The organism is Enterococcus sp. 2STP (assembly GCF_032465635.1).
GTDB classification, from domain to species: domain Bacteria; phylum Bacillota; class Bacilli; order Lactobacillales; family Enterococcaceae; genus Enterococcus_B; species Enterococcus_B lactis.
Genome location: NZ_JAWDJH010000011.1, coordinates 56,013 through 171,355 on the forward strand (window position 1 = coordinate 56,013; position 115,343 = coordinate 171,355).

A 115,343-nucleotide genomic window follows, 5' to 3' on the forward strand; every position below is an offset into this window, starting at 1 on the left:
CATTCCAGTCAGAAGTTTGTTCGACTAGGTCTTCTTTCAAAAGAGTGGCAAATAATTCAAGACCATACTTTAAAGATGCATTGTCTTGGATCGTGACCGTCTCCCCATCTTTGGACGTATACCATTCTCCCGCCTGTTGCATCATCATTCTTACTCGACCAAGATCAGAAGGATTGACTTCAGCGATTTTCTTTCCCGTCTTTTCTTTGACATCTCGCGCCACTTGAATATACTCGTCCCACTTCAGATTCTCCATATCCTCTTCAGTATATCCTGCTTCAGCCATCAGATCCGTACGATAGAAGTTTGCTGTTACGCCCGAATCGAAAGGAACACCGTATATTTTTTCTCCTACTTTGTTTACTGCAAATTTATATGGTGCAAAATGATCTTCCTTTACAATAGCAGACAAATCAGCGAATGCATCTGGATAAGAAGTCAAATAGCCTTGTATCCTATAATCTTCAATCAAGACGATATTGGGTAATCCTTCTGTATTCCCGCTTGCTAAAGCGGTGTTCAGTTTCTGAACGATATCATCCTGAGACATCGTAACAACTTCTATCTCTGTTTCTTCGTTCTCATAAACTTTTTTTGCTTCATTCACTGCTTTGATATTGAATGTCTCATCCCACGCCCAGACAGTGACTTTTTCTTCGTTGTCTGCTGTACTACTAGCACTTCCGCATCCTGTTAAGAAACCTGATGCTGCCGCTAAACAAACGACTCCAGCAATTAACTTTCTGATGTTCATTTTTATCCGCTCCTTTTCCATCCATTAGTTGTTTATGTTTACTACATTCATCATACCAAAATTTGAAAACGGTTTCTTTATTATTCAGATACTTCAAAAATTTATCCTAAAATAATAAAAAAATACAAATCAACTATGACAAAAGGAATAATCTTAGCATCTAGACCAAAGATTGAAAGGGTGGAGGTTTCTTTAAAATAAAAATATCCTTGCATTTTCTCCTAGAAATAAGTATTTTTAAATTACAAGACTATTCTTAAGGCGGGTAAAAAAATGCCAATACGCGTAATTCTTATCGATGATGAACAGACGATTTTAGACGGAATGAAACAGTTGATCAATTGGTCTGAGCACGGGTTTCAATTAATAGGGACTTTTTCCAGCCCGTTGAAAGCGCTTGATTTTTCTTTGGTACATGCAATCGATATCGTGGTCACAGATGTAATGATGCCTGAACTAAATGGGATCGAATTATCGCGGCTATTAAAACAGCAACAACCTGAAACACAGATCCTTATCCTCTCTAGCTATGATGAATTTGATATGGTTAAAGATTCTTTTAAAGAAGGCGTCGCTGATTATCTTTTAAAGCCTCGATTGAGTCCTGATTTTTTTCTAAATTCCTTAACTGCCGTTTCACAAAAAATCAAAAAAAAGCCCAACAAAAGCCCAATCACCGATCGTTATGAGCAGATCTGCGAGAATCTTTCACAGCAGATTGCTGGACAAACTCGTCCATTGCTTGACCCTCTTCTTTTTGAACACACCTTGTTTTTTCTGTTATATACCGAAAAACGGCCATTCAGTTCAAAACAAGGCTCTAAACAAAAACAGACGATCATCCATTCGTTGATGGATAGCGACGATTCGTTTACTATTTATCCTTTTTCTACCTTTTCGGAAGAATCCGGCTATGTGATCAATACTGATTCCAAAGATACGCTTAGAAAGTTTGTTCAAAAGTTTCGTCAAGAAATTTTTCCAGATGATTTTTTTGTTGTTTCTGATTCTTTTGCAATCCAAGATATCAATGAAATATTCCAAGAGATCAGAAATTGCACCAAAGGACAACGTTTCTATCATAAGGGAAAAAACCTTGCTTATCAGCATGAACTTCTTCCGTTATCAACCAACCACGAGCAGCAAGCAAGTAGCTATTTAACAAAAATCGTTCATAAAGACTACGCTTTAGCTGTCAAAGAACTTGAGGGTTTCTTCACGACAATATTGGAACAGCCTATTGATCCAGCTTATTTGAAACATGAAGCAATCAATCGTTTCTATGCATTACTCAACGCTTTGGCTGACGAATATGTTGGGAATGAAGAACTTTCTTTGCTCAAGATCGCCCTTCCTTCTTTATTAGCCGATGCTGAGTACTTGGAAGATTTTTCTATTCTTGTCAAAGAAACACTTGAGAAACTCACCCACTTTTCTGCAAATGCAATAAAAGACAATTTCGATATCTTGACTTTGATCTACGAGTTCGTCCAGGAAAATTATGAGAAAGAAATCAATTTACAACTTCTATCCGAAAAATATCATTTTTCATATAGCTATCTCTCAGCTATCTTTACTGAAAAATTTGGTATCAACTTTTCAAAATATCTAAAAAAAGTCCGTATTAGTAAAGCCAAGCTCTTTTTAACGGAAACACGGCTTACTTTGACGGAAATCTGTGAGAAGGTCGGCTATACCGAACTGGGTTATTTCTCCAGAGTTTTTAAAGAAGAGACAGGAATGACACCTTCTCAATACCGTAAAGGAACTTTTGTAAAATGAGAAAAAAAATCAAAGAGCATGAACTCTTTACCAAACTTCTGTTCATTTTGTTCATCGGTCTTTTTCTGCAGGCCATCGTCATCTCTTTGTTTATTTATCATCGATCAAGGGATGCCTATATCCAGCTGTTCAATCAATCGAATGATGTGGTACTAAAAAAGATCCAATCTGAATTTGAAAGCTTAAATGATGCAATCGAGAATACATTAGCCGCTTTTGATTCCAACCCAGCTGTCGAAAGCTATTTTTCCAATGGTCCAGTCCAACATATGGAACAGCTTCAGCAGCTAAGAACGATCCAAAAAATGAATGACTCTCTTTCAAAAATCCATCCAATGATCGATTACGATGTGTTGATCTTTGGAGAAAATGGAAGAACTTTTGTCGGAAACGATATGCTCACTGCCGTATCTGCCGATTCTTTTTTTCAATCTGCGATTGCCCAGAGAGTGAATGAACGTGCTGCTGATACACAAATGCTTTTTGCACAATACGGATTGACTCTTCGCGATAAGAAAGCGCCCAGCGTCTTCTTTGTCAAAAAACTGAAAAACACATTGAATCACGTTTACGGATATGCTGTTTTATCGATCTCATCCCAGCAACTAGCGAATCTTTTTCAATCTGTAGTAAATCCCGAGATATCGAAGATCTCCTTCATGAACGAAGAACAGACGATCATCGCATCAAATGAAGAAAATACAATTGGGAGCCGATCAATGATTTTCAAAAAACTAACAGTAGGTGAAACAGTCATTTCAAATGGACAGCAGTTGACCCGTCTTCCTCTGTACCGCCAGCATTGTACATTACTCAGCCAAGTCGATCTTCATTCTTTGTCTAACCAAATGGGCGTGATTTTCCCCATTATTTTGTATAATATCGTGACACTTGTTTTTGCTGGCTCATTGGTATTTATGTATTTGGATCGACACACAAAATCGATCTACCGCTTGATTGATTCGCTAAAATGGCTAGAGGAAGATGGCTTAAAAGCTACTGTTCCTGTGCAAGGAAGCCATGAAGTCCAAATGCTAGGGAATACGATCAATCAATTGCTAAGTAATGCGCAGCATCATTATGAACAGACGATCCAAGACGAAAAGAAGAAACGTTCGCTTGAAATCCAGACTATGCAAGCACAGATACAGCCCCATTTTATTTATAATACGCTGACTAGCTTGAAATTTTTGATTTGGCAGCAAAAAACAGATGAAGCAGTTCAAGGAATCGACAGTTTCATTACTTTACTAAGAAGTACGATTGGGAAAAAAGAAGAAGTGATTCCAGTCAAGGAAGAAATCAAAAGCGTACAAAGTTACATCGATCTTTTGAGTATGCGATATGGCGAAAGAATCTCGGCTAAAATAATGATTCCTGATGAACTGCAGACATTATCTATGCCGAATATGATCCTTCAACCAATTATCGAAAACGCCTATCTTCATGCTTTTCACAATAAAACGCAAGGATTCATCACGGTGTACGGCAAAACAAAAAATCAGCTTCTTTTATTCGAAGTGATTGATAACGGCGATGGCTTCGATACTGAAAATACCAAACAAAAAAATGATCATTTTTCAGGAATCGGCATCAGTCATGTAGATGAGCGGATACGCCTAATGTATGGAGATGCATATGGCTTAACGATCCAATCAGTGATTGGGACAGGAACGACTGTAACGATTTGTCTCCCGCTTCTTCTTAAAAACCAATCAGAATATTAAAAATAAAGAATAGCCAAGCGCTGATTTTTTTATTTTTAAGTTAAATCAATCAATCAGTATTCTTGACTTTCATCTACGCGTCTATTCTACTGTCAATACTGGATAACAGCCTAATATTTGACTTTTTCCTCCGAGCATCTTGATTTCTTGGAGCGCATTCTCTACTAATGCCATTGGGCGGTCCAATAACAAATCGATTACGAAAAAATATTCTCCCAAGCTAGTTTTCAATGGTCGGGATTCAATCTTACTTAAGTTGATCTCCCGCCAGCCAAAAGCTGCCAGCATTTTATGAAGCATCCCTGGCCGATTAGCAGGTAGGGTCAAGATGACACTCATTTTTACTGGAGCTGACTGTTGGCTGGTCATCTTTCGGTCACCGACGATCCAAAAACGTGTCTGGTTCAACTCATTGTCTTGGATATTCTCAGCTAAGATCTCCAATCCAACATGCTGTGCTGTTTCTAATGAAGCAATCGCTGCTGCGTCTTCTTTCGGATGTTCTGCTACATACATTGCTGCAGCAGTTGTTGATTCTGTTGCTACTAAAGGAACATTAGGATAATGCGTTTCTAAAAACTGTTGTGATTGTGCTAGTGCTTGGGGATGAGAAAGGATTTTTGTAATCTTTGTTGCTGCATTGCCTAAAAGCTGCTGCTTGATAGGAAGAACGATTTCACTTTTAACTTCGACTTCTGGATGTTTGGAAAGAAGATCGATTGTGTGACGAACAGATCCTTCCAATGAATTCTCTACAGGAACGACAGCCAGATCGACCTGTTTGCGAAACAACGCGCGCAAACAAGCAGGGATCGAAGCATACGCAGTCAATTGTTCTGTAGGAAATAGCTGGCAAGCCGCCTGATAAGTGAACGAACTTTCTGGCCCTAGATAGCTGACATTCATATGCTTTTGATCCTTTCTATAATGGTATCGATGATCTTTTCTGGTGTTTGATTGGTCGTGTTGATTCGATGTGTCGCACTCTCTTCATACCAGGAAAGTCGTTGTGCCAATAAGGCTTTTATTTCTTCTCTTGTTTTTCCAAGAGCTAACGGTCGAATAGACGTTTTATCTTGTTGGATACGATCGATTAGACAATCTGCTTCTGCCTCTAAGTAAAGAACAATTGGCTGCGTTTGTAAAAATTGCCGATTGGCAGCACATTGGACGATTCCTCCACCAGTCGCGATAATTTTATCTTCATTTGACAGCTTTCTTAAAACCTTTGACTCCACTTTTCGAAAGCTGTTTTCACCGTAATAGTGGAAATATTCGGCAATCGACAATTGGATATATTCCTCAATCTTTGTATCTAAATCTACATACTCTTTTTGTAAACGTTGAGCTAACCCTTTACCGATCGTTGTTTTTCCAGCGCCCATGAAACCAATCAGCAAAATGCTAGCCATGAGCTTCTCCTCCTGACACAAGTTCTGTTAAATCGTCGAAAAATGCCGGATAAGAGATTGAAACGGCTTCGGCTCCTTCTAGTTCGCAAGGTCCATCAGCTATCAGAGCAGCTACTTGCAGCATCATCCCGATTCGATGATCGCCTCTGCTGGAAACTTTTGCGCCATGCAGAGGTGTTGGTCCATGGATGATCAAACCGTCTGCTGTTGCTTTTATCTTTGCCCCCATTTTTTGCAATTCTTCTGCCACCGCATCAATTCTGTTGGTTTCTTTTACTTTTAATTCTTCTGCGTCTTTGATGATCGTGATTCCTTCTGCTTGAGTAGCCACTAAAGCTAGAATGGGCAGTTCATCAATCAGACGCGGAATGATTTCTCCACCAATCATTGCTTTCTTCAAATGACTCGTCTTGACACTTAAATCAGCCGATTGGTTCTGTTCATTGTGATTCGTCTGGGTAATCGCTGCGCCCATCTCCTCCAGCACATCTAAGATACCGGTCCTTGTTGGATTGACCCCGACATTTTTTAACAACAGCTGGCTTTCCGGAACAAGAAGTCCTGCTGCTAGAAAGAATGCAGCTGATGAAATATCACCTGGAACAGTTATCTGCTGACCGGTTAATTTTTGCGGTCCTGTCACCATGATTGTTTTATCTTCCACTGTGATCCTTCCACCAAATTGACGAATCATTTCTTCCGTATGGTTACGGGAACGTTCTTTCTCAACGATTACGGATGTACCTTCTGCTTGTAGTGCCGCAAACAGCAAAGCAGATTTGACCTGTGCACTAGCTACAGGCATATTGTATCGGATAGGTGATAAAGAGCGGGTTCCTGTCACAGTGATTGGTAGATACTGGTCATTTTCCTTTCCTTGCAAGTCAGCACCCATCTCGCGTAAAGGTTCCATCACTCGCCCCATTGGACGCTTAGACAACGAAGCATCACCGAACAGAGTCGTTGTAAAAGGCTGTCCAGCCAAAATACCCATCAATAAACGACTCGTCGTACCGGAGTTTCCCATGTCGATGGGTTCAGTTGGTTGGACAAGGGAGTGGCTACCGCGACCATGAATCTTGATCACCTCTTCCTCTTCTTCGATCTCGACGCCTAATTGTTGGAAGGCATGTAAAGTACTCAGACAATCTTCTGCGCGCAAAAAATTTTGTATAGTCGTCGTTCCTTCCGCAATTGCTCCAAACATGATGCTGCGATGAGAAATCGATTTATCTGCTGGTATCCTAACAGTCCCTCTTAATCCATGTATTTGTTGTAATAATCGCATTTATCCAGCCTCCTATTTGATCCAGCAATGATAACTGGTATTAGATATAATGGTTCTTTTTGCTTGTAACAAATCCTGTTGATTTTTGAAACTGATTTGCAGTATTCCTACAATATCTTCTCGCGTCTCTTGGATCTTCAAATTGATCAAAGAAACTCCCGCTTTTCCAATCAGTCCAGTTACTTCTGCAATAATGCCAGGCTCATCTGGCACATCGATAAATAAATCAAAAAAGGCAGGAATCGCGCCTTGCTTATGGACAGGCAACTGGTCTCGACTTTCTTTTGCCCGATTGAAAAAAGAAAAGATTTCCGATTGGTTCTCAGTCATGATCCATTCTGCTATTTGTGTCATTTCTTGTTGCCAATCTGCCAATCGTTCCAATAATATCTGCTTATTGCTCAACAAAATATCTGTCCACATGACAGGATCCGAGGAAGCGATCCTAGTGATATCTCGAAAGCCTCCTGCTGCCAGTTGTTTGGCTCGCGGATATTCTTGATTGAATTGTTCTGCCTGATTGACTAAACCAGCTGCCAGAATATGTGGAAAATGACTTAGCATTCCTGTTATACGGTCATGTTCTTCTGCTGTAAGAGTCACATATTTTGCCTTGGTTCCGCAAAATAGTTCTTGCAGTTTTTCAACATCTTTTTTCGTCTTTTCCAAAGGTGTAAAGATGTAATAGGCATTTTCAAATAGTTTAGCATCTGCTGCCTGTATACCTGATTTATGAGAACCAGCCATTGGATGTCCACCGACAAACCGAAGATTTTTCTGCTCAGCGGATGTCACGACTTGCTGCTTCGTACTGCTGACATCCGTAATGATGACGTGATCAGACAAGTTGATTCTTTCAAGGACATCAAGATAAGCTAAGGTTGTACGGACGGGAACGGCTAATAAGATAACGTCTGCTTGTTCTGCACCTGTTTCAAAATCATTTGCAACGTAATCAACGATCTGCTGTTCTACTGCTTGCTCACGGGTTTTTGACTGACTATCCCAACCAACTACTATCAGTTCTGGATTGGTCTGACGAATACAAAGTGCCATAGAAGCACCAATCAGTCCAAGCCCCACGATAAAAACATGTTGTGCCATCTTATTTGCCCCCTTTTTAGTAATGTTTCAAGTAGTCACGGTACTCCTTCACTGCAGCTCTCAACTCAACAAGCGAATCACTTGGGAATTTTGACAATAGCTCTGTCGCTACCACAGTGGCTACAACATTTTCCGCAACGACACTAGCTGCAGGAACTGCTGTACTATCCGAACGTTCTACACTTGCTTTGTAAGGTTCTTTTGTATCGATATCAACACTTTGAAGTGGCTTGTACAATGTAGGGATGGGTTTCATGACCCCGCGGATAATAAGTGGTTCGCCATTGGTCATTCCGCCTTCGAAGCCGCCTAGATTATTAGTACGTCGGAAGTAGCCTCGTTCTTCTTCCCATAAGATCTCATCCATCACTTCTGATCCTGGTAATGATCCAGCAGTGAATCCGACGCCAAATTCTACTCCTTTAAAGGCATTGATACTAACCACAGCTTGCGCGATTTTGGCATCTAGCTTCGTGTCCCATTGTACATAGCTTCCTAATCCAGCTGGAACGCCTCCAACGAGCACTTCTACAATTCCTCCGATCGTGTCTCCATTTTTCTTTGTCTGATCGATCAGTTCTTTTATTCTTTGCTCGACTGCTGAATCAACAACCCGTACTTCTGATGCTTCAGAAATTTCTTTGATTTCTTGAATGGAGATATTTCCAGGTATTTCTGCTTGGATTCCACCAAGACAAATCACGTGTCCGGCTACGATGATGTCAAGTTCTTCCAGAATTTTCTTGGCAATTGCGCCGATTGCTACACGCATGGTCGTTTCTCTTGCAGAGGACCGTTCAAGCACATTCCGAAGATCTCGATGATGGTATTTCATACCGCCTACCAAATCCGCGTGTCCTGGACGCGGACGTGCAACTCGCCGCAGTGATTGGTCTTTTTCAGGTACTTCTGCTACAGACATGACAGTTGTCCAATTTTTCCAATCTTTATTTTCTACTACTAAAGTGACAGGTGAACCAATTGTTTTGCCGTGACGAATGCCAGACGTGATACGAACACGGTCTTTTTCGATCTTCATCCTTCCTCCTCTGCCGTAACCAGTTTGTCTGCGAGCGAGTTCGTGATTGATTTCTTCTTCTGATAGAGGTAACCCTGCTGGTAGTCCTTCAATAATCGCTGTTAATTCTGGTCCATGGGATTCTCCCGCAGTCATATAACGCATCTTACAGTCCTCCTAAGTAATCTTTGAATGTCTCTGTGGGAACAGGTACGATTTTTGCTTGCCCAATCTTTTCTAGTAAGATGATATTCAATTGGCTTCCTCTTGCTTTCTTATCATGGGTTATCGCGTGGAATAATTCCTCTGAATGACTTAGATCGTAAGTAATCGGCAGGTGGAATTTTTGGAGTATCCTTTCTAATGCAGTTGTCGATCCAGTTGGAGACAAGCCGATTTTTTCTGCATGAGAAGTGATGGCTACCATTCCAATAGCTACTCCTTCTCCGTGACTGACTACCCCATATCCTGCTGTATTTTCAATTGCATGGCCAATTGTATGACCAAAATTTAAAATAAGTCGATTTCCTTGGTCAAAGACATCTTCTTCCACTACTTTTCGCTTGATTTTCAACGTAGCAGTGATGATTGGAACAGCATGCTCTAGAAGATCTTTTTCGTCTTTCAGCTCATTCAGCTGTCGCCAAAGCATTGCATCTGCTATAGCTGCTGATTTGATGATTTCAGCGATTCCTTCTCGTAAACGACGTACCGGCAAAGTCTTTAGAACCTCAGGATCAATCAATACGCCAGATGGCTGACTAAATGTTCCGACAAGGTTCTTCGCTTTGTTTGTATTGACTGCTGTCTTCCCGCCGATACTAGAATCTACTTGTGCAAGTAGCGTAGTCGGAAGTTGAACGAAATGGATCCCACGCATGAACGTCGAGGCCACGAATGCGGCTAGATCACCCACCATTCCTCCACCAAGTGCAAGTATTCCATCGCTGCGGGTAAAATCATTATCTGCCAAAAAATCGTATAACTCAGCTGCTTGTTCCAAAGATTTACTGGTCTCACCCGCCGGTACGATTGAAAGGACTGGTTCAAAATCAGCTTGTCTCAATTGGAACATGATTTTTTCCGCATACAGTGGAGCAACGTTGGTATCAGTGATCACAGCTACTTTTTGAGGCTTCCAAATCGTTTGAAGCCATGATCCAGTCTGTTCTAGTGCACCTTCTTCAATATGAATATCGTATTTCTGGTTATCAACATGTACAGTAAGCATTCGTTTCACTTCTTTCTTTTAAAAAGCTGATATTAATCGAGTGTTTGAATCTTTTCCATTGCTTCTTTCATGATCGTCACTTCTTTCATCATGCGTGAGTAAGTCTTTTCATTCAACGATTGGGGACCGTCTGACCAAGCATTTGCAGGATCAGGATGGATCTCTACGATCATGCCATCTGCTCCGCTTGCCACACCCGCACGGGCCATTGGTGGTACAAGATCCCAAATACCTGTACCATGACTTGGATCAACGATCACAGGGAAATGAGTTAATTTTTTCATCAATGGGACAGCACTTAAATCAAACGTATTACGTGTAGCTGTTTCGTAAGTCCGAATCCCACGTTCGATAAAAATGACAGGAGATTTGTCTTCGACTGCAATGTATTCTGCAGCATTAAGCCATTCATTGATCGTACCAGAAATCCCACGTTTCAATCCAACAGGTTTACCTGTTTTACCGACAGCAGATAGCAGTTTGAAATTTTGCATATTACGTGCGCCAATTTGTAAGATATCGCTGTACTCAGCCACCATGTCGATATGTCCTTCATCCATCACTTCAGTAATCACTTTCATTCCAAATTCATCAGCCGCTTGACGGATGTATTTCAATCCTTCTTCTTCTAAACCTTGGAAAGCATATGGAGAAGTACGTGGTTTGAAGGCACCACCTCGCAGAATTTTTGCGCCCCCGGCTTTGGCCATTCGCGCACATTCTCTGATTTGGTCTAATCCTTCGATAGAACAAGGACCAGCCATCGTCACGAAACTACCGTCACCGATTTTTACTCCGTCTACATCCACGACTGTATTGCCAGGATGGAATTCTCGAGAAGTCAATTTGTATGTGTTTAAAATACGCACAGCATTTTCTACTCCTTCGTAGCGTGTAAATGCTCCTTCTTGTAAACTTCGCGTATCACCTTTTAGTCCAATCACTACTCGTTCTGTTCCTTGATCGATTGAGACTTTGAATCCTTCTTTTTCGATATGATCGACGACTTTTTTTACTTGTTCTTCCGTTGCTTCTTTTTTCATAATTACTATCATTGTTTTTCCCGCTTTCTTTTGTTTACTTATCTATCTTGGCTGATTTTCTCTACTTTTTCAAGGTGGTTTTACATAAATCCCTACTAAACGACCGTGTCCTGTTGTTCTCATTTTCGCTCCTTCTTTCCTACTTATGACCCGATTAATCAACAAAAAAAGATGTCCCTGTAGGAAATTACCTCTACAGTGAACATCTTCAACGAGCCTTAAAAAGCGCTGCAAAAATATAAAATAGCCACTATAGATGAATTTCTCTACGTGGCTGTAAGTCGTGTTTAAAAATCTTTAGCCATCATAGATACAAACTTGGTTTGTTTGTACCCACGAAGTCATGAATACAAACCTATCTAAAATAGCTAAAGTAATACGTATTCAGTTTTGTAAGTTTTCTAGATTTCATAAAAAATCGCTCCAAACTGATGTAAGAATTGTACCTAGTATAGACATAAAAAAATCGACTGTCAATCATTTTTGTGAAACTTTTTTTAATTTTCTGATAGTTAACTTTGCTTTTCAGAAAAATAACAATTGGTTTTATTGAAGAAAACAGTCATGAACAAAAGACTCTGAGACTCTTTTACTCCCTTGTTCATGACATATAGAATAAAGCAGCTTTGTCTTGTACACTCCGTTTTTCAAATAATCATCTAAAGATCGCTACTGGATAATAAAGCTGATTTCATGGTCCTCTTCGCCGCTGATGCGGTAAGGTGACTCAACATCCGCTCCCCAGCTATTGATACCCCCGACTCCTCTTACTTTTGCAAAAATCGTAAGAACCGTTCGTCTTTCTGGCGGTAGTTCTTCTATATGTGTCGCCTGTTCCAGTTCTTCTGCTTTGAATGGTAAAGCGGAAAAAGCAAATGGCGTATCCTGCTGTTCAAACCGCAACGAAAAGTCTTCTTGATCGTTGTCCGTATTATCCAATGTTTGATTTCTTGTTAGTTCTAGCCATTTCGTTTCCATATGCATACCGCATTCTTGGGGAACAAGGTATGGAGGGATAGGGAGTCCTTCCACTTTATAAATACCTTCGATACCACCAGCCAGCCGATCCGGATATGTTTCCCCTGATAAACCTTCATACTCAAAGAATTTTGCTTTTGTTGGCATAATGAACCTTATACCCAATGCTGGTAATTCCGGCAACCCTTTTTGTCCAACATAATGCATCTTAACAAGCATTTTACCCTCTCCAGCGATTTGGTAGGAAATTGTCACTTGTGTTTTTGGTACTGTGTTGATTTCCAGTGTAAAAATGATTTCAACCGTTCCAGCGTATTCATTACTTGAATATTGATTATTTACTGGAGCAATCGGCAAATCGATCTTTTTATCGTCCACCAGTACTTCTATTTCTTTGACTTTTGGATACAATCCGGCTCCTAACCACATACCAGATTTAAATCCAAATCCACTACCTCTGTCATTATCGGTCGTTGCCCGCCAAAAAACTGGAAGTGTTTCCCGGTATAGCCATTCTTTTCCGTTTTTATTGAGTGATTCCAGTCCGCCTCTTGTATAAGAAAAAATATAATGCGTATTTCCCGATTTGACACCTAATGTACAGTCGCCGAAGACGATTGCAACTTTTTCCGTCTCCATATGACTTTTATTTACTGTATTTTTCATAATAATATCTTACCTCCTGCATGGCGGGTTTTTCTTGTCCATCTGCAAAAACGATCCCATTCCCTGAGAATTCATAGTCACTTGGTTTATCGTCAAAGTCACCGCCATAGCGCATCACTTCTCGACCAGTGATTGGATCAGTCACTTGGATCGCCTGATCTTTAAAATCCCATATATAGCCTCCTTGGTACATTTCATAACGATCAAGCAACATCATGTAAGAATCCATTCCACCTAACGAATTCCCCATGTCATGCATGTATTCACATAAGATGAACGGTTTTTCCGCTTTATTTTCAAGGTAGTCAACGATCTCTTCTGGTGGCGCATACATGCAGCTTTTTACATCTGAAATCGAATCTTCGAATGCTGGATTTGGAAAATTCCCTTCATAATGGACGAGTCGATCGGGGTCTACTTTTTTGAAGTAATCGTTCATTTGTCGAATGTTTTCTTCCGCATAGGATTCATTTCCAAGAGACCAAAAAAGAATGCTTGGATGGTTTTTTAATGTTTCGAAATTCGTTTTTGCCCGATCAAGAACAGCAGCCTGCCACTGAGGTACTGCACCTGGCACGTTGTAAGAAGGCTCAAATGCACCCATTTTTTGCCATGAGCCATGGGATTCGAGGTTCGTTTCCGCCATCACATGGATGCCTGCTTGGTCGCATAAATAATACCAAGTGATCTGGTTGGGGTAATGAGATGTCCGTACGCCGTTGATCTTTGCATTTTTTATGATAGCCAAATCTTTTTCCATATCTTCTATAGTGATGGCGCGTCCTTTTTTCGGATGCCATTCATGTCGATTTACTCCGTTGATAATCATTCGTTTTCCATTGAAATAGATGATTTTATCTTTGATTTCGATTTTACGAAAACCGAAGGAATAGTCAATATATTCCGTTACTCTTTTTTCTTCGTCTATCGTCTCCAATTCAAGCTTATATAAATTGGGCTGAAAATGCCCCCACAGTGCCACGTTTTCAAATCCATCGATCCGAATCGTCATTTGCTCTTTTAACGGATATTGCTGTTGATAGATTTCCTTCCCCTCAGGATCTAGTATCGCTACATTCAGCTGACTGTTTTTGGCTACTTGTTCAAAAGACAAATCTACTTCAAGTTTGCCATTTTGACATTTGTCATCTAAGCGAGGTTTGATCCAAAGATCTTCTAAATGGTTTTGTCCTCGAGCAACTAAGTAGACATCTCTGAAGATTCCAAAAAATCGGAAAAAGTCCTGATCTTCCAAGAATGCAGCTGTACTTCTTTTGTAAACCTCCACAGCTAGAATATTTTCTTCTTCCAAATAAGGTGTTAAATCAAATTCAGACGGAGTGAACGAATCTTCGGCATACCCGATAAAATGGCCATTCAACCAAAGGAACATTGCTTGTTCTACACCAGCAAAATGTATCGAGATTTGTTTTCCCTTTAGACCTTCTTCTAATCGAAAAGTCGTCAAATACGAACCGACCGGATTGTCTTTAGCAGTTGAAAAGATCCCTTTCGCCTCTTTCTCCGGGCTTGTCGTGAAAGGGGGACGGCGAAATACATGTCCCTCCCACGGATACATCGTATTGATGTAATGGATCTTGTCATAATTTGCTAATTCAATATGACTAGGAACAGTGATTTCATCAAAAGAACAGGCATCAAAATCATTTTTATAAAATGTTTTTGGACGTACCGAAGGATTTGGTGAATAACAAAAACGCCATGTTCCATTTAAAGACTGTTTAAGGGATGATGTGGTTGCTACTTCTTCCCTTGTTGCATAGCAAACATGATCACTATGCGCATTCGATTGGTTCACTCTAAAAACTTGTGGATCATCTAACCATTTTATATTTGCTTTCATACTTTTTTCCTTCTCTCTCATAACTTTTTGAAATGAAGCAGCTCTGTTTGGAAATCACCTTGAAAATCAGGGAAGTAAAGTCCGACTGCCATCAATTCGGCCCCCGAAAATATCCGCTTCGAGGTCTGTTCCTGATAAAGTGCCTCATCATCTAACCCCATCAGATATACTTCATGGAACGCTGGTTGAGCTGAAGCTAGTATCCTCCCTAAAAACACAATAGCTTCATCTTGTTTAGGAGACACAAACATCCATGCGGCAATATTTTCTTCAAAAGGACTCGCCAAACGATAATAATGGCCGTACTGGATCACCGGACGAATCGTTTGATAGGATATAATTTGGTCTTTGACTTGCTTTTTTTCTTCAGGAGACAGCTTTGTCAAATCCAGTTCATAACCAAAAACAGCGCTCATAGCTGTTTCTCCTCTTGTTTTCAACGAAGTAGATCTGCCAGTCTGATGATTTGGTACAGCTGATACATGAGCCGTGATGGACGAAATCGGATAAGCAAGACTTGTTCCATATTGGATTTTCATACGCTCCACTGCATCCGTGTTATCACTTGTCCAGGACTGCGGCATATAATAAATAAAACCAGCATCAAACCGCCCGCCTCCACCAGAACAGCCTTCCCATAAGATTTCCGGATAATCAGCTGTCAAATGTTCGAGTAGTTCATAAAGCCCAAGCATGTAACGATGCGCTACTTCTCCTTGTCTCTGTGGGTCAAGGGTAATCGAATAGACATCTGAAAGCGAACGGTTCATATCCCATTTGATGTAGTCAAGAGGAATCGTGTCTAAAATCTTTCTCATTTGTTTCTCAATCGTCTGCCGAACATCTAACCTTGTAAAATCCAGTACATGTTGTGATCTGGAAGCAGAAGGCATTCTACCTGGCTCCTGCATAAGAAAATCAGGATGTGTTCGATACAGTTCAGAATCAATGGAGATCATTTCTGGTTCAAACCATAAACCAAATTTCAATCCTTTGCTATGAGCATAATCTGCTATTTCACGTAATCCATTTGTCAACTTGCCTTCATACTCGAACCAGTCTCCTAATGAAGAATTGTCCGCATCTCTTTTTCCAAACCAGCCATCATCTAATACGAACATTTCGATGCCTAGCTCCTTTGCTTCATCAATGATCGCCTTGATTTTTTCACTATTGAAGTCAAAGTAAGTGGCTTCCCAGTTATTGACAAGAATCGACCGCTCAGCAAATTGATGACGACCTCTTGCGATTCTTTCACGTAGCAACTCATGGTGGATCTGACTCATTTTGTTCAATCCCTGACTTGAGTAAGAAAGAATCATTTCAGGTGTTTGAAAAGACTGATTTGCATTCAATTCCCACGAAAAACGATGGCTGTTGATCCCACCGACGACTCTCAATTGATTGATCTGATCTTTTTCAAGTTCGAAAGAATGGTTGCCGGAATAAACAAATTGAAGTCCAATCGCTTCTCCAGTATTTTCTGTCGTATGATGATGAACTAAAGCAATAAAGTTATTCATATGGTGACTGCTCGTTCCTCGACGGCTTTCAAATACTTTTGTTCCAGATAAAAGAGATTGCCGTGAGATCTGTCTTTCATTGACCTGTGCTCCTGGCAAAGCAATGACTTCATCAAATCGCCTAGTATGGGCAAAATCTAGCTGGAAACTAGCTGCTTTTTCTAGTTTGATTGTTTCTCTGGTTTCATTTCTTATCTTTACAGATCGTGTGATCACTGCTCTATCACTAAATATGGTATAGAACAAATCGAAATAAATCGCTGTTTCTCTATCCTTAAGTGAAATCACCAACGTTTGTGCCTCTGACTTGTCTAGCACATAAGTTTGAGGCAAGCCTTCGATGTCTGGCTTCCCATCTGTAATATAATGACTGTCATATCTCAGATCCAGTAAGTCTGACCCATTCTTGCGCTGAATGATCGATGCGGGCGTTCGAAAGTCCATGCTGCCATGAGAAGAGTATTCTTGTGGTAGTGTATCTTTCGACAGAGACCGGTCAGGATTTAAGGGAATATTTCCTGAAAATCCACGATCTCTTCGGGGATAATTTTTATTGTCTTTGTACTGCTTGACTGGTTTGCCAAAATAAATATGCGCCAATACATTGCTCTCTTCTATCTTTATCAGATAAGAAAGAAATGTATTTCGTAAATGGAAGACTCGGCTCTTTTCATCAAATAAGATGAAATTTTTTTCTGTTTTTCTATGCGTAATATCCATCATTTCACTCCCACCAAAACGGAAACCGTTTACTTTTTTTATAATTCCTGTATACTGTTTACTAAACAATTTTGTCAATAGAATTTTTTTGTTTTTTTGAGGAGTGTGTAAAAATGGTTGGAATTAGAGATGTCGCACGAAAGGCAAATGTCTCTCCTGCTACAGTTTCCCGCGTGTTGAATAACGATCAGACGATCCATGTGGCTCAGGCTACTCGGCAACGAATAGTAGAGGCAGCAGCTGCGTTGGATTATGATATCAGTACTCGAAAATATATCAAAAAGAGAATGCCTTCGATTGGTGTGATCTCTACGATCGGCAAGGCGAGCGAAGAACAGGATATCTATTACAAACATTTGCGAGTAGGGATGGAAGAAGAAGCTCGACGTCTGCATTTAGGGATGAATCGAATCTATAATCTATCTGATAATCCTAAACAATGGGAAGATCTAGATCAGTTAGGTGCGGTGATCGTTGTTGGGACCGTTACGAAAGAATCGATTACCGCCTTGTTAAAACAAAACATGCAAATAGTCGTCGTGGATAACCCTGACATCCAGCAAGAGGTCGATATGGTCTATGCAGATCTTGAACGGATGACTAAAACCGTACTGGAATTGTTCTTAGAAAATGGCCATAAAAGAATAGCCTATATCGGGGGATATAAAGTCGATATGGATGAATTTGGTGGGAAACAGATTTCTACAAATGAAAAAAGGATGCGTGCCTATCAACATTTTATGGCAGATCATCACTTGGAAAAGTATATTTCTTATCGTCTAGGTGGCTGGACAGAAAAACAAGGTGAGGTACTTGCGACTGATCTATTAGAAAATGAATCTCCTCTTCCTACTGCCATTCTTGTCGGGAGCGATCCAATGGCAATCGGTGTCTATCGCGCATTGAAACAAAAAAATATCCAAATTGGAGAAGAGATTGTTGTAGCAAGCTTTGATAATATCGAGACAATCGCAAACCTCTCCCCTGGCTTGACCAGTGTTCAAATCAATGCGAAATCAATTGGGCAAGCAGCTGTTCGAATGGCATTGGAGCGAATTGACGGAATACGGGACGAACCAATCATTTTGACTTATCCTGCACGATTGATTGTTCGGGAAAGTTTTATCCCAAGAACAAAAAGGTATTAAAAGAGAGGTTGTGAAAAGCCGCTTCGTTTCTTCATACTCAAAACTAAACGGCTTTTTCACAACCTCTTACTTATACTTATTCACAAAATCCAATGTCTGCTGGTAACAATTTTGCGATTCTTTTAGCGTGTAATCAAATTGGTATTCATGGGTAATCTCTTTTTTTGTATCTGTATAAAACAAGGATTGCACAGGTACCTTTAATTCTGTCAACCGATTTTCTAATGCTTGACCTTGCTCTTGGAATGAGTATGCATTTCCGTCAGTTATATACGTTGGCGGAAATTCCTTAGAAACATGGTCAGCCACACTAGCTTCTTTCAGTTGCTCGCTCGTTTTCCAATCTTTTGTTCCAATCAACGACCATGCAACGGTTTTGACGAAGAACTTCATAAATCGATCATCCGAATGTTGCTGTGCTGTTAGTTTCAAATCAACGGGTCCGCAATAAGAAATGGTTCCTTTCAAACTATCTTTTGGAAGTACCTGTTTGATTTTCATTTGTTTGGCATACGCTTCATTTGTTTGTAGAGCTGCATATTGCAAAGCGATTTGTGCACCTGCACTATCTCCGCCAAAAAATAGTTGTTCCATGTCTAGCAGTTTGTCGTCGTCTTCAGCTAATAAATCTTTGACTAGCTCATTCACTTGAAGAACTTGATTAGGGTATTCTGAATCAGGCGCTAATTCATAATTCATCGCCACCACTGCGATGTTGGCGTCTGATACTAATTTTGTCGCAAATTCCTTGACACCTGATTTATCTCCGCCGACGAACCCTCCACCATGTACCCAAAACAGAACAGGAACAGGTCCCTTGCTGTTTTTTGGATAGTAGATATCATACGTATTCTCTTTATAGTTGGACTCGTACGTCAAATCTGTTTTTTTCGCCACGTTTTTTTCTGCTTGATTGAACGTTTTCTGATCGGTGATTTGAACAGTATTTGAAAACATATGGTTGATTAAGAATGCTCCGGGTCTGGGGGAAAGCTGGAAGGCAAGAAAGATTGCAAACGCGATCCCAAGAATGATTCCGAAGAACCATCCGATAAATTTAAGAATTTTCTTTTTCATAAGTCTCCCTCAGTAATTAATATTAAGCATTCTGATTATACCATAGTGTTCTTTCCTAGCAAGCTCTCCTGCATGATTTAATTGTTCCCCCAAACTTCTTCTGCAATGCTTTTGACAAAAGCAATCTTTTCCCATTGTTCTTCTTCAGACAAAATATTTCCTTCTTCTGTTGAAGCAAATCCGCATTGAGGACTTAAGCACAAACGATCCAAAGGCAGATATCGTGTTGCTTCGTAGATCCGGTCAATCACTTGCTGGCGCTCTTCCAGTTCACCACTTTTTGTTGTGATCAAGCCTAATACGACTAATTTATCTTCGGAAACTTTCGCTAAAGGTGCAAAACTCCCAGCACGTTCACTATCGTATTCTAAATAATAGGCACGGACATTTTCTTGAGTAAATAATGGATCTGCTACGTCGTCATAGCCCCCCGATGCTGCCCAAGTAGAATGATAATTCCCGCGACAGACATGTGTATTGAGTGTTAAATCATCCGGCTGGTCAGCTAAGACTGCATTGTTGATCGTTAAATAAAGATTTGCTAGTTCCCGACGAACTTCTTTTTCATCTTTTCCCTCATCCATCGCAAACCCTTTAGGAAGTGGTGCAACTAATACTCCCCATGTACAATCATCTAGCTGGATCGTCCGCGCACCTGCTTCATATAAGTCGTCGATCACTTGACGATAAGCTGCGATGATATCTTTGATCAATGTTTGATTGTCTTCATAGACTTTTCGAACATGGGGTAATATATCCGGACGAAGTAGTTCCACTAAAATTTGAGCTGGAGCAGGAATTGTCTGTTTCACTTCGATGCCTTGACTTGTATGAGCCTGAGTGAATTTAAAATGTTCGACGAAAGGGTGGTTCGTACCAGAAATTTTCCCCGTCACAATCACTGTACCAGGACGTGTCTCTTCTCCATGAAAGAAATAGCCATGTTCAGGCACATAAAATTCCACGCCATTCAACCCATAAAAGAAGTCCAAGTGCCACCAGCTGCGACGGAACTCTCCATCAGTAACAGCTTTCAAACCAGCTCCTTCTTGTTTTTTTATCAATTCGATGATTGTTTCATCTTCTACTTTTCGAAGTTCTTCTTGTGTGATTTCCCCATCGGTAAAACGAGTCCTTGCCTCTTTCAGCTTTTCAGGACGTAAAAAGCTCCCGACGATGTCATAGCGAAATGGTGATGTTGTTCGAATTGTCATAAAAAATCTCCTCCAATAATCATGTTTTAACAAAGCGTAAGAAGCTTTTCAAAAAAAGAAAAAAGTACCCGCCTCTTTTGCCGTTGAACGACAAAAGGGACGAATACTTCGTGTTACCACCCTTATTTGCATTATTCTCACAAATAATGCCTCATCGGTACAGATTGTATACCCGGCGAGTTATCGGTCGCTTTACCGTTTAGATTGCGTGAACAATCCAAAAAACTCAGAGCTCATCTTCACTGACCAAACAATCCTTGCTCACCTACCAAGGTCTCTGTACTTATTTCCGATCAGCTACTCTTCTCTTCAACGCTTCATTATTTGCTAATTAATATCCCACTTTCGTTTCATTTTGTCAATCTTTTTTTAATAAAAAAATCAAGCAGTTTCTCTCTTATTTCGTTTTCATCCATTCAATCCACTTATCCTAAATATTTCTTTCCTATTTTTTCATTTCCATCCATGCATGATAATATTCAATTCTGATATTGTTTTCGTCCGTATTTGTCAATAGATATTGTCCGATCACTTCTCCTGTTTCCCACCCTTTTTCATGCATTGTTTTTCTGACTTCTAAGATATTATTACGTTCCGCATGGTTCATCTCAGATTTCAATAAAAACCGGCGATAAACAGTCGTATCTTTTTTCTTCCAAATCACATCTTGGGAAAATAAATGTATCTCACTAGGGTCGATAAAAAAGCCGTACATCGTTTGCGAACTGGAAGCTGGCATACTCATCATTCCAAAACTCGAATAGTTCGGTAGAAATTGTTTTATTTCCACAATATCCTCAAATTCCGTTGAGATCATACAGTCAAAAGGGATCTCTTCTATAGGAAATTCTTCCTCGTTTGTATCGATCATCAATTTCAACTGTTTTTTTCGCGCCCTTATCTCTTTCTGTTTTTGTTTCATTATCAATAGTTCTTTATGGATTCTTTTTTCTGTTTCATCAAGTGTCTCATATAACTCCGTCAGCGTTTTACCATATAAATTCTTCATCTGCTTGATCGGTATATCTAATTTTCTATAAAAAACAATATCATAAAGCATAAAAATATCGTCGATATCAAACAAGCGGTAATCATTCTCTTCCTGTCTGCTTGACCGGATCAGACCCTGTTCATCCCAATAGCGAATCGTTGATTTTGGCAAATCGAACAGTTCTGATACTTGGCCGATCGTGTACATTTTTTTCATTTTTTCTCACCTCTTTTCTAGTTTATTCTTTTTTCTATTGACCTTCAAGCTACTTTAAGGTATAGAATCGAAAAGTATCAGGAAAAAGGAGGAATAATATGACTATCTTAAAAAAATTCTTACAGCAAAACAAAGGACTCGCTCTCCTTACCTTTGTGATGATCTGTTTACAAATCGCCGGTACATTAGGTGTACCAAAATTAGTAGCCAAACTGATCGACACAGGTATAGCAAGTGGCGAAGCCTCTGTTATCAAGAAAATCGGCGTTGAAATGCTACTTGTAGCATTTCTAGGAACGATCGCTGCAGTTGCCTCTAGTTACTTTTCAGCATTGGCATCCGCTCGGTTTGGTTTCCAGACACGAGAGAAATATTTCCGTAAATTCCAACAACTGTCAATGAAGGATATCAGCCGTTTCAGTTCTGGATCTCTTTTGACAAGAATGACGAATGATGTCGATAATGTCCAGCAAATGATTGTTTTATTTTGCCAAATGATTTTACCAGCACCAGTTATTTGCTTTTTCACCATCCTCATGATGTTTCGTTATTCTCTATTGCTTACATGGGTTACATTATTCTCTGTTGTTTTTTACGTATGGATCGTTTACCGACTGATGAAACGAGGAACGCCTTTATCTTTGAGTATCCAACCAAAAATGGATCGGATCACCATCACATTGAGAGAATTCTTTACGGGGATCAATATGATCCGTGCCTTTGATAATCAATCATATGAAGAAAAGCGAACGAATCAGACCTTTGCAGATTATGCTAGTCAAATGATCAAAGTGAACCGAATCTTTGCTTGGGTCACTCCAATTGCTTTTTTACTCATGGGAATCGTTTATGCTTCTATTTTGTGGTTTGGCGGAAATCTTGTGGCAGATGGGACGTTACAGATCGGGGTCGTGACCGCGGTAGTGGAATACTCTATGCTGACACTTGCTTATTTGATGATTGCAGCCATGGTACTGGTCATTATCCCTAAATCATTCGCCTCTTTACGACGAATAGAAGAAATACTCGAAGCAGAGATCGAAATTAAAGAAGAGACGATCCAAACAGTTGCTAAACCATCCTTTGCTCAGACAAATGCAGCTGCTTTTGAACATGTCACATTCAAATATACTGAAACTTCTGATCCAGTTCTAGAAGATATTGATTTTACAATACCTAAAGGAAAAACAACGGCGATTGTTGGCGGGACCGGATCTGGAAAAAGTAGTTTAGCAAAACTTCTCTTGAGACTAAGTGATCCTACGGTAGGAAAAGTGACCCTTGGTGGTATCCCTCTTACTCAAATGACGCAGGAACAGATCCGCTCCCACATCAGTTATGTCCCTCAAAAAGCCTTCTTATTCAGCGGTACGATCTTAAGCAACTTGCAGATGGGAAATGAACATGCTTTACCAGAAGAATTGGCTAAAGCGATCAAGATCGCCCAATTAGAAGAACTAGTGGACACTCTTCCTGATGGATTAGATAGCTTTGTTGCTCAAGGTGGTTCTAATTACTCTGGCGGACAGAAACAGCGGATATGCATTGCTCGAGCATTGATCAAACCAGCAGAAATCTATGTATTCGATGATAGTTTTTCCGCTTTAGACTATAAAACAGACGCAGCATTAAGGGCAGCACTCCATAAACATATGTCAGAGAAAACTCTCGTGATTGTTGCTCAACGTCTCAGTACGATCCAACAAGCAGATAACATCATTGTTTTAGATGAAGGAAAAATCGTAGGACAAGGTACTCATGAAGAACTATTGTCTAATTGTCAAACATATCAGGAATTTGCCAAATCACAAGGAATATAGAAAGAAGGGATTCGATGGAAAAGAAAAAAACGTTGAACACACGCGCTTTGATACGTTTTTGGAAAATGATCAAACCTGAACATAAATATTTTTACGGATTGTTTCTCTGTAGTTTATTGGGCAACCTATTAGTTGTAGCCATGCCCCTGATCATGGGAATCGGGATTGATGATTTGTTGTCGCAAATTAGAAAAACAGGTATTGGACAGCTTTCTTTCAGTGATATCAAACAAGCATTGCTGTTCCCTGTCTTATTGCTGATCGGCTGCTCAGTCCTAAGTAGTATTGCTTCATTTATCCAAGAACGTACAATGGCAGCATTAAGCGAAAAGATCACATTGAGGGTACGAAAAGAAATCACAAAAAAATTCAAAACGTTACCGATGTCGTTTTTTGATAATCATCAAGTCGGCGACATCATCAGTCGGACGACTACCGGACTCAATCAGCTTTCTCAAGTGTTATTGACAGGTATCAATCAATTTTTCACTTCTGTCGTAACAATAGCTGCTGCTGGTCTAATGCTGTTTTATATCGAAAGCAAGCTTACTTTGCTCGTCTTATTGCTGATCGTCGGAAGTTCAATTGTTACAACTAAAATTGCGAATAAAAACAAACAGATTTCTGAACAAAACCAATATGAACTAGGTGTCTTGAATAATCGGATGGAAGAAATCTTAGCTGGTAATCTAGTAGTCAAAACATTCAATCAGCAAGCTCATGCAGAAGCTTCTATACATGAAGTAAACAAAAAACAATACAATGCTTTTAAACGTGCTCAATTTATGAACTTTGCTATCTATCCGGCAATCCGTTTCATCAATCAACTTGCCTTCATCATAAGTGCGGTATTCGGTGCTATACTCGTTCTTTCTGGCGGTGTGACGATTGGCTTCTTACAAGCTTACCTTCAGTACATCAATCAGATCTCTGAACCAATTTCCACTGCTTCTTATGTGATCAACTCGATCCAATCCGCAATGGCAGCAATCGAAAGGATCTTTGAGATATTAGATGAAACAGATGAAATTCCGGACCTACCAGAAGCAAAACTTTTGGAAGAACCGAAAGGAAAAATAGCTTTCAAAAATGTACAATTTGGTTACACATCGGATAAAATATTGATGAATCAAGTTGATTTTTCAGTAAAACCAAAACAAACTGTGGCGATCGTTGGACCAACTGGTGCAGGAAAAACGACTTTAGTCAATCTGCTGATGCGTTTTTATGAACTGAATAAAGGAAAGATCGAATTTGACGGCCGCGATATTACCAAGCTTTCGCGTGGAGAACTACGCCGTTCTTTTGGGATGGTCTTACAAAATACCTGGCTGTTTGAAGGAACAGTGGCCGATAATATTGCCTATGGGAAAATGGATGCCACGAGAGAACAAATTATCGAAGCGGCTGAAATCGCGCAATGTGATCACTTTATTCGAACACTGCCAGAGGGATATGACACAATCATCTCTAGCGAAAATGGTACGTTATCTCAAGGGCAGCAACAATTATTAACAATTGCACGGGTCATTCTGGCAAATCCCCCTGTCGTTATTTTAGATGAAGCAACTTCTAGTGTAGATACACGAACAGAAGCATTGATCCAGCAAGCAATGGAGGCTGTGACAAAAGACAGGACAAGTTTTGTCATTGCCCACCGTTTGTCAACGATTGAAAATGCAGATATGATCCTTGTAATGAAAAACGGCGATATCGTCGAAAAAGGAACGCATTCTGAATTACTCCAAGCACCAACGCTTTATGCTAGCCTTTATAATAGTCAATTTCAGGTAGCATAGCCAAAAGAGCGTGGGACAAAAGTAAAGAACACTTTTGTCCCACGCTCTAAACACGTATAAACGGCGGAAGCAGAAGCAACTCCTTCGGAAATAAGCTGAAATTAACAAAAATTTGAAAAAGCAATTTTCGTGAATTCCTTCTTATTTCTTGGAGTTAAACGCTTCTGTCCCAGCCTCTTTGTCTCATTACTGGTTGAACACAAAAAATGTTAAAATATCTGAATGCAATCAGCTAAATATTTTGGAATGGCCTCGTATGTAGCTTTCCAGTCAGCAGGAGCAATTCTGATGGCTTTCATGAGTTTTTCTAAGCTTTTCTAAATGCAGCTACGTTTCTTGTTTCTTTTGTCATCATGACTTTTTTAACCCCTCATTTTCAACGACTTTTTCACGAACAGCCGATTGAATTACCAAAAAATGTGGAGTATAGCGGCATTTATTCACTCTTTTTTTATCTTTTTTAGGTTATAACATTTTCAAGAATATAAAACAAAGTGTATGAGGATTTAAATAGCGAAAGGATGGGGAACGATCATCAAGATCATCGTTCCCCATCCTTTTTAACCATATTACTTATTAAAGATCTTAGGGCCTTTTCTCATGTTTTTACGATCATTCTTAGGTGTTTCCATTTGTTTGGATCGGCCTCCACCTTGTTTCTTTTTGATCAATTCTTTCATTTTTTCTTTTTGGTCCATTTTTATTCTCCTTTAACGAATGAAGCGACTAATTCGATATGATGGGTTTGCGGGAAAAGATCTACAGGCTGAACTTTCTTCACGGCATAACCTGCTTCTGCAAATAACTTAGCATCTCTTGCAAAAGTTGCCGGATTACACGAGATATAGACGATTCGTTCTGGTGACATTTCGATTGCTGATTCAATAAAATGATGATCTAATCCTTTTCGTGGAGGGTCAACTACGATCACAGATGGTTTGATCCCTTTTTCTTGCCATTTTTTCATGACTTTCTCTGCTTTTCCGACTTCATAATGAACATTTTCGATTTTATTATTTAAAGCATTGAACTGTGCATCTTCAATTGCTTCTGGAATAACTTCCATCCCATACACCTTATCCACTCTGTCTGCTAAAGACAAGCCAATCGTACCTATTCCTGAATAAGCGTCGATCACAATGTCTTTTTTATCTAACTCAGCAAACTCGATGGCTGTTTGGTACAGATACTCTGCTTGTTGAGTATTTACTTGATAAAATGACTTTGCTGAGATTCGATAGGTTTTTCCTAATAGCTGATCTTCGATATAGTCTCTGCCATATAAAACTTTTTCTTTGTCTCCTAAAATCACATTTGTTTTTTCTTCATTGATATTTTGGATGACCGAAACCACTTCCGGCAATTCTTCATGAATGGCTTCAGCAATTTCCTTGGATTTAAAGAATTTTTCTTTACGAGTAACTAAAACGACCATCATTTCATGGGAATAATGACCACGACGGATAATGATGTGACGAAGCTGGCCTTCATTTTTTTCTTCATTATATCCTCGTACTTGGAACCGTTGCAAGATATCTCTGACTACTTTGATTGCTTGATCGATGACAGGATCTTGGATATAAAAATCTTCGATAGGGACTAGATCATGGCTATTCTTTTTGTAAAAACCGGTGGCTAACTGTCCATCGATACGGCGAACAGGGATCTGTGCTTTATTACGGTAGCCGAATGGTTCTGCCATTCCGACCGTTGGAAGTACAGGAACTTCTGGCATCTTAGCAATCTTCGCCATTACATGCTCTACTTGTTTTTGTTTGAAGACAAGCTGTTGTTCATACTTCAAATGGGCTAAAGGTGCGATACCTGTGCGAAGTAATGCATTGTTTTCTACAGGCTGGCGATCAGGAGATTGTGTAATAAATGTTTCGACTTTCCCATACCCAAACTTATTGCCTGCTTTCACTACTAGTATTTCTACTTCTTCTCCAGGTAGTGCATTTTCGATAAACAATGGATAACCATCGATTTTTGCTACCCCCATTCCTTCATAACTCAAGTCGACGATTTCGACTGTATATCGTTCGTTTTTCTTTACTATTTGCTGTTCTGTCATATTTTGCTCCTTTAAGCCTATTTTTCAATCCTACTGAACTCTACTATAAATCAGCTAATTACACAACTAAAACCGGCACTGACCTTACTACGTTCAGCACCGGCTTTTGATTAATTCTTTTGATTAGGTGTTTCGTCTGCTATTTTTCCGTCACCGTCGATATCTTCATCCGTTAAACGTTCGACTTCTTTTACGAATTCTTTGCTGACAACCTCTAATTCTTCTTCATCTGTGCCTGTGATTGCTTCATCAGGAATCTGATCGGTATTGGCAAAGAACTCAATGTGTTGATGAAGATTTTGGAAATGCATCGGTGCTTCCCCGCCATATTCACCATCTAAGTTGATCATTACTGGTCGATTGATATCATCTTCTGTTTCGACGAACAAACTGCTTGTTTTGGTATAGATTACTCTTGGATCATCGACATGTCGACCGCCATTCAGCATGAGTGCCGCAATATGCAAGATCTCAAAGATATTTGCTGTCTTCACAATGATCAAAGAAAACTTGCCATCATCCAATTTGGCATCTGGCGCGATCTGTTCGAATCCTCCAACAGAGTTCGTCAGCCCTAGGAAAAACATCGAAGCATTTCCGATATATTCCCCTTCATCATACTTCAAGCGCATTTTGATTGGCTTTACTCGAGGCAGCATCTCTGCTCCTTTCGCAAGGTAGGCAAGATAACCAAAAATACTCTTTAGTTCTGATGGAACTTCATAAGTCAATTCTGTCAAATAGCCGCCTGCAGCGATATTGATGAAGTAACTGCTATCAGAAAGACCGATGTCCATTTTTACGGTTTGGTGTTTTTTTATTACTTCTGCTGCTGCTTTAATATTATCTCTAGGAATTTTTAATGCTCGAGCATAGTCGTTCGTCGTACCGGCTGGGATAATGGCCATTTTAGGACGGTGTTCAAGCGGAGCGATCCCATTGACCACTTCGTTGATCGTTCCGTCGCCCCCAGCTGCCACTACTAGATCAAAACCTAGTTCTGCAACTCTGCGTGCTTCATTCTTGGCTGAATCAGGTTCTGGTGTAGTGGCATAGGCGCTGGCTTCAAATCCTGCTTCTTCTAATGCCTGCAGGATATCCGCCAAATTTTTTTTCAATAATTCTTTTCCCGAGGTAGGGTTATAAATTACGCGTGCTTTTTTCATTTTCAGCCTCTAGCGTTTCGCTAATTCATCTTTAAGCAGCTTGTTCACGACACCAGGATTTGCTTGCCCTTTAGTTGCTTTCATGATTTGACCGACTAGGAAGCCAACCGCACGATCTTTTCCATTTTTGAAATCATCGACAGATTGTTGATTGTTATCCAAGATTTCATTAATGATTGGAAGAAGTTTGCTAGGATCAGATAATTGTACCCAACCATTTTTCTCAACAACTTCTTGCGCTTCTCCGCCATTTGTGATCAATTCACGGAAGACTTTTTTGGCGATTTTTGAGCTGATCGTTCCATCGGCGATCAAACGAATCATTCCTGCTAAGTTCTCAGGTGTCAATTTTGTCTCAGCTAATTCCAGTTTCTCACTGTTCAAGTAAGCAGAAACTTCACCCATCAACCAGTTAGATGCTTGCTTGGCATCTGCACCATTTTCCAAAACAGCTTCAAAGAAATCAGACATTTCTTTTGTAAGTGTCAATACCATTGCGTCATACTCCGGAAGACCAAATTCACGGATATAGCGTTCGCGACGAGAAGCTGGCATCTCAGGTAAACTAGCTTTTACTTTTTGAATCCATTCGTCATCGATCACGAATTTCGGAATATCAGGCTCTGGGAAATAACGATAATCACTAGAACCCTCTTTCACACGCATCAAAACTGTTTTATTCGTTGTTTCGTCAAAACGGCGTGTTTCTTGTTGGATTTCTCCTCCTGAAAGAAGAACTTTTGCTTGTCGTTTTTCTTCAAAAGCTAAACCTTTTTTCACGAAAGATAAAGAGTTCAAGTTTTTCAATTCTGCTTTCGTACCGAATTCTTCTTGTCCATAAGGGCGGAGAGAAATATTCGCATCACAACGCATAGACCCTTCTTCCATTTTCACATCGCTGACTTCTGTAAATTGGATGATTGAACGTAATGCTTCTAGATAAGCGTATGCTTCTTCTGGTGAACGCATATCAGCTTCAGAAACGATTTCGATCAAAGGCGTGCCTTGTCGGTTCAAATCAACGTAAGAATAGCCGCCGATACCATGCATGTTTTTCCCAGCATCTTCTTCTAAATGGACCCGTTCGATCCGGATTTTTTTCTTCTTGCCTTCTACTTCGATTTCGATCCATCCGTCATGACCGATTGGTTGATCAAATTGAGAAATTTGATATGCTTTCGGATTATCTGGGTAAAAGTAATTTTTCCGGTCAAAATGAGTATCTTTAGAGATTTCGCAGTTTAATGCCAAAGCGGCTTTCATCCCGAATTCCAGCGCAGCTTTGTTCATTACTGGCAGCACGCCTGGATAACCCCAGTCAATCACGTTTGTATTGCTGTTTGGTTCTGCACCAAAATGAGCTGGCGCTGGAGAGAAAATTTTTGAGTTGGTTTTCAACTCGACGTGGACTTCTAGTCCAATGACTGTTTCAAAATTCATTCGTCTTTCCCTCCTAAAATAGCTGGTTGTTGTGTGTGGAATTCTGTTGCTTGTTCAAACGCATATGCCGCTTGATACATCGTTTTTTCATCAAAATAATTACCGATGATCTGCAATCCAACTGGTAATCCTTCTGACAATCCTGCCGGTACAGACATACCTGGAAGTCCAGCCAAGTTGACAGGGATCGTTAAGATGTCACTCATGTACATCGTGATTGGATCGTTGATGTTCTCACCGATTCCGAATGCCACTGTTGGTGAAGATGGTCCGATGATCAAGTCATAATCTGCAAAGACTTTTTCAAAATCTCGTTTGATCAATGTACGGACTTGTCCTGCTTTTTTGAAGTAAGCGTCATAATAGCCCGCACTTAATGAGAATGTACCTAACATGATACGGCGTTTTACTTCTTCACCGAATCCTTCTGAACGTGAGTTGACATATACATCATCCAATGATTTCACGTTTTCAGAGCGATAACCATAGCGAATACCATCGAAACGTTGCAAGTTGGAACTTGCTTCTGATGAGGCAATGATATAATAAACAGCCACACCGTATTTTGAATGTGGTAAGCTGACTTCTTCCACAACAGCACCTAATGAACGGAATGTTTCTGCTGCTTTCAATACAGCTTCTTTTACGCCAGGGGCCACACCTTCGCCTAAGTATTCTTTAGGTAAAGCAATCTTCATTCCTTTGATGTCACCGGTCAGTCCCTCTGCAAAGTCAGGAACTGAAACGCCTGAAGAAGTACCGTCTTTTTCGTCATAACCACTGATAGCTGTTAGTGCTAATGCGTTATCTTTCACCGTACGGGTCATTGGTCCGATTTGGTCAAGAGATGAAGCAAAGGCAATCAAACCAAAACGTGAGACACGGCCATAAGTAGGTTTCATTCCTACAATGCCGTTGAAAGCTGCTGGCTGGCGGATACTTCCCCCCGTATCACTACCTAAAGAAACTGGGATTTGTCCAGCTGCTACTGCTGCTGCAGAACCACCGGAAGAGCCCCCAGGTACTTTTGTTTGGTCCCAAGCATTTTTTGTTTTCTTGAAATAAGAAGTTTCTGTACTTCCGCCCATAGCAAATTCATCCATGTTTAGTTTACCAACAGGGATCATATCTGCTTGATAGATTTTATCCATGACCGTTGCATCATAAATTGGTTCAAAATTGTAAAGAATCTTAGATGCAGCGGTTGTCAAGATATCTTTTGTTACGATATTATCCTTGATCCCAATCGGAATTCCAGCAAGGATGTTGCTTTCATCAATCCCTTTTTCATCTAAAGCTTTTGCCTGTTCCAATGCTTTTTCTTCATTCAATGTGATGAATGCTTCGATCTCAGGCTCTGTTTCTTTGATTCGTTCAAATGTTGCTTTTGTCAAATCTTGTACAGTGATTTCTTTTGATACAAGCATATGATGTAGTACCTCTAGAGAACGATTGTGTAATTTTGTCATTATGCGCCAGCCTCCCCATTATCGATGATTGCGGGTACTTTGATAAAGCCGTCTTCTGTTTCCGGCACATTTTTCAATAATTCATCACGGTTCCATCCAGCTTGCGCCCGATCTTGTCGCATCACGTTTACTGTTTCGACAACATTCGACGTAAATGGAACACCTTCCGTATCTACTTCTTCCAGCATTTCCACCATATCGATGATTTTACCTAATTGGTCGGTAAAACTTGCAAGTTCTTCATCTGCGAACGCAAGTTTTGCTAATTTGGCAACGTGTTTCACTTGTTCTTCACTAATCGCCATACTACCCCTTCTTTCTAAACGAGTTAAAAACTTTGCTCTCTATTTTAACATAAGAGTGCTCTGTCTTAAATTATTTATTGAAATTTGTCTGAAAAAACTCAATATTTATTCTTTTGCTGAGTGGCTTTTAGCCAATGCTTCTGCCATTTGATCTTCTGTCCAAACTTCGATTCCTAATTCTTGTGCTTTGGTTAGCTTGCTGCCAGCATCTTCTCCTGCTACCACGATATCCGTTTTTTTCGATACGCTACCAGTCACTTTCCCGCCAAGATTTTCGATCGTCTCTTTTGCTTCTTCACGAGTCAATCGTGTTAGTTTACCAGTAAGGACTACTGTTTTTTCTTTAAAAGGCGACTCGACTTCTTGCAATTGGGTACTTCGAAGCCCTTTGTATTCGAAATTGACGCCTGCTTGTTTTAATTCATTCATCAATTCATGGACTTCTTCGTTACTAAAATAAGTGACTACACTGTCGGCAATGATATCACCGATCGTATCGAGCGCAATAATCGACTCATAGTCGCTTCTACTCAATGTCTCTAGATCACCAAAATGTTCTGCTAAAATTTTTGCTGCTTTCGCTCCGACATGTCGGATTCCTAACCCGAAAATCAACCGCTCGACCGAATTATCTTTGCTGTTGTCAATTGCTGTCAAAATATTATTTGCTGATTTTTCTTTTATTTTGTCCAACGTCAATAACTCTTCTTCTGTCAATTTATAAAGATCAGCAACATCTGCGACTAGTTTTTTGTCATACATCTGTTCAAGCACACGCGGGCCCAACCCGTCGATATTCATCGCATTTCTTGAGACAAAGTGGTTCAAGCCTTCTTTCATTTGAGCAGGGCATTTAGGATTGATGCACCGTAACGCTACTTCTTCATCCAAATGGACAAGTTCACTTCCACAAACTGGGCAATGTGTAGGTAATTGGTATTCTTCGCTGTCTTTAGGTCGTTTATCCAACACGACTTGCGAAACTTCTGGAATGATATCTCCCGCTTTATAAATCAGAACTGTATCATTCAAGCGGATATCCTTCAACTTGATATAATCCCCATTATGCAGACTGGCACGGCTTACTGTCGTTCCTGCTACTCGGACCGGCGTCATGATTGCCGTTGGTGTCACTACCCCCGTTCGTCCGACTGTCCATTCGATGTTTTCGATCAGTGTTTCAACTTCTTCTGGGGGAAACTTATAAGCTGTTGCCCATCGTGGTGCTTTGACAGTAAAGCCAAGTTGATCTTGCAGCGAGAACTCATTCACTTTGATGACGATCCCATCAATCTCATAGGGCAAATCTACACGTTTATCATGATATTCCTCAATGTATGCCCATACTTCATCAATCGAATGACATAGACGTTTTTCCCGATTCGTGTGGAATCCTATTTTTTCTAGCTCTTCTAGCGCATCATACTGTGTTTTTGCTTCCATAGGACCGAAATCAGCTACTGTGTATAAGAAAGTATCCAGATTTCTTTTCGCTGTGATTTTAGAATCTAACTGACGCAAGGAACCGGCTGCGGCATTCCGAGGATTCGCAAAGATATCTTTTCCCTCTGCTTCTCTGTCTTGATTCAATTGAACAAATGAACGTTTTGGCATGAAACATTCGCCTCTTACTTCGATGTTCATCGGTTCTTTTAATTTGATTGGGACTGATCGGACAGTCTTTAGGTTTTCAGTGATGTTTTCTCCTACAGTCCCATCCCCACGAGTCGCTCCTCTAACGAAATTCCCATCTTCATAACGCAAAGAGACGGAAAGACCATCTATTTTTAGTTCGCAGCAATAATCGACTACACGTCCCACTGCTTTTTGTACACGTTGATCAAAAGCTATCAGCTCTTCTTTGCTGAAAACGTCGTTCAAACTATAAAGCGGAATATCATGAGTGACTTTTTCAAACCCTTCTAATACTTTTCCGCCTACTCGTTGAGTGGGAGAATCCGACGTGATCAAATCAGGATATTGTTCTTCGATTGCTACTAATTCTGCGTATTCTTTATCATAAACATAGTCTTCCACTGTTGGTTTATCTTCTACGTAGTATTCACGAGACCATTGGTTCAATCTTGTACGAAGTTCTTCTGCTCGTTTAGCAGCTTCGTCAATCGTCATTTCATGTTCCATCATTTACCCTCCACTACTAAGCTTTTTCAATTGGCGCAAAGGCAGCCAAAAGACGTTTTACTCCTTGACTTGGGAAAGCCACATCTAGTTCTAGATCCTTCGACGTCCCACTTACTCGGACGACTGTTCCTAGTCCCCATTTTTTATGTTTGACTTTATCTCCAGGTTTCCAGCTGTTCTTTTCCCCTCCAGTGGCACTTTTAGAGGAAACAACCGCTGTCTCTGGCTGTTTATAGCTATATGCTGCTGTTTTTTTAGCGAATACAGGTGTTTTTTTAGGCGTAGGACGCATGCCCTCGATTTCTAGCAATTCTTGATCGATTTCTTCTACAAAACGAGAAGGTCGGTTATATTGCGTCCGTCCATATAATGTTCTGGAGAAAGCATTGGTTAAATACAACGCTTCTTCTGCTCGCGTGATTCCCACATAAGCGAGACGACGTTCTTCTTCCAGTTCGCTTTCTTCCATCAATGCTCGAGATAAAGGAAAAACACCTTCTTCTAGACCAATCAGAAATACAACTGGAAATTCTAATCCTTTGGCTGCATGCAACGTCATCAATGTCACTTGCGAAGCGTCTTCTTCTAAATTGTCAATGTCAGAAACAAGTGCCAGATCGTTCAAGAAGACCGTTAGTTTTTCTTCTGGTGCATCAGCATCTTCTTCATTTTGCTGTTCGAACTGCTTATCGAATTCTTGTGTGACCGTTAAAAATTCCTCCAAGTTTTCGATGCGCGCTTGTGCTTCTAATGTATTTTGAATTTTTAAATCTTCCAGGTAACCGCTACGATCCAAAACCTCTTTCGTCAATTCTGTCACTGTCAAGTATGGGATCATCTGCGTGACTTCTTGAATCATCTCTCCAAATGCACCTAATTGCTGGCCTGCTTTTCCACCGATATTTGCCAGATCCACATTTTGGGCTGCTTCAAGCAGCGGCCATTCATGGAGAGAAGCAAAACTGCGTAGTTTTTCGATAGATCCTGGTCCGATGCCTCGTTTGGGCGAATTAACGATACGCTCAAAACTGATTGAGTCTTGAGGATTTGCCAGCACATTTAAATACGCTAAAATATCTTTGATTTCTTTACGATCGTAGAATTTGTGCCCTCCAACCATTTTATAAGGAATATTTGCTTTCAACAGGGTTTCTTCCATTACACGAGATTGTGCGTTCGTCCGGTACAAAATGGCAAAGTCGCCGTAATTCCTATGATTGCTTCGAATCTCTTCTTGCATCCGGTCTACGATAAAACGAGTTTCGTCTCGTTCATTATCTGCACGATAGTAAGTGATCTTGTTTCCTTCTTTGTTTTCTGTCCACAAGTTTTTTGGTTTTCGATTGCTATTGTTTTCAATGACTTGGTTTGCCGCGCTAAGAATGTTTTTCGTGGAGCGATAGTTCTGTTCCAGCAAAATCACTGCAGCATCTGGATAATCTTTTTCGAAATCCAAGATGTTCTGCATATCTGCACCGCGCCAGCCGTAGATACTTTGATCTGCATCTCCCACTACGCATAGATTTCTAAATCTACCTGCCAATAAATTGACCAACGTATACTGTGCGTGGTTTGTATCTTGATACTCATCTACATGAATATAATGGAATTTGTTTTGGTAATATGTGAGTGAATCAGGATGTTCTTCAAATAACCGGATCGTATTCATGATCAGGTCGTCAAAGTCCATACATTGATTGTATTGAAGCTCTTTTTGATAAGCAGCGTAACATTTTGCCGCAATCTCTTCGTAATAACTACCTTGCATTTTTGCAAAATCCTGAGGGGTCTGCAAGCTATTTTTTGCTTGGGAGATTGTTCCTAATATGCTGCGAGGATCATATTTTTTTGGGTCAATGTTCAGTTCTTTCAGTATCCGTTTCATCAAGGTCAGCTGTTCAGAAGAGTCGATGATCGTAAAGTTCCGGTTATACCCGATAAAATCAACATCTCTTCTTAAAATACGCACACACATTGAGTGAAAAGTCGATACCCAGACATCTTCGCCTCCAGATGCGAGAATCGCATTGACACGTTCTTTCATTTCTTTTGCAGCTTTATTGGTAAAAGTAATCGCTAGGATGTTCCAAGGATTGACTTCTTTTTCCTCAATCAAATAGGCAATGCGATGCGTCAACACTCTCGTCTTTCCACTTCCCGCACCTGCCATCAGCAATAATGGTCCGTCAGTGTGAAGAACAGCTTCTTTCTGACGGGGGTTCATCCCGTTTAATAATTCAGCTTTGGATGACATTAACAACATCCTTTCTTTTATCAATCTTGTTAATTATAGCATTTTCTTGGCTTTCATTAAACTAGCTAATTCAAAATCATTTGTTTCTTTTTATGGATTTCTCCTTGTCAATTCGTTGATTTCGCGCTAAATTAAAAGAAAGCGAGGCGTTTGAATGGAAAAAAAAGGAAAAATCAAGAAATTAGATAAAACTCAGATATATTTTATTCTAAAAGGAATATTCGTTGGACTACTGACAGGAATCGTTGTTAGCCTGTTTCGTTTATCGATCGAAAAGTTAGGCGATTTTGTTCGAAGCATCTATGAAATAAGTCGGGAACAGCCGATTTACTTAGTTGGCATGGCCATTTGCTGCATCCTTGCAGCATTTTTTGTGGGTTATCTGGTCAAAAATGAACCGGATATCAAAGGAAGCGGGATTCCACAAGTAGAAGGACAGCTTCGAGGGGAATTATCAATGAACTGGTTCTCTGTTTTATGGAAAAAGTTCATTGGTGGTGTACTTTCAGTTGGCGCAGGACTTTTTCTAGGTCGAGAAGGCCCTTCTATACAGCTTGGTGCAGCTATCGGACAAGGAGCTGGACAATTGTTTCGGAGTCCATCTTCAGAAGAAAAGATTTTGATTTCTAGCGGAGCAAGTAGCGGACTTGCAGCAGCATTCAATGCTCCTATCGCAGGATTACTCTTTGTTTTAGAAGAAATCCATCACTCCTTCTCTCCTCTTGTTTGGCTGACATCTTTTGCTTCAGCTATCACGGCTAACTTTGTCTCTCTTTATTTTTTTGGCTTAAGACCAGTTTTATATCTAGGGGATCTTCCTTCTTTGCCGTTGAAATATTATGGTTCTTTGGTGGTATTAGGCGTACTTCTAGGCGTCTTAGGTTTTATTTATCAAAAGGTCCTGTTGGCATTGCCAAAATTTTACAACCGATTGCCTTTACCAGCTTATTTTCATGGATTCGTTCCTTTCTTGCTGATTTTGCCGATTGGTTATTTATGGCCTAGTACGCTAGGCGGAGGCAATCAAATCGTTTTAGCTTTTGGACATGCTTCATTGCCAATCATTATGATTATCGGTTTGTTTGTTCTTCGATTCGTTTTTTCCATGATTTCTTATGGTGGTGGTCTTCCAGGAGGGATTTTCCTTCCGATATTGACATTGGGTGCTTTAATCGGTAGCTTTTATGGAAACATCATGGTTGATTTCGGGATGGATCCAATCTACATCAAGGATTTCGTCGTGATTGCCATGGCTGGTTATTTCACAGCAATTGGGAAAGCACCGCTGACAGCAATTATTTTAGTGACAGAAATGGTTGGCTCTCTCAATCATCTGATGCCTTTAGGGTTGGCTGCTCTTGTTGCTTATATCGTCAATGATCTTCTCGGAGGAAATCCAATCTACGAATCATTGTTGGAACGTTTACTTGGAAATAATCAGACCGCCGCTCTTAAAGGTGCAAGGACAACTTTTGATTTTCCAGTAACGGCAGAGAGTTCTTTAGACGGATTAATGGTACGGGACTTCAATTGGCCTAAAAATATGCTGCTAATCTCTATACGCAGAGGAAATCAGGAAATCTTGACTCACGGTGATACGATCATGAATGTAGGAGATATTTTGGTAATCTTGACTGATGAAGCAAACTTACCAAGAATCAAGCAAGAAATCGAGGCTAAATCTTCGATCACAAATTTGAAGCAATCATTTTAACGAACCGGGAAGAACTATTTTATGGCACAACAACTATTCATCTATACTACTCATCTATACTATTTTGACTCTACAAAAAAAGAAGAGGCTGGATTTCCCCAGTCTCTTCTTTTTATTTCTATGCTTCTGCTACTGCAGGAGCTTTTCTCAACAAACCATAAATCACACCAGAGACGACTGCTCCGATAGCAATAAACACCAAATACATGATTGGGTGACTCAGTAAGAATACAACAAAAATTCCGCCATGAGGAGCCAGTAATTTGATTCCGAAAGCACCGACTAATCCGCCAGTTAAAGCAGAACCAATAATAAAACTTGGAATGGCACGAATCGGGTCAGCTGCTGCAAATGGAATCGATCCTTCCGTGACAAACGAAAGTCCCATCACGATGTTCGTCAAACCAGCATCTTGATCTGTTTTGCTGAATTTATTTTTGAACAAACGTGTAGCAACGAAAATCGCCAATGGAGGGACCATTCCTCCAGCCATAACAGAAGCCATCACAACACTTCCGCCAGTGGCAACAGTCGTAGCTAAAGTTGCTGTACCAAATACATAAGCGGCTTTGTTGATTGGACCGCCTAAATCTGCCGCCATCATTCCAGCTAATAATGCACCAAGTAAAGCAGCATTCGAACCACTCATACTTGTCAAGAAACCATTCAATGCATCATTGATTGCTTTCATAGGGACATTGACCAGCAACATCAGGAAACCAGTAATCAGTAAGCCAAACACTGGATAAAAGAGGATCGTTTTGATTCCATCCAATGATTTTGGTAAGTTCTTGAATAATTTACGTAAAAATACGATGACATAACCAGCCAAGAATCCACCAATCAGTGCGCCTAAGAATCCTGCGCCACCTGTATTAGCTAATGCACCAGCAGCAAATCCAACAATCAAACCAGGGCGGTCGCCGATACTTGAAGCAATAAATCCAGCTAATACCGGTAACATGAACCCAAATGCAGCTTGTCCGATTTGGTTGAACCAGCTAGCAGCTTGATTGTAGTTCCCCAGATTCGATAACTGGTCATGCGGCACGCCAATAAATTGGTCAATCATGAAAGAAAGAGCAATAGCGATTCCTCCACCAATAACGAATGGTAACATGTGTGATACGCCATTCATCAAATCTTTATAGATTCTTTGTCCGACAGTACCATCCGCGTTTCCTTCTTCTGAACTATTTTCTTTTCCGTCACCATGGAATACTGGTGCAGTACCACTAAGAGCTAGATTGATCAACTCTTCTGGTTTACGGATACCATCACTGACTGGACGATTGATCAATTCTTTTCCGTCAAAACGGTTCATCTCTACTTTTTTGTCTGCTGCAACGATCACGCCTTCTGCACGAGCGATGTCTTCAGCAGTCAATCGGTTTTTGATTCCTTCTGAACCGTTCGTTTCGACTTTGATCTCCACTCCCATTTCTTTCGCTTTTTTCTTCAAAGCATCTTCTGCCATGTAAGTATGAGCGATTCCTGTTGGGCAAGCTGTAACGGCAACAACGAATTTTCTTTCTGGATGAGCAGAAGCTTCTGCAGCTTGTGTTTCTTGTTCTGCTTTTTCTTCTGCTTCTTTTTGCTCTTCAGCTGTTTGGAACAAGTCTTGGACTTCTTCTGGTGTACTTGCTTCTTTTAATTTCGCTACAAAATCTGCATCAATCAGCAATCGAGATAGTGCTGCTAATGCTTGCAAGTGTGTGTCGTTCGCGCCCTCTGGAGCTGCGATCATGAAAAACAGATAGGTGGGCTGTCCGTCTAATGCTTCATAATCTACTCCTTTTTGGCTTTTTGCAAATAAAACTGTTGCTTCTTTGACTGCACTATTTTTCGCGTGAGGCATGGCGATTCCGTCACCAAGACCTGTAGAGGTTTGTGCTTCACGAGCTAGAATTCCTTCTTTATATGTGTCGATATCGGAAATCCGGCCGGCATCAAACATTTTTTGGACCATTTCATCGATCGCGCCTTTTTTATCAGTCGCTTGCAAATCCATGATCATTGCTTCTTTGACCATTAAATCCTTGATATTCATGATTATCCTCCTTGAAACTAATCAATTTTTGTGATTTCAACTTCTGGCAATAACTCATCAATCAGTTCGCGAGCTGCCAAGTCATCAGAAAAAGCCGTTGCGCTTCCACAAGCAACTCCCCATTTAAAGGCTTCGATCGGATCTTTCGTCCGGCTGTAAGCACCAATAAAACCGGCGATCATTGAATCCCCTGCACCTACTGAATTTTTCAATGGGCGAACCAATACATTCGTTTTATAAGTTCCTTGTTCTGTAAAGAGCAAAGCGCCGTCTCCAGCCATTGAGATCAGCACATTCTGTGCCCCTTCAGCTAGTAATTTTTTTCCATACGGAATGATTTCTTCTACAGATTGGAAGGTTGTATTGTAAAGCTCAGCTAATTCGTGATTGTTTGGTTTGATCAACAACGGTTTCTTAACAAGTGCATTTTTTAGATCATCACCTGTTGTATCGATTACGAAATCTGCACCTTTTTCTCGAATGATATCAATCAGTTCTTGATAAAATCCTTTTCGTAGGCTGGCTGGCGCGCTTCCTGACAATACGACGATGTCTCCTTGTTCTACTGTCCCTAGTGCTTGCTTCAATTCATTGATTTCTTCGTCTGAAATAGCTGGACCTAAACCGTTAATTTCAGTTTCAGTATCTGATTTTAGTTTGATATTGATTCTTGTATCTTCTTGCACGTGTGTGAACAAAGATTTGATTTGTTCTTTTTCAAGCCACTTCGAAATAAATTCGCCAGTGAATCCTCCTAAAAAACCTAGTGCTGTAGATTGAGAATCGATCCGTTTCAAAATACGGGAAACATTGATCCCTTTTCCTCCAGGCAATTTGAAGTCTTCTTTCATCCGGTTCAAATCACCTAGTTTTAACCCATCTACGCGTACAATATAATCAATTGATGGATTAAGTGTTACTGTGTAAATCATTGTATTGCCTCCTTAATTGTTGTCTTTTCACGGAATTCATTGATGAATTCTAATGGACAACGCTCGGTTATGATCGTGGCTGCTTCCAAAGGTGCAACAGAGGTGAAAGACAACTGGTTGAATTTAGTATGATCAATCAATACAAATGTCTCTTCAGAATTTTTCATGGCTAAACGTTTAACAGCTGCTTCTTCTGGATCCGGAGTCGTGAATCCTTGCTCGATATGCGCACCGTTCATTCCCATAAACGCTTTATTGAAATGAAAATGTTTTAGTTGTTCTATCGCATTAGATCCTAAAACAGCATTGGTTGACAGCTTGATCGTTCCACCTAAAATGATCGTAGCAAGCTCCAAATCAACTAAATTTGCCGCATGTTGAACGGAATTTGTCACCACTGTGATTTGTTTTCCTTGTAAAAAAGGGATCATTTCTAAAGTAGTAGAGCCAGCGTCTAAATAGATGACATCTTCGTCATTAATGGTTTCAGCTGCCAATTTGGCGATCTGCTGTTTTTCATGAACGTTTTTGAGTGATTTTTCACTCATATTCTGCTCAAAATTCAATAATTGCTCTTTCTTAGCGCCGCCATGGACTCTTTCTAGAAACCCACCATTCTCCAACTCTTGCAAATCACGCCTTATCGTTGATTCTGAAGCATTCAAAAGGTTTACAAGGTCTTGTGATTTCACGATTTTCTGCTGTTCAAGCAAGTCTAGTATTTTTTGTCTGCGTTCCTCTGTAAGCATTTTCACGATCACCTCAATACAAATAATAGCATATTTTTTTTAGACTCGCAATACAAATCAGTCAAAAACGTTCGCAAAAATTATAAATCAGTCAAAAAAATAAAAAACCAGTCTTTTTTTGACTGGTTTCCTACTTTATTTGACTATTATCAAACTGTTTTATCGTTTGTTATTTTCGCTTCTTGTTTTTTTCATATAAACAGAAGCAGGTTTTCTTTCCTTATGAAGAAGGTAATAATAAAGTCCCATCCCACCAAACATGACCAAGAAACCGATGACTGATCGAATAGGAAAATTAGGAACAAAAAAGAGACAGACGGATAATAATGATGCTGGAACCATTATTCGATAATAAAGTTGTTTATCCATTTTCTTCACCTCATATTTTTTGTAAAGTAATCAATTGTTCTAATTCGCGATAATCTAAAAACTGCACACGCAGATGCTTCTCGCCTTTCTTGACATCAAATTGGACACTACGCCGTTTTTTCTTTATTCGTTTGAAGGCAATATCAGAGAGTCTGTGTTTGATTTCCTTTAACGGTAGATCCGGAAGTGCTTCAGAAGGAACATAGATTCTTAATGATAAAAGATAATCTTGATATTTCTCATCTGTTACCTCTACTTCTAGATATTCCCTGATGTAATAACAATACGCTTCGATTCCATTGTCCAAAGCAACAGTCGGATCGATGATCTTATAGCACATCATGCGCGCGCGATTCTCGTCAACCCAAGGAAAATACGCCTGGGCATTCAGTGTTCCGCGGACACGTCTTTCTTTATAATTTCCTCCTTGAATATCATAACTTTTCGTTACAAAGAACGAGGCATTTTTTTTGGGAACAGGTTGCATCTGCGCATTTTGATACTGGACAGATTGAATCGTATGATCAGTATAAATGTATTCAACAAATGGTGGTTTCAACAATCCCACGCCGTTATCCCAAGCAAGGTGGTCAAACCCAAGCTGGTCTCTAAAATAGGATTGGAAGAGCTGATTGTTTGTTTTTTGCCAATTGAATGGGTCTCGATAAAGCTGGATATATATGACTTCGTTATCTAATTCTTTTACTTTTTCTACTTGTTGTGTATCGAGAAAAATCGGTTTGGGGATGATTTGATGGTAATAGTGACTGTAATACATTTCCCAGCATGAGGTAAAACATAAGCCTTGATAAAAAAGATCGTAGCCTGGAAATTGATTGCAATCCACTACTACGTCGCCATTTTTCTGTTTCATTTTAGGTAAACGCTCGATTTCATCCATCGTCTCAAACAGCAGCCGCTGGGGAATCTGTTTTGTATTGTGATAGATAAACTCGCTATAAGCTCTCATATAAGCAAACACACCATGGGCAATCATTTTTTTCTGAATGAAATCTCGAATCAAAAACTGGTTTTCTTTGAAAACAGGGATAGCCAATACATTTTTTATCAACAATTGATTGCCTTCCAAACGAAAACTACACTCGTTCTCGTCATTCCCTACAACTAACCAGCTTTCGTCTCTTACCGATGCGAGCATTATTTTTTCTTGCAGTTTCCTAAGATCATACGGCTCCGCTTGTTGAGCGAAAGAGCGGATAAATGTTGGCTGGATCAACAGACGTGTCAAAACAGCCCAATCGCTTATTTCCTGTTTTTTTTCTTCCTCATTTAAGTCTGTGAGCTGGATAGTCATTAATAATTTATCTTCACCAATCATTTTCTCACCTCTTTCAAATCTTTTTATAATTTAATTATAACGAATGATAAAGAAAAACTAAAACTTTTTGTCTTAGAAACCAATTTTAGGTATTACATGGTAAACTAAGTAAAAAAGGAACAAAGAGGTGTTCGCGATGGGATTGAAATTTGAACGTACAGACAATTTAGATAAACTTTTCGAATCATTTGCTGTCGATCCGGAAAAAACAGTTGCGCCAAAAGAAGAAATCGATCGGTTTCTAAAACCGCAGCCACAAAACGAAAAGAAAAAAGACAAGAAACAAAAGTAAGATAAGTTCTGCAAAAAAAGACTTACTAGCCAAACTTTTATGGAAGAGTTTGGCTAGTAAGTCTTTTTTATTCTTTTTATGATTCGATTGCTTGTTCGATTGCTGCCCATGCTTCTTCTTTTCCTTGTTTTGTAACGGAAGAAAAAAGAATAAATGTGTCATTACGATCAAAATCCAATGCTTTTTTGATCTCGCTTTCGTGCTTGTTCCATTTACCGCGAGGAATCTTATCTGCCTTAGTAGCAACAACGATTACAGGGATATCATAATACTTCAAAAATTGATACATCTGGATATCTTCTTGAGAAGGCTTATGGCGCAGATCTACTAAAGAAACGACCGCACGTAGTTGTTCTCTGGTCGTTAAATATGTCTCGATCATCTTTCCCCATTTTGCTCGTTCAGTTTTGGATACTTTTGCATACCCGTATCCTGGAACATCGACAAAATGCAACGCATTCTCGATCAAATAAAAATTCAAGGTCTGGGTCTTTCCAGGCTTACCGGAAGTACGGGCTAAATTCTTTCGATCAATCAACGTGTTGATAAAAGAAGATTTCCCTACATTTGATCGCCCTGCCAGAGCTATTTCCGGCAATTGTGTCTCTGGATATTGTTTTGGTGCCACTGCACTTATGATGATTTCAGCTTGATGGACTTTCATGGTCTCTCTCCTTAAAAAGGTGATGAATAAAGCAAGCGGCTGTCGTAAAAGCCAAAATGACTTTTACGGCAGCCTCTTCTCATCAACCCGCTTTTTTCTCTGAATCTTTATAGATCACTGTTGGCTCACCAGACAATTCAGCTGCTTCTTTGGTGATAATCACTTTTTCGATGTTTTCATTTGAAGGGATATCAAACATCACATCCATCATGATTTCTTCGATGATAGAACGAAGACCTCGAGCACCAGTGTTGCGTTCGATTGCTTTTTTCGCAATAGCTCTCAATGCTTCAGGTTCAAATTCAAGTTCGGTATCATCTAGAGAAAGAAGTTTTTGATATTGTTTGACTAACGCATTTTTTGGCTCAGTCAAGATCCGTACCAGATCATCTGTTGTCAATTTCTCTAAAGCTGCCATAACAGGTAATCGTCCGATAAACTCAGGAATCAATCCGAATTTCAGCAAATCTTCAGGAATGATATGCTGCATGACGCTTTCGTCTTCAGAAAGTTTTTGGTTTTGCGTACCAAATCCAATCGTTTTTTCGCCCATGCGGTTCTTCACGATTGTTTCGATACCATCAAACGCCCCACCTACGATGAACAAGATATTCGTCGTATCGATCTGGATAAATTCTTGATGTGGATGTTTACGTCCTCCCTGAGGCGGAACACTTGCAACAGTTCCTTCTAGAATCTTCAGCAAGGCTTGTTGGACACCTTCACCGGAAACATCACGAGTGATGGATACATTTTCGCTTTTACGCGCGATTTTATCGATCTCATCAATATAGATGATCCCTTTTTCTGCACGTTCCACATTGTAATCAGCAGACTGGAGCAATTTAAGCAAAATGTTTTCTACATCTTCACCCACATAACCAGCTTCTGTCAAACTTGTCGCATCTGCGATTGCAAAAGGTACATTCAACGTTTTTGCTAATGTTTGTGCCAAAAATGTTTTCCCTGACCCAGTAGGTCCGATCAAGCAGATATTGCTTTTTTGTAGTTCAACATCATCTGTGTTCTCTTGTGCTTGCTGATTGACACGTTTGTAGTGATTGTATACAGCGACAGCTAACGAGCGTTTTGCGCGATCTTGTCCAATCACGTAGTTATTCAATACTTCAAGAATTTCTAGTGGTTTAGGGACTTCAGTGAATTCGCGTACAGCTTCTTCATAAAATTCTTCATCAATGATTTCTTTACATAGGTCGATACATTCATTACAGATGTAGACCCCTGGACCAGCTACGATTTTTTTCACTTCTTCTTGGGTTTTCCCACAAAAAGAACAGCGTACGGTCTCATTGCTACTTGGATTGTCATACATGGTCTTCACCCCTTAACTTGCAAAAAGTATGCAAGAAACTATCAGAGACTTTACAGTCTTTTACTATCATAACATAGTTTAGTAAAAAGAAAAAGTGTTTAACAAAGGATCGATTGACCTATATCTTTGTATATTTTCACGCTTAGCAAAAAATAAGGGACTGTGACAACAAACATGTCACAGTCCCTTATTTCATGACCTCTATTACTTAATTTCTATTCTTTTGCTTCTGTCGCTGTACCCGTGATCAATTCGATTGCTTTTTTCATTGTCACATCATGTTCCAGCATATCTTCTGTCAACACGCGTTTGATTTGTTCGATTGGCATGTTGTATGTTTCTGATAATTCTTGGATTTCTGCATTGATTTCTTCTTCTGTTGCTTGAAGATTTTCAGCAGCTGCAATTGCTTCGATCACAAGATTTGTTCTTGTGCGCATTTCTGCTTCACCTTCGAATTGTTTATGCAAGTCTTCTTCTGTAGAACCAGTTAATTGATAGTACATTTCAGGAGAGATACCTTGACGTTGCATGTTGTTCAAGAATTCGTCCATTGAACGATGTACTTCATCATGAACCATCACGTGTGGCAATTCAACGATTTCTGCGTTTTCAACAGCCATACGGATTGCTGCTTCATCTTTTGCATCGTCCGCTGCTTTTTCTTTTGTTTCTACTAATTCTTTGCGATATTTTTCTTTCAATTCGTCTAATGTTGATACTTCGTCATCCACATCTTTTGCGAATTCGTCATCTAATTCAGGCACTTCTTTTGCTTTTACTTCATGGATTGTCACTTTGAAAACTGCTTCTTTTCCAGCAAGATCTTCTGCTTGATAATCTTCTGGGAAAGTTACATTTACATCTAGACTTTCACCTGATTTATGACCAACTAATTGATCTTCAAATCCTGGAATGAATGAACCTGAACCTAATTCAAGTGAGTAATTTTCGCCTTTTCCGCCATCAAACGCTTCGCCATCTACAAAGCCTTCGAAGTCGATTACTACTGTATCGCCATTTTCAGCTGCAGCATCTTCTTTGATAACTAATTCAGCTTGTGCTTCTTGTTCACGTTTGATACGTGCATCCACGTCAGCATCTGTTACTTCACGGTCTTGTTTTTCAACAACTAGATCTTTATATTGTCCTAATTTTACTTCTGGTTTCACTGTTACTTCAGCAGTGATTACCCAGTCTTGACCTTTTTCCATGCTTTCAACATCGATTTTTGGTTGAGAAACAGGGTCGATGCCAGCTTCTTTGACAGCAGCTTCATAAGCTTCTGGTAATACAGCATTCAATGCATCTTCATATAAAGCTTCTTCACCGTACATACGGTTGAATACTTGACGAGAAACTTTCCCTTTACGGAATCCAGGTACGTTCAAGCTTTTTTTCACTTTATTAAACGCAGTTGTTAATCCTTTTTGGATTTCGTCTTGCGCAATCGTAAATTTTAAAACACCATCATTCGTGCCTTTTTTTTCAAATGTTGCAGTCATTTAATTCCCTCCGAGTTTAGAAATTCATTTTATACATCAAAAACGTTTCATGCATACCTTTAAATAGTACACTAACCCTTTCAAATTGTAAACATATTGAATGGGTAGAATCCTTGTTTTTCATAACATTTTTATCTTTTTCACTGATAAAATCTAATGGAAGAAGATCATTTGCTGCAAAATTTTCTCTCGTTTTTTAAAAAAATCTTGTTTTTCATCTTCCGTACCATCATACATCGTTTTTCCTGTACATGCCTCTACAGTCAGTTGAAACCAACGCCTCGGGTCTTCAATGTATGTATCATAGACAGGATAAACGATTGCAGATTGCAACGTAAATTCTTCTTTCAGCACCGAACTAAGTAGCGCATCTTCATTCCCGTAATGATCTGAAAACACACACAATTGTCGATAACTTGACTGTTGCTGTGGCTTAGGCAAATCTTTGGGTATGACTTTGACTAGTTTTTCTTCAATCGTCAAATAGAAAACAGGGTTGCATTCATTCAATTGCCTGAGTGTCTCCAGCAATTTTGCCCTCGCTAAAATATGGACCTCTGGTAATACAATCAGTTTACTCGCTGTTTGGATAAACTCATGGTAAGGAAGCTGTTCGATCTCCTCGATAGACGACAGCTGACGTGCTGGTTCCAATGAAGGAAGTTCCTCCGATTTTTTATGGAGTGCCTTGACTTTTTGCCTCTCCATTTGTCCGGACAATTCTTCTGCAAATTGGATTTTTTCAATGATACGCTGCTCAAAAGATTCATAAAAATCTGTACTTGCTATCAATTTTCTAGCATATAAAAAATCTTGTGCGCTGATTAACAAGTCAAAATAAAATTCAGCAAACTCCTCGTTTTGAAGATACTGTTTTTCATGTAAGAGTGCTTGTTTCAACGCTTCTTTTTTCTCGTCTAACTCATAAAGACAAAAAACAAGCAGGCTATTAGCCTCAAAGCTTTCTTTCAACTCGTAAGCACGTTGAAATAGTTCTTTTGCCTGCTGATATTGCTGGTTTGCTAGTGCTTGTTGGGCCACTCGCATTAAATTCTCATATTTTTCTGGAAAATCAATCGGCTTCACGCAGTGTCCTCCTCTTGCTTATGTTCAGCTCATGTTCAATAGTAGCAAAACAAAAAAAGCATGACAATTAAAAATAATCGAAGCATCCTCTAAAAGCTAGATTTTTGATCTGACTTTTAGAAGATGCTTCAAACTACTGTTTTTTATGGATCATCAGCTGTTAACTTCTTGGTTGAATGCTTTGATCAGATTAATCGTAACGACACTTGTATTAGTGAAAAGATCTCCCAGATGCTGCTTTTTCTGATTAAAGATTGCTGGAAGATACCCTAACATCAGCAAAGGAAACTTTAGAATGAACCGACAAGCACCTTCTCTAACTAAAACAGTTGACCAGCTAAGTTCTTCTTCATCAAAACTGATGACTCGAATACCGAAGATCATTTTCCCAATCGTTTGGCCATGATTGAGTTTCGTCAATAAAACAAAATACGCTAAATAAATGAGTAATGCTGTGAATCCATAGAGACTCAAATACGAATCTGAAAAATTCAGCCAACCTAGATTTTTGGCAATACCAAGTGTTAAACGTGTAATAGCTCCGATACACAAAAGATCGATCAAGAAGGCAAACATTCGGATCAAAAAACCTGCATAGAAATAATGAGGAAAATCATTTGCTTTTGGTGGTTCATTTTTTGTGTCAGTATACTTTTTCCATTTCCGTTGTTTCTTTTTGATTTCTTCTGACGTCATCGGTTCTCTTTCAAAAGAGCTCAGCACCTTTTGGGAAAAGCTTGGATCAGGTCCCACAGCAGGCTGCTGCTGCCTCTCTCTTCCTTGTTCCTTATTTTCGTTTGGAAGTTCCGTCATGCTTACTCACCTCCGTAATAATACATTGCTTTTGGTGATTCTGCAGTTCCGAGATTCTCAAGTATTGATAAGATCTGACTAGTTTCAGAAGATTTCAATCCTTGGAACTCTGCCAGTTTGCTCCCTAACCATGTGCTGGCAAATCCAGATGATGCGGAGGAATATTCTACTAATTCAGCATCTTCAAGTTTTTGTTCCTTTCGCATAGCTTGTAAGGCGTCTTCAGGGAATCCCAATTCATCGACTAAACCTACTTCTTTTGCTTGGACACCATCATAAATCCTTCCATCTGCTATTTTTTTGACTGCTTCTTCAGATTTATTTCGTCCCTCGCTAACGATTCTTACAAATCGTTGATACGCACTATCAATATACGCTTGAAGCACTGCTTCCTCTTCTTTTGTCTCTGGGCGTGTTCCTGAACCCATATCTTTCAATGCGCCACTTTTCACTGTTGTGTCTTCCACACCCAGTTTTTCTAAAAGGCCTGAATAATTCAATCCTGACATGATCACACCAATTGAACCGGTCACTGTTTCTTCGGTTGCAAAGATTTTATCTGCTTGAGCAGAAATATAGTAACCACCGCTAGCTGCCATGTTTTTCATACTGACATACATCGGGATATCATGTTCTTTACGGATCGTATCTAATTTCTTAGCGATTTCCGCACTTTCATAGACACCACCACCAGGAGAGTTTACTTCTAAAAAGATTCCTTTGACTGTTGGATCTTCTTCCACAGCTTTCAGTTGTTCCATGAAATTTTCATGGTTATAGCCTTCAGAAGCAAATAAACCAGAAGATCCTCCTGCAGCAATCGTACCATCTACTGTTAGTTTTACGATTTTTTGCGTACTGTCTCCCTCTTCCAACACATTTGGTACTAACTCTTCATCCCCGTATAACCAACTGTTCAACCCTTCGACTTGATTGTTTTCCTGAGGCTTAGTCAAACTCGCCGAAACTAACGAAACCACAAATAATCCCGCAGCAATCAGAACTGCTGCCCAACGTTTTTTATTCATTCTTTCTCCTTTCTAATACAAGTTTTTTATGACGATTACAGTTTCTGACTGCTCGGAAGCGTCGAACCGCTCTGCTTTTTCTTCACGCGCATACCCGGAAAATGATTCTTTTGTCCATTCATCTTCTACCGTAAACTCTCGCGCTTGGACAACTTCCAAGGCATCAGGTGCGATTTCCTGGATGCTATCCCAACCAGTATCTAAAAATATTTTTGTATCATCTGATACACCAGCTGATGCTTCAAATTCGGACAATTGTTTTTTTAACCTTCCAAGTGTCATGATTTCAATTTTTGAATCCATTTTTCTCCTCCTTCATCCTATTACTTTCTATTGTACCGAACTCCTGAAAAAGATGATAGATAAAAACCGATTATTTTTTGACACAAAACGCACATCCAAAAAGCAATTCGATATATACCAATTTATTTTTATTCTTTTTTTGTTGACAAAAACATTCGCAAAAGGGTATGATTTTAAATGTTTCCAGATAAAAAATAAAAAAGGAGGATAGTTATACCTTTTAGGATAGCGCCTGGTCTGTGTAAACAGATGACGAGGAGAGGGTTTATCGAAAGATTCGGCGGATGACCCTAGGGACTGCACTCTACAGAAGATCCACAAAAAGTATCTGCAAAGATAAAACAAAAGGATTTTCCTGCAGCTGGAAGCATTCATACGAATTCATTATAGAAAGTAGGATGTTTTTTATGTGCGGAATTGTTGGAATGATTGGATTAAAAAATGTAACACCAGGATTGATTGGCGGGCTAGAAAAATTGGAATACCGCGGTTATGATTCAGCTGGCATCTTTGTCTCAGATGGCACGACAGATCATTTAGTCAAGGCACAAGGCAGAATCCAAAATTTAAAAGAGAGAATAACTTCTGATACTACAGGAAATATAGGCATCGGCCATACACGTTGGGCAACCCACGGACAACCATCTGAGGAAAATGCCCATCCACATACTTCACAAAGCGGACGTTTCGTGCTCGTCCATAATGGCGTGATCGAAAACTTCGAAGAACTTAAAAATGCTTATTTAACAGATGATCACTTTATCGGTGAGACAGATACTGAGATTATCGCTCATCTGATTGAAACTTTTGCGAAGGATATGACGGCAAAAGAGGCATTTTTAAAAGCTTTGCGCATCATCAAAGGTTCTTATGCTTTCGCTTTGATTGATCGTACAACACCTGATGTGATTTATGTAGCAAAAAACAAAAGCCCATTGTTAGTCGGACTTGGTGATGGATTCAATGTGATTGCCAGCGATGCAATGGCTATGCTTGCTCATACGAAGAAATTCGTCGAGGTCGAAGATGAAGAGATGGTTACCGTTACATCAGACAAAATTATTATCCAAAATTTTGCGGGCGACATTATGGAACGTTCTTCATTTGAAGCGCAAGTAGATGCTTCAGATATCGAGAAAGGCACCTATCCTTTTTATATGCTGAAAGAAATCGACGAACAGCCTATTATCATGCGCCGTATTGCTCAAAAATACGTAACAGAAGACAATCGGGTCCCTCTTGATCCAAAACTGATCGGTACATTATCTGACAGCGATCGAATCTACATCGTTGCTTGCGGAACTAGTTACCATGCGGGATTAGCTGGTAAACAGACTTTGGAAGAATTGACACAGATTCCTGTCGAGGTTCATTTAGCTAGTGAATTCGGCTATAACACACCTCTTCTTTCAAAAAAACCATTCTTTATTTTCTTGAGTCAAAGTGGCGAAACAGCGGACAGTCGGCAAGTGCTGGTAAAAATCAACCGTCTTGGCTATCCTTCACTTACGATTACAAATGTTGCTGGCTCTACTCTTTCGCGAGAAGCATCCTTCACCCTATTGTTGCATGCCGGACCTGAGATTGCAGTAGCATCAACGAAAGCTTATACTGCACAAATAGCAGTATTGACTTTATTAGCCAAAGCTATCGGTGACAAAAAAGAAGTAGAAACTTCTCTTTCGTTCGATATCACTCATGAATTGAGTTTAGTCGCAAATGCGATGGAATCGGTCATTGCCCAGAAAGATTATTTAGAGGAGCTGGCTGCAGAATACCTCAGTGACACAAGAAATGCTTTTTATATCGGACGCGGGGCAGACTACAACGTTTCTCTTGAAGCCGCTTTGAAATTGAAAGAAATCAGTTACATCCAGGCAGAAGGTTTTGCTGCTGGTGAATTGAAACACGGAACAATTGCTTTGATTGAAGAAGGAACACCCGTGATCGGAATCATCAGTGAAGAAGTGACTGGCGCGCATACTCGAGGTAATCTGAAAGAAGTCGAAAGCCGTGGTGCTAAAACATTAGTTATCGTCTCAGAAGGATTAGAAAAGGAAAATGACCAACTAGTACTGCCAGCAGTCCACCCTTATCTGTCTACTCTTGCCACAGTCGTACCGACTCAATTACTTGCCTATTACGCTACACTGTTACGAGGGTTTGACGTTGACAAGCCACGTAATCTGGCGAAATCAGTGACAGTTGAGTAACGTTTCTGTACGGGAAATCATTTGATTTTTGCAGTCTTTTGTAAAAAAATAAAAGCATAGTATGTACCGAACACCAAAAAATTTGATTTTTAGTGTTCGGTATTTTTACTTTATTTCCCGTTTACTTTTTAAAACCTCGTTTCAATAAATCGTTCACTTTCTCTGTCTATAATATTGGAGTTCCTTTAATAATTTGACTTTTAATTCCGTTTCTTCAACTACTTCAAGTAAATCAAACCCTTTTTGCATTAATTTTGTATCGTTTTGGCAGTACCCTAATCTTACGAAGATCGCGCCTAGAAAATCAGCTCGTTTTGCTCGTTTCGCAATATCTTTTGCTAGATTCAACATATATCGGCCATCTTCTACAAGATTTTTTTGTATATATATTTGAGAGATATTCATCAAAAGTGTCAGCCTTACTGTATCGACAACATCCAATCGATTATATCTATCAAGCGTAGCTAATAGAATCGGATACATTATTTCTAACGTGCTGATTTCTAGATGAAATGAAATGATCGCAAATATTTGAATATCTCTTAATGTCCACACCTCTATTTTTGAAAGCCGCTGCCAAATCGGAGTCACCAACCCTTTGCATTCTGTTTTATCAAAGACCATAGGATCAGCAGATAAATACAAGCGTAAAATCAACAGGATTTCTTCTATTTTTTTATCTGAACAAGTAGATGTAAATTCTAAACATCGTCTATACAACTTTCTTATCTGTGCACTTTCTGTATTTGAAATAATAGAATAAAAATCCTCAATAAGCCTTGTACGATTATCTCTATTCTCTATATTTGCCAAATATCTAAATTCATCTAAAGATACATCTATCCTCTCTAATAAATAACAAGCATTTTCAAACCTTGGCTCCGTCTCATTTTTTTCAATCCGCGAAAGAGTTGTCCTATCTAAAAAATCATTACAAACTTCTTTTTGAGTCATTCCTTTCCCTTTCCTTATATATCGATACATTTCGCCAAACCTCAATTTTTTCTCCCTCCAAAATTTTTGTGAGCTTATGCAACAAATCTACCAAAAACAATTCGATGATTATAAAATATAAGGGTAACAAAGAAACTATTATACTCATATTATAACAAAAACAAAATGGAGGTTGTCCTATGATAAGAAAAATGCTTATTATTTTTGTCACTACAATTGTTGTTTCCTCACTCGTCCTGACTTCTACTGCAATCGTCTCCCTTGCTTCTGAATTAGATACTACCACTATCAAGCCTGATGTTTACAAAAATGATAGTTATATAGATGCTAACGGCAATAGAGGGACTGGTAGAATAACCTTGATTGAAGCACGCTGGAGTTCTACCTATGATTTTCGATGGTAACAAAATTAACGCTCTTACGCTGGTCTATTCTCTTTTTTGATAGTATAGTTGCTTCTCTTGTCTTGTACCTCCTTATTGCGGACGGGCAAAACTATTATTACGTCTATCTATTGGCTCAAATTCCTAGTTATATTATTCTTGATCATATCCACAAAAAAATAGGATTAAAAGCAGATAAAGCACGCAAACGTGCTATTTTACTAGTGATGTTGATTTTTTTCATCTCTTACATTGGTATAATATTTCTTACACAATATGTTTTTAAATAAAAGAAAAAGCAAAGACCAGCGACGAATAACCGTCACTGGTCTTTGTTTTTTGTCTTATATTTTAGGTTCTTAATCTAGACCGATTTCTTCTTTGACTACTGCCGCGATTTTATCGACATAGTAATTAACTTTCTCATCGGTAGGCGCTTCTGCCATCACACGAAGTAATGGTTCTGTGCCGGAAGGACGAACTAGGATTCTACCTTCTGATCCCATTTCAGCTTCTGCTTCTTCGATCACTTTTTTAATTGCTGGAACATCCATCGCACCATTTTTATCACTTACGCGGATATTCACTAACTTTTGCGGATAAATCGTTACCTCTGCTGCAAGCTCAGATAATTTTTTACCCGTCTGTTTCATAATATTCAACAACTGAATTCCTGAAAGCATCCCATCACCAGTTGTGTTGAAATCTAAGAAAATCATGTGTCCAGACTGCTCGCCACCAAAATTATAATCGTTTTTGCGCATTTCTTCTACAACATAACGATCACCGACTTGTGTAACGACATCTTTCAGACCGATTCCTTCTACCGCTTTGTGGAAGCCTAAGTTGCTCATCACAGTTGTAACGATAGTGTCTTTTTTCAAGCGATTTTTTTCAGCTAAGTATTTAGCACAGATAAACATGATTTTATCACCATCGACGATATTCCCAAGTTCATCTACCGCGATGATGCGATCGCCATCGCCATCGAAAGCTAGACCAGCGTCCGCTCCTTTTTCAACGACCATCTCAGCTAAACGTTCTGGATGTGTAGAACCTACCCCATCATTGATGTTTAAACCATCTGGATTTGTGCCCATTGTATAGAAGTCTGTTTCAAGATCAGCGAACAAACGATTGACACTTGTTGAAGTTGCTCCGTTTGCTGCATCGACACAAATCGTCAAACCGGAAAGATCGCCATTGATCGTTTGTACAAGGAATTGAGAATATTTCAATAAACCTTCTGGAAATTCTTCTACAGTTCCCAAACCATCAGCTGATGGACGAGGCAATTCATCTACTTCTGCATCCAATAACGCTTCGATTTCTAGTTCTTGATCATCTACTAATTTAAAACCGTCTGCACCAAAAAATTTGATTCCATTATCCTGCGCTGGATTGTGAGAAGCAGAGATCATGACTCCTGCACTTGCTTTTTGTAATCGTGTCAGATAAGCAACACCTGGCGTAGAAATCACACCTAGTTGGAACACTTCGATACCCACCGATAAAAGTCCTGAAATCAGCGCTTCTTCTAACATTTGACCTGAGATTCTTGTATCCCGCCCCACTAGTACGCGTGGGCGTTTTCCTTCTTCTTCATGCTGGCTTAGGACATAACCTCCGCATCGTCCCAGCTTAAATGCAAGTTCTGGCGTAAGTTCCTTGTTGGCTTCACCGCGGACGCCGTCTGTTCCAAAATATTTACCCATAGTTGTAAAATTACTCCTTTAACTTAATTTTCCGAGGAATTTGATCTGCTCATTTGTGTTGATTCGCTTGTTTGCGATGTTTCTTCTGTACTCGTGGATGAACTGCTTGTTGCAGATCCCGAACTAGAAGAAATGGACGTTGTTGTTGAAGGTACCGTTACTGAATCAGCAGATGTAGTGCTTGTACTTGTATCTTCTTGTGTCCGACTGCTCGTCGAAGCGGAACTGCTGCTTGACGTTTGCATTACGGGTGTAATCTCCACGCTGACTGATTTAGGTTTGATACTTAGTCCTTCTTCTACTGGTATTTCGATTTTACGAGTTGTTCGATGACTGATTCCTGAGACATTGATCGGTACAGCGATACTGTCGCCGATTGATGCAAGCAAATCGCTAGATCCGCTTACTTCTGCTTCCAGGTCTGAAAAACTGAAATCATAGCTTTCAACCCCAGCAGCCGGTGTTCCTTGTTGCGTCCCATAAAGTCGTACCGTTTTGCTTGGTTTGATTGCATCAGCTTTCACAGTTACTTGCACTGGATCGGAAATGATACTTAATATTTCTCCTGCTGCATTCAGCGCTTGTATCGGCACTTCACTATTGATGCCATCATCCGTGACCATCGAAGCATCCACATCAGCTACTACTCGTTTGATTTCGGCCAATGTTTTATCGCCTGTAGTGATAGAGACTTTTTTAGGACTAACGGAAGTATCATCCAGCTCATATCCAGATGGTGTGATCGTTGAAGGAATCAACGTTTCAACATCGAAATCTTTTGTCACCTTTTTCTCAACCGTTACTGTAATAGTTGATGGTTCCATCTTTGCTGTGACAGCACTGCTCAAGTTCTGAATTTTCAGCGGAACTTCATGTGTTCCTTCGCCAAGCTTAGTGATATCTGCAGTGATGCGAAACATCCGTGTATCTTCGTTTGCTTCTGCATTCAACTGGACTCGGTTTGCACTGGAAAGTTTGACCGTCACTGTGTTTTCATATCCATGGATATAATAGCGTTGCGAATCATAAGAAATTTTGATTGGCACACCAGTGACTGTTTGATTATACGCTTCATTTCCAGAAAGTGTGTTTTGAACGGACTGTCCATTTGCATTGAAGTACAGTGCAATACTGAACAGCAATGCAATAAAACTGTAAAGAATACTTGTCCGTTTCTCTTTTGAGATCATTTGCGATCCCCTCCCTTAGTCATACCGTCTAGGAAAGATTGAATCACGTTTTTCTTATTTTTTGTTTTCTCTTCAGCAATTAGTTCTCTACGCAAGATTGCCAAATATTCTTGCTGGGATAAGCCAGCCATCAGTTCATTATCTAACGTGATGCTGACGTCCCCGGTTTCTTCAGAGACAACGATGGTGATCGCGTCGCTGACTTCGCTTATACCGACAGCTGCCCGGTGTCGAGTCCCGAATTCTTTAGGGATCAACATACTTTCTGATAGAGGAAGATAGGCGCTTGCTACTGCGATCTTTCCTTCTTTTACAATAACTGCACCATCATGCAGCGGTGTATTAGGAATAAAGATATTGATCAGCAGCTCCCCAGTGATATCTGCATCTAAAGCAATCCCTGTCTCAATATACTCATCTAATCCAGTATGACGTTCGATAGTGATCAGCGCACCGATTTTTCGCTTGGACATATATTGGATAGCTTTGTCAAAAGACAAAATCATCTTCTCATCTTCCTGTTGTTCGCTTTTTGATTGTTTGAAAAGCGAACTGCGTCCAAGATGTTCCAGTCCTCTCCGGATTTCCGGCTGAAAAATCACGATAGCAGCTATCACCCCGTACGTAATGACTTGGTTCATCAGCCAAGACAAGGTGTGCAGACCAATGATTTCTGCTACGATTCGGATAACAATAAAAATAGCTACACCTTTCAGAAGCTGAATCGCTTTTGTGCCTCGCAGCAGTTGGATCAGTTTGTATACAAGATACCAGACAACCAGAATATCAAGTATGTTCACCAAAAAATTCAGAGAGAACAAGTCACCGGAAAACATTTGCTGCCAATAGTCCAAATTAAAAAGTTCCCCGATTTGAAATGACATAAAAAGCCTCTCTTCTCTTTTGAGATTTCCTCTCTAGTATATCATATGTTTTAATTTTAGAGGCTGATCTGCTCGTATTTTTCTTGAGAAAAACACATAATTTTCAAGAAAATTACAAGTATGCGTTTTATTTTTCTCTAGAATAAAAATTTTTAAACCTCAGAGAATTATTCATTATATTTTTTCTGTTATTTTTCACTTTTTTCTTCTGCAACGTGTTCCATTTTTTTACGTCGTTCTGCTCTGGCGGCTCTTCGGGCAGCTTTTCTTTCTTCCGCTTCAAGATCCGTCGTTTTTTCTTTTCTCGTCTTAACGACTACATCAATAGACTCTTCTGGTTCAAGTCTTTTCTTGATTTTTTCTAATTCTCCTGACAGTGCAGCATAGTTGTAAAAACGTGTTTTAGCATCTTGGACAGTCTTTTCAAATAAAGCTTTTGCAAGATTTGGATTTGCGTTCTCTAGCGAGGAAAAGCGAACTTGTTTCCTCATGAAATCAGGCATAGTAGAGAAATCAGGTTTTTTGTAGTCCAAAGTCATTGGTTTTTTGTTTTTTTCGACCATTGTAGGGTTATATCGATATAATGACCAATAACCAGAAGAAACAGCTTCTTTTGCTTCTTTAAGCGATTCTTTCATTCCACCAAGCAAACCATGTGTGATACAAGGTGTATAGGCAATAATCAGAGAAGGACCAGGATACTTTTCTGCTTCTTCAAATGCTTTGATTGTCTGCATTTGATTGGCACCTGAAGCGATTTGTGCTACATAGACATTCCCATATGTCATCGCCATCATCCCTAAGTCTTTCTTTGAAGCATATTTTCCACTAGCTGAAAATTTAGCGATTGCCGAAGCTGGTGTTGCTTTTGAGGTTTGACCGCCGGTATTGGAATAGACTTCGTTATCCAAAACAAGGATATTTACGTCTGCTCCGCTGGCAAGTACATGATCGATTCCGCCAAAACCAATGTCATAAGCCCATCCGTCTCCGCCAATCATCCATTGGCTGTTTTTTACGAATAGATCTCTTCTCTTGTATATACCTTCCAATTCAGGGACAATTGATCGTTCGTTTTCGATCGCTGCTTGCAGTTTTGCTGCTCTTTGCTGCGTTCCTTCACTCTCAAAGAGATGTTCCAACCAGTCTTCCATCAATTCTCGCAGTTCTTCTGATACTTTTGGCAATACTTCTTTGATTGAATTTGCCAAAGCCTCACGACGAGTCTGTGCCGCCAGAAGCATACCATAACCAAATTCAGCATTATCTTCCAATAAAGAATTTGACCATGCAGGCCCTTGACCACATCCGTTTGTCGTATAAGGAGAAGCTGGAGAGGCACCGCCCCAAATAGAAGAACAGCCTGTCGCATTCGCGATCATCATTCGATCGCCGAACATTTGTGTCAATAATTTTACATAAGGTGTTTCGCCACAGCCTGAGCAAGCGCCTGAGAATTCAAGAAGCGGTTGGTTGAATTGTGTCGATAAAACCGTATTTTTCCCTTTCAATGGATTTTCTTTTTGTCTTAGCGTCATTGCAAAAGCCCAATTCATAGCTTGTTCTTTCTGTTCTTCATAAGGTTTCATCACTAAAGCTTTACCTTTTGCGGGACAAGCCTCTACACACAGACCACAACCTGTACAGTCTTCCACTGAAACTTGGATACGGTATTTTACGCCGTCTGCGCCTCGCATTTCTCTCACGATAAATCCTTCTGGCGCTTCTTCCATTTCCTCTTCATCTGCTAAAAATGGACGGATGGCAGCATGAGGACAAACAAAGGCACATTCATTACACATCGTACAGCGATCACTAATCCACTCAGGTACTTCTAAAGCGACACCTCGCTTTTCAACAGAAGCCGTTCCTAAAGGCATTTCGCCAGTTGTCATTCCATTTGCTACAAGCGTACCAACAGAGAGATGATTCCCTTCCTGTGCATTCACCGGCTCAAGGATTTCTTGTACATACCCCCTGTTTCTTTTATTGATTTTTTCAGGCATCTCCAATGTTTTCCAATTTTCTGGAATCACAACTTCATGAAGCAGTTCGATTGTCCGATCGATTGCCTGTATGTTTTTTTCTACGATAGCCATTGATTTATGCCCGTAGCTTTTTAGCGCTTCTTCTTTTAGCAACGGGATCACTTCATCAAATGGAATGATGTCAGCTAATTTAAAAAATGCTGTTTCCATTGCCGTATTGATTCGGCGTCCCAAACCAACTTCTTGGGCCAATCTCATGGCATTGATCGTATAGAACCGAATGTTATTTTCAGCCAAGTAACGTTTTAATTTTATCGGCAGATGCGTTTCTAATTGTTCGTCACTCCAAAGAGTATTCAGTAAAAAGATTCCACCTGGCTTCAATCCTTTGACCAAGTCATAGCTATGCAGGTAAGCTGGTGTGTGACAAGCAACAAGGTCCGCATGCTCGACAAGATACGCTGAACGTATCGGCGTATCTCCAAAACGAAGATGAGAGACAGTTAGACCGCCAGATTTTTTCGAGTCATAATAAAAATAGCCTTGAGCATATTTGTCTGTGTGATCCCCGATAATCTTGATGGCTGATTTATTTGCACCAACTGTTCCGTCAGATCCAAATCCCCAAAACTTTGCCTGGAATGTTTGCGGTTCTGTTAAATCTAGACTTTCTTTTGTTTCCAAAGATTGATAAGTCACATCATCCACGATCCCTACGGTGAACCGTTTTTTGCGTATACTTGGATCTTTTTGCAATTCATCAAAAACTGCCGAGATTTGATCGGGTGTCACATCTTTCGAACCTAATCCGTAGCGACCACCAATAATAGCCGGGCGAAATTCAGAATCATATAACGCACTTTGAACGTCTAATAAAAGGGGTTCTCCCCCTGCTCCTGGCTCTTTACTTCGATCAAGAACAGCGATTGCTTTTACTGTATGAGGTAACTTTTGCACAAATGTTTCCACTGGAAAAGGTCGATAAAGATGGATATTCAAAAAACCTGTTTTCCGTCCGTTTGCATTCAAATAATCAACTGTTTGCTCAATCGTCTGTGCAACTGATCCCATCGAAACAATGACTTCTTCTGCATCAGCTGCTCCGTAATAAGTCACCAAATCATAAGAAGTACCTCGTAATCGATTGATCTCTTTCATATATTTTTGTACGATTGCAGGTAACTTATCATAATACGGATTGATTGTTTCCCGTTGTTGAAAATGAATATCTGGATTCTGGTTCGTGCCACTAACTGTCGGATGATTGGGATTCATCCCTCGTTTACGAAAAGAAGCTAATTTCTCCTGATTGATCAAAGGAGCTAATTCTTCATATTCCAAAACTTCGATTTTTTGAATTTCGTGACTCGTACGGAACCCATCAAAGAAATTCAAAAAAGGCAATTCGCCTTCAATGGAAGCAAGATGGACAACAGGTGCCAAATCCATCACTTCTTGCACACTGCTTTCAGCTAGCATCGCAAACCCTGTTTGTCTTGCAGCCATCACGTCTCCATGATCTCCAAATATATTTAAAGCATTCGTCGTCACTGCCCGACTAGCAACGTGAAAAACACTTGGCAGTAGTTCCCCAGCAATTTTATACATATTCGGTATCATCAAAAGCAACCCTTGTGAGGCGGTATATGTAGTTGTCAGCGCACCAGTTTTCAGTGAACCGTGAACCACGCCAGCTGCTCCTGCTTCGGACTGCATTTCCACTACTTTTACTGGTTGACCAAATACATTTTCTTTTCCTGCTGCTGACCATTGATCGACTAATTCAGCCATGGTCGAACTGGGCGTTATCGGATATATTGCAGCAATCTCGGTAAAAGCATAAGAAATATACGCGGCTGCCGTATTGCCGTCCATTGTTTTCATTTTTCGCATGATTCATCATCCTTGTTCATATTCTCTCTTATTATCTGTTCCATTATAACGTAAAATATTCCATTTTTTCTTTTATTTAGAAAAATATTTCACATACGTCTATTTCAATCACTTTTTTAGAAAAACAGTCTAAATCGTTGCCTTTTTTTGCCAGACATGTGTAAACTATAACCGAAAGAGGTGTTTTTACATGGATATATCAGTGATTGATGCAACAAAAACAACTACAGAAAAAGGTATTACTTATGGTTCATCAGATGCTCCTAAAAAAATGATCGAATTCATCAACTTAGCTTGCCCATATTGCCGACAATGGTTTGAAGAATCTCATGAGCTATTGGAAGAAGCCGTCCAAAGCGGTCAATTACAGCGAGTGATCAAATTATTCGATAAAGAAAAAGAAAGCTTGCAGCGAGGAAACGTGATGCACCGGTATATCACGATCAGCGATGGACAACAAGCAATCAAAGAGATCAAACAAATATTCGATACTCAAGACGAGTGGAAACATCTTTCGCTCCAAGGAGTAGCGGATTTTGCAGCAGATAAATTAGGGCTGGCAGAACAAAAAGACGAACAGCTGAGCCAAGCTATCATAAACGAAGCTGAGCAAGCACATATTCGATTTGTTCCAACTGTCATCTTGGGTAAAGAAATCTTTGATGAATCTATTTCAAAAGAAAAACTAAAAGAATTGATCCAAGCAAAATAAAACAACAAGGGGGCTGTGACTAAAGTCTTGTCACAGCCCATTCCTAGTATGTTTTTTCCGAATAAACGGTGTTCCAGAAGTAGCTTCTGTCACAACCTCTCCACTAAACAGTATTCAATCAGATATAGTTTCCAGTGATCGTTTGTGCGTTCTTTAATCCTCCTGGAATCCCTTCATAAAGAATATTTCCACCACCAGATCCACCTTCTGGTCCAAGATCAATGATCCAATCAGCACTTCGGATCACATCTAGATTATGTTCAATAACAATGACCGTGTTCCCTTTATCCACTAAGTTATTGATAATTCGAATCACATTTTCGACATCTGACATATGCAGTCCTGTTGTTGGCTCATCTAGAATGTATATTTGTCCATTTGTTTTCAATTCATTAGCTAATTTCAGCCTTTGTGCTTCTCCGCCAGACAAGGTATCCATCGGCTGTCCAAGAGTCAGATAACCAACACCAACTTCTTTTAGATTCTCAAGCTTTCGCTGGATCTCTTTCTCATCAAAAAATTCAAGTGCTTCTTCTATGGTCATATCCATAACTTCTACGATATTTTTTCCACGATAACGATAATCCAAAACAGCTGGATCATAACGTTTCCCATGGCAATTTGAACAAACTACCTCTGATTTGTCCATAAAGGATAGATTAAGCTCGATTACACCCGTTCCTTTGCATTCTGGACAAGCCCCTTTAGAATTGTAGCTGAAATATCCAGCATCAACTTGATTTTCTTTACCAAAAGCTTTCCGAATGTTATTCATGATTCCACTGAATGTGGCTGGATTTGACCGTTTGTTCGTATGGATTGGATTTTGATCAATAAGTAGGCTTTCTGGAAAGTCTTTTACAAATACTTGATTGACCAATGTACTCTTGCCAGAACCAGCTACCCCTGAAACAACGGTAAATACACCTTTAGGGATTTCTAAACGAATATTTTTTAAATTATGCAAAGAGCTCTGGCGGCTAATGAAGGTTTCTGAAAATGTCCGTACTTCTTTTTTGATTGGTAATTGATGTCGCAAATAGTTTCCCGTTAACGTACCAGAATCCAGTAATCCATCATAATCCCCAGTATACATGATCTCACCGCCGTGACTTCCAGCATAAGGTCCTACATCCACGATATGATCGGCCACCTTGATGACATCAGGATCATGTTCGACTACCAGAACTGTATTCCCCTCATCCCGGATTTTTTTCAATAAATCATTAAGTAGGTGGACATCTCTAGGATGCAATCCTGTACTTGGCTCATCAAAAATATACATCATATTAGTCAAACTGCTAGCTAATTGCTTCACCATTTTTACTCGCTGTGATTCCCCTCCAGATAAACTTGAGGTCTCGCGTGTCAATGTCATATAGCCTAATCCAATATCAATCAAATCTTGGATACGTTTTTTGATACTGGCAATCAACGGATGACGCTCTTTGTTATCTAACGTTTCTAGTATTTGTAATAGTGAAGATAATTCTTTTGCTGTTAAATCGTATATATTATAACCGTTTATTTTAGAGTTTAGGACTTCGGGTGAGAAACGTTTTCCTTGGCATTCTGGACAAGTATCCATCTTGGTATATGTCTCAAGAACCTTTGCTGTTTTTTTCGTTGTTTCTTTTTCAGTATGGACATTGGTTCGCATGAATCGAGTGACAATCCCTTCATAAGTCACATTCATATCTCCCGCACCTGGTATATTGATTCTCTCTGCTTTTCCATACAATAATCGATCGTATTCTTCTGATGTGTATTCGGAGATTGGTTTGTTTGGATCGAATAAACCAGTCTCTGCATACATTTTCCAATACCAAGTCCCTACCGTGAAATTCGGAAGCAAGATTGCTCCTTCATTTAGTGAGCGTGTCGCATCTACCGCGGCATCGATATTCAATGTTATCGTTTTTCCAATTCCTTGGCAGACAGGGCACATACCTTGAGGATCATTAAATGAATACGCATTGGCATAACCCAATGACGGTTCAGCAAAGCGTGAAAATAAAATTCGAAAAAGTGCCTGGATATCCGTTGCAGTACCTAAAGTGGATCGAGCATTTCCTCCCAGTTTCTTCTGGTTGATCAATACAGCTGTCGATAAATGCTTGATCTCATCAATATCAGGTCTGCTATATTTAGGCAAAAAATTACGTGCAAAACTACTAAAAGTCTCATTCAGCTGTCTGCCTGCCTCCTGTGCAATCGTATCAAAAACGATAGAAGATTTGCCAGATCCTGATACGCCAGTAAAGATAGTAATTTTATTTTTTGGGATACGCAAATCAATGTTTTTCAAGTTGTTTTCTCGTGCATGAATCAATTCAATATACTCTGTCATCCTTGTTTCTCCTTTAAAATCGATTTTTAAACAAATCTATGGCGAACAACGGGCAGTAATAGGGATTTATAGTTTGACAGAAGAAGAAAAGAAAAGCAAGTAATATTTTGTCAAATAAAAAAACTGATACATCCGCATCTCTGCTTCATGTATCAGTTTTTACATTGGATTACACTGCTTCTTCACGTAGTTTTTCCGCAAATTCATTGATTTTGCGTATGCGGTGATTGATTCCCGATTTGGATATCGCACCTGAGGGGATCATTTCCCCTAACTCTTTCAAACTGACTTCTGGATGCTGAAGCCGGAGTTCAGCAATTTCCTGAAGTTTTTCAGGAAGGGCATGCAGACCGACCTTTGCTTCGATCAATTCGATGTTTTCAATTTGTTTAGAAGCCGCATCGATCGTCTTATTCAAATTTGCTGTCTCACAATTAACTAGGCGATTGACCGAATTTCTCATATCCCGTACAATCCGTACGTCTTCAAATCGTAGCATCGAATTGGTTGCACCAATCAGTGTCAAGAAATCAGCAATCTTTTCTGCACCTTTTAAATAGGAAATATAGCCATTGCGTCGTTCAAGCGTTCGAGCATGCAGTCCGTAATAATTCAACATATCGCAAATGTCTTGGTTATGCTGTTCATAAATGGAAAATATCTCTAAATGATAACGGCTTGTTTCTGGATTATTGACTGAACCCGAGGCCATAAAAGCCCCACGTAAATACGAACGCATTTTTTGCGAATTCCCCATGATCTCGTCCGAAACGTGTCCATTGAACATCATACCATCCATAATATCAAGATCCATCAACACATCTTTTGTGCCTTGCTTCAAGCGGACGATATAGACATTGTTCTTTTTTAATTTCATTTTTTTACGAACGAGTAGCTCACTTCGTACCTGATAATGATCTTTCAAAAGAGAATAGATACGTCTGGCAATTGCAGCATTTTCTGTTTGGACGTTTAAAATAAACTGCTGGTTCACAATACCTAAAGAGCCGTTCATTCGCAACAAAGCAGCTAATTCTGCTTTCGCATGTTCTCGATGAACTTCCAAACCAGTTAGTTCTTTCTTCACATCTGCAGCAAATGACATCCTATTCTCCTCCTTTCTCCAACAATAAATTGCTTAATATTTTGAACCGAAAACTAATCGGAACAATTCTTCTACCACTTTGTCTCCATCATGGAAGACACCACCGTCTTTCAATTCTAAGAAATCGGTAGAAATCACTCGACAGCCTTCATTTCTCAATCCATGGAAATCATGTGCAACTTGTACTAAGTACTCATCATAGATTTCCGGGTCCATATAATCTTCTGGTACTTTTTCCGTATTAACTAGTACCGTGTCGATAAAGGGCTGCTTCAAATGCTTGTGTAAGACACGTATATGATCGGCATCGGTGAAGTGTTCAGTTTCCCCTTTTTGGGTCATGATATTACAGATATACACGGTTTCAGCAGTTGTATTAATCATAGCTTCGCCAATTTCTGGTATCACTAAATTGGGAAGGATGCTAGTGAATAAACTGCCGGGACCTAAAACGACCATGTCGGCATCCATAATTGCTGAAACGACTTTTCGTGCCGCTTTAGCTTCACTTTTATCATTCGTGTTGCAAACATAGACATGATCGATCGTTTTGCGATCAATCGCGATTTTAGATTCTCCTACTGCAGTCGTTCCGTCTTTAAAGACCGCATGCAAGGTCAAAGGCGTTTCTGAAGAAGGATAGACGTGTCCATCTACATGCATCATTTTCGCTAATAATTGAATCGCCTCGTATGTGCTTCCTCGCATTTCGGAAACTGCAGCAATGATCAGGTTACCGATCGTATGATTCGCTAAGAACTGATCTTCTTTTTTAAAACGATATTGGAAAATATCTTCATAGAATTGCGGCATATCCGATAACGCTACTAAGACATTTCTCAAGTCACCAGGAGGAGCCATAGCGATCGATTCTCTGATTGCGCCGCTGCTTCCACCATCATCCGCAACAGTCACTACTGCCGTGATATCTGCTCCCTGATTTCGTAAACTTTTTAGAATAACCGGCAGACCCGTGCCACCGCCAACCACTACGATCTTTGGTTTCCTTATCCGGTAGGTTTTCATTTTCACGACCGGTTCACCGTCTCTTTCCTTTTATCCTTGTCCCGATGTGTCACATTGACTTTATATGTTTTTCCTAAAGCATTTGCCAAACGTTCAGTCAACGCCACAGAACGGTGTTGGCCGCCTGTACAGCCGATTGCAACCGTCAAGCTGCTTTTTCCTTCTTTGATATATCCAGGCAATACGGTTTCCAGAAGATCCAAGAATTTATGGTAGAAAGATTGTGTTTCATCAAAGGACATCACATAATCATAGACTGGCTGGTCTTTACCGGTTAGTGGTCTTAGTTCTGGAATATAATGAGGATTTGGCAAAAAACGTACATCCATCACGATATCAGAGTCAATCGGCAACCCATATTTAAAGCCAAATGATACAAATTCAATTCGAAATCCTTGGTCTCCCTTTGACTTGAAAGACTCGTTGATTTTTTCGCGTAATTGTCGTGGTGTCAATGTCGTGGTGTCAATGATCACGGAAGCTTGTGCTTTCAAGTCGTCTAATATTGCCCGCTCTTTACGGATTCCTTCAGTGATCAAACCGTCCATTGCCATCGGATGCGCTCGTCTTGTTTCTTTGTAACGAGCAACTAGTTCTTCGTCCGAAGCATCTAAAAACAAGATAGAAGTGTCGATGAAGTTCGTATTTTCGATTTCAATCAGCATGTTTTGTATTTCTTCAAAGAAGGAACGAGAACGTAAATCTACTCCTAAAGCCATTTTTGTGACTTTACCTGATTCTTTGATCAATTCCCAGAATTTTGGAATCAATCGAGGTGGCATATTATCGATACAAAAATAGCCCATATCCTCAAAACTTTGGATAGCTACTGTTTTTCCTGCACCGCTCATACCTGTTATGATGACTAATTGCAAATTATCTGTCATATTTACGAACCCCTCTCACATTGTACATAATAAAATTATATCATTCCGGGCGTATCATTACCAGCTTTCTTTCTCTTTTACAAAAAGATTTGGACCAAATATCTTTTAGGATATTTGCCCCAAATCCAAGATTTTTCTACTTTTCAGATACTGTATTTAATGCTTCATTTCTTTCAGCTAATGCACGTTCGATCGTCCGATCCGCTAAAATAGATTGAGCATCGATCACTGGGTAATGGTTATCTTCGGCAAATTCATGCATCAAAGATAATTCCGTGCAACCTAGGATAACTTTTTCACAGTTTAATCGCTCTACCGCTTCCTCCAAAATCTCATAGTAGAGTTCTTGATTCAAGTGATCTGACTCTTTGATTTCATGATAGATCAAATAATTGATTTTTTCTTGAAGCGCAGTATCAGGAATCACTGTTTCGAATCCAAGATTTTTGACTTCGCGTTCATAGATTCCAGCTTTCATACTTCCTTCTGTTCCTAGAATCGCTACTCTCCCTGTCGTATGCTGACGGACAAGTTCATTTGCTGCTTCTCTTGGCATATGCAGGATAGGAATATCCGTTGCCGCTTGTAATTCTTCAAAAAAGTAATGTGCTGTGTTACAAGTCAACACAATGAAGTTTGGTCGCAATAAATTTTGTTTCTCAATATCGTCCAGCAGAAACGGCATTGGATTTTCTTCTGATCGATCTAAAATATAAGCTGTACGATCAGGAACTGTTGCATGATTGAATAAGACATAATTCAAATATTCTTGATCTTTTGTAGCTTTCGTTCGGTGGTTGATCAAGCGAACAAAACTTTCTGTCGCCATCGTGCCCATTCCGCCTAAAATACTGAAAAAATTCTCCATGAACTAGCCTTCTTTCACATGAAAATACTTTTTGAATCTTGGAATATAGTTATGGAACATATATTTCATCAACATCCAGCGCTTGATTGACCGATCTTTTTCATAAAATACAGTAGTGCCGTAACGATTTTCTTTGATCATTTGCTCAGCTAGTTTTTTGTCTTCATTTTCCCGAGCGTATTCTAAAAAGATTTTTTGGGGCACACCCATCCATAATCTTGCTTTATCTGATTGATTCGTTCCATAGGTCGTTTCAACAAAGGGTTTGTTGAACACTCGATCTTCTGTGACGAAACGAGCCAGATTCAAGCCGTTCAATGTCACAAAGAAACTGCTACGACCTTGTCTCAAATTGATTTCAAATAATTTATATTCTCCATCTCTAGGATCATACTTCATATCGAAATTGGCAAAGCCGGTATATTCGATTTTTTCCAAAAATGCTTTAATGGTTTGATAGATTTTTTCGTTATAATCTGGCATGATCACAACGTAATTACCAATCGATGCTGGTGTAGGATCTTCTAACAGTGGATGACCAAGACACATCATCCGAACTTGATGATCTTCATCTACATACGCATTTAGCACACGCATATTACTATCATCACCCGGGATAAAATCTTGTACGATCATTTCACTAGTATAACCGGCTTCATAGATCCGACCTAAGATCAAATCAAACTCTTCTCTCGTTTCTAGAATAAACGCTTTTTTTCTTCCTTCAAATTGAACAGAAAGGTACTCCACACTGTTTGCGGGTTTCAAAGCAACCGGGAATTCAAAAGGCAATTCCTGTTCTAAGCGTCCATTTACTAACATTCCTTCTCTGACGATCAATGTTTTAGGATACGGAAGATCATATTCTTCACAAACTTCATAAAAGCTTACTTTATTGATCAGTCTTTCAAATAAAGAATAATCAATATACGGACAGATAAAATATTCTGACAGCTCTTGCTTATGTTGAGAGATCAATTCTGCATACCCATCACCACAAGCGATCAAAAGATATTTTTTACTCTTATCAGAATATCTTTCTTTTGCCAAACGAAGCATCGTCTCGATAAATACAGGGTCTTTATCAAATCCTGGAATGACTTCTACATTGACGATTTTACTGTAGCGGGTAGGGGCTAATTGATCAGAAGCATATGCTTGGCAGACTTTGCCGTATGCTTCATTAAAAGAACGTGCCATACCATAAACGTTCATGTCGCTTCCTAATAATATAGGGATAAATTCTTCATTTTCAATACTGTTCATCATTATCTCTCACTTACTCATAATCTCTTGTTTTTCTTTTCTAACTACACAAGGAATATCATACCATAAAGAAAAAAGCAATCAAAGGAAACTCCTCCGATTGCTCAATTCTTTTTTGAACGGATTGAACTTATAGGAAGTTTTTATCTATACCAATCAGTGTAGAAAGAACTACCATGTAATGATTCTAGAACACTGGTATTAAGAAAACAAGCAAAAATTCATTTTTTTATGTTTTTTTAACTATCTCAGCGATCTCTCTTCTTTATACCATTATTTTTTTCAAATAGTGACCTGTATAGCTTTCTTTTACATCAATGATTTCTTCTGGAGTTCCAGTCGCAAGGATCGTTCCTCCGCCTTCTCCGCCTTCTGGTCCTAAATCAATGATATGATCGGCTGTTTTGATTACATCTAGATTGTGTTCGATCACTAAAACTGTGTTACCAGCGTCTACTAATCTTTGTAACACTTGCAGCAAACGGGCGATATCGTCGCTATGAAGACCAGTCGTTGGTTCATCTAAAATATAGAAATTCTTTCCATTAGAGATTTTGTGTAATTCACTGGCAAGTTTCATCCGTTGCGCCTCGCCGCCGGACAATGTCGTTGCTGGTTGTCCCATCGTCACATACCCTAAGCCAACATCAACGATCGTTTGCAGTTTGCGATGGATCTTTGGAATATGCTTGAAGAATTCTACAGCATCTTCTACCGTCATTTCCAAAACATCTGCAATGCTTTTTCCTTTGTAATGTACTTCTAATGTTTCAGAGTTATATCGTTTGCCATGACATACTTCACAAGGAACATAGACATCAGGCAAAAAGTGCATTTCGATCTTAATAATCCCATCCCCGCGACACGCTTCACAACGACCGCCTTTTACGTTGAAACTAAAACGACCTTTCTTATATCCCCGCATTTTTGCCTCGTTTGTTTGAGCAAATAACCCACGGATATCATCAAAGACACTCGTATAAGTCGCTGGATTACTTCTCGGCGTCCGTCCGATTGGGCTTTGATCGATGTCGATGATCTTTTCGATACTTTCGTAGCCGGAAATTGTCTTGAATTTACCTGGCTTGGCAGAATTCTTATTTAATTTCTGCGCTAATGATTTCTTTAAGATACTATTGACCAATGTACTCTTTCCAGAACCTGACACACCTGTTACTGCTACAAATTCTCCTAAAGGAAATTCGACACTGATATTTTTCAGATTGTTTTCTGAAGCACCAGTAATCTTGATTGCTTTCCCATTACCTTTACGGCGTTCTTTTGGCACCGGGATCGATTTTTTCCCTGAAAGATATTTCCCTGTCAAAGAATTTTCATCATTAGCTACTTCTTCAGGAGTACCTGCAGCAACGATTTGTCCGCCTTGTTCCCCTGCTCCAGGTCCGACGTCAATCAGATAATCTGCTGCCCACATCGTATCTTCATCATGTTCGACCACAACGAGTGTATTGCCAAGATCACGCATTTTCTTCAATGAGCCAATCAGTCGATCATTGTCGCGTTGATGCAATCCGATTGATGGTTCATCTAAAATATACAGAACTCCAGAAAGATTCGATCCAATTTGCGTAGCCAATCTGATTCGCTGTGCTTCTCCTCCAGATAACGTTCCCGAAGCACGACTCAAGGTTAGATAGTCTAATCCGACATTTTCTAAGAATGAAAGTCTGTCATTTACTTCTTTTAAAATCGGTTTGGCAATCACTTTTTCTTGTTCAGATAATGTAAGGTTTGAGAAGAAGTCTACTGCTTTTTGGATAGACAATTCATTTGTTTGCCCAATATTCGTTCCATTGATTTGAACAGATAATGCTTGAGGATTCAAACGATAACCTTTACACGTCTGACAAGTCAATTCGGTCATATAAAGACGCATTTGCTCACGCGTGAAATCACTGTTCGTATCATGATAACGACGTTCGATATTTTTCAATACTCCTTCGAAAGTTGTTTCTACATCGCGAACGCCACCAAAATCATTTTCATAATGGAAATGGAAAAGTTCATCTGTCCCATTTAAGATGATCTCCTGATGTTCTTCCGGTAATTCTTCGAATGGTGTATCCAAATCGATACCGAAACTTTCGCAAGCCTGCGCTAACATTTGAGGATAATATTGAGAGCTGATTGGGTTCCATGGAACGATTGCACCTTGACTAAGCGTCTTCGTTCTATCTGGAATGACTAAATCTTGATCGACTTCTAATTTGACGCCTAAACCGTCACAGTCTGGACAAGCTCCAAAAGGCGCATTGAAGGAGAATAGTCTTGGTTCTAGTTCACCAACAGTAAATCCGCAATAAGGACAAGCATAGTGTTCACTAAACAACATTTCTTCTTCGCCAATCACATCAACCAAAGCATAGCCATCTGCCAGTCGCAAGGCTGCCTCTAAAGAATCAAATAGACGAGAACGAATCCCTTCTTTCACAATGATCCGGTCGATGACGATCGCGATATCATGTTTTTTATTTTTCTCCAGCTCAGGCACTTCACTTAAATCATAGATTTCACCATCGACTCGAACGCGGACGTATCCTTCTTTTTGGATTCGTTCGAATATTTTTTTATGTTGTCCTTTTTTCTTTACCACGATCGGTGCCAATACTTGGATCTTTGTCCGTTCAGGTAAAGCCATTACTTGATCGGCCATTTGATCTACTGATTGACTGGTAATCTCGATATGATCGTTGGGACAAATCGGATGTCCTACACGAGCAAACAACAAGCGTAAATAGTCATTGATTTCCGTCACAGTACCTACTGTCGAACGAGGGTTTTTACTTGTTGTTTTCTGATCAATAGAAATCGCCGGACTCAATCCGTCGATGCTGTCTACATCTGGTTTATCCATTTGACCTAAAAACTGGCGGGCATACGCAGAAAGACTTTCTACATATCTCCGCTGTCCTTCGGCATACAGTGTATCAAATGCTAAGGAACTTTTTCCAGAACCGGACAAACCTGTAACGACCACGAATTTGTCTCGTGGAATCGTGACATCTATATTTTTCAAGTTATGGGCACGTGCACCATGAATCGTAATTTTATCGTTAGCCATGTTGTCCTCCTACTTCGAAGCTTTTAATTCTAAAATCATATCTCGTACATTAGCGGCTGTTTCAAAATCCAAAGCTTTTGCCGCATCTTTCATTTCTTTTTCTAATTTCATCAATAACGTGTCTTTTTCTTCCTTCGTCATTTCTTCGTACGAGACTTGTACCGCTTCTTTTGTATCATCTTCCGATTCTTTCGTAATAGAAATCAAATCTCGGATTTCTTTAATGATCGTTTTTGGAACGATCCCATGTTCTTCATTGTACTTCTGCTGAATCGTACGACGTCTTGACGTTTCATCCATCGCTAAACGCATAGAATCCGTCACCTTGTCTGCGTACATGATTACTTTACCTTCTTCATTACGAGCAGCTCGCCCAATCGTTTGGACTAAGGAACGTTCGCTACGTAAAAAGCCTTCTTTATCTGCATCCAAGATAGCAACAAGGGAAACTTCAGGTACATCTAATCCCTCACGAAGCAAATTGATTCCGACCAACACATCAAATTCGCCTAATCGTAGATCTCGAATGATCTCTGTTCGTTCCAACGTTTTGATATCGCTATGCAGATATTTGACTTTGATTCCTAATTCTTTGAAATAATCTGTGAGGTCTTCTGCCATTTTTTTCGTCAATGTCGTTACAAACACCCGTTGATCTTTTTCGACCCGTTCATTTATTTCACCTACTAGATCATCGATTTGTCCCATAATTGGACGGACTTCGATTACTGGATCAAGCAGCCCTGTCGGACGGATGATTTGTTGGATAACGGTATCTGTTTGTTCATATTCATATGGTCCTGGTGTCGCAGAGACATAAATGATCTGATTGACATGTTTTTCAAATTCTTCTAGACGAAGCGGCCGATTATCTAAAGCAGATGGCAAACGGAAACCGTAATCTACTAGCATCTGTTTTCTCGCTCGGTCGCCATTATACATTCCTCTGATTTGAGGCATGGTCACGTGCGATTCGTCAGCCACGATCAAAAAATCTTCAGGAAAGAAATCCAATAGCGTATAAGGCGGTTCGCCTTCTTTACGTCCGTCCATATGCCGGGAATAATTTTCGATTCCTGAAGTGTAGCCCATTTCTAACATCATTTCAATATCATAATTGGTTCGCTGTTCTAAACGTTGAGCTTCTAGAAGTTTGTTTTCATTTCGTAAAACAGCTAAACGCTGCTCTAATTCTGCTTTGATATTCGCTACGGCATGCTCCATATGTTCGTCATTCGTCACAAAGTGAGTTGCCGGAAAGATTGCTACATGTTCCGTTTCTCCTAAAACTTCACCTGTCAGCGCATTGACTTCTCGGATACGTTCGACTTCATCTCCAAAAAACTCCACTCGTAAGGCACGTTCATCTCTTGAAGCCGGGAAAATCTCCACGACATCACCACGCACTCGAAAACGACCGCGCTGAAAATCTATATCATTTCTTTCGAACTGGATACTGACTAAGTCACGAATCAACTGGTTGCGATCTAATTCTGCTCCTTGTCGAATCGAAACGACTTGTTTTTGATACTCAAAAGGCGAACCTAATCCAAAAATACATGAAACGGATGAAATGACGATCACATCATTTCTTTCTAATAATGAACTAGTAGCCGAATGTCGTAATTTATCGATCTCATCATTTACACTTGAATCTTTTTCGATATACGTATCGCTTGAAGGCACATAAGCTTCAGGCTGATAATAATCATAATAAGAAACAAAATATTCAACAGCATTGTTAGGGAAAAATTCCTTGAATTCCCCGTACAGCTGACCAGCCAATGTTTTGTTATGGGCAATAATCAGTGTTGGTTTATTCACTTTCTCAATAAGATTGGAAATCGTATATGTTTTCCCTGTTCCAGTCGCACCTAATAAAATTTGTGCTTTTTTCCCGCCAACTACGCCATCCACTAATTGGTTAATCGCTTCAGGCTGATCACCAGCCGGTTGGTATTTCGAGACAAGCTCAAAGCGTCGGGAGGTATCTCTTTCAATCATTCTTTGTCCTCCTTTTCATTCATTCCTTTTCATTTTACGACCAATAAAAAGAAAAGGAAAGCAAAGGCATTCCTTACTAAAAAATTATACCACACCGAACATACTTTCGCCACTTTTTTCTCTCATTATCCATGTTACATTTTATAACATAGAATGTTAGAAACTCGCATTTTTTTCATTTTTTCGAGCCTACAGTCTTGTCTGATTCAGCACTTTTCGCCTATAATAATAAAATATTGGAAATTTAGGAGGTTGATTATGAAAAGAAAGCATTTATTTCACTCATTTGTTTTCTTAATGACAGGACTTGTGACACTTGCATTTGGTCATGTTGCACAAGCTGACAACACTACAACGGCAGAGTCAAGCACAAGCGAGACAATGCAAAAAATAGAGCCCAAAAAAGACGTATACGTAATTGCTAGCGACTCTGCTTTTGCTCCATTTGAATTTCAAAACGCAAACGGTGAGTACGAGGGCATCGATGTAAAATTGATGGAAAGCATCGCCAAACTGCAAGGATTCAACATCCGAATGGACTATCGTGGATTCTCCGCTGCTTTGCAAGCTTTAGAATCAGGACAAGCAGACGGGATGATTGCCGGAATGACGGTAACGGACGAAAGAAAGAAAAGCTACGATTTTTCTGATTCTTACTTTGACAGCGGAATTCAATTAGCTGTCAAAAAAGGCGATACTTCGATCAAGTCTTATGAAGATTTGAAAGGAAAAACAGTCGGAGCAAAAGTTGGAACCGAAAGTGCAGAATTTTTAAGCGATCATGAATCTGAATACGGCTATTCTATCAAATATTTTGATGCTGCTGATCAATTGTATGACGGGTTGAAAGTTGGCGCAATTGATGCCATGATGGATGATTATCCAGTAATTGGTTATGCGATCAAACAAGGACAAGAATTGGAAACACCAATTGAAAAAGAATCTGGCGGAAAGTATGCATTTGCCGTCAAAAAAGGGCAAAACCCTGAACTTCTTAATATGTTCAATGAAGGATTGAAAGAATTAAAAAGAACAGGCGAGTACGATAAGATCATCAAAGAATATGTAGCAGATGGTTCAGAATCTTCTAGTGATTCTTCCGCAGCTGATGAATCGACATTTCTTGGACTTATCCAAAACAACTATCAAGCATTGTTAAAAGGACTTTGGCGAACGATTCTCTTGACTTTGATCTCCTTTGCTTTAGCTATAGTGATCGGTGTGATTTTTGGATTATTCAGTGTAGCACCAATACGCGCGCTTCGCACGGTTGCTAGCATTTATGTCGATATCATCCGTGGGATTCCGATGATGGTTCTTGCATTCTTTATTTTCTTTGGATTGCCTGGTATCGTTGGATTTACGATCCCCGACTTCATCGCTGGTGTTATCACCTTGACTCTTAACGCAAGTGCTTATATCGCAGAGATTGTTCGAGGCGGAATCAATGCCGTTCCTGTCGGACAAATGGAAGCTTCTAGAAGTTTGGGTCTTTCTTATAATCGGACGATGCAAAAAATCATTTTACCACAAGCGATACGCATCATGATTCCATCATTCGTGAATCAGTTCGTTATCTCATTGAAAGATACAACGATCATTTCCGCAATTGGTGTAGTCGAATTGCTACAAACTGGTAAGATCATCGTTGCACGTACGACACAAAGTACGTATGTTTATTTGATCATCGCGATCATGTACTTGATCTTGATCACAGCATTGACAAAATTAGCGAAAGTTTTAGAAAAGAAGGTGAAGTAAGATGGCAGAAAAAATCTTAGTTGAGCATCTAGTCAAAAAATACGGCGATAACACAGTATTAAACGACATCAACGTATCCATCAACGAAGGAGATGTCGTCTGTATCATCGGCCCTTCAGGTTCAGGAAAAAGTACATTCTTGCGTTGCTTGAATCGTTTAGAAGAACCTTCTGACGGTGAGATCATTATTGACGGCGCCCACTTGATGGATAAAAGCACAGATATCAACTTGGTGAGACAACATATTGGAATGGTATTCCAGCACTTTAACCTATTCCCTCATCTTTCTATTTTGGAAAACATCATTTTAGCACCGATGGATCTGAAGAAAGAATCCAGAGAAGAAGCAGAGAAAAAAGCAATCAAATTGCTACAGACAGTTGGTCTAGAAGATAAAAAAGATATGTATCCTGAAATGCTTTCCGGTGGACAAAAACAGCGTGTAGCTATCGCTCGTGCTCTAGCGATGAATCCTGACATCATGCTTTTTGATGAGCCTACTTCTGCACTCGACCCTGAAATGGTCGGTGATGTCTTGAACGTCATGAAAAAATTGGCAGAACAAGGCATGACGATGGTTATCGTTACGCACGAAATGGGGTTCGCTAAAGAAGTGGCCAATCGCGTCATGTTCATTGACGACGGAAACTTTTTAGAAGATGGAACGCCTCAACAGATCTTTGAAAATCCGCAAAATGAACGGACAAAAGATTTCTTGAACAAAGTATTAAATATTTAAATTTACTTCTATAGACTGAGACAAAGTCACTGAAAACAGGTACCTCCAAAAGATTGATGTATGAAGTTACAAAGAAATACACCTATCTCTTGGAGACCTGTTTACTTGACTTATGTTTCAGCCTTTTTATTTTTCCGTGATAACACTATATTTTTGTTGCACAAATTCCATCAAGTATACATATAGAACAATCACCCCACATAGAATGCACACATGGAGCATACCAAACTCAACCCTCGTTCCCGAATTTATCCTAAAAGTTGAAGCGTTTGTATTAAATATTTTAGGATATAGATATAACAAAATATTCTTGAGATCATATTTTCCTAGTGGTGGCAAAAAAAGAAAATAGCTTCCTAAGAGACATAGACTGATGAAAGAATTCTTTACGACTGTTGTAAAATAATAACAAACTAAAAAGGAAAGAAATGCGAACCCCAATAGGACACTCAATTGAAGCGGCGCTTTCTCAAGATAAGATATTTGCCTAATTAACGCTTCATCGATTTGTGTCGATTTGTCAGCCTGAACAAAAAATCTTGAAAAAGACTGCAACGTCAAAAATAAACTGAGAGAAGCAAGTATAAAAATAGTCAAACTAAGAAACCCCGCTCCTATCTTATGACGATTGATTTGCCATTGAGAATCCAAACAGCGCCTGATTTTCATTGTATGGTATTTGATATCTGCATTTGCTATTACTATCCCGTATACCCCCGAAAAAAAAGGAAAGAGAACAAAAAACGAAGAAGACAATAATTGATTGACCCCGTTTTGGACATTTAAAGCAGCAAAACTGGAATGATAAGCAACGTAATGATATTTCAACGGATTGTCAACTATTTCAGTATTTTGGTTCATACTGATAGAAAAAGGTTGTTCAAGTATTTCTTGGATCGTTTCACCCCTTGCCAAGGCTTCCTCTACATAATATTGGAAATGACGAAGATGACTTTGAATGAGCATTATTTGAGAAACGAACATCAAAGTAGAAAGCAACAATATTACTGAAAGAAAAAGGTAAAATATTTTCGAACGTCTTTGATAATAAAATTCAAAAAGCATTTTTACCTCCTTTTTGTTGAAATAAAAAAGCTGCGTAGATCCTCGGATGTGATAGGTTCTATTTTTCCGTTTTTTACATTTAATAACTCATCAGCCAATTCCAAGTAATATTCTTCATGACCACTTAAGATGACAGTAGCTTCTTTTTTCAGCTGAACCAAGCAATAAAGTAGCACTTTTCGATTCTTTTGATCTAATCCATTCAACACTTCATCTAATAAAACAACTCGGGGCGCAAGCAACAATAGCAATAGCAGCGAAAGTATCTTTTTTTCTCCCAGAGAATAGTTCTTAACTTTCACATACGATAAAAATGAAAGGGGTAAAAAATCGATTTTTTGTTTAGAGATTAGTTCTTTTATTTGCCGATTTTTTGTCAGTAAAATCAGATTATCCAACCCAGTTAGATTCAAGTAAAACGGGGTAGAGTCAAAAACACAAAAACAACTACCTGTTTTTTCAATCGTTCCCGAGTAGCTATCAATACCGACAATGCAGCGAAATAAAGTGGTTTTGCCAATGCCATTATCCCCATAAAGATAATAGATTTTATTTTGATCAAATGTGAATGACAGATGAACAAATAAGACTTTTTGCCCAAATCGTTTAGAAAAATCAATAAGTTTCATAGACAAACTCCTGAATAGATTAGTACCATGTAGAACCACCATTACCATGTACTCCTACATATACTTTTTTAATTTCTTCAATCAAAATGAACTAATTCAACTAATCGAGTTTTTTATCTATTCATATTTTACCAAAATATAGTAATGGCTCATTATCAACTTTTTATCAATATAGAAAGTGATAGCCATCCCCTTCTTTCATTTCCTAGATTCCTTTTTCCTCGCCCTAATAAACGCTATTGAAAACTAGCATTACTAAGTGTTAATACATAAAAAAATAAAAGACTTACCAATTTTTTCTAGAAATAGAAAATTTTGGTAAGTCTTTTTGACACTTGTGTTTTTTACTAGAAAAGCTACTTCCGCTTTTTCCCGCCAAAAGCATCTTTGAATTTATCGAAGAAACCATCTTCTTGTTGTTCTTCTACTTTGATGCCGCCAGCTTCAGCGAATGCACGTAACGCTTCTCTTTGTTGTTCATTTAGATTTTTCGGCGTGATCAGTTTTACTTTGACATGTTGGTCGCCTGTTGCACCACCACGTAACTTTGGAGCGCCTTTTCCACGTAAACGGAAGTTCGTACCTGTCTGTGTACCAGCAGGAATCTTCAGTTTCACATCTCCATGGACAGTTGGTACTTGGACTTCATCCCCCAAAGCTGCTTGTACAAAACTTAAAGGCAATTCATAGTAAATTTCAGAACCTTCACGATCAAAGATATCACTTTCTTCTACACGGAAGACCACATACAAATCACCAAATGGTCCGCCGTTTTCTCCGGCTTCTCCTTGACCAGCTAAACGCATTTGTTGTCCTTCTTCTACCCCAGCAGGTACATTCACTTTGACTGAGTGAGCTTTCTTCTCATGACCTGAGCCATGACATGTTGGACAAGGTTCTTTGATTTCTTTTCCTGTCCCATGACAAACATCACAAGTTTGACGACTCATCACTCGTCCAAGCGGTGTTTGACGTTCTACATTGATCGTACCTGCACCATGGCATTTATGACAAGTAGTTGGTTGCGTACCTGGTTTTGCCCCATTTCCGCCACAAGTATGACAGATCTCTTCTCGATTGTACTTGATTTCTTTCTCTACGCCAAAAATTGCTTCTTCAAAAGATAAGTCGACCGTATATTGCAAATCAGCTCCTTGACGAGGCGCATTGGGATCGACTGAACGACCTCCCCCTCCAAAGAAAGAATCGAATATATCTTCAAAACCACCGAATCCGCCGCCAGAGAAGCCGCCGAATCCACCAAATCCGCCACCAGCTCCACCAGCACCGTAATTTGGATCTGTACCTGCATGCCCGTATTGGTCATATGCAGCGCGTTTTTGCGGATCACTTAAAATTTCATAAGCTTCTGATACTTCTTTGAATTTTTCTTCCGCATCAGGTTCTTTATTGATATCAGGATGGTATTTTTTTGAAAGCTTACGATAAGCTTTCTTTATTTCATCTTCTGATGCTCCTTTTGAGAGCCCTAAGACTTCATAATAATCACGTTTTGTTGCCATAGGCTTTCCTCCTATTGGTTCTCATCATTTTCACGTCGCTTGTTATCATATCATATTTTGTTTGAAACAAAAACCGATACTTCAAACTATTTTTCAAAAGAAAAAGCCAAAGTAGCAACTTTGGCCTTCTCTCGAAATTCAGTGAACTGATTATTTATCGTCGCCATCGACTTCTTCAAAATCAGCATCAACGACATCATCTGCTCCGCCTTGAGCTGCTTCTGGGTTTTCTTGAGCTTGTTGTTGTGCCGCTTGTTCGTATAGTTTAACAGTCAAGTTTTGAACGATTTCGTTCAATGCATCGCGTTTAGTTTTCATTTCTTCGATGTTGTTTGCTTCAACAGCGGCTTTCAATTCATCGCGAGCTGTTTCTGCTTTTTTCACTTCTTCTTCGTCCACTTTGCCTTCTAATTCTTTCAATGTTTTGTCCACAGAAAATAGCAATGCGTCTACATCATTACGTAGGTCAACTTCCTCTTTACGAGCTTTATCTGCTTCAGCGTTTGCTTCTGCATCTTTTACCATACGTTCGATTTCTTCGTCTGTTAGACCTGAAGAAGATTTAATCGTGATTTTTTGTTCTTTTTGTGTACCTAGATCTTTCGCAGATACATTTACAATCCCGTTTTTATCAATATCGAATGTTACTTCGATTTGTGGGATACCACGAGGAGCTGCTGGAATATCTGTCAATTGGAATCTTCCTAGTGTTTTGTTGTCAGCAGCCATTGGGCGTTCACCTTGTAATACATGGATATCTACTGCTGGTTGATTATCTGCTGCAGTTGAGAACACTTGTGATTTACTTGTTGGGATCGTTGTATTGCGGTCAATCAATTTAGTGAATACACCGCCCATTGTTTCGATGCCTAATGACAATGGCGTAACGTCAAGTAAAACAACATCTTTTACATCACCAGTGATCACGCCGCCTTGGATAGCAGCACCCATCGCAACTACTTCATCAGGGTTAACTGATTTGTTTGGTTCTTTTCCTGTTTCTTTACGTACTGCTTCTACAACTGCAGGGATACGAGTAGATCCACCGACCAAAATAACTTCGTCGATTTCTGATTGTGATAGACCTGCATCTTTTAGTGCTTGACGTACTGGTACTTTCGTACGTTCTACTAAGTCAGCTGTTAATTCATCAAATTTTGCACGTGTCAATGTCATTTCCAAGTGCAATGGTCCAGATTCACCAGCTGTGATAAATGGTAAGCTGATTTGTGTGCTTGATACGCCAGATAAATCTTTTTTCGCTTTTTCAGCAGCATCTTTCAAGCGTTGTAACGCCATTTTGTCTTGAGATAAGTCAATGCTGTTTTCTTTTTTGAATTCTGCTACCATGTAGTCGATGATTTTGTTATCAAAGTCATCCCCACCTAGATGGTTGTCACCAGCTGTTGACAATACATCAAAGACACCATCTCCTAATTCAAGGATTGATACGTCAAAAGTACCACCACCAAGGTCGAATACTAAGATTTTTTCGTCACGATCTGTTTTATCCAAACCATAAGCAAGAGCAGCTGCAGTTGGTTCATTGACGATACGTTCTACTTCTAAACCAGCGATTTTACCAGCATCTTTTGTTGCTTGACGTTGTGCATCGTTAAAGTAAGCTGGTACAGTAATAACTGCTTTTTCGACTTTTTCACCTAAGTAATCTTCTGCAAATCCTTTGATATATTGAAGAATCATTGCTGAGATTTCTTGAGGTGTGTATGATTTGCCTTCTACATCTACTTTGTAACCAGCTTCACCGATATGGCGTTTGATTGATGAAATCGTATTTGGGTTTGTCACAGCTTGACGTTTTGCCACTTCCCCTACTTGGATTTCTCCATTTTTGAATGATACAACAGAAGGTGTTGTACGGTTTCCTTCTGGGTTAGCGATGATTTTTGCTTCGTTTCCTTCTAGTACTGCTACTGCAGAGTTAGTCGTACCTAAGTCAATACCGATAATTTTACTCATAATTAACGTCTCCTTCTTTAATTGAAAGTGTAAGTTTTATATCCGCACAATTATTGTGCAACAATGACCATAGTTGGTCTTAACACGCGATCATGTAATTTATAGCCTTCTTGTAGTACTTCTACAATCGTATCAGCTGGTGTATCTTCAGTCGCTGGAACAGTTTGTACTGCTTGATGAAGATTAGGATCAAAGGATTCTCCTTTAGCAGGGATTTTCTCTATTCCTTCTTCTTCCAGTGCGTTACGTAAACTTTCCAAGACCATTTCCACGCCTTTTTTCAAGCTTGCTCCTTGATCATCTGACACTTCGGTGGCTAATGCACGTTCCAGATTGTCAATTGATGGAAGCAATTTTTTGGCTAAATCTTGTGAACGGTATTTTTGTAATTGCTCACGTTCATTTTTTCCTCGATTTGCCATATTTGCGATTTCCGCACGAGCTCGCAAATATTTATCTTCCATTTCTTCTAATTCAGCTTTTAATTTTGCTGATTCGAATTCTTCCGCTTCAACTTCTGAAATGCCTGAATCTTCTGCAGCTTCGACATCGATTTCCGGTTCTGGTTGAGCATCTGTCATTTCTTTATCTAGTTCTTCTTGATTTTCTTTCACGATACAGTCTTCCTTTCATTATTCAGTCAGCTGTTTGATTGCTCTTATTAAGAAAGAGAGAACGATCAGCTGCAAATAGCTTCGTTATTCACATTACGAGTTTGACAAGTCAAGTGATCGATAGTAATCAGCAAGCTTAGCTGCTAGTTCTCTTCGATAAACATCCACTAGACCAAACATCCGAGAATAAGGCATACTAGTCGGCCCCAACAAGGCTATTGTACCTCTTCCATGACCATCTATCTCGTAACTTGCTTGAATCATGCTCATATTCTGCAATAAATCATTACCTAATTCAGCACCGATCTTGATATGAATATTACTATCCATCGGAGTGATCATTTGTGTAAGTCCATCGGAGTCTTTCATAAAAGAAAACATCGATTTAAACTGATCAAGATCTTGACGGGGCTCATAATCCAAGAGATTCATTTGTCCACTGACATAAACTTTTTCTTCAAATACATGACCAAGAACGGTGTCAAACAACTGGGACATCCCTTCTGTCGTCTGGAAATATTTATGAAGAATCATCGGAATCTCTGTACGTAGTTTATGGTACACCGTCATCAGAGGATCCCCGACTAGACGGTCGTTTACAATTTGCACCATTTTTTCTAGTTCCTGACTTCCCATGTATTCGGGAAGAGTGAACACTTGGCTTTCTACATTTCCCATATCTGTCACGACAATCGCAATGATCTGTCGATTATTCAAGGGTACGATACGAAAGCCTGTTAATCGGCGGTCTTTTATTTCAGGTCCCAACGAAAAAGTCGTATAACTTGTCAGCTCAGATAAGATCTCAGCAGATTGCTTAATGATCTCATTGATCTCGTGAAATTCTCTACCTAAAGACTGACGTATCAGCAGCAGATCATCTTCTGCTACACGAGCAGGTTTTAACAAATGATCCACATAATAACGATAGCCTAAAGCAGATGGAATCCGCCCAGAAGAAGAGTGAGTCTTCAACAGCAACCCTTCATCTTCTAATGCCTTCATATCATTGCGAATCGTTGCTGAACTGGCCTTGACTCCCTCAGACATCAATGTTTTGGAACCAACGGGCACGCCACTACTCGTATAGTGTTGGATGATCAGACGTAAAATGTCGTTTTGTCGCTTTGTTAACATCTTCCTCACCTCTCATTAGCACTCATAGATTCTAAGTGCTAATCCACTTATAAATATAGCAAGAAGCCCTTCTCCTGTCAAGAGAAAGACTTCTTTTTTTAGCACTCTATCGTCCAGAGTGCTAATTCTGAGAAATTGCTATAAACTCAGTTATATCAACGTTTCAATAGTTCTTTATTGTATTTTTGAACTTTTTTTATTTAAATTCCGATAAAAAACAAATATTCTTTAAACTATTTTTCAAACAAAAAACGCTCAAACACATTGTTTCCCAAAAAAGTCCCTCTAGGTGTCAAATAAATACGGTCTTCTTCATTAACAAGTAACCCTTCTTCCTCTAACTTCATCAACACATCTCCGTACACCGATTCAATCGTTTGTTGATAGCGATCATAGAAGTGTTTTTTAGCAATCCCAGTTTTTTTTCTTAGCCCCAAGAACATTTCTTCTTCTATTTGATTTTTTCGTGTCAACTTTTCTTCTTCCAATACCGGGCGTTCATTGACTCGTAATGGACGTAAATAGTGTTGGATTGGTCCTTTGTTACGGTAACGAATATTTCCAAGATAACCGCTAGCTCCTGCTCCAAACCCAAAATAATGGTCATTGTTCCAATACATCAAGTTATGCTGCGACTCGTGTCCGGAAAGCCCAAAGTTACTTATTTCATATTGGTGACGTCCATGCTTTTCCATTGCTTCAATGGTCTCTTCAAACATTCTAGTTTCCGTTTCCTGATCAGGCAATTCGAGTCTTCCTTGTCGTACCCAGTTCATGAACATTGTTTTGTTTTCTAGGATCAATGAGTACAAAGAATAGTGAGGCAGATCCAAAGCCAAAGCTTTTTCCAAAGTATCCCGATACCCTTCTAGTGTTTGTCCCGGTAACGCATAAATCAAATCGATGCTTACATTGGTAAAATTTTCTGCTTCTAAAAATTGCATCGTTTGATACACATCTTCTGCGGTGTGTTTACGTCCAATTTTTTTCAATAAGCGATTGTCAAATGTCTGAACTCCCATGGATAACCGATTGACGCCATAGTTTTTCATCACTTGAAGCTTTTCACGGGTCAAATCGCCAGGATTCGCTTCTACAGTAAACTCTTTACCATCCTGGAAAGGCAAGACCTCTCTAGCTCCTGATAACAATCGATCAAGTTGTTTAGCAGATAAAGAGGTTGGTGTTCCGCCCCCTACATAAAGTGTTTCCAAATTCGCTGTCGGATGACTTTCCAGCATTAATCTCATTTCATTCAGCAGCATTTCCACATACTCATCTACCGGTTGCCCTTCTAAAAAAACTTTATTAAAGTCACAGTAATAGCAGATATGCTCGCAAAATGGGATATGAATGTACGCAGAAACCTTATTTTCTGCGGGATTATTTGTTTCTATCATTGAAATTCTTTCTCCTTACGTCGAAAAGTCGTACCTGTTTTCGACCTTCTTTAAACGGTGTTCAAGCACCAGCTCCTTGAAATAAGCCGCATGTTTATAATCTAAGAAGTCTAGTTCCAAAAATGCTTGCTTGTTGTCATCGGAGCTACATGTGGCTTTCACAACCTCTCGATAAACGGTGTTCACAAAGCTGACCTTCGGCATTAACTCAAAATCTGCAAAAATATGAAAAGCTATTTTCACAGATTCTTCCTTAAGTGCTCAGGTCACAACGCTTTGCTTACAACCTCTCATATACGCATACTAAACGTATTTGGCAAACAAATCCACTAAAAAATCCAAGAATCGACTTCTTGGATGATTTTTTTTACGTTCATGATTCCTCCTAAACAATCTTGTCCTTCCTTTATTCATAAAAAAACTAGTTAAATCTCTCACTTCAAGAGTTTTAACTAGATTCCTATTATTATTTTTTTGTAAAAATAAATAGTCTCTTAATCATAGATGTTTCTTCGGTGTCCCACTTGAATAGCGATAACAACCATTTGATCATCTTCTATCTCTACCAACACACGATATTTGCCAATTCGATAACGCCATTGTCCTGAACGATTAGCGGTCAATCCTTTTCCGAATTTTCTCGGATCGTCAATACCATCAATATGTTGATACAGCCATCGAACAATCAGCGTCGCTTGATGCTTGTCCATTTTACGAAGTTGTTTCTGAATTTCAGGCGTGAATTCTAAACGGTAGGTCATTCCAACCCTCCAAATTCATGAAGGATTTCTTCCATGGATACTGTTGTTTTTCCACTTTCTACCCAATGTTTATGGGCAATTTCAGCCGTTTGACGATCGTATTCATCTTCTAGTTGTTCCATCGAATAGGTTTTTAGAAGCTCAGATAAAGTAATCCCATAAAATTCCGCCATATAAGAAAGCCATTCTTTTTCGGCATCACTCACACGAACCGTAATCATAGCCATATTATCGCCTCCCTTTTGTATCACATTGTAATACAAAAGAGACAAGATGTCAATTTTGTATGATTTACTTAGCTTATTTTGAGATTTTTCCATTTTTTTAACCAATAAAAAAGTCAGAAGAATTATTGGATTGAATGTGATTTCTGAAGAACTTTATTTTGAAGCTGCAGACCTTGCAAATGAACTCTCAGAAGAAGGGTAGTTTTTTTAAACACACCAAAATTAAACTTATCGCAAGAAACACAAAGCACCAAAAAACAAATAGCTTATATTTTTTTAAATATGTTTCTACCTTTATATAGTCTGTTTTTGACATTTCTTTTCCTAAATTGAAACGAACAATTGTTTTTACTTTCAAGAGAAATCGTGTGCCAATGATAAAGCAGCACACACTCAATACTCCTAGCAGTATTCTACCTAAAAAATTCAAATTTTCTCCTATTGTCACTTATAGCTCCTCATCCATTTGAATTTTAAACTTGTCTAGCGCTATGCCCAAAGATAATTATCATTTCTTCCATCTACTCGATCAAGGTCATCGCTTATAACAACAAATCCTGTTTTTGCTTAACGAAGCATTCAATTATTATCATGAAAACCAGCTTCTTCAATCGACTTCATTTCTTTTTTTAAATTCCAAAAAGAAGCAATACCAACCATCATTCCAATCATACTCAAAAATGCCCAAAAATATCTTTTTTGAAGAAGTAAAATGACCGAGAAAATAGCCATAATAATCGAACAGAATATGCCAATATTGATCAAATGATTGATTTTTTCTTTTGTTTTTCTTCGCATCCAAGTATACTCCTGTTATGCTAAAATATAATTGTCGTTCTTTCCATCAGCACGGTCCAACCCTTCTGCTAAGACTCCCCCGACTGATGTACTTGCAATTGTAAGTGCAATATTGAACATACTATTTAATAGACCACTTACTCCAATACCAATTTTAGCTAAAATTTGTCTTTCAACCATTCTAGTTATATTTGTTCTATTGTTTCTTAATAATGTTCTAACGGCTGAGACACTCCCACCAGTCGTCCATAGTCCAATCGCTATTAACCCTACATCAATGACACCAGCCACAAAACCAGTTGAGTTCCACCAATTTTTCCCTACGCCTCGCATTCTTGGATTGAATCCAATCATTGCTAAATACTGATTGATTGCTTGTTCCATTCTTAATTCATCTTCAGGTGTTAATAATATTTCTCCGTTTTCGTTAAATTTAGGTTGAACATCTCCATATTCTTCCTTGATTTTTTCAAGGGCTAGTTCGGAATTCTTTTTTTCTTCCGAGTAATAAACTGACAAGTCTTCAGAACTAAAATTGCTTTCACTATTCTGAGTTTCATCTAGAATCAACTCATTAGCTGAAATAATCATACTCCCACTTGTTGCTACTACGGACAAAACAAAAGTTACTGCTATTACACTAATCCACATTTTTAAGTCCAAATATTTCTTTTTCATTATGAATCCTCCAAAATTTAAATTTGCCTTATAAAGACAACATAACTATAAATTAATAACAAGTTTAATATTTTATAGCATCTTAAAAAGATGTTTTAGACTCATAATCGTTACTATTTTTATATTCTATAAAAAAACAGTTTAAATTTTAAAAAATCCAAATTTAATTACCTTGTTGTCGAATTATCAGCTAGTCACAGTAATAGCAGATTTCTTCAATGTTTCTACAGATTTTCTACTAAATAGAACCTCTGATCCAACTCCTCCAAAACGCAGCGAAGAAGATCAGCTTGGAGACAGTATCCTTTCTCACTTCAGATTGAATACTGCAGATATGGAAGTAGAAGATATGGAAGTAGAAGATATTGAAGAACTGGAAGAAGAATTAAATGAATATATGGATTTTTTAGTTCAACGTGCAAAAGCAAAGAAAAATAAAAAATAGCCAGGAGAATTATCGGATTGAATGTGATTTCTGAAGAACTTTATTTTGAAGCTGCAGACCTTGCAAATGAACTCTCAGAAGAAGTTAGTTATTACTGTTCAAAGAAAATGGAACATGTAAAATGCTACGACATTGAGAATTATCTGAATGAAGTAGAAGATGTAGAATTCATCGATTACGACTTCAAAGATAACTTAAGTAAGAAAATGCTTGGTTCTATTACAAAAGTTCATGGCGAAATCATTATTACCACCAATCAACATTTAATGCTCGAACGCAAAAATTTTACAAAAATGCATGAGATCATCCATTATTATAGGGACGTCCCCTATCTTGGAGAAGCTCATGCATTTTCTGATATGATTTTAGAAGATACTTACCTGCCAGAGGACTACGAAAAAGAACTTCGAGCAAATATAGGTGCCAGCATCCTCATGGCGAATGATCGAGCACTACCCTATGCGTTAAAAAAGTTCAGACATTTTGACGAAGTAGCCAATTACTTTTTCATGAGCAAGGCAGCCCTACGAAAAAGAATCCTCCAGTACTTGGAATTTACTGGAGGATATACTTCTGAAGAAGCGTATAGGTTATTTAAAAAATATTACTATAGAAATGGACTAGAAGTACTTCGTTATTTGGAGTAATGCTTGATACTTTAAATAGTGTTGTCATTTCAATACTTCTTAATACTCTCTGTATGACCACAATAAGCTGCACAAGCATTAAAGTATTGCCCGGTTGTTCCATTCTGCCGTAGTATCATAACTCCTTTGTTACATTTAGGACAAATTTTTATATTTTTAGGCAACGAACTCAATACTTGATATTTCAGCATCGTCTCTGGAATTAACTGATTTAACAGTTTTAAAAGTTCATATCTGCCATACCACTCGATTTTATGTGCTTTTTCATTTTCAGCTATTTGTTTATAAGCATAACTATTAAAAAAAGACGAAGTGATAAACATCTTTTTAGTCCAGTTTTTATCAGATATTCCTGCAAAAATTTTTACGTCATTATCAGTGATTAATCGCTCCTCTTTCGTGCTATTTAAGCGCTTTGATTTTGCTTGAACCGCTATACGCTCATTTTCTTTAGTTAAAATCAAATCCACGCCACCATCGCCAGTATAGACACGCTTGTCTTTTTTATACCTTTTTTTAGTAATTTCAACTTCATACCCAGCCAACCGAAACACCGCAGCTAAAAATCTCTCAAAATGATCCCCTTGTCTCACTCGATCTCGAATGCTACTTCCAAAATCCCTATCCATATCGCTTACGAAATCTACGACAATTTTTTCATCATTATTTAGTGCAAATGATACTTCTTCTAATCCCTTTTTTTCTTCTGGGATAATTTCTTGAATCTCTGTTTCATCTTCTGGCTGACTCGATTTTCCATTTAACTTCTGTAAAAATTTTAGAACCAATTTATTGTCTCCCTTCACAAAGTTATATATCACTTTTTATTGTAAATTAATAACAAGAGTATTAATTTGTTTGATCATAAAAAAATTATTTTTTTGTGAAAGGAAGATTGAACTTTCGAACAATATAAAAATGCATGAGCTATTCCACTTTATAGGGATATACCCTTGAAGAATCTCATGCTTTTTTTGATATGAAATTTAAAAAAATTTACTTGCTAGAAAACTGTGAAAAAGAACTTCGTGCAAATGTAAGTGTCAGCATCCTCATGGCGAATGTTCGAGCACTTCCTTATGCGTTAAAAAAATTTAGAAATTTTGACGAAGTAGCCAACTACTTTTTCCTGAGAAAGGCAGCACTACAAAAAAGAATCCTCCAGTATTTGGAATTTACTGGAGAAATGAACTAGAAATACTTTGTTACTTGTCATAGAACTAAGTTTCACATAGAAGGCATAGCTCCCATTAGCTTATTTGTCCCATAAAAATAAATTACGGTATTTTAGAAAAGCTATTTTCTCTTTTTTCAACGATCTTCAGCAATTTTTCTTTATCATCAGGTAACTCAAGTTCATGAATTCTAGCATGACAATTGGGGCATAACGCGATACAGTTTTCAATCACATCTTTTCCACCTTGCGACAAATATTCTATGTGGTGACAATGTAAATAAGGTACACCGTCTTTTATAAATGGTCCTTTTTCTTGGCAAAGTTGACAAATACCTTTTGCAAGTCGTTTAACATATTCAGATACGAAGGGATTACGTTTATATACTTTTGTTTTTGAGAAGAAAAACTCCTCTTTGTTAACATATTTTGCAGCCATTTTTTTGTTATAACTACTAATTTTTCTTGCTTCTTCTTCTAATTTAGTATCAGATAAATTATGAACATGCCTAGTTTGGCTTTTTTCCTGATTATATATGTCTTTATCTTCAATCAATTGCTCTTGATTTATTAAAGCTAAAGGAAATTTATATACTTTTCTTCTGTTACCCGAACTATCTTTTTCATTATCAGTATATATTTGTCCTGCTAAATATACTTCTCCCAAATACGTGTGTTCTTTTGGTTTAAATGTTTCAAATAAATGAATCTTTACAAAATTACTTTTTGAATTGGCTAAAACTTTATTTTGATTCTTATCTAATACTTGATCCCCTTTTAGCCCCATACCGGTATATTGTAAAATACCATTTAACCACTTATCTTTATAAACATTACTTCCTGTCTGATCACTAAACAATACAAGAGTATTAGTTTGATGAGATCTTCTCATTCCACCTTGTTCGGAACATTTAAACTTCTCCGAAATTTCTTTGTTAGTATATACTCTACCAACTTCTAACTCACCTAATATGTTTTTAGACCAATTTTCTCTCCATGCAATAATCTTATCAAGATTAAACATTTCTCCCTCTCTTGGCATGCCATTTCTAATTAAATCAGCTAATACACCAGTAGAAATATCTAATTTTTTTAGTAATTCTTTCTTAGTAATCAATGTTGAATTCATAGCAACGTAGCTCCTAATGATATCAATATAATTGGCATTAGATACCCTGACTCATTTTATGTTCAAGTTATCTATAATATATAAAAACATCATTATTATACCTCATTTATGTTAACTTTTACTATTCTTATCTTAGCGCATTCTTTATAGGTATATCAGAGCCAATCAGACTAAAAAATACCCGAGGTCTTCTTATGTAAAAAACACCGCTTATTACTTAAATACAACTTAGGTAAAACAATGGGTGATTCAATTATAAAATTTTATGGCGAATAATTTGGTAAAAGTTACATATGGAAAGGTTTAGAAATATTGAAAAAATAGCTAGTTCCTTTTATACCAGTAAAGTAGACCTAATAAAAAAACACAACTAATTGTTAGCTGTGTTTTTAAGTTACAATAATTATCTATTTAATAGTCTTAGTTCATTAAAATAAAAAACTCAACTTTACAAGGATATGGTTTAAAAATTTATTTATCCAACCCAACTAATTTCCTCTGCTTACGATTTGCTTCATCTGCTACGTACTTCATTACTGTTTTAAATTCTTTCGCTGAGGCGTTTTCTGATAAATCAGCGATACTTTTATTATACTTCTTCACGATTTGTTGTACTTGTTCTTTCTCAGTCATGTAATTCCTCCTCCAACTCTTTTGAAGTATATTGTATGGGTAGTACTAATTGAATATTATCTGCTGCATAATGCACTTCAGAAATGTCGTTTTGATAATCCTTAATCATTATGTGAAGGACTACTTCAGGATGTCTATCTTTGACTTTTTCAATATTCTCTCTTGACTTAAAAAACGCATTGATAAACGTTTCTTTTGGAACATGACGTCCTTCTGCTAATTCACGTTTTCGAGTGAAATCCCATGCAACTTTGGGATCTTGGTAAACATAGAAAATCGTAACGCGAAAGTTATTTTTAAGGGCTCGAATAATATTTTTCTCTGCACTAAGGATAGCAAAAGTAGCATCTAATATGAAAGAATAGCCATGTTCCAGTACATATTTTAATGATTGTTCAACTAACCAAGAAGAAGCTTTCTGAAAAACACTTGAGTTCTTTCCATTGTATTCTGGAAATTGTGTTCTAAAATAGTCCGCATCAATCACAACATGGTTGTCATAATTTTCAGATAAACCTAGTGCAACCTCTGTTTTACCTGCTCCTGGGCTTCCGGCCATGAATACCGCATCTTTTTCATCGTCAGGGATTTTCCCATTGATGATTGTTTCAATAAATTTATCTTTATTGACCCTAGCGTAATCTAAATACTTGTCTTTAGGTTCCAAGATTGCACCTTCTTTCCTTCTTCTATATTCATACTAATTATACGATATTTATATAAAAAATATAACAGTCATTTTAACCATATTAACATTTAAGTCACAGTAATATCAGATATGCTCGCAAAATGGGATATGAATGTACGCAGAAACTTTATTTTCTGTGGCTTTCACTATTTTCTTAATGAACTGGTTACATGGTTATATATCTCATGCTGAGTGTTTGACACGTTTTATTGTTTCGTTTTTATAAATACTTTTTACCTTCCAGTTTTTTTTAGATTGTATTCTAATAAATAGAGAAGCTAGTCAGAGCCGCTACCTAGAAGACCATTTATTTTTTCTCTTTTGGTACTCAATTTTTCCATCAAACGAAGAAACTTTCCGAGAGTGTCTTTTTAATTCGAATAGATTCGCAGAATAGAATCAATAGTAGACTTTCTGACTCAATCTAAGATTCTTTCATAGACAGTAACGTTAAGGCAGCTGGTTCTTTGTCATCCACGTATGCAAAATGTTATAATGCTAGTAAATAAAGTTGGCTGCCTATGTACTCTGTCTAAAACTTAAGAATTGTTGTTTCCTCTGTCGCTATCCAAATTTAATGAATGTCTATATATTAAGAACTGTTGTCCTTGTCATAGATAATAAAGGAGAGCTTGAAAATGAAAACTGCGATTACGTTTCTATTAGAGGATTATGCCGATTGGGAAGGTGCTTATATTACTAGCACACTAAACCAAAATGAGGGATGGCAAAATAAAACTGCTTCTATCCAATCAGAGGTCACTTCCATTGGAGGGCTAAAAACAAACATCGATTATTTAATCGAACAAATACCTGAAAAAATTGACCTCTTTATTATGATTGGTGGTAATTCATGGGACATAGAAAACCACCATTTACATTTAATAATCGATAAATTTTTAAAAACAGGCGTACCAGTAGCTGCTATTTGTGGGGCAGTTGATTATTTAGCACAGAGCGGATTATTGCAAGGTTACAAACACACCGGAAATGCGCAATTTCCTTGGTTAGAATCGGAAAATTATCAAAATAAAGAAGATTTTATAGAACAACAAGCTGTGAAAGATCATAACTTGATTACCGCGAATGGAACAGCTCCTATAGAATTCACAGATTTGATTCTTCAAGCAGTCCATTTTGAAACAGAAGAAATAAGACAAAAAACGATTCGTCTATACAAACTTGGATACTATGATTACTATGAAAAGTACGGAGACCCTTTCTCCTAATCATTCTCTTCAATTGGATACTCTTATCAATGTTATGACAAGCAATCTAATAATGGTTGCTTGTCACGCTTTTTTATGGTATTTATCAAAGAAGATACACTCTATTTATGTTCACTATAGAAGATTCCATTAATTTACAAATTCATATATCGTGTTAAACTTTTTCTCTTATCTTTCTATTTTAAATTAAAAATGGGGAACCAACTTATTAACTCATTCGTAAAAGCAAAAATATTGCTAGCAGACTAATGGTTCCTATAAAAATTGTGCTAGATAAAACTAGTACTTTGCTGTATATAGTGGACTTCTTCCCACATTTTTTTAAACTTCTTACATAGAGAAAAGCTAAAAGAGCTCCTATTAAATTTCCTGTTATAACTTGTTGGACAACCGTAAATTGTAGGTATATTCTTAACAAGCTGGTTTCAATTGTTCTTTTTTCTAAAAAATAAAGAATACTTGCTTGAAATAACATTAAAAAAGGAAATAAGGACCCAAGAGCGATATATGGATTATGGAAAAAAGCTTCGTGTATCATTCCATTCATTCTGATCGTCATTAATATAGCATAGAAATAAAAAAGGAAAGCTGCGGCTATCCAATAACCAAGTAAAATGTGTTTCCAGAGTCCTTCTATCCTGTCTCTTCTCATCTAGCTCTCCTCTCTCAGCGTATATACACCATAAGCACGAACTAAATAATCTGCTAAGCAACTCAAGCTGATCAATGATTGAAATGGTTTATTTTCTTTTCCAAGGATAAAGCAATTACAATAATAATTTAAATGATAAGTACTATGGCGTGCGAAATAATTATCTCCAGCTGCAGTAATGGTCAAAACTGGAATTTTCTGTAATTCAAAGGCAGTCAGATTTTCTTTGACCTCATGTGTTTCACCGCTCAAAGAAACAATAATGACCATATCTTCTAATGTTATTAGTGGCATGGCCATATCAAACTCCGTCTTATTTGGCAATACCATTACTCTCTTTCCTATACCTAGCATCATTTTATAAAACTCATCAATTACTTTCTTTTGTGAAAATCCCGTTGCATAGCAATAGATCATCTTACTTCGGTCTAAGCATTGAAGGATTGGCTTTAAGTTGACAGCCTTCATATAATGAAGCGTCTGCTGGATATCTTCCAGTTGTTTTTCAAAAATGTCTTCTTATGTTCTAAGTCCATTTTCTTTATTTTTTACATGTCGTAAAAAATATTTGAACTCAGAATAACCAGAAAATCCCAATTTCTTAGTTGTTCTCATAATGGAAGATTTTGAGACATAAAGTCTCTCCGCTAAGTCAGTTATTTTCAAATTTTGTATCAAGCTAGGATCCGATAAAATAAAGTTCAAGATTCCTCGGTCTAGTTCGCTTAATTTTTCTGCATGTTGATGAATCAATTTTTCTAGTTCCATACGATTCCTCCTCTATTATTAGTATATGCAATAACATGAAACTATTTTTTAATAGAGGAGGACCACGATGTATTTGGGATACTGCTATTTCAATTCAGGCCAGTATTCTTGGTTTACACTCACCAGATCATCCAATAGATCTTTTGCAATTTTTGCGTTTGGAACAATCTTTGATAATGTCAGTGCTTGCCATAATTTCTGATAAGACCTTTCTTCCCAAGCTTCGACTACTAATTTTTCGACAGCTACTTGTTGTTCCATCAATCCCTTTTGGAAGCGTGGTATCTTTCCTTGTATCAATGGTTCTGGTCCATTGCTGCCAACTATACAGGGTATTTCTACCATCGCCGACTCATCAAAATTCTCGATAGCTCCGTTATTAGGTACGATCAGCAACATCCTTTCATGAGTGTTATAGGCAATTGCTCGTGCTAAATCAACGATATAGCTAGCATGTTCATCGATTTCCAGTATCGTATTTTCTGCTGAACCACTATTAGTGATACGATCACATTCATTAAATACTTGTTTTTCGCGTCCAATCATCACTTCATTTGCACGCGTAAACTCTGGGTTGGTGTGCGCTACTTCATCTTGCGGATAAAAGTAATATTTCAAATAAGTGTTAGGAAGAGTAGTTGGGTCAATGTCATATACTTCTTTTGCTTTCATAAATGTATGTTTCCAACTTGCATCGGTTTGTTGTGATTCTTGAGATTCCGATGGTAGAGCGTAACCAAACTGACTAACATATTCTTGAATTTTAGGCATCAAATCATTTCCTTCTGTATCTCGGATATCCGTCCACCAACCAAAATGATTCAAGCCATAGTAGCGTACGACCATTTCTTTGCGTGAAGCTAAGCCGATAGCTTGAGCCATACGCTCTTCAATTCCCACTGGCATATCACATATATTGATGATTTTTGCTTTAGGACGTAATTTTTGAGTCGCTTCTGCCACGATCGCCGCTGGATTAGAGTAATTGAGCATCCACGCATTTGGTGAATATTTTTCCATATAATCTATCAACTCTAAAACACCGCCAATTGAACGCATCCCATAAGCAATTCCGCCAGGTCCACAAGTTTCCTGACCAACTACCCCATACTTCAACGGAATTTTTTCATCTTTTTCTCGCATCGCATATAAGCCAACACGAATATGTGCCATAACAAAATCAACATCAGTGAATGCTGTTTCTGGATCAGTAGTGGCTGTAAATAAAATATCTGGTGCTCTTTCCTTCAATAAAATCTCACACGCAGAAGCAATACGTGCTTGTCTTTCCTCCAGATTGTCATAAAATTTGATTTGCCGGATAGGAAATCTATCCAGATGTTTCAAAAGCATCAAAACAATTCCAGGAGTAAATGTACTCCCTCCGCCGGCAATCGTAATTGAAAATTTTTTCATATTAACATCCCCTTTCTATTTGTCTGTTAAGACTTTTGTGAAACTATTGTTCTATTTCTAATAAACGTTCAAATTGTTCACGTACTTGTGGCACGTCCAAACCAACTATTACTTGAAAAGCATTACCGTTTCTCACTACACCGTGTGCTCCACCTTCTTTAAAAATCGTATCTTCTAAAACCAACATTTCATTTTTTACAGTTATTCTCAAGCGTGTAGCACAATTTGTGACTTTTTCAATATTGTCGGCCCCTCCAAAACCTTCTAAATAAACAGCAGCTTGATTCTCATATACATTTTCAATTTCTGTTTTTGAAGTTTTCCTCTCTTTTTTTTTGTAATCTTTTTTAGTATATAATTTAACAGCGTTGGTATTCTCTTCTCTTCCCGTAGTAGCAATATCAAATTTGAGAATCAGGTATCGGAACACAACAAAATAGATCCCTGTAAAAGCTAGCCCAATCACTAGTTGAGTAAAGATCATCCCTTTATGGTTTTGGAATAATGGAATCCAGACTTTCACGAACAAGTCAATAAATCCACCACCAATATCCCCTACCACGCCAAAACCATACATTATTGCCGCCATTGTAGCAGCCAAAAATGAATGAACAGCAAATAATGGTGGAGATATAAATAAAAACGTAAACTCTAACGGCTCAGTGATACCTGCCAAAACAGCTGTCAAAGTGGCGGGGATCAGGATCGTCAGCACTTTTTTCTTATTCTCAGATCTTGCAGTGAAGTAAAACGCTGCGGCAATACCTGGAGAAGCGAATATCTTTGAATTCCCGTGCAAAGCAAAACCGCCTTCTGGAAAAAGCTGCTTAAGTGGCTGTTCGCTGCGAGCAAACTCCTGAAGATGTGTCATCCAGTATCTCGCAATCCCTTCTTCTACTACTGCTGGACCAAATGCAAAGGGTGCATAAATAAAATGATGCAAACCGGTTGGAATCAAAATACGTTCTAAAAAAGTGTAAAGCCAGACACCAAAGATACCAGCACCTGCTAAGAAACCTTGCAATGAACTAATTGCCAACTGGATCTTGGGCCAGATAAGGCAGATCAAAAATGCAATAGGCAACATGACGAAAAAACTAATAATCACAACAAATGATGACCCTTGGTAGATCCCTAAAAAATCCGGCAGCTTTTTATCAAAGAATCGATTATGCAGATACACTACAACAGCTGAAATCAAGATTGCCCCTATAATTCCTGTATCCAATGTTTTGATACCCGCAATCATTTTCAGTCCACTCGCACCGCCCGGGTCGGCAGAAAAATCAACACCAAAAAATCCGCTATAAAAGCCTAACATAGTAGAAATGAAATAATTACAAGTAATATAGACTACAAATGCTTCCATCACTGCTCTAGCACTTGCTTTTTTAGCTAATCCGATAGGTAATCCAATAACAAACAACAACTCCATTTGATTGAATACGGTCCAAGCACCACTTTCAACCACTGACCAGATCGAATACCATGCTGTTCCTTCTGTAGCAATACTCCCCACTAACATTGGGTTTTTGAAGATGATACATAAAGCCACCATGATACCCGAAAAAGAAAAAAGCAAAACCGGTGTAAACATAGCTCCACCAAAGCGTTGAACCTTTTCCATCATAATAATAAGTCAACTCCTTCCGTGCATATCTTGTGTCGCAGATTTAGTATAAGCACAAAAGAAACCGGTTACAACAGCTATTACACTTTAAGAAACTTGATTTCAATAATAGTTCTTAGGTAGCAGATAATGGGAAATTTCCCTAAATACATAAACAAAAGACAGATTTAATCAATGTATAGAAATTTTTGTCTACGCTTCTCCTTTAACCAGAGAAATTTAGAATTATGCTATACTAGTATTAATTAAAGTGATGAGGTGTTTTATATGAAAAAGTTAGGGTTTATTTTAGCGTCGATCTCCTTATTCCTTGTAGGATGTACATCTGCTAGTAAAGAAACCAGTGAGTCATCTGCGACCGCAGTCAAAAGTTCCATCAGACAAACTAGTTCAGCTGAAAAATCAAGTACACAGAAATCAGCTTCTTCTGAATCGGATGCATCTTCAACCACCAGCAAACTTTCAGAGTCCAACCCTTCTTCTATATCTAGTGATACGGTTGACACGAGTCTTTCTTCTCACACAGCAGACACATCCTTCTCACAGTCTTCTCAGTCAGTAGATCCGTTAGCAGGATATTCTGATCTGCAAATTGAGTACGCACGCGTTTGGTTGGCTGTCAAGGGTAATACTTTTAAAGATGCATCAGGCGATTTTGAACTACATGTTATTCATTATCCGGCAGGAACACCTATCGATCCCTATGATGCAGGGAGCGTAGGTTATCCAAAAGACGTAGTTATGCTTACTGGGAAATACGGCTACCAAGGAATTCTAGTGTATTCTAGTAACCACGACGGGACAATCACTAGTTATCCAGTTCCTTCACATTGGCAAATGCCTGCAGATCAAGCCTCTGACCCAGCATTCATTAAAAAAACAACTCAAGAAATCATTGATCATGCATCTGTGGTTGTTATTCCTACAGGCAACCCAAATGACGTGAAACAGTTAATCGATGTGACAGTTATAGATAATTAAACTTTCTAATATGTTATACAAAAAGAAGCTGACAGCATTTTGTCAGCTTCTTTCACTTTCTTTTCTATAGTTTTTTTGCTGGTCTTTGATAGGCTGGTCCTTAGTGTGTCGAATGGTTGCATAGATAGTCTTTTCTGCAGAAACACTTCTAGCATTATTAGGACATTTAACGTTATTATCAAATTGTAATTGTGCATAGGTTAATTCTTGCTGTTCATTAGAATGACTTAGTGTCATTGATTTTATCTGTGAAAGATTTTTCTTTGTATCTTGTTTCTCAAATTTCTCAAAATGACTTGTTGATCCAGCAGCTTGAACAACTTGTTTTTTCTTTTCTCTTCTTACTGGAAGTGGAATTTTCTTTTTTACGCCTGTATCTTCTATTTCTTTTTTAGCGAGAGCAGGAGCAACTAATTCATCAAGTTTTTGCTTAATATAGCGGTCATTGATAAATGGTGAATTCAAATTTTTCAAAAATGTATCATAACTAGATGGTACTGCCAACTTATTTTGTAAAAGACTTAATAAAGCCTGTGTCCAAATTAATCCATTTTTATGATAGACTGCAAAGTTCTTATTATTAGCAGAAGCTTCCAAGTGCTCTTCAAATACTTTAAAATGTCTACCGAATTCTTCTATATTTTTTAAGTTTCCAAATGTTTTTGTAAACAGCTGCGGATCATATTCTTGATTGATATCAAATCTACTAAACCCTTCTAGTTTATCTTGTCCATAATCTATACGTTTCTTCTGAATATATACTTCATTAATGTAAGGTGACCGGAATTTTTCTAGAAAAGAATCAAATTCTTCACGGCTATTCAATTTTTTCTCGCAAAGCTTCAATAAAGCATCGGTCCAAGATAATCCATTTTCATGATATAAAAGATAATTTTTGTTATCAGTTGCTCTGAGTTGCTTCTCAAATATATTAAAATAATATTCAAATTCACTTGGTCTCTTCAACTTATTGAACCTTTTTGCAAACAATTTTGGATCAAATTCTTTGTAAATACTAAAACCTTCGAAGTCATTTATCAAGTTAACTACATCCATAATCTCACTCCATTATCAAAAATATATCTTACTTATATAAGGATAGCAAAACATCTATTTTTATTGCTTCACAATTAGAACTATTTTTTCTTAAATTTGTAAAAAATCATTAAATAAAAACTGTTCTCCTATCAAATCCTCAGCCACAAGTCACAATAGTCATAAACCATGAGAAGCTGTTTTTTGAAATCGCTCCTTGTGACTCGGAGCTGAACGGCAGGTTCACGTTCTCTTTCTTAAACGGTGTTCAACAGCTTACATCTGCGGTGATAAGCCGATATTCACAAAAATTTGAGAAGCCCTTTTCGGAAATTCCTTCTTATTTCTTCAAGTTGACCACTTCTGCCACAATCTTACGTGGGAAATATCCTTTATTTTTTATTAAATAAACGTTTGCAAAACAGTCGCTTTTCCATCTTCTACCGCTACTTCTGCGTAGGCACCGTTGATCAATGTTAGTTGTGGTGGTGCATGACCGCAATCAATATCATACAAGATTGGTATTTGCAATTCTTTTGAAAGATCTTCATATACATCCTTCATTCGATAATCTAGCAAATCCTCTGCTGCACTTCTGCTGAACATGATACCAGAGCTGTCCTCAAACCATCCTGCTAGTTTCATCTGAATAAGTGATCTTCTTAAATCAACGGACGATAGCTCACAGGTTTCTAGAAACCACAAGATTGGCTTTCCATCATTATACGTTCTTTTAAACGTTTGGACATCTCCATAAGGTGTACCAATTAAATGTCTGATCGTATCTATACAACCACTTAATAATCGGCCTTTTATCCTTACTACATCTCCGCTGACTGATTGCCAATTTGTTGGTTCAGTAAGATGGAAAACTGAAGCTGACGGTTGCTCATGATGCCATTCTTTTTGATATTTTTCAGAAGAATGCTGTAAGATTGATTCTCCTTTGCCTGTTTCTAGCACACTTTTCCACATCGCTGTCGTTTTATCTGAATAATTCCCTCTTAAATCAACAAGGTTGGTCCCATGTGCAGTGGCTATCCCTGTTTTTAATGTGACGGCGAGTAGCAACGTACTAATATCTGAATAACCTACTATCCATTTTGGCTGTAGCGCATCGAAATCGACAGAATCGAGGATCTCAATCAATAATTCTCCTCCCCAAGGCGGAAGAATCATTTGGATATTCTCATCTTGCATCATTTGATTGAATTCATCTGCTCGTTCTCTTGCTGGAGCTGATTTTTCTTTATCTTGCGTCCACAGCGTCTTTCCAGTAACGACATGAAAAGATTTTTCTTCCATACTCTTTAAAGCCATTCCTAGTAACAGGTGGTGTTCCTCTGGTACGCCCGATGATGGTGCAGTAATCCCTATCGTTGTACTTTTTCCTAATGACGGATATCTTATCATAATGCTTCAGCTCCTAGTACGCACTATTTTGTTTGATTAGTTGTTATTTTCATTTGCTGGCATCAAAAACATCGGTATTTCAAGTAGCTGGATGATTTTGTTTAAGTCAATCGTTTTGATGACCATCGTTTGATCTGGCCTCCCTGGTGCAAAAACAAGTTTTTCTTTTGACAATAGTTCTTCGTCAGTAATAATCGGTATCTGTTCTTCGTAACCAAATGGAGAAACAGCGCCCTGTTTTTGTCCCGTTTGTTCTTCCATCCGTTCTGATGAAACAATAGAAAGCCTTTTACCGATGATCTTTCCTAATGCTTTGAAATCCGTTTGTTTCGTAGTAAAAGTCAGATATACATAGTTATTATCTTTTTTATCTTTTAAGAATAAGCTTTTGGTCTCTGTGCCTGTAAATCCTTGCTCTTTCTTCACCACCAAAGCATCTTCATTTGTATAAATAGCTCGATGATGATACAACTCAAAATAAATATTTGCGTGTGAGAATTTCTTTGCCAAGTCAATCATTTTTATGCCTCTTTTCTATTTTGGTCTTTGAGCCATCTTATCATCAAAATATACCGGATACAATATTGCTTGTTTTCTAATTTATTTTTATACATAACCATTGTTTTTCTGGTAAAATAAATCAAACCACTTAATGGAGGCGTTTTAGAATGGAAAAATTCCGGCTGATTATTGATCAAATAAAAGAAAAAGAAAATCAACAAAAGATCAATGACCTTTTCTCTAAGATAGCGAAGACATATCCCCAGCTAGACACAACTGTAAAATGGAACCAGCCTATCTTTACTGATCATGGTACCTTTATTATTGCATTCAGTTTTGCTAAAAATCATTTTTCCATCGCACCAGAAAAAGCAGCGATTCGTGCCCTTGAAAAGACTATCCAAGAAATTGGTTACATATATACGGATAATGTCATCAAAGTTCCTTGGAAAAGTGCAATCAATTGGGAACTGATTGACCATTTGATTTCATTTAATATTGAAGACAAGAAAGATCATGATAAATTTTGGCGATAAAGCTTTATACAAACAAAACCTGTACTGGCGAAGAATCTATCCATTACCTTGTACAGGCTTTGTTCTATCCTTTTTATCCTCACTGGTTAAACACTTAATTGGCAAAGTATCTGCTGTTTTTATAAGGAGTCTTTCTTGTGCTGAAAAAAATCACTAATACGAATGACCTTGAATTTTCAACTTAGTAAAATTATTTTTCAGCAATTTTCCTGCAAATCTTTTGAATAAGGAAAAAATACGAGAAAATATCAGCAATCTTTCATAATACTATCCATTATTTTCAGGTATATTTAAATATAATATCACTTTAGAAGAGAATGAATTTCTTTAGAGAAAGAAAAGTTAGAATTTTCTGATTCGTTTTTTGCAATGACTTTAAGTGAGATCGTTCTTTCTACATCTCGTGATAAAGCAACTAACAACCAAACCAATAGAATCATTCACATAGGAGGGTGAACATTGAAAGATTTTTACTCAGTAAATGAATTAGCCGAACAATTAGGTGTTACTACACGTTCTATCAGAAATTATCTTCATGAAGGAAAACTAAAAGGAACAAAGGTCGGCGGACAATGGAAATTTTCTGAACGTAATCTTTTTGAATTTCTTTACGGAGATCAAGCAGATGAAGCAGCAAAAGACATGCAACGATTCATGCTAGATGCACCAATCACGATGCGTTTCAACCTTCAGTATCGTGATTTTACAGCGATTAATCAATTCCGAGAACAATTAGTCCAGTACCATAACGATGTTTACGCAAATAAAAAAGACCGTCTTTTACAATACGATCTTTATAAAGATAATCATGCGGAGATACTTATAGGTGGTAATTTTAATTATGTAATGAACTTTAGTCAATGGATCAATGGAAAATTATTGATGCAGACAGATATTTCACTTGTTTCTTAAACGATTAAAAGTGCTAGAATTTCCAATGGTGTTGGAAATTCTAGCACTTTTTATAAGTATTCTTTTGCTCTCTTTATCCTCAAATAAAGACCGTGACCATACTTCCTACTACAATCAGCAACAAGCCGATAATCGTTAATTTTTTTTCTTTTGGTGTCTTATTTTCATGCAGGATGTACATACCGCCTAATGTAGAGATAACTACGTTTAGCTGTGTAATGATATATGCAGTAGCAACCCCATTTTCATTCGCTGAAAAAATATAAGCCAACGCTGACACACTGAAGATGGCTCCAACTATTGTTGCTTTCCAACTCTTATCTTCAGAAAATGCAGTTGGTTTTCGGAAAATCACATAAATAACTGCCCCTAAAAAGACACCGATCATTTGCGGAAAGAAAATGGAAAGTCCGCTTGCATCAACTAGTTTGGGCAATGCACTGTAAACCCAATAACCAATACTTGTTGATGCTAATAGACTGATTCCTTTTGTGATACCGCCTTTTTTTCCAGGATCATCACTGATTGCCGTTAAAGCAGAACCAAATACAAGAAGAATGATCGCTGCTGCACCAATGATTTTCCCCATACTTCCAGACCATTCTCCAAAAGCGAAGACACCAATCAACGAGGTTCCGACTAACTGTAATGCAGTCGAGATAGGCATCGTTTTAGAAACACCAATCAAGTTGAAAGATGTATACTGTCCTGTTTGTCCAATAACCCAAAAAGCACCAGAAAATAAACTAATCAAAAATGTAGTCACTGAAATACCAGCTGGAGAAGCGAATAATTGAACGAGTAAGCCAACGAGCACCGCTCCAATACCAGTTCCTAATATCTCATTTGTTGGTCTGCCGCCAATCTTTTTCAAAATCAGTGGCTGGATCCCCCACCCAACTGCCGGGATCAATGCAATCAATAAACCCATTTTTATTCACCCTTATCCTTTTCCACCTTGGAAAGAAGGATATAAAGTCATCCCGCCATCTGCAAATAGTGTAATACCTGTAACATAACTGGATTCGTCTGAAGCCAACCATGCAGCTGCCGCTGCTATTTCTTTTGGTTCACCTACGCGTCCTAGTGGGATCATACTTTCCAAGAGTTCTTTTTGTTCAGGATCATCAAATTTTGCCGCATTAATAGGTGTACGGATAGCGCCAGGTCCTATACTATTGATTCTGATTCCCTTAGGTGCGTACTCCATTGCTACCGTTTCGGTAAATAATTTTACCCCGCCTTTTGAAGCAGCGTAATGAGCAAATGTTGGCCATGGGATTTGTTCATGAACAGAAGACATATTGATGATATTTCCTTTTTTATCATTCTCTGTAAAATAATTCAAAGCTGCTTTCGTTCCGATAAAAACGCCAGTCAAATTGACTTTTAATACTCTTTCCCAATCTTCAAGGCTAAGTTCATGGGTCGCATGCTGATTTTCCATCCCAGCATTGTTAACCCAAATGTCCAGTGTCCCAAAATTTTCTAAAGCCGTATCAAGTAAACGCTGTATTCCTTCTTCAGAACTGACATCTGCTTGTACAGAGACTGCTTTTCCGCCTGCTTCTTCGATTGCTTTAACTGCTTTTTCTGCCCCTTCTTTATCCGAATTATAGTTGACAACTACATTCATTTTTTCTTTCCCGAATCGTTGAGCAATCGCTGTTCCAATCCCTTTTGATCCGCCAGTTACTACTGCGACTTTGTTTTCTAATTCCTTATACATAGTACCCACTCCTTTTTTATACCTAAACCTGTTATTACGGATAACTTTTATTTCCGCCTTAAAGTGAGTGTACACCAATATATATAGTCTAAAGCAAATGATACGCTCTAGTAATCGTTTTCATCAATTGGTAGCATCCTTCTATTTTTATAAAGAAAGAGGTTGTGACAGAAGTGGTCAGCTTCAAGAAATAAGAAGGAATTGACGAAAATTGCTTTTCAAATTTTTGTGAAATTTCGGCTTATTTCCGAAGAAGCTACTTCTGGAACACCGTTTATTCGGAAAAAGGGCTGTGACAAGACTTTTGCCACAGCCCTTTCATGCGCTTATTTATCAACCATTTCGTTGTAATTGCTAGTTATGCATAAAGATTAGCTCTCACGGACATTATTTATTGCTGAGAAAAATATTCAGCTGTTGCTTGTTCATCCTCCTTGAGTTGTTCAATCAATTCCTCTGCACTTGAAAATTTCACTTGATCTCTTAAAAATTGATTCCAACGGACTTTGACATGCTCGCCATAGATATCTTGATTAAAGTCCAAAATATACAGCTCTACAGTCAGCTCCCGTCCTTCACCGAATGTATCGTTATGTCCAATTGAACCCATGGCTGGATACCAAGTTTCCCCAATTTTTATTTCCGATACATAAACACCTTCTTTAGGTAAATGGACTGTGCTCTTTACTTTGACATTTGCTGTAGGGAATCCTAATAATCTGCCTCGTGCATCGCCATGAACAACTACCCCTTCCACCTCGTATATGCAACCTAATAGTTTTGCCGCTTCTTTTACTTGACCGCTGTCTAGCAATCCTCGAATACGTGTAGAGCTGATTTTTTCGTCTTGTTCTTCTTCTTTAGAGACTGTGACGATTTTGAATCTTCCCTTAGCATATTCAGGAAAATGAGCGACATCTGCAATGTCTTTTGGTCCATAGGTGTAATCAAAACCGGAAACAGCATATTTCGCATGTAATCCTACGATATATTGATCAACAAACTCTTGTGGCGCTAAATGAGCAAAAGAAGAAGTAAAATCGACTTCATATAAATAATCGATACCCAAAGCTGCCATTTTTTCTTCTTTTTGCTTCAGGCTAGTCAAATACTTCACACTGCTAGGATCGATCTTCTTAAAAACAATCGATGGATGTTGATTGAAAGTCATCAATGCTAATTTCAATCCTTCTTTTTGTGCAATTTCCATACCTGTCTTTATGACTTTCTGGTGTCCGATATGCACGCCGTCGAAAAATCCCAGTACTAAAACGACATCGTCTTCTGGAATTTGTTCTGGTTGGTAAGGATGTCTGATCTTGATGATATTCATTCGTTATTCCTCATTTCTCAATACTTTACTAGGTTTTAGTTTATTTTTTTCTTTCGGGTTTGGCTGGTAGATACTTACGACTTTTTCTTTATAAAACAAGGCAATTTCCTCTGAAGGCATTTCTGGGAGCGCAAATACAGTATAATCAAGTCTCATACCGTTTTTTACTTTCTGCCATACCTCATCAGTAATATCTACTCGTTTGAACCGTTCCACTCCTTTTTCAATTGGCAGCAAATACTCATCAATCGTACCGTTTTCTACAGCTTGAGCTACTTCTTCTAATGTTAACGCTTCTTTTTGGGTCATACCGGCACTTGCTGTTCGAGTGAGATCAGACATGTGTGCAGGATAACCAAGTTTCTTGCCTGTATCCACAGCTAATGTACGGACATAGGTTCCTTTCCCACATTCTACTTCGAAACGCCAAGAAATGGTTCCTGCCACTTCGTCTCTTGTCAGTTCACTTGTTCGGATAAAACGGTAAATTTGAGCCTTTCTAACAGGCCGCTCCACTGGTTCATTATTCCGTGCATATTCATATAACCGTTTACCGTTTACTTTTACCGCTGAGTACATTGGCGGTATCTGGGTGATCTCACCAATAAATGAAGCCATCACTTCATCTATTTTTTCTTCAGATAAAGACATATCCACTGGTTTTGTTTCTACTCGTTCTCCGGATCGATCTTCCGTCGTTGTACTGAAACCTAGAGTCATCTCGCCCACATAAATTTTCCCAGAATCTGTCAAATATTCGATAACTTTTGTGGCTTTTCCGATACAAATAGGCAATACACCGTCTACATCCGGGTCAAGCGTACCCCCATGTCCGATTTTTTTCGTATGTAAGATTTTTCTTAATTTGAATACGCAATCATGACTTGTCATTCCGCGTTCTTTCCATAAAGGTAATAACCCGTCCATGTCTTTTCTCCATTTCATTTTTGATTTAACTGAATTATTATAACACATTGCATCTATTACTGACGAATTTGACATCATAATGAACGGTTTTTATTTTTCGGCAATAAAAACGTAACAAAATTCATGCTCATGTAAATAGAAACCATGTTATGCTTTTTTTAAAGGAGGGAATAGAATGGAAGATTTTTTCTTTGCACCATTTGATTGGATTTATGGGTGGCTTACAGGTAAATAGTTTGGTTTTCACTTCCCAAAAACGAAAAAAAAGACTGGCCATTCTTCCAGTCTTTTTTCCGTTTTTTTTATTTATTTTTTCAGTTTCTTGATCAATGTAAAAAAATCTGTTTTTCGGGGTCGATTTTATCACTTTATTGGTCAAGATTTTTCCATTTCCAATCCAATACTTCTGGCAGATCAATACCATTTTCACGAATATAGTTTTGATGTTCTTGTAATTTCTGATCCATTTTTTTTGCAAAATCTTCTGCTTGACTTCCTTTAATTTTTAAAGCTGCATCTTTTGCCAAATGATAACGGTCAAGTTCATTTACCACACGCATGTCAAATGGTGTCGTGATATCTCCGTTTTCTTTGTAGCCATGAATCATTAAATGATGGTTATGACGATCAAAGAAAATCGTGCGGACCAATGTTTCATAACCGTGGAAAGCAAATAAGATCGGTTTGTCTTTTGTAAAATATTGGTCAAATTCTTCATCGCTCAACCCGCGCGGATCTTGACTTGGATGACGTAATTTCAATAAATCTACGATATTGATGAACCGGATTTTTAGTTTTGGGAATTCTTCCAGCAGCAAAGTCACAGCTGCTAATGCTTCTAAGTTAGATTCCGTTCCTGCAGCAGCAATGACCAATTCAGGTTCCTCCTCTTTTGCTGTCGAAGCCCAATCAATGATTTTCAAGCCTTCATTCACTAAAACGGCTGCTTCTTCTGCTGAGTAAAATTGAGCACGCGGATGTTTGGAAGAGATAATCAAATTGATTTTTTCTGACGAGCGGAATGCTTTATCCATGACTGCGAGCAATGTATTTGCATCCGCAGGCAGATATTCACGGATGAACTCCGCCTTCTTTTCTGCCAAATGTGTCAATATTCCTGGATCTTGGTGGCTATATCCATTGTGATCTTGCTGGAAGACTGTTGAGCTTGCAATGAGATTCAGCGAAGGATAATCATTTCGCCAAGAAAGGTCATGTGATTTCCGCATCCATTTGAAGTGCTGAGTCAACATAGAGTCAACCACTCGCAAGAATGATTCGTAACTTGCAAAAAAACCATGCCGTCCAGTCAGAACGTACCCTTCTAAGAACCCTTCATCTTGGTGTTCCGATAATTGACTGTCGATGACGCGACCAGATGGCGAAAGCCATTCATCATTTTCTGGTTCGATTTTTTCCATCCATTGGCGATTTGTCGTTTTGAAAACTTGATTCAATCGATTTGATTTTGTTTCATCTGGTCCAAATATACGGAAATTTTCTGGATTTTTCTCAATGATCTCGCGAACGAATTTACCAAGTTCAGTCATATCTTCTGCTTTAACGGAGCCCGGTTGTTCAAATTGCAAAGTATATTTTTTCCAATCTGGCATAATAAGCGGTTTCGGATCGATTCCGCCATTGGTGATAGGATTTTTTGCCATTCTTTGGTCACCAGTGGGCGCGATTTCTCTGATTTCTTCTAAAATACGTCCTTGTGCATCAAATAATTTTTCTGGTTTATAGGATTTCAACCAACGGAGTAAAGCATCTGCATGATCCATATGTTCTTGATCTACAGGAATCGGTACTTGGTGTGCTCGGAAGGTTCCTTCAATTGGCTCCCCGTCCCATTCTTCTGGACCGGTCCATCCTTTTGGTGTGCGTACGATCAATACTGGCCATTTTGGCATCACGACGTCTATCGCTGTCTTCAGGCGAGCTTCTTTTTGGATGGATTTGATTTTCTCGATTGCTTGATCCATTTTTTCAGCCATAACAGGATTTAATTTTTCTGGATCATTTCCTTCAATAAAGAAAGGTTCCCAGCCAAGTCCGTTAAAGTAATTTGCTAATTCTTCATCTGATTTACGTGCCAAGATCGTTGGGTTGGCTATTTTAGCACCATTTAAATGAAGGATTGGTAAAACAGCTCCATCTATCACCGGATTGATAAAGACATTTGAGAACCAGCTTCCAGCTAAAGGACCGGTTTCTGCTTCACCATCACCAATCACGACAGCAGAGATTACTTCAGGATTGTCTAATACAGCTCCGACTCCATGTGAAAGAGAGTATCCAAGCTCTCCCCCTTCATGGATAGAACCTGGTGTTTCTGGTGCTGCATGAGAAGCAATGCCTCCAGGAAATGAAAATCGCTTGAATAATTTTTGCATTCCTGTCTCATCTTCCGTTACTTCTGGATAGATCTCTGTGTAACTTCCATCTAAATAAGCATTCGATACCATGACTTGTCCGCCGTGTCCTGGCCCTTCGATATAAAACATGTTCAAATCATATTTATTGATGACTCGGTTCAAATGGACATAAATAAAATTTTGGCCAGGAATCGTTCCCCAATGACCGATTGGATGTTTTTTGACATCTTCTGGTTTCAATGTACGTCTCAGTAAGGGATTATCTTTAAGATAAATTTGCCCGACAGAAAGATAATTGGCAGCACGCCACCAAGCCGTCATTTTATCAAAGTATTCTTTACTAGAATAATCCATACGTAACACTCCTTTTCATTATTACTCTTATTCTAGCGCAGATACTCCTAATTGAAACCTAATAAGCACTTCTGTTCATTTGCTTAGATTTTATATCTAGTCAAAAACTTCAACGTGATTTTTCTTTTAACTGGCGGCAGACCGACAAATTCAAACTTTTATGGTGCAGGTTCCACTGATCTTCTAGTTACTTGGCTATATAACCTGACTGTCACTACAATGGATTACAATCTAGCTTCCGTCATCGGTATCTTGATCTTTATCTATATGCAAAAATTTATATACTATAGAAAAAAGAAAGTCGAATTTTTTACTTTTTCTCTTTTTTGGTTAACTGACACGCCGCAAGACTAAAGTCATGGAACTCTTAAGTAATACGTCTTAATGAAAACAAAAAAATCCCGCAACCCCTGATTTCACAGGATTTGCAGGATTTTTTGATTAGTCTTTGTTCAAGTCACGAAGCAATTCATCGATATGGTTGCCATAGACAACTGATTCATCTAATTCAAAGGACAACTCAGGTGTTTTGTAAATACTTAGATTGTGCCCTAGCTCTCGACGAATCAATCCTGATGCTTTATCCAATCCTTCTTGTGCTTTTTTCTTTTCAGATGCTAAATCAGAAAGGATGCTGTAATAGATTGTTGCTTGTTGAAGATCGCCTGTTACGTGTACATCAGTGATCGTTACATCTTGCACACGAGGATCTCTTACTTTTTTACGTAGGATCGCATTGACTTCTTTTAAGATTTCTTGACCGACTCGGCGGTCACGATAGTTAGCCATAATGATTGGCCTCCTTTTATCAGTTTTTAGTCATTTTTGACTTCTTCCATGATAAATCCTTCAATTACGTCATCTACTTTGATGTCATTGAATTTTTCAATCATAGCACCGCATTCATAGCCCATTTTGACTTCTTTTACGTCATCTTTGAAACGTTTCAAACTTGCCAATTGGCCTTCGTAGATAACGATACCGTCACGGATCACACGGACACCGCTGTCTCTGCGGATATAGCCTTCTGTTACATAAGCACCAGCGATCGTGCCGACTTTGGATACTTTGAATGTTTCACGTACAATCATTTGACCAGTGATTTTTTCTTCAAATTCAGGATCTAGCATTCCTTTCATCGCTGTTTCGATTTCATCAATAGCTTTGTAAATGATACGGTGTAAACGAATGTCTACTTCTTCAGCTTCTGCTTGCGCTTTTGCTTGAGGTGTAGGACGGACGTTAAATCCAATGATGATTGCATTACTTGCTGCTGCAAGTGTTACGTCACTTTCATTGATTGCACCTACCGCTGAATGGACGATTTTCACACGTACGCCTTCAACTTCGATTTTTTTCAGCGAGGCAGCTAATGCTTCTGCTGAACCTTGAACGTCGGCTTTGATAATGACGTTAACTTCTTTCAACTCGCCTTCTTTCAAGCTTTCAAACAAGTTGTCCAAGGTTACACGGCTGCTTGCAGCACGGTTTTCCAATAATGCACGTTTTGCGCGTTCTTCACCCGCTGCACGTGCTGTCTTTTCGTCTTCGAAGACTACGAAACGGTCACCTGCTTGAGGTACATCATTCAAGCCAGTGATTTCTACTGGCGTTGCAGGTCCTGCTTCTTTATCGCGACGGCCAAGATCGTTTGTCATTACACGGACACGTCCGTAAGTATTACCGACAACGATTGGGTCACCCACATGAAGTGTTCCTTCTTGGACAAGTAAGGTTGACACAGGACCTTTACCTTTATCAAGACGTGCTTCGATCACTGTTCCGATTGCGCGTTGTGTTGGATCTGCTTTTAAATCTTCTACTTCTGCGACTAACAGGATCATTTCCAGCAATTCTTCGATGTTTTGGCCGAATTTCGCTGAGATCTCAACAAAGATCGTTTCGCCACCCCATGCTTCAGGAATTAACTCATACTCACTTAATTCTTGCATAACATGTTGAGGGTTTGCACCTGGTTTATCAATTTTGTTTACAGCGACGATAATTGGAACGCCTGCTGCTTTGGCATGGTTGATTGCTTCAACGGTTTGCGGCATGACACCGTCATCTGCAGCGACAACTAAAATCGTGATATCTGTGATACTTGCTCCACGTGCACGCATACTTGTAAAGGCCGCATGTCCTGGTGTATCCAAGAAAGTGATTGGTTTGCCATCAATATCAATCTGATAGGCACCGATATGCTGTGTGATTCCGCCGGCTTCGCCGCTTGTTACACGTGAATGGCGCAATGTATCCAATAAGGTTGTTTTCCCGTGGTCTACGTGTCCCATAATCGTTACTACTGGCGGACGTGAGACTAATTTGTCTGGATCAACTTCTTCTGACTCGAAGAATTTATCGATATCTGCAATATCAACTTGGACTTTTTCTTGTGGTTCCATACCATAGTCCGTGGCTAACAGTTCAATCGTATCTTTATCCAGTGCTTGGTTTTGATTGACCATGACGCCAAGCATAAATAATTTTTTAATGATTTCTGCTGGCTCACGATGAATTTTTTTCGCGATGTCTGCTACGTTCATGCCTTCAGTATACTCTAATACATCTGGCAATTCACGGAATTTGCGTGGTGGTACAGCTGGCTTAGTTGATTGTTGCTGTTTGCCTTTTTTACCCTTTTTATTATAACGATTACGGTTGTTATTATTAAATTTGCCGCGATTGTTATTGTTTGGTTTGTTGTTGGTACGGTTTTGATTGCCGCCTTGGCTCGTTCCTGGACGATTTTGACTGCTAGTATTCCCCGTATTATTTTGGTTTGTTGTTGGTTTTTTTCCTTGATTCACTTGACCGCTCCCTTGACCGCGATCTTGATAACTGCGGTTATTTTTATTTTTTTGTTGATTATTTGTTGCTTCTTTTTTACGTTGATCGTTCGGCTGTTGATTGGCTGGTTTTCTGCTTGCTTGTTGTGCAGCTTGTTGTTTCGTGCTTGGGTTTTTGAACGCTTGTTGCAATTTCTTCTCATCACTGCTAGTAATCGCACCCATATGGTTTTTCACATCGATGCCAAGTTGTTGTGCTTTTTCCACGACATCTTTACTAGATTTTTTGAGTTCTTTTGCTAATTCATAGATTCTTTTATTGCCCATGCAATCACCTTCCTAACCTTCAATTAGCTCCTTGGTCTTCTTCGCAAATCCGGCATCCATTATTCCGAATACCTTGCGAGGTTTTCCGATCATCTGCGTGATTTCTGCTTCAGAAAATAGCTCAAAGCAAGGAACTTCATAGTATGAACTCTTATCTTTTATCTTTTTTCTTGTATTCTCACTTGCATCTGTTGCCACAAACACCAATTTTGCTTTTTGTTTGCGGATTTCAGCAATGGTCAGTTCTTCGCCCGTGATCAGTTTTCCCGCGCGCATCGCCAGACCCATGAGATTCATGGCTTTTTGCCGATTGACTGTGTTCATTTTCCAAATAACTCTTTACGTGCTTTTTGGTGAGTGACATAGTCAAGTAGTTCTTGATAAAACTCATCTGTTAAAGTTGTTTCAAGTACTCGATCGAGAATTTTTTTATCCCAAGCTTGTTGTACTTCTTCCGGCTCAAGTGAGACATACGCTCCTCGTCCAGGCATTTTTCCAGTTGGATCGATCGATACTTCCCCTTCTTTTGAACGGGTGATTCGGACCATCTCTTTTTTAGGTTTCATTTCACCTGAAACCACGGATTTGCGTAAAGGAATTTTCCTTTGTTTCATCTCTTTGCCTCCTTACTAAAGTTAAGCTTCTGGCTTTTCTTCGACCGTTTCATTATTGAACGCAATTGTTTCATACTCATCGTCTGTCAAATCTGACTGAACGATTGCTTCGTCATGCAATTCTTCTGTTTCGTTTTGTTGTTCTTGTTTTTCATAAAATTCCGCCATATCAGATTCTGATTTGATATCGATTTTATGGTTAGTCAATTTAGCAGCTAAACGTGCGTTTTGTCCACGTTTACCGATTGCTAACGATAATTGATAGTCTGGAACGACTACTGTGCAAGCTTTAGGATTGGTTTCATCAAAAATCACATCCATGACTTGTGCAGGATTCAATGCATTTGCAATGAATACAGCTGGGTCTTCATTCCATTCAACGATATCCATGTTTTCGCCTTTTAATTCATTGACGATTGCTTGGACACGTTGTCCTTTTGGTCCAACACATGTACCGACTGCGTCGATGTTCTGATCGTTTGAACGGACAGCTACTTTTGATCGATCGCCGGCTTCACGAGCAATGCTGACGATTTCAACGATTCCATCATAAACTTCTGGGACTTCTTGCTCAAATAAGCGACGCAATAGATCCGGATGGCTGCGGCTAACAAATACTTGCGGACCTTTAGACGTATTTTCTACTCTAGAAACATAGACTTTGATACGATCGTGAGGTTGGTAAAATTCGTTTGGCATTTGATCTTGTTTAGAAAGAACTGCTTCTATTTTGCCAAGGTTGACATAAATATAACGTTTATCCTGACGTTCGACGATTCCTTGCATGATGTCTTTTTCATAAGCACTGAATTCGTTATAAATGATCGTTCTTTCTGCTTCACGTACACGCTGCAAGATAACTTGTTTAG

General features: G+C 38.7%; 96 protein-coding genes, 3 pseudogenes and 1 other annotated feature (2 of these 100 cut by a window edge). Of the genes and pseudogenes, 19 read left to right on the forward strand and 80 right to left on the reverse strand.

Annotated elements, in window-relative coordinates:
- On the reverse strand, positions 1-754 hold the 5' portion of the coding sequence (locus tag RWU19_RS03315) for an ABC transporter substrate-binding protein (protein WP_123837824.1). Its footprint begins 533 nt before the window's first position; only the first 754 of its 1,287 coding nucleotides appear in the window; its start codon is at positions 752-754; its stop codon lies beyond the left edge, outside the window.
- Between the two features lie 324 nt (positions 755-1,078).
- On the opposite strand from RWU19_RS03315, the pseudogene RWU19_RS03320 reads away from it, so the two are divergent.
- From RWU19_RS03320 to RWU19_RS03330, 3 genes and pseudogenes are all read left to right on the forward strand, one after another.
- Positions 1,079-1,288, forward strand: a pseudogene (locus tag RWU19_RS03320) (response regulator); the annotation flags it as partial.
- A gap of 318 nt (positions 1,289-1,606) precedes the next feature.
- Positions 1,607-2,536, forward strand: coding sequence for a helix-turn-helix domain-containing protein (locus RWU19_RS03325; protein ID WP_257243301.1), 930 nt, complete (start codon positions 1,607-1,609; stop codon positions 2,534-2,536).
- Complete coding sequence (locus tag RWU19_RS03330) at positions 2,533-4,263, forward strand: sensor histidine kinase (RefSeq protein ID WP_123837826.1); 1,731 nt, start codon at positions 2,533-2,535, stop codon at positions 4,261-4,263. Before RWU19_RS03325 ends, RWU19_RS03330 begins: the two co-directional genes overlap by 4 nt.
- An 81-nt stretch (positions 4,264-4,344) precedes the next feature.
- Here the strand turns inward: RWU19_RS03330 and pheA are convergent, their stop codons facing one another.
- The 10 genes from pheA to RWU19_RS03380 form a co-directional block, all read right to left on the reverse strand.
- Positions 4,345-5,169 carry a prephenate dehydratase gene (gene pheA / locus RWU19_RS03335; RefSeq protein WP_123837827.1) on the reverse strand — a complete coding sequence of 275 codons (825 nt, stop codon included), beginning with the start codon at positions 5,167-5,169 and terminating at the stop codon, positions 4,345-4,347.
- Positions 5,166-5,675, reverse strand: coding sequence for a shikimate kinase (locus RWU19_RS03340; protein ID WP_123837828.1), 510 nt, complete (start codon positions 5,673-5,675; stop codon positions 5,166-5,168). The genes pheA and RWU19_RS03340 overlap by 4 nt, the downstream gene beginning before the upstream one ends.
- On the reverse strand, positions 5,668-6,963 hold the full coding sequence (aroA, locus tag RWU19_RS03345) for a 3-phosphoshikimate 1-carboxyvinyltransferase (RefSeq protein WP_123837829.1): 1,296 nt from the start codon (positions 6,961-6,963) through the stop codon (positions 5,668-5,670). Before aroA ends, RWU19_RS03340 begins: the two co-directional genes overlap by 8 nt.
- Positions 6,964-6,975: 12 nt before the next feature.
- On the reverse strand, positions 6,976-8,067 hold the full coding sequence (locus RWU19_RS03350) for a prephenate dehydrogenase (protein ID WP_316002799.1): 1,092 nt from the start codon (positions 8,065-8,067) through the stop codon (positions 6,976-6,978).
- Between the two features lie 16 nt (positions 8,068-8,083).
- Positions 8,084-9,250: a chorismate synthase gene (gene aroC / locus RWU19_RS03355; RefSeq protein ID WP_123837831.1), complete on the reverse strand. Its 1,167-nt coding sequence runs from the start codon at positions 9,248-9,250 to the stop codon at positions 8,084-8,086.
- 1 nt (position 9,251) lies between these two features.
- Positions 9,252-10,316, reverse strand: coding sequence for a 3-dehydroquinate synthase (aroB, locus tag RWU19_RS03360; protein WP_123837832.1), 1,065 nt, complete (start codon positions 10,314-10,316; stop codon positions 9,252-9,254).
- Between the two features lie 32 nt (positions 10,317-10,348).
- The gene (gene aroF, locus RWU19_RS03365; RefSeq protein WP_002313693.1) at positions 10,349-11,371 is read right to left on the reverse strand and encodes a 3-deoxy-7-phosphoheptulonate synthase; all 1,023 of its coding nucleotides are present in this window, start codon (positions 11,369-11,371) and stop codon (positions 10,349-10,351) included.
- A gap of 657 nt (positions 11,372-12,028) precedes the next feature.
- On the reverse strand, positions 12,029-13,003 hold the full coding sequence (locus RWU19_RS03370) for a beta-galactosidase small subunit (protein ID WP_316002496.1): 975 nt from the start codon (positions 13,001-13,003) through the stop codon (positions 12,029-12,031).
- Entirely contained in the window at positions 12,984-14,867 is a 1,884-nt protein-coding gene (locus tag RWU19_RS03375; RefSeq protein WP_316002497.1) for a glycoside hydrolase family 2 TIM barrel-domain containing protein, read from the reverse strand. Before RWU19_RS03375 ends, RWU19_RS03370 begins: the two co-directional genes overlap by 20 nt.
- 17 nt (positions 14,868-14,884) lie before the next feature.
- Positions 14,885-17,110, reverse strand: a complete 2,226-nt coding sequence (locus tag RWU19_RS03380; RefSeq protein WP_316002498.1) for an alpha-galactosidase — start codon at positions 17,108-17,110, stop codon at positions 14,885-14,887.
- 113 nt (positions 17,111-17,223) lie between these two features.
- Between RWU19_RS03380 and RWU19_RS03385 the strand changes: the two genes are divergently transcribed.
- On the forward strand, positions 17,224-18,258 hold the full coding sequence (locus tag RWU19_RS03385; RefSeq protein ID WP_002319100.1) for a LacI family DNA-binding transcriptional regulator: 1,035 nt from the start codon (positions 17,224-17,226) through the stop codon (positions 18,256-18,258).
- A 66-nt stretch (positions 18,259-18,324) separates the two neighbouring features.
- Here RWU19_RS03385 and RWU19_RS03390 read toward each other — a convergent pair whose 3' ends face one another.
- From RWU19_RS03390 to RWU19_RS03400, 3 genes are all read right to left on the reverse strand, one after another.
- Positions 18,325-19,335: an alpha/beta hydrolase gene (locus tag RWU19_RS03390; RefSeq protein WP_316002499.1), complete on the reverse strand. Its 1,011-nt coding sequence runs from the start codon at positions 19,333-19,335 to the stop codon at positions 18,325-18,327.
- Positions 19,336-19,412: 77 nt separating this feature from the next.
- The gene (locus tag RWU19_RS03395) at positions 19,413-20,549 is read right to left on the reverse strand and encodes a 5-methyltetrahydropteroyltriglutamate--homocysteine S-methyltransferase (RefSeq protein WP_002292037.1); all 1,137 of its coding nucleotides are present in this window, start codon (positions 20,547-20,549) and stop codon (positions 19,413-19,415) included.
- Positions 20,550-20,641: 92 nt separating this feature from the next.
- Positions 20,642-20,871: a binding site (T-box leader), on the reverse strand.
- A 123-nt stretch (positions 20,872-20,994) separates the two neighbouring features.
- Complete coding sequence (locus RWU19_RS03400; protein ID WP_202779735.1) at positions 20,995-21,756, reverse strand: MerR family transcriptional regulator; 762 nt, start codon at positions 21,754-21,756, stop codon at positions 20,995-20,997.
- 98 nt (positions 21,757-21,854) lie between these two features.
- Between RWU19_RS03400 and RWU19_RS03405 the strand changes: the two genes are divergently transcribed.
- On the forward strand, positions 21,855-23,576 hold the full coding sequence (locus tag RWU19_RS03405) for an ABC transporter ATP-binding protein (RefSeq protein WP_002342581.1): 1,722 nt from the start codon (positions 21,855-21,857) through the stop codon (positions 23,574-23,576).
- A gap of 14 nt (positions 23,577-23,590) precedes the next feature.
- The gene (locus RWU19_RS03410) at positions 23,591-25,375 is read left to right on the forward strand and encodes an ABC transporter ATP-binding protein (protein WP_086285960.1); all 1,785 of its coding nucleotides are present in this window, start codon (positions 23,591-23,593) and stop codon (positions 25,373-25,375) included.
- Positions 25,376-25,944: 569 nt separating this feature from the next.
- Here RWU19_RS03410 and RWU19_RS03415 read toward each other — a convergent pair.
- The 8 genes from RWU19_RS03415 to pcrA all read right to left on the reverse strand — a co-directional run bounded on the left by RWU19_RS03415 (position 25,945) and on the right by pcrA (position 36,225).
- On the reverse strand, positions 25,945-26,073 hold the full coding sequence (locus RWU19_RS03415) for a 30S ribosomal protein S9 (protein ID WP_002295229.1): 129 nt from the start codon (positions 26,071-26,073) through the stop codon (positions 25,945-25,947).
- Positions 26,074-26,075: 2 nt separating this feature from the next.
- Positions 26,076-27,449 carry a 23S rRNA (uracil(1939)-C(5))-methyltransferase RlmD gene (rlmD, locus tag RWU19_RS03420; RefSeq protein WP_002314856.1) on the reverse strand — a complete coding sequence of 458 codons (1,374 nt, stop codon included), beginning with the start codon at positions 27,447-27,449 and terminating at the stop codon, positions 26,076-26,078.
- 110 nt (positions 27,450-27,559) lie between these two features.
- The gene (locus RWU19_RS03425; RefSeq protein WP_002292050.1) at positions 27,560-28,615 is read right to left on the reverse strand and encodes a diacylglycerol kinase; all 1,056 of its coding nucleotides are present in this window, start codon (positions 28,613-28,615) and stop codon (positions 27,560-27,562) included.
- Between the two features lie 9 nt (positions 28,616-28,624).
- On the reverse strand, positions 28,625-30,055 hold the full coding sequence (gene gatB, locus RWU19_RS03430) for an Asp-tRNA(Asn)/Glu-tRNA(Gln) amidotransferase subunit GatB (protein WP_002297526.1): 1,431 nt from the start codon (positions 30,053-30,055) through the stop codon (positions 28,625-28,627).
- Positions 30,052-31,524, reverse strand: a complete 1,473-nt coding sequence (gatA, locus tag RWU19_RS03435) for an Asp-tRNA(Asn)/Glu-tRNA(Gln) amidotransferase subunit GatA (RefSeq protein ID WP_316002501.1) — start codon at positions 31,522-31,524, stop codon at positions 30,052-30,054. The genes gatB and gatA overlap by 4 nt, the downstream gene beginning before the upstream one ends.
- Positions 31,524-31,829 (reverse strand): Asp-tRNA(Asn)/Glu-tRNA(Gln) amidotransferase subunit GatC, encoded by a 306-nt coding sequence (gene gatC / locus RWU19_RS03440; protein WP_002288477.1) that lies wholly within the window; start codon positions 31,827-31,829, stop codon positions 31,524-31,526. The genes gatA and gatC overlap by 1 nt, the downstream gene beginning before the upstream one ends.
- Positions 31,830-31,934: 105 nt before the next feature.
- Positions 31,935-33,971, reverse strand: coding sequence for an NAD-dependent DNA ligase LigA (ligA, locus tag RWU19_RS03445; protein WP_123837837.1), 2,037 nt, complete (start codon positions 33,969-33,971; stop codon positions 31,935-31,937).
- A 16-nt stretch (positions 33,972-33,987) separates the two neighbouring features.
- A complete protein-coding gene (gene pcrA / locus RWU19_RS03450) occupies positions 33,988-36,225 on the reverse strand; it encodes a DNA helicase PcrA (protein ID WP_002335752.1) in 2,238 nt (745 codons plus the stop codon).
- Positions 36,226-36,379: 154 nt separating this feature from the next.
- Between pcrA and RWU19_RS03455 the strand changes: the two genes are divergently transcribed.
- Positions 36,380-37,939, forward strand: a complete 1,560-nt coding sequence (locus RWU19_RS03455; protein WP_002400269.1) for a ClC family H(+)/Cl(-) exchange transporter — start codon at positions 36,380-36,382, stop codon at positions 37,937-37,939.
- Between the two features lie 118 nt (positions 37,940-38,057).
- On the opposite strand, the gene RWU19_RS03460 is transcribed toward RWU19_RS03455, so the two are convergent.
- The 5 genes from RWU19_RS03460 to RWU19_RS03480 all read right to left on the reverse strand — a co-directional run bounded on the left by RWU19_RS03460 (position 38,058) and on the right by RWU19_RS03480 (position 43,378).
- The gene (locus tag RWU19_RS03460) at positions 38,058-39,989 is read right to left on the reverse strand and encodes a fructose-specific PTS transporter subunit EIIC (RefSeq protein WP_002306502.1); all 1,932 of its coding nucleotides are present in this window, start codon (positions 39,987-39,989) and stop codon (positions 38,058-38,060) included.
- Between the two features lie 17 nt (positions 39,990-40,006).
- Entirely contained in the window at positions 40,007-40,921 is a 915-nt protein-coding gene (gene pfkB / locus RWU19_RS03465; RefSeq protein ID WP_010732455.1) for a 1-phosphofructokinase, read from the reverse strand.
- Positions 40,918-41,670 (reverse strand): DeoR/GlpR family DNA-binding transcription regulator, encoded by a 753-nt coding sequence (locus RWU19_RS03470; protein WP_002400273.1) that lies wholly within the window; start codon positions 41,668-41,670, stop codon positions 40,918-40,920. Before RWU19_RS03470 ends, pfkB begins: the two co-directional genes overlap by 4 nt.
- A 159-nt stretch (positions 41,671-41,829) precedes the next feature.
- Positions 41,830-42,039 carry a hypothetical protein gene (locus tag RWU19_RS03475; RefSeq protein WP_002314851.1) on the reverse strand — a complete coding sequence of 70 codons (210 nt, stop codon included), beginning with the start codon at positions 42,037-42,039 and terminating at the stop codon, positions 41,830-41,832.
- A gap of 10 nt (positions 42,040-42,049) precedes the next feature.
- Entirely contained in the window at positions 42,050-43,378 is a 1,329-nt protein-coding gene (locus RWU19_RS03480; RefSeq protein WP_123837838.1) for a hypothetical protein, read from the reverse strand.
- A 136-nt stretch (positions 43,379-43,514) separates the two neighbouring features.
- Here RWU19_RS03480 and RWU19_RS03485 point away from each other — a divergent pair, with 136 nt between their 5' ends.
- A complete protein-coding gene (locus tag RWU19_RS03485) occupies positions 43,515-43,670 on the forward strand; it encodes an SPJ_0845 family protein (protein ID WP_002288488.1) in 156 nt (51 codons plus the stop codon).
- Between the two features lie 76 nt (positions 43,671-43,746).
- Here RWU19_RS03485 and yihA read toward each other — a convergent pair whose 3' ends face one another.
- From yihA to RWU19_RS03520, 7 genes are all read right to left on the reverse strand, one after another.
- A complete protein-coding gene (gene yihA, locus RWU19_RS03490; protein ID WP_002297545.1) occupies positions 43,747-44,334 on the reverse strand; it encodes a ribosome biogenesis GTP-binding protein YihA/YsxC in 588 nt (195 codons plus the stop codon).
- A gap of 82 nt (positions 44,335-44,416) precedes the next feature.
- The gene (gene clpX, locus RWU19_RS03495; RefSeq protein WP_002292068.1) at positions 44,417-45,667 is read right to left on the reverse strand and encodes an ATP-dependent Clp protease ATP-binding subunit ClpX; all 1,251 of its coding nucleotides are present in this window, start codon (positions 45,665-45,667) and stop codon (positions 44,417-44,419) included.
- Positions 45,668-45,882: 215 nt separating this feature from the next.
- Positions 45,883-47,172 (reverse strand): trigger factor, encoded by a 1,290-nt coding sequence (gene tig / locus RWU19_RS03500; RefSeq protein ID WP_002292069.1) that lies wholly within the window; start codon positions 47,170-47,172, stop codon positions 45,883-45,885.
- Between the two features lie 153 nt (positions 47,173-47,325).
- Positions 47,326-48,258 (reverse strand): tetratricopeptide repeat protein, encoded by a 933-nt coding sequence (locus RWU19_RS03505; RefSeq protein WP_002314849.1) that lies wholly within the window; start codon positions 48,256-48,258, stop codon positions 47,326-47,328.
- A gap of 153 nt (positions 48,259-48,411) precedes the next feature.
- Positions 48,412-49,071 (reverse strand): RDD family protein, encoded by a 660-nt coding sequence (locus RWU19_RS03510; RefSeq protein ID WP_002314848.1) that lies wholly within the window; start codon positions 49,069-49,071, stop codon positions 48,412-48,414.
- Positions 49,072-49,073: 2 nt separating this feature from the next.
- Positions 49,074-50,099, reverse strand: coding sequence for a signal peptide peptidase SppA (sppA, locus tag RWU19_RS03515; protein WP_002314847.1), 1,026 nt, complete (start codon positions 50,097-50,099; stop codon positions 49,074-49,076).
- Positions 50,100-50,111: 12 nt separating this feature from the next.
- Positions 50,112-50,402: a hypothetical protein gene (locus RWU19_RS03520; protein ID WP_086285952.1), complete on the reverse strand. Its 291-nt coding sequence runs from the start codon at positions 50,400-50,402 to the stop codon at positions 50,112-50,114.
- A gap of 407 nt (positions 50,403-50,809) precedes the next feature.
- On the opposite strand from RWU19_RS03520, the gene glmS reads away from it, so the two are divergent.
- Positions 50,810-52,615 (forward strand): glutamine--fructose-6-phosphate transaminase (isomerizing), encoded by a 1,806-nt coding sequence (gene glmS, locus RWU19_RS03525; RefSeq protein ID WP_123837842.1) that lies wholly within the window; start codon positions 50,810-50,812, stop codon positions 52,613-52,615.
- A gap of 153 nt (positions 52,616-52,768) precedes the next feature.
- Here glmS and RWU19_RS03530 read toward each other — a convergent pair whose 3' ends face one another.
- The gene (locus tag RWU19_RS03530; RefSeq protein WP_123837843.1) at positions 52,769-53,599 is read right to left on the reverse strand and encodes a helix-turn-helix domain-containing protein; all 831 of its coding nucleotides are present in this window, start codon (positions 53,597-53,599) and stop codon (positions 52,769-52,771) included.
- A 149-nt stretch (positions 53,600-53,748) separates the two neighbouring features.
- On the opposite strand from RWU19_RS03530, the gene RWU19_RS03535 reads away from it, so the two are divergent.
- Complete coding sequence (locus RWU19_RS03535; RefSeq protein WP_123837844.1) at positions 53,749-53,973, forward strand: hypothetical protein; 225 nt, start codon at positions 53,749-53,751, stop codon at positions 53,971-53,973.
- A gap of 338 nt (positions 53,974-54,311) precedes the next feature.
- Here RWU19_RS03535 and glmM read toward each other — a convergent pair whose 3' ends face one another.
- The 4 genes from glmM to nifJ all read right to left on the reverse strand — a co-directional run bounded on the left by glmM (position 54,312) and on the right by nifJ (position 61,622).
- Entirely contained in the window at positions 54,312-55,667 is a 1,356-nt protein-coding gene (glmM, locus tag RWU19_RS03540) for a phosphoglucosamine mutase (RefSeq protein WP_002292085.1), read from the reverse strand.
- A 23-nt stretch (positions 55,668-55,690) separates the two neighbouring features.
- Positions 55,691-56,857, reverse strand: a complete 1,167-nt coding sequence (locus RWU19_RS03545) for a YbbR-like domain-containing protein (RefSeq protein WP_123837845.1) — start codon at positions 56,855-56,857, stop codon at positions 55,691-55,693.
- A complete protein-coding gene (gene cdaA / locus RWU19_RS03550; protein WP_002287821.1) occupies positions 56,854-57,741 on the reverse strand; it encodes a diadenylate cyclase CdaA in 888 nt (295 codons plus the stop codon). Before cdaA ends, RWU19_RS03545 begins: the two co-directional genes overlap by 4 nt.
- A gap of 188 nt (positions 57,742-57,929) precedes the next feature.
- A complete protein-coding gene (gene nifJ, locus RWU19_RS03555) occupies positions 57,930-61,622 on the reverse strand; it encodes a pyruvate:ferredoxin (flavodoxin) oxidoreductase (protein ID WP_123837846.1) in 3,693 nt (1,230 codons plus the stop codon).
- Positions 61,623-61,812: 190 nt separating this feature from the next.
- On the opposite strand from nifJ, the gene RWU19_RS03560 reads away from it, so the two are divergent.
- Positions 61,813-62,334, forward strand: coding sequence for a DsbA family protein (locus RWU19_RS03560; RefSeq protein ID WP_002314839.1), 522 nt, complete (start codon positions 61,813-61,815; stop codon positions 62,332-62,334).
- 118 nt (positions 62,335-62,452) lie between these two features.
- On the opposite strand, the gene RWU19_RS03565 is transcribed toward RWU19_RS03560, so the two are convergent.
- The 8 genes from RWU19_RS03565 to uvrB all read right to left on the reverse strand — a co-directional run bounded on the left by RWU19_RS03565 (position 62,453) and on the right by uvrB (position 74,922).
- Positions 62,453-64,684, reverse strand: a complete 2,232-nt coding sequence (locus tag RWU19_RS03565; protein WP_123837847.1) for an ATP-binding cassette domain-containing protein — start codon at positions 64,682-64,684, stop codon at positions 62,453-62,455.
- 169 nt (positions 64,685-64,853) lie between these two features.
- Positions 64,854-65,789, reverse strand: a complete 936-nt coding sequence (whiA, locus tag RWU19_RS03570; protein WP_002289698.1) for a DNA-binding protein WhiA — start codon at positions 65,787-65,789, stop codon at positions 64,854-64,856.
- 33 nt (positions 65,790-65,822) lie between these two features.
- Positions 65,823-66,821 (reverse strand): uridine diphosphate-N-acetylglucosamine-binding protein YvcK, encoded by a 999-nt coding sequence (yvcK, locus tag RWU19_RS03575; RefSeq protein WP_002316327.1) that lies wholly within the window; start codon positions 66,819-66,821, stop codon positions 65,823-65,825.
- Positions 66,818-67,702, reverse strand: a complete 885-nt coding sequence (gene rapZ / locus RWU19_RS03580; protein ID WP_002292102.1) for an RNase adapter RapZ — start codon at positions 67,700-67,702, stop codon at positions 66,818-66,820. Before rapZ ends, yvcK begins: the two co-directional genes overlap by 4 nt.
- 136 nt (positions 67,703-67,838) lie before the next feature.
- Positions 67,839-68,570 carry an aspartate racemase gene (locus RWU19_RS03585; protein ID WP_002329316.1) on the reverse strand — a complete coding sequence of 244 codons (732 nt, stop codon included), beginning with the start codon at positions 68,568-68,570 and terminating at the stop codon, positions 67,839-67,841.
- 3 nt (positions 68,571-68,573) lie between these two features.
- Complete coding sequence (locus RWU19_RS03590) at positions 68,574-69,839, reverse strand: D-aspartate ligase (RefSeq protein WP_123837848.1); 1,266 nt, start codon at positions 69,837-69,839, stop codon at positions 68,574-68,576.
- A 262-nt stretch (positions 69,840-70,101) separates the two neighbouring features.
- Complete coding sequence (gene uvrA, locus RWU19_RS03595; RefSeq protein ID WP_024634883.1) at positions 70,102-72,918, reverse strand: excinuclease ABC subunit UvrA; 2,817 nt, start codon at positions 72,916-72,918, stop codon at positions 70,102-70,104.
- 9 nt (positions 72,919-72,927) lie between these two features.
- The gene (uvrB, locus tag RWU19_RS03600) at positions 72,928-74,922 is read right to left on the reverse strand and encodes an excinuclease ABC subunit UvrB (RefSeq protein WP_123837849.1); all 1,995 of its coding nucleotides are present in this window, start codon (positions 74,920-74,922) and stop codon (positions 72,928-72,930) included.
- A gap of 258 nt (positions 74,923-75,180) precedes the next feature.
- Between uvrB and RWU19_RS03605 the strand changes: the two genes are divergently transcribed.
- Together RWU19_RS03605 and RWU19_RS03610 are read left to right on the forward strand one after the other, a co-directional pair.
- Entirely contained in the window at positions 75,181-76,683 is a 1,503-nt protein-coding gene (locus tag RWU19_RS03605; protein WP_002292110.1) for an amino acid ABC transporter substrate-binding protein/permease, read from the forward strand.
- Position 76,684: 1 nt separating this feature from the next.
- Complete coding sequence (locus tag RWU19_RS03610) at positions 76,685-77,422, forward strand: amino acid ABC transporter ATP-binding protein (RefSeq protein WP_002292113.1); 738 nt, start codon at positions 76,685-76,687, stop codon at positions 77,420-77,422.
- A 126-nt stretch (positions 77,423-77,548) separates the two neighbouring features.
- On the opposite strand, the gene RWU19_RS03615 is transcribed toward RWU19_RS03610, so the two are convergent.
- The 12 genes from RWU19_RS03615 to RWU19_RS03670 form a co-directional block, all read right to left on the reverse strand.
- On the reverse strand, positions 77,549-78,487 hold the full coding sequence (locus tag RWU19_RS03615; RefSeq protein ID WP_123837850.1) for a hypothetical protein: 939 nt from the start codon (positions 78,485-78,487) through the stop codon (positions 77,549-77,551).
- A gap of 2 nt (positions 78,488-78,489) precedes the next feature.
- Positions 78,490-79,116 (reverse strand): ATP-binding cassette domain-containing protein, encoded by a 627-nt coding sequence (locus RWU19_RS03620; protein ID WP_123837851.1) that lies wholly within the window; start codon positions 79,114-79,116, stop codon positions 78,490-78,492.
- A gap of 356 nt (positions 79,117-79,472) precedes the next feature.
- Positions 79,473-80,639, reverse strand: a complete 1,167-nt coding sequence (gene dnaJ / locus RWU19_RS03625; protein WP_002289374.1) for a molecular chaperone DnaJ — start codon at positions 80,637-80,639, stop codon at positions 79,473-79,475.
- 150 nt (positions 80,640-80,789) lie between these two features.
- Positions 80,790-82,619: a molecular chaperone DnaK gene (gene dnaK, locus RWU19_RS03630; RefSeq protein ID WP_002292134.1), complete on the reverse strand. Its 1,830-nt coding sequence runs from the start codon at positions 82,617-82,619 to the stop codon at positions 80,790-80,792.
- A gap of 50 nt (positions 82,620-82,669) precedes the next feature.
- The gene (grpE, locus tag RWU19_RS03635) at positions 82,670-83,233 is read right to left on the reverse strand and encodes a nucleotide exchange factor GrpE (protein WP_002292135.1); all 564 of its coding nucleotides are present in this window, start codon (positions 83,231-83,233) and stop codon (positions 82,670-82,672) included.
- 93 nt (positions 83,234-83,326) lie between these two features.
- A complete protein-coding gene (gene hrcA / locus RWU19_RS03640) occupies positions 83,327-84,370 on the reverse strand; it encodes a heat-inducible transcriptional repressor HrcA (protein ID WP_002294449.1) in 1,044 nt (347 codons plus the stop codon).
- Between the two features lie 233 nt (positions 84,371-84,603).
- Positions 84,604-85,770: a radical SAM family heme chaperone HemW gene (gene hemW / locus RWU19_RS03645; RefSeq protein ID WP_123837853.1), complete on the reverse strand. Its 1,167-nt coding sequence runs from the start codon at positions 85,768-85,770 to the stop codon at positions 84,604-84,606.
- Positions 85,771-85,785: 15 nt separating this feature from the next.
- The gene (locus RWU19_RS03650) at positions 85,786-86,013 is read right to left on the reverse strand and encodes a hypothetical protein (protein ID WP_002329322.1); all 228 of its coding nucleotides are present in this window, start codon (positions 86,011-86,013) and stop codon (positions 85,786-85,788) included.
- 251 nt (positions 86,014-86,264) lie between these two features.
- Positions 86,265-86,531: a type II toxin-antitoxin system RelE family toxin gene (locus RWU19_RS03655; RefSeq protein WP_002329323.1), complete on the reverse strand. Its 267-nt coding sequence runs from the start codon at positions 86,529-86,531 to the stop codon at positions 86,265-86,267.
- Entirely contained in the window at positions 86,528-86,758 is a 231-nt protein-coding gene (gene relB / locus RWU19_RS03660) for a type II toxin-antitoxin system RelB family antitoxin (RefSeq protein WP_002329324.1), read from the reverse strand. Before relB ends, RWU19_RS03655 begins: the two co-directional genes overlap by 4 nt.
- A gap of 579 nt (positions 86,759-87,337) precedes the next feature.
- A complete protein-coding gene (locus RWU19_RS03665) occupies positions 87,338-87,556 on the reverse strand; it encodes a hypothetical protein (RefSeq protein WP_010732437.1) in 219 nt (72 codons plus the stop codon).
- Between the two features lie 15 nt (positions 87,557-87,571).
- Positions 87,572-88,234 carry a hypothetical protein gene (locus tag RWU19_RS03670; protein WP_010732436.1) on the reverse strand — a complete coding sequence of 221 codons (663 nt, stop codon included), beginning with the start codon at positions 88,232-88,234 and terminating at the stop codon, positions 87,572-87,574.
- Between the two features lie 462 nt (positions 88,235-88,696).
- On the opposite strand from RWU19_RS03670, the gene RWU19_RS03675 reads away from it, so the two are divergent.
- Entirely contained in the window at positions 88,697-89,326 is a 630-nt protein-coding gene (locus tag RWU19_RS03675; protein ID WP_123837855.1) for an ImmA/IrrE family metallo-endopeptidase, read from the forward strand.
- Between the two features lie 29 nt (positions 89,327-89,355).
- Here the strand turns inward: RWU19_RS03675 and RWU19_RS03680 are convergent, their stop codons facing one another.
- From RWU19_RS03680 to RWU19_RS03695, 4 genes are all read right to left on the reverse strand, one after another.
- Positions 89,356-90,114, reverse strand: coding sequence for a restriction endonuclease (locus RWU19_RS03680; RefSeq protein ID WP_070770059.1), 759 nt, complete (start codon positions 90,112-90,114; stop codon positions 89,356-89,358).
- Between the two features lie 489 nt (positions 90,115-90,603).
- Positions 90,604-91,629 (reverse strand): HNH endonuclease signature motif containing protein, encoded by a 1,026-nt coding sequence (locus RWU19_RS03685; RefSeq protein ID WP_123837856.1) that lies wholly within the window; start codon positions 91,627-91,629, stop codon positions 90,604-90,606.
- Between the two features lie 471 nt (positions 91,630-92,100).
- Positions 92,101-92,262: a hypothetical protein gene (locus RWU19_RS03690; RefSeq protein WP_002294460.1), complete on the reverse strand. Its 162-nt coding sequence runs from the start codon at positions 92,260-92,262 to the stop codon at positions 92,101-92,103.
- Positions 92,255-92,929, reverse strand: coding sequence for a zeta toxin family protein (locus RWU19_RS03695; protein WP_123837857.1), 675 nt, complete (start codon positions 92,927-92,929; stop codon positions 92,255-92,257). The genes RWU19_RS03690 and RWU19_RS03695 overlap by 8 nt, the downstream gene beginning before the upstream one ends.
- Positions 92,930-93,588: 659 nt before the next feature.
- Here RWU19_RS03695 and RWU19_RS03700 point away from each other — a divergent pair.
- Positions 93,589-94,217, forward strand: a pseudogene (locus RWU19_RS03700) (type 1 glutamine amidotransferase family protein).
- A gap of 170 nt (positions 94,218-94,387) precedes the next feature.
- Here RWU19_RS03700 and RWU19_RS03705 read toward each other — a convergent pair.
- The 4 genes and pseudogenes from RWU19_RS03705 to RWU19_RS03720 all read right to left on the reverse strand — a co-directional run bounded on the left by RWU19_RS03705 (position 94,388) and on the right by RWU19_RS03720 (position 98,645).
- Complete coding sequence (locus RWU19_RS03705; protein ID WP_002400306.1) at positions 94,388-94,831, reverse strand: hypothetical protein; 444 nt, start codon at positions 94,829-94,831, stop codon at positions 94,388-94,390.
- Positions 94,832-95,599: pseudogene (locus RWU19_RS03710) on the reverse strand (MurR/RpiR family transcriptional regulator).
- An 84-nt stretch (positions 95,600-95,683) separates the two neighbouring features.
- Positions 95,684-97,015, reverse strand: coding sequence for a 6-phospho-alpha-glucosidase (locus RWU19_RS03715; RefSeq protein ID WP_123837858.1), 1,332 nt, complete (start codon positions 97,013-97,015; stop codon positions 95,684-95,686).
- 43 nt (positions 97,016-97,058) lie between these two features.
- A complete protein-coding gene (locus tag RWU19_RS03720) occupies positions 97,059-98,645 on the reverse strand; it encodes an alpha-glucoside-specific PTS transporter subunit IIBC (RefSeq protein ID WP_123837859.1) in 1,587 nt (528 codons plus the stop codon).
- 267 nt (positions 98,646-98,912) lie between these two features.
- On the opposite strand from RWU19_RS03720, the gene RWU19_RS03725 reads away from it, so the two are divergent.
- Positions 98,913-99,626, forward strand: a complete 714-nt coding sequence (locus tag RWU19_RS03725) for a hypothetical protein (protein WP_123837860.1) — start codon at positions 98,913-98,915, stop codon at positions 99,624-99,626.
- 42 nt (positions 99,627-99,668) lie between these two features.
- Here RWU19_RS03725 and RWU19_RS03730 read toward each other — a convergent pair whose 3' ends face one another.
- The 3 genes from RWU19_RS03730 to RWU19_RS03740 all read right to left on the reverse strand — a co-directional run bounded on the left by RWU19_RS03730 (position 99,669) and on the right by RWU19_RS03740 (position 102,593).
- Entirely contained in the window at positions 99,669-100,682 is a 1,014-nt protein-coding gene (locus RWU19_RS03730; RefSeq protein WP_123837861.1) for a hypothetical protein, read from the reverse strand.
- 381 nt (positions 100,683-101,063) lie between these two features.
- Complete coding sequence (locus tag RWU19_RS03735) at positions 101,064-102,074, reverse strand: LD-carboxypeptidase (RefSeq protein ID WP_316002800.1); 1,011 nt, start codon at positions 102,072-102,074, stop codon at positions 101,064-101,066.
- Positions 102,075-102,110: 36 nt separating this feature from the next.
- A complete protein-coding gene (locus tag RWU19_RS03740) occupies positions 102,111-102,593 on the reverse strand; it encodes a YbaK/EbsC family protein (RefSeq protein WP_123837863.1) in 483 nt (160 codons plus the stop codon).
- A 149-nt stretch (positions 102,594-102,742) separates the two neighbouring features.
- On the opposite strand from RWU19_RS03740, the gene RWU19_RS03745 reads away from it, so the two are divergent.
- Together RWU19_RS03745 and RWU19_RS03750 are read left to right on the forward strand one after the other, a co-directional pair.
- A complete protein-coding gene (locus RWU19_RS03745; protein WP_002329338.1) occupies positions 102,743-103,111 on the forward strand; it encodes an iron chaperone in 369 nt (122 codons plus the stop codon).
- A gap of 459 nt (positions 103,112-103,570) precedes the next feature.
- On the forward strand, positions 103,571-104,023 hold the full coding sequence (locus RWU19_RS03750; protein ID WP_123837864.1) for a helix-turn-helix domain-containing protein: 453 nt from the start codon (positions 103,571-103,573) through the stop codon (positions 104,021-104,023).
- A gap of 79 nt (positions 104,024-104,102) precedes the next feature.
- Here the strand turns inward: RWU19_RS03750 and RWU19_RS03755 are convergent, their stop codons facing one another.
- The 5 genes from RWU19_RS03755 to RWU19_RS03775 all read right to left on the reverse strand — a co-directional run bounded on the left by RWU19_RS03755 (position 104,103) and on the right by RWU19_RS03775 (position 110,744).
- On the reverse strand, positions 104,103-104,954 hold the full coding sequence (locus tag RWU19_RS03755) for a GRP family sugar transporter (RefSeq protein WP_123837865.1): 852 nt from the start codon (positions 104,952-104,954) through the stop codon (positions 104,103-104,105).
- A 12-nt stretch (positions 104,955-104,966) separates the two neighbouring features.
- A complete protein-coding gene (locus tag RWU19_RS03760) occupies positions 104,967-105,752 on the reverse strand; it encodes a glucose-1-dehydrogenase (protein WP_123837866.1) in 786 nt (261 codons plus the stop codon).
- Between the two features lie 391 nt (positions 105,753-106,143).
- On the reverse strand, positions 106,144-107,085 hold the full coding sequence (gene ribF / locus RWU19_RS03765) for a riboflavin biosynthesis protein RibF (protein WP_123837867.1): 942 nt from the start codon (positions 107,083-107,085) through the stop codon (positions 106,144-106,146).
- A 3-nt stretch (positions 107,086-107,088) separates the two neighbouring features.
- Complete coding sequence (truB, locus tag RWU19_RS03770; protein WP_002335764.1) at positions 107,089-108,012, reverse strand: tRNA pseudouridine(55) synthase TruB; 924 nt, start codon at positions 108,010-108,012, stop codon at positions 107,089-107,091.
- 368 nt (positions 108,013-108,380) lie between these two features.
- Positions 108,381-110,744, reverse strand: a complete 2,364-nt coding sequence (locus RWU19_RS03775) for a phosphoketolase (protein ID WP_123837868.1) — start codon at positions 110,742-110,744, stop codon at positions 108,381-108,383.
- Between the two features lie 114 nt (positions 110,745-110,858).
- Between RWU19_RS03775 and RWU19_RS03780 the strand changes: the two genes are divergently transcribed.
- Positions 110,859-111,098, forward strand: a complete 240-nt coding sequence (locus RWU19_RS03780) for a sugar ABC transporter permease (RefSeq protein ID WP_123837869.1) — start codon at positions 110,859-110,861, stop codon at positions 111,096-111,098.
- Between the two features lie 87 nt (positions 111,099-111,185).
- On the opposite strand, the gene rbfA is transcribed toward RWU19_RS03780, so the two are convergent.
- The 5 genes in view from rbfA to nusA are tightly spaced (at most 26 nt apart) and all read right to left on the reverse strand, a layout consistent with a single transcriptional unit that may run on beyond the window.
- Complete coding sequence (rbfA, locus tag RWU19_RS03785; RefSeq protein WP_002308906.1) at positions 111,186-111,533, reverse strand: 30S ribosome-binding factor RbfA; 348 nt, start codon at positions 111,531-111,533, stop codon at positions 111,186-111,188.
- Positions 111,534-111,559: 26 nt separating this feature from the next.
- On the reverse strand, positions 111,560-113,860 hold the full coding sequence (gene infB / locus RWU19_RS03790) for a translation initiation factor IF-2 (RefSeq protein WP_002314813.1): 2,301 nt from the start codon (positions 113,858-113,860) through the stop codon (positions 111,560-111,562).
- 12 nt (positions 113,861-113,872) lie between these two features.
- Positions 113,873-114,184: a YlxQ-related RNA-binding protein gene (locus RWU19_RS03795; RefSeq protein WP_002314812.1), complete on the reverse strand. Its 312-nt coding sequence runs from the start codon at positions 114,182-114,184 to the stop codon at positions 113,873-113,875.
- On the reverse strand, positions 114,181-114,474 hold the full coding sequence (gene rnpM, locus RWU19_RS03800; protein WP_002288501.1) for an RNase P modulator RnpM: 294 nt from the start codon (positions 114,472-114,474) through the stop codon (positions 114,181-114,183). The genes RWU19_RS03795 and rnpM overlap by 4 nt, the downstream gene beginning before the upstream one ends.
- A gap of 21 nt (positions 114,475-114,495) precedes the next feature.
- Positions 114,496-115,343: the 3' portion of a transcription termination factor NusA gene (gene nusA / locus RWU19_RS03805; protein ID WP_002329343.1), read on the reverse strand. 328 nt of this gene lie beyond the right edge of the window; the window shows 848 of its 1,176 coding nt (coding positions 329-1,176); its start codon lies beyond the right edge, outside the window; the stop codon is at positions 114,496-114,498.

Coding starts and splice junctions, on each gene's coding strand:
- RWU19_RS03325 (WP_257243301.1), top strand. CDS start 1,607: ATGGATAGCGACGATTCGTTTACTATTTATCCTTTTTCTACCTTTTCG.
- RWU19_RS03330 (WP_123837826.1), top strand. CDS start 2,533: ATGAGAAAAAAAATCAAAGAGCATGAACTCTTTACCAAACTTCTGTTC.
- pheA (WP_123837827.1), bottom strand. CDS start 5,169: ATGAATGTCAGCTATCTAGGGCCAGAAAGTTCGTTCACTTATCAGGCG.
- RWU19_RS03340 (WP_123837828.1), bottom strand. CDS start 5,675: ATGGCTAGCATTTTGCTGATTGGTTTCATGGGCGCTGGAAAAACAACG.
- aroA (WP_123837829.1), bottom strand. CDS start 6,963: ATGCGATTATTACAACAAATACATGGATTAAGAGGGACTGTTAGGATA.
- RWU19_RS03350 (WP_316002799.1), bottom strand. CDS start 8,067: ATGGCACAACATGTTTTTATCGTGGGGCTTGGACTGATTGGTGCTTCT.
- aroC (WP_123837831.1), bottom strand. CDS start 9,250: ATGCGTTATATGACTGCGGGAGAATCCCATGGACCAGAATTAACAGCG.
- aroB (WP_123837832.1), bottom strand. CDS start 10,316: ATGCTTACTGTACATGTTGATAACCAGAAATACGATATTCATATTGAA.
- aroF (WP_002313693.1), bottom strand. CDS start 11,371: ATGATAGTAATTATGAAAAAAGAAGCAACGGAAGAACAAGTAAAAAAA.
- RWU19_RS03370 (WP_316002496.1), bottom strand. CDS start 13,003: ATGAAAAATACAGTAAATAAAAGTCATATGGAGACGGAAAAAGTTGCA.
- RWU19_RS03375 (WP_316002497.1), bottom strand. CDS start 14,867: ATGAAAGCAAATATAAAATGGTTAGATGATCCACAAGTTTTTAGAGTG.
- RWU19_RS03380 (WP_316002498.1), bottom strand. CDS start 17,110: ATGGATATTACGCATAGAAAAACAGAAAAAAATTTCATCTTATTTGAT.
- RWU19_RS03385 (WP_002319100.1), top strand. CDS start 17,224: ATGGTTGGAATTAGAGATGTCGCACGAAAGGCAAATGTCTCTCCTGCT.
- RWU19_RS03390 (WP_316002499.1), bottom strand. CDS start 19,335: ATGAAAAAGAAAATTCTTAAATTTATCGGATGGTTCTTCGGAATCATT.
- RWU19_RS03395 (WP_002292037.1), bottom strand. CDS start 20,549: ATGACAATTCGAACAACATCACCATTTCGCTATGACATCGTCGGGAGC.
- RWU19_RS03400 (WP_202779735.1), bottom strand. CDS start 21,756: ATGAAAAAAATGTACACGATCGGCCAAGTATCAGAACTGTTCGATTTG.
- RWU19_RS03405 (WP_002342581.1), top strand. CDS start 21,855: ATGACTATCTTAAAAAAATTCTTACAGCAAAACAAAGGACTCGCTCTC.
- RWU19_RS03410 (WP_086285960.1), top strand. CDS start 23,591: ATGGAAAAGAAAAAAACGTTGAACACACGCGCTTTGATACGTTTTTGG.
- RWU19_RS03415 (WP_002295229.1), bottom strand. CDS start 26,073: ATGGACCAAAAAGAAAAAATGAAAGAATTGATCAAAAAGAAACAAGGT.
- rlmD (WP_002314856.1), bottom strand. CDS start 27,449: ATGACAGAACAGCAAATAGTAAAGAAAAACGAACGATATACAGTCGAA.
- RWU19_RS03425 (WP_002292050.1), bottom strand. CDS start 28,615: ATGAAAAAAGCACGCGTAATTTATAACCCTACCTCGGGAAAAGAATTA.
- gatB (WP_002297526.1), bottom strand. CDS start 30,055: ATGAATTTTGAAACAGTCATTGGACTAGAAGTCCACGTCGAGTTGAAA.
- gatA (WP_316002501.1), bottom strand. CDS start 31,524: ATGACAAAATTACACAATCGTTCTCTAGAGGTACTACATCATATGCTT.
- gatC (WP_002288477.1), bottom strand. CDS start 31,829: ATGGCGATTAGTGAAGAACAAGTGAAACACGTTGCCAAATTAGCAAAA.
- ligA (WP_123837837.1), bottom strand. CDS start 33,971: ATGGAACATGAAATGACGATTGACGAAGCTGCTAAACGAGCAGAAGAA.
- pcrA (WP_002335752.1), bottom strand. CDS start 36,225: ATGTCATCCAAAGCTGAATTATTAAACGGGATGAACCCCCGTCAGAAA.
- RWU19_RS03455 (WP_002400269.1), top strand. CDS start 36,380: ATGGAAAAAAAAGGAAAAATCAAGAAATTAGATAAAACTCAGATATAT.
- RWU19_RS03460 (WP_002306502.1), bottom strand. CDS start 39,989: ATGAATATCAAGGATTTAATGGTCAAAGAAGCAATGATCATGGATTTG.
- pfkB (WP_010732455.1), bottom strand. CDS start 40,921: ATGATTTACACAGTAACACTTAATCCATCAATTGATTATATTGTACGC.
- RWU19_RS03470 (WP_002400273.1), bottom strand. CDS start 41,670: ATGCTTACAGAGGAACGCAGACAAAAAATACTAGACTTGCTTGAACAG.
- RWU19_RS03475 (WP_002314851.1), bottom strand. CDS start 42,039: ATGGATAAACAACTTTATTATCGAATAATGGTTCCAGCATCATTATTA.
- RWU19_RS03480 (WP_123837838.1), bottom strand. CDS start 43,378: ATGATTGGTGAAGATAAATTATTAATGACTATCCAGCTCACAGACTTA.
- RWU19_RS03485 (WP_002288488.1), top strand. CDS start 43,515: ATGGGATTGAAATTTGAACGTACAGACAATTTAGATAAACTTTTCGAA.
- yihA (WP_002297545.1), bottom strand. CDS start 44,334: ATGAAAGTCCATCAAGCTGAAATCATCATAAGTGCAGTGGCACCAAAA.
- clpX (WP_002292068.1), bottom strand. CDS start 45,667: ATGTATGACAATCCAAGTAGCAATGAGACCGTACGCTGTTCTTTTTGT.
- tig (WP_002292069.1), bottom strand. CDS start 47,172: ATGACTGCAACATTTGAAAAAAAAGGCACGAATGATGGTGTTTTAAAA.
- RWU19_RS03510 (WP_002314848.1), bottom strand. CDS start 49,071: ATGACGGAACTTCCAAACGAAAATAAGGAACAAGGAAGAGAGAGGCAG.
- sppA (WP_002314847.1), bottom strand. CDS start 50,099: ATGAATAAAAAACGTTGGGCAGCAGTTCTGATTGCTGCGGGATTATTT.
- RWU19_RS03520 (WP_086285952.1), bottom strand. CDS start 50,402: ATGGATTCAAAAATTGAAATCATGACACTTGGAAGGTTAAAAAAACAA.
- glmS (WP_123837842.1), top strand. CDS start 50,810: ATGTGCGGAATTGTTGGAATGATTGGATTAAAAAATGTAACACCAGGA.
- RWU19_RS03530 (WP_123837843.1), bottom strand. CDS start 53,599: ATGTATCGATATATAAGGAAAGGGAAAGGAATGACTCAAAAAGAAGTT.
- RWU19_RS03535 (WP_123837844.1), top strand. CDS start 53,749: ATGATAAGAAAAATGCTTATTATTTTTGTCACTACAATTGTTGTTTCC.
- glmM (WP_002292085.1), bottom strand. CDS start 55,667: ATGGGTAAATATTTTGGAACAGACGGCGTCCGCGGTGAAGCCAACAAG.
- RWU19_RS03545 (WP_123837845.1), bottom strand. CDS start 56,857: ATGATCTCAAAAGAGAAACGGACAAGTATTCTTTACAGTTTTATTGCA.
- cdaA (WP_002287821.1), bottom strand. CDS start 57,741: ATGTCATTTCAAATCGGGGAACTTTTTAATTTGGACTATTGGCAGCAA.
- nifJ (WP_123837846.1), bottom strand. CDS start 61,622: ATGCGAAAAATGAAAACAATGGACGGCAATACGGCAGCCGCGTATATT.
- RWU19_RS03560 (WP_002314839.1), top strand. CDS start 61,813: ATGGATATATCAGTGATTGATGCAACAAAAACAACTACAGAAAAAGGT.
- RWU19_RS03565 (WP_123837847.1), bottom strand. CDS start 64,684: ATGACAGAGTATATTGAATTGATTCATGCACGAGAAAACAACTTGAAA.
- whiA (WP_002289698.1), bottom strand. CDS start 65,789: ATGTCATTTGCTGCAGATGTGAAGAAAGAACTAACTGGTTTGGAAGTT.
- rapZ (WP_002292102.1), bottom strand. CDS start 67,702: ATGACAGATAATTTGCAATTAGTCATCATAACAGGTATGAGCGGTGCA.
- RWU19_RS03585 (WP_002329316.1), bottom strand. CDS start 68,570: ATGGAGAATTTTTTCAGTATTTTAGGCGGAATGGGCACGATGGCGACA.
- RWU19_RS03590 (WP_123837848.1), bottom strand. CDS start 69,839: ATGATGAACAGTATTGAAAATGAAGAATTTATCCCTATATTATTAGGA.
- uvrA (WP_024634883.1), bottom strand. CDS start 72,918: ATGGCTAACGATAAAATTACGATTCATGGTGCACGTGCCCATAACTTG.
- uvrB (WP_123837849.1), bottom strand. CDS start 74,922: ATGATTGAAAGAGATACCTCCCGACGCTTTGAGCTTGTCTCGAAATAC.
- RWU19_RS03605 (WP_002292110.1), top strand. CDS start 75,181: ATGAAAAGAAAGCATTTATTTCACTCATTTGTTTTCTTAATGACAGGA.
- RWU19_RS03610 (WP_002292113.1), top strand. CDS start 76,685: ATGGCAGAAAAAATCTTAGTTGAGCATCTAGTCAAAAAATACGGCGAT.
- RWU19_RS03615 (WP_123837850.1), bottom strand. CDS start 78,487: ATGCTTTTTGAATTTTATTATCAAAGACGTTCGAAAATATTTTACCTT.
- RWU19_RS03620 (WP_123837851.1), bottom strand. CDS start 79,116: ATGAAACTTATTGATTTTTCTAAACGATTTGGGCAAAAAGTCTTATTT.
- dnaJ (WP_002289374.1), bottom strand. CDS start 80,639: ATGGCAACAAAACGTGATTATTATGAAGTCTTAGGGCTCTCAAAAGGA.
- dnaK (WP_002292134.1), bottom strand. CDS start 82,619: ATGAGTAAAATTATCGGTATTGACTTAGGTACGACTAACTCTGCAGTA.
- hrcA (WP_002294449.1), bottom strand. CDS start 84,370: ATGTTAACAAAGCGACAAAACGACATTTTACGTCTGATCATCCAACAC.
- hemW (WP_123837853.1), bottom strand. CDS start 85,770: ATGATAGAAACAAATAATCCCGCAGAAAATAAGGTTTCTGCGTACATT.
- RWU19_RS03655 (WP_002329323.1), bottom strand. CDS start 86,531: ATGACCTACCGTTTAGAATTCACGCCTGAAATTCAGAAACAACTTCGT.
- relB (WP_002329324.1), bottom strand. CDS start 86,758: ATGGCTATGATTACGGTTCGTGTGAGTGATGCCGAAAAAGAATGGCTT.
- RWU19_RS03665 (WP_010732437.1), bottom strand. CDS start 87,556: ATGCGAAGAAAAACAAAAGAAAAAATCAATCATTTGATCAATATTGGC.
- RWU19_RS03670 (WP_010732436.1), bottom strand. CDS start 88,234: ATGAAAAAGAAATATTTGGACTTAAAAATGTGGATTAGTGTAATAGCA.
- RWU19_RS03685 (WP_123837856.1), bottom strand. CDS start 91,629: ATGAATTCAACATTGATTACTAAGAAAGAATTACTAAAAAAATTAGAT.
- RWU19_RS03690 (WP_002294460.1), bottom strand. CDS start 92,262: ATGACTGAGAAAGAACAAGTACAACAAATCGTGAAGAAGTATAATAAA.
- RWU19_RS03705 (WP_002400306.1), bottom strand. CDS start 94,831: ATGAGAAGAGACAGGATAGAAGGACTCTGGAAACACATTTTACTTGGT.
- RWU19_RS03715 (WP_123837858.1), bottom strand. CDS start 97,015: ATGAAAAAATTTTCAATTACGATTGCCGGCGGAGGGAGTACATTTACT.
- RWU19_RS03720 (WP_123837859.1), bottom strand. CDS start 98,645: ATGATGGAAAAGGTTCAACGCTTTGGTGGAGCTATGTTTACACCGGTT.
- RWU19_RS03725 (WP_123837860.1), top strand. CDS start 98,913: ATGAAAAAGTTAGGGTTTATTTTAGCGTCGATCTCCTTATTCCTTGTA.
- RWU19_RS03730 (WP_123837861.1), bottom strand. CDS start 100,682: ATGGATGTAGTTAACTTGATAAATGACTTCGAAGGTTTTAGTATTTAC.
- RWU19_RS03735 (WP_316002800.1), bottom strand. CDS start 102,074: ATGATAAGATATCCGTCATTAGGAAAAAGTACAACGATAGGGATTACT.
- RWU19_RS03740 (WP_123837863.1), bottom strand. CDS start 102,593: ATGATTGACTTGGCAAAGAAATTCTCACACGCAAATATTTATTTTGAG.
- RWU19_RS03745 (WP_002329338.1), top strand. CDS start 102,743: ATGGAAAAATTCCGGCTGATTATTGATCAAATAAAAGAAAAAGAAAAT.
- RWU19_RS03755 (WP_123837865.1), bottom strand. CDS start 104,954: ATGGGTTTATTGATTGCATTGATCCCGGCAGTTGGGTGGGGGATCCAG.
- RWU19_RS03760 (WP_123837866.1), bottom strand. CDS start 105,752: ATGTATAAGGAATTAGAAAACAAAGTCGCAGTAGTAACTGGCGGATCA.
- ribF (WP_123837867.1), bottom strand. CDS start 107,085: ATGAATATCATCAAGATCAGACATCCTTACCAACCAGAACAAATTCCA.
- truB (WP_002335764.1), bottom strand. CDS start 108,012: ATGGACGGGTTATTACCTTTATGGAAAGAACGCGGAATGACAAGTCAT.
- RWU19_RS03775 (WP_123837868.1), bottom strand. CDS start 110,744: ATGGATTATTCTAGTAAAGAATACTTTGATAAAATGACGGCTTGGTGG.
- rbfA (WP_002308906.1), bottom strand. CDS start 111,533: ATGGCTAACTATCGTGACCGCCGAGTCGGTCAAGAAATCTTAAAAGAA.
- infB (WP_002314813.1), bottom strand. CDS start 113,860: ATGGGCAATAAAAGAATCTATGAATTAGCAAAAGAACTCAAAAAATCT.
- RWU19_RS03795 (WP_002314812.1), bottom strand. CDS start 114,184: ATGAACACAGTCAATCGGCAAAAAGCCATGAATCTCATGGGTCTGGCG.
- rnpM (WP_002288501.1), bottom strand. CDS start 114,474: ATGAAACAAAGGAAAATTCCTTTACGCAAATCCGTGGTTTCAGGTGAA.